At 69.0% G+C, this 113562-nt stretch carries 95 protein-coding genes and 1 pseudogene (1 of these 96 only partly in view); 55 read left to right on the top strand and 41 right to left on the bottom strand.

Translation table 11 applies throughout. The features are described from left to right. Positions 1–3426, bottom strand: partial view of a trifunctional transcriptional regulator/proline dehydrogenase/L-glutamate gamma-semialdehyde dehydrogenase gene (putA, locus tag AC07O4_RS23065; RefSeq protein WP_495305776.1) — the 5' portion only. The gene continues 315 nt to the left of window position 1, outside the view; only the first 3426 of its 3741 coding nucleotides appear in the window; the start codon lies at positions 3424–3426; its stop codon lies off the left edge, out of view. 159 nt (positions 3427–3585) lie between these two features. Between putA and AC07O4_RS23060 the strand changes: the two genes are divergently transcribed. From AC07O4_RS23060 to AC07O4_RS23050, 3 genes are read left to right on the top strand one after another with little or no spacing between them, the layout of a single operon-like run. Further along, complete coding sequence (locus AC07O4_RS23060; RefSeq protein ID WP_495305775.1) at positions 3586–4188, top strand: helix-turn-helix domain-containing protein; 603 nt, start codon at positions 3586–3588, stop codon at positions 4186–4188. Positions 4189–4190: 2 nt separating this feature from the next. Continuing rightward, the gene (locus AC07O4_RS23055) at positions 4191–4721 is read left to right on the top strand and encodes a GNAT family N-acetyltransferase (protein ID WP_495305774.1); all 531 of its coding nucleotides are present in this window, start codon (positions 4191–4193) and stop codon (positions 4719–4721) included. Positions 4722–4767: 46 nt separating this feature from the next. Then, positions 4768–5151, top strand: a complete 384-nt coding sequence (locus tag AC07O4_RS23050) for a PaaI family thioesterase (protein WP_307638430.1) — start codon at positions 4768–4770, stop codon at positions 5149–5151. A 3-nt stretch (positions 5152–5154) separates the two neighbouring features. Here the strand turns inward: AC07O4_RS23050 and AC07O4_RS23045 are convergent, their stop codons facing one another. Then, on the bottom strand, positions 5155–6129 hold the full coding sequence (locus AC07O4_RS23045) for a DMT family transporter (RefSeq protein ID WP_495305773.1): 975 nt from the start codon (positions 6127–6129) through the stop codon (positions 5155–5157). A gap of 141 nt (positions 6130–6270) precedes the next feature. Between AC07O4_RS23045 and AC07O4_RS23040 the strand changes: the two genes are divergently transcribed. From AC07O4_RS23040 to AC07O4_RS23025, 4 genes are all read left to right on the top strand, one after another. Further along, positions 6271–7149 (top strand): LysR family transcriptional regulator, encoded by an 879-nt coding sequence (locus tag AC07O4_RS23040; protein ID WP_495305772.1) that lies wholly within the window; start codon positions 6271–6273, stop codon positions 7147–7149. Positions 7150–7219: 70 nt separating this feature from the next. Beyond that, on the top strand, positions 7220–12007 hold the full coding sequence (locus tag AC07O4_RS23035) for a CapA family protein (protein ID WP_495305771.1): 4788 nt from the start codon (positions 7220–7222) through the stop codon (positions 12005–12007). Next, positions 12004–12954 (top strand): alpha/beta hydrolase family protein, encoded by a 951-nt coding sequence (locus AC07O4_RS23030; protein ID WP_495305770.1) that lies wholly within the window; start codon positions 12004–12006, stop codon positions 12952–12954. The genes AC07O4_RS23035 and AC07O4_RS23030 overlap by 4 nt, the downstream gene beginning before the upstream one ends. Beyond that, positions 12951–14003 carry an aldose epimerase family protein gene (locus AC07O4_RS23025; protein ID WP_495305769.1) on the top strand — a complete coding sequence of 351 codons (1053 nt, stop codon included), beginning with the start codon at positions 12951–12953 and terminating at the stop codon, positions 14001–14003. The genes AC07O4_RS23030 and AC07O4_RS23025 overlap by 4 nt, the downstream gene beginning before the upstream one ends. A 7-nt stretch (positions 14004–14010) precedes the next feature. On the opposite strand, the gene AC07O4_RS23020 is transcribed toward AC07O4_RS23025, so the two are convergent. Next, complete coding sequence (locus tag AC07O4_RS23020; RefSeq protein WP_070060049.1) at positions 14011–14256, bottom strand: DUF2798 domain-containing protein; 246 nt, start codon at positions 14254–14256, stop codon at positions 14011–14013. Positions 14257–14489: 233 nt separating this feature from the next. Between AC07O4_RS23020 and AC07O4_RS23015 the strand changes: the two genes are divergently transcribed. Continuing rightward, complete coding sequence (locus AC07O4_RS23015) at positions 14490–15404, top strand: LysR family transcriptional regulator (RefSeq protein WP_062480589.1); 915 nt, start codon at positions 14490–14492, stop codon at positions 15402–15404. On the opposite strand, the gene AC07O4_RS23010 is transcribed toward AC07O4_RS23015, so the two are convergent. Then, positions 15401–16345: an SMP-30/gluconolactonase/LRE family protein gene (locus tag AC07O4_RS23010; RefSeq protein ID WP_495305768.1), complete on the bottom strand. Its 945-nt coding sequence runs from the start codon at positions 16343–16345 to the stop codon at positions 15401–15403. The genes AC07O4_RS23015 and AC07O4_RS23010 overlap by 4 nt on opposite strands. 109 nt (positions 16346–16454) lie before the next feature. On the opposite strand from AC07O4_RS23010, the gene AC07O4_RS23005 reads away from it, so the two are divergent. Beyond that, a complete protein-coding gene (locus AC07O4_RS23005; protein WP_495305767.1) occupies positions 16455–17255 on the top strand; it encodes an SDR family NAD(P)-dependent oxidoreductase in 801 nt (266 codons plus the stop codon). Here the strand turns inward: AC07O4_RS23005 and AC07O4_RS23000 are convergent, their stop codons facing one another. Further along, on the bottom strand, positions 17256–18215 hold the full coding sequence (locus AC07O4_RS23000) for a LysR family transcriptional regulator (protein WP_062480583.1): 960 nt from the start codon (positions 18213–18215) through the stop codon (positions 17256–17258). It abuts the gene before it with no gap. A gap of 147 nt (positions 18216–18362) precedes the next feature. Here AC07O4_RS23000 and AC07O4_RS22995 point away from each other — a divergent pair, with 147 nt between their 5' ends. From AC07O4_RS22995 to AC07O4_RS22950, 10 genes are read left to right on the top strand one after another with little or no spacing between them, the layout of a single operon-like run. After that, entirely contained in the window at positions 18363–19817 is a 1455-nt protein-coding gene (locus tag AC07O4_RS22995) for an aldehyde dehydrogenase family protein (RefSeq protein WP_495305766.1), read from the top strand. 37 nt (positions 19818–19854) lie between these two features. Beyond that, on the top strand, positions 19855–20820 hold the full coding sequence (locus AC07O4_RS22990) for an ABC transporter substrate-binding protein (RefSeq protein WP_139700867.1): 966 nt from the start codon (positions 19855–19857) through the stop codon (positions 20818–20820). Positions 20821–20832: 12 nt separating this feature from the next. After that, positions 20833–21903, top strand: a complete 1071-nt coding sequence (gene chvE / locus AC07O4_RS22985) for a multiple monosaccharide ABC transporter substrate-binding protein (RefSeq protein ID WP_354345584.1) — start codon at positions 20833–20835, stop codon at positions 21901–21903. A gap of 32 nt (positions 21904–21935) precedes the next feature. Then, positions 21936–23462, top strand: a complete 1527-nt coding sequence (mmsA, locus tag AC07O4_RS22980) for a multiple monosaccharide ABC transporter ATP-binding protein (protein WP_495305846.1) — start codon at positions 21936–21938, stop codon at positions 23460–23462. Then, entirely contained in the window at positions 23449–24654 is a 1206-nt protein-coding gene (mmsB, locus tag AC07O4_RS22975; protein WP_495305765.1) for a multiple monosaccharide ABC transporter permease, read from the top strand. Before mmsA ends, mmsB begins: the two co-directional genes overlap by 14 nt. 4 nt (positions 24655–24658) lie before the next feature. Further along, the gene (locus tag AC07O4_RS22970; protein ID WP_495305764.1) at positions 24659–26179 is read left to right on the top strand and encodes a sugar ABC transporter ATP-binding protein; all 1521 of its coding nucleotides are present in this window, start codon (positions 24659–24661) and stop codon (positions 26177–26179) included. Then, a complete protein-coding gene (locus AC07O4_RS22965) occupies positions 26176–27210 on the top strand; it encodes an ABC transporter permease (RefSeq protein ID WP_495305763.1) in 1035 nt (344 codons plus the stop codon). Before AC07O4_RS22970 ends, AC07O4_RS22965 begins: the two co-directional genes overlap by 4 nt. Further along, positions 27207–28229 carry a galactofuranose ABC transporter, permease protein YjfF gene (gene yjfF, locus AC07O4_RS22960; protein WP_495305762.1) on the top strand — a complete coding sequence of 341 codons (1023 nt, stop codon included), beginning with the start codon at positions 27207–27209 and terminating at the stop codon, positions 28227–28229. Before AC07O4_RS22965 ends, yjfF begins: the two co-directional genes overlap by 4 nt. Before the next feature lie 10 nt (positions 28230–28239). Beyond that, a complete protein-coding gene (locus AC07O4_RS22955; RefSeq protein WP_492697966.1) occupies positions 28240–29976 on the top strand; it encodes an IlvD/Edd family dehydratase in 1737 nt (578 codons plus the stop codon). Between the two features lie 9 nt (positions 29977–29985). Continuing rightward, on the top strand, positions 29986–30903 hold the full coding sequence (locus tag AC07O4_RS22950; protein WP_369644697.1) for a dihydrodipicolinate synthase family protein: 918 nt from the start codon (positions 29986–29988) through the stop codon (positions 30901–30903). Between the two features lie 49 nt (positions 30904–30952). On the opposite strand, the gene AC07O4_RS22945 is transcribed toward AC07O4_RS22950, so the two are convergent. The 5 genes from AC07O4_RS22945 to AC07O4_RS22925 all read right to left on the bottom strand — a co-directional run bounded on the left by AC07O4_RS22945 (position 30953) and on the right by AC07O4_RS22925 (position 37432). Then, positions 30953–31222 carry a hypothetical protein gene (locus AC07O4_RS22945; RefSeq protein WP_062480564.1) on the bottom strand — a complete coding sequence of 90 codons (270 nt, stop codon included), beginning with the start codon at positions 31220–31222 and terminating at the stop codon, positions 30953–30955. Positions 31223–31370: 148 nt separating this feature from the next. Next, complete coding sequence (locus AC07O4_RS22940; RefSeq protein WP_095747442.1) at positions 31371–31862, bottom strand: hypothetical protein; 492 nt, start codon at positions 31860–31862, stop codon at positions 31371–31373. Between the two features lie 47 nt (positions 31863–31909). Then, positions 31910–32326 carry a hypothetical protein gene (locus AC07O4_RS22935; protein WP_495305761.1) on the bottom strand — a complete coding sequence of 139 codons (417 nt, stop codon included), beginning with the start codon at positions 32324–32326 and terminating at the stop codon, positions 31910–31912. Positions 32327–32533: 207 nt separating this feature from the next. Beyond that, a complete protein-coding gene (gene cphA / locus AC07O4_RS22930; RefSeq protein WP_159273939.1) occupies positions 32534–35101 on the bottom strand; it encodes a cyanophycin synthetase in 2568 nt (855 codons plus the stop codon). A gap of 87 nt (positions 35102–35188) precedes the next feature. Next, positions 35189–37432, bottom strand: a complete 2244-nt coding sequence (locus AC07O4_RS22925) for a cyanophycin synthetase (protein ID WP_235944232.1) — start codon at positions 37430–37432, stop codon at positions 35189–35191. Between the two features lie 139 nt (positions 37433–37571). On the opposite strand from AC07O4_RS22925, the gene AC07O4_RS22920 reads away from it, so the two are divergent. From AC07O4_RS22920 to queC, 3 genes are all read left to right on the top strand, one after another. After that, a complete protein-coding gene (locus tag AC07O4_RS22920) occupies positions 37572–39860 on the top strand; it encodes a cyanophycin metabolism-associated ABC transporter (protein ID WP_495305760.1) in 2289 nt (762 codons plus the stop codon). Next, positions 39860–40342, top strand: a complete 483-nt coding sequence (locus tag AC07O4_RS22915) for a cyanophycin metabolism-associated DUF1854 family protein (protein ID WP_062481311.1) — start codon at positions 39860–39862, stop codon at positions 40340–40342. Before AC07O4_RS22920 ends, AC07O4_RS22915 begins: the two co-directional genes overlap by 1 nt. Positions 40343–40428: 86 nt before the next feature. Continuing rightward, positions 40429–41139 (top strand): 7-cyano-7-deazaguanine synthase QueC, encoded by a 711-nt coding sequence (queC, locus tag AC07O4_RS22910; protein ID WP_492742338.1) that lies wholly within the window; start codon positions 40429–40431, stop codon positions 41137–41139. On the opposite strand, the gene AC07O4_RS22905 is transcribed toward queC, so the two are convergent. Continuing rightward, the gene (locus tag AC07O4_RS22905; RefSeq protein ID WP_495305759.1) at positions 41115–42932 is read right to left on the bottom strand and encodes an ABC transporter ATP-binding protein/permease; all 1818 of its coding nucleotides are present in this window, start codon (positions 42930–42932) and stop codon (positions 41115–41117) included. The genes queC and AC07O4_RS22905 overlap by 25 nt on opposite strands. A 113-nt stretch (positions 42933–43045) precedes the next feature. After that, positions 43046–43606, bottom strand: coding sequence for a phosphonate degradation HD-domain oxygenase (locus AC07O4_RS22900; protein WP_495305758.1), 561 nt, complete (start codon positions 43604–43606; stop codon positions 43046–43048). A 207-nt stretch (positions 43607–43813) separates the two neighbouring features. Between AC07O4_RS22900 and AC07O4_RS22895 the strand changes: the two genes are divergently transcribed. From AC07O4_RS22895 to AC07O4_RS22870, 6 genes are all read left to right on the top strand, one after another. Continuing rightward, on the top strand, positions 43814–44848 hold the full coding sequence (locus tag AC07O4_RS22895; RefSeq protein ID WP_095948258.1) for a putative 2-aminoethylphosphonate ABC transporter substrate-binding protein: 1035 nt from the start codon (positions 43814–43816) through the stop codon (positions 44846–44848). A 22-nt stretch (positions 44849–44870) separates the two neighbouring features. Continuing rightward, a complete protein-coding gene (locus AC07O4_RS22890; protein ID WP_070060031.1) occupies positions 44871–45944 on the top strand; it encodes an ABC transporter ATP-binding protein in 1074 nt (357 codons plus the stop codon). A gap of 324 nt (positions 45945–46268) precedes the next feature. Further along, complete coding sequence (locus AC07O4_RS22885) at positions 46269–47978, top strand: putative 2-aminoethylphosphonate ABC transporter permease subunit (RefSeq protein WP_495305757.1); 1710 nt, start codon at positions 46269–46271, stop codon at positions 47976–47978. Then, complete coding sequence (locus AC07O4_RS22880; RefSeq protein WP_495305756.1) at positions 47978–49111, top strand: TIGR03364 family FAD-dependent oxidoreductase; 1134 nt, start codon at positions 47978–47980, stop codon at positions 49109–49111. The genes AC07O4_RS22885 and AC07O4_RS22880 overlap by 1 nt, the downstream gene beginning before the upstream one ends. A gap of 40 nt (positions 49112–49151) precedes the next feature. Then, positions 49152–49985, top strand: coding sequence for a phosphonoacetaldehyde hydrolase (gene phnX / locus AC07O4_RS22875; RefSeq protein WP_495305755.1), 834 nt, complete (start codon positions 49152–49154; stop codon positions 49983–49985). Positions 49986–50066: 81 nt separating this feature from the next. After that, the gene (locus AC07O4_RS22870; protein WP_495305754.1) at positions 50067–50216 is read left to right on the top strand and encodes a hypothetical protein; all 150 of its coding nucleotides are present in this window, start codon (positions 50067–50069) and stop codon (positions 50214–50216) included. A 40-nt stretch (positions 50217–50256) separates the two neighbouring features. On the opposite strand, the gene AC07O4_RS22865 is transcribed toward AC07O4_RS22870, so the two are convergent. Continuing rightward, complete coding sequence (locus AC07O4_RS22865) at positions 50257–50709, bottom strand: GNAT family N-acetyltransferase (RefSeq protein WP_495305753.1); 453 nt, start codon at positions 50707–50709, stop codon at positions 50257–50259. Positions 50710–50807: 98 nt separating this feature from the next. Between AC07O4_RS22865 and AC07O4_RS22860 the strand changes: the two genes are divergently transcribed. Continuing rightward, entirely contained in the window at positions 50808–52079 is a 1272-nt protein-coding gene (locus AC07O4_RS22860) for an MFS transporter (RefSeq protein WP_495305752.1), read from the top strand. Positions 52080–52433: 354 nt separating this feature from the next. On the opposite strand, the gene AC07O4_RS22855 is transcribed toward AC07O4_RS22860, so the two are convergent. After that, positions 52434–52820: an energy transducer TonB gene (locus AC07O4_RS22855; RefSeq protein ID WP_495305751.1), complete on the bottom strand. Its 387-nt coding sequence runs from the start codon at positions 52818–52820 to the stop codon at positions 52434–52436. A 224-nt stretch (positions 52821–53044) separates the two neighbouring features. Between AC07O4_RS22855 and AC07O4_RS22850 the strand changes: the two genes are divergently transcribed. Beyond that, positions 53045–53467: a tripartite tricarboxylate transporter TctB family protein gene (locus tag AC07O4_RS22850; protein WP_495305750.1), complete on the top strand. Its 423-nt coding sequence runs from the start codon at positions 53045–53047 to the stop codon at positions 53465–53467. Positions 53468–53477: 10 nt separating this feature from the next. Beyond that, a complete protein-coding gene (locus tag AC07O4_RS22845) occupies positions 53478–55001 on the top strand; it encodes a tripartite tricarboxylate transporter permease (RefSeq protein WP_495305749.1) in 1524 nt (507 codons plus the stop codon). Between the two features lie 55 nt (positions 55002–55056). Here AC07O4_RS22845 and AC07O4_RS22840 read toward each other — a convergent pair whose 3' ends face one another. Further along, a complete protein-coding gene (locus tag AC07O4_RS22840; protein WP_495305748.1) occupies positions 55057–56475 on the bottom strand; it encodes an aminotransferase-like domain-containing protein in 1419 nt (472 codons plus the stop codon). 99 nt (positions 56476–56574) lie between these two features. Between AC07O4_RS22840 and AC07O4_RS22835 the strand changes: the two genes are divergently transcribed. Genes AC07O4_RS22835 through AC07O4_RS22825 form a run of 3 tightly spaced genes read left to right on the top strand, consistent with a single transcriptional unit; the run spans position 56575 to position 58794 of the window. Next, complete coding sequence (locus AC07O4_RS22835) at positions 56575–56763, top strand: DUF2970 domain-containing protein (protein WP_056573062.1); 189 nt, start codon at positions 56575–56577, stop codon at positions 56761–56763. Next, on the top strand, positions 56763–57488 hold the full coding sequence (locus tag AC07O4_RS22830) for a c-type cytochrome (protein ID WP_495305747.1): 726 nt from the start codon (positions 56763–56765) through the stop codon (positions 57486–57488). Before AC07O4_RS22835 ends, AC07O4_RS22830 begins: the two co-directional genes overlap by 1 nt. Positions 57489–57495: 7 nt before the next feature. Next, complete coding sequence (locus AC07O4_RS22825) at positions 57496–58794, top strand: c-type cytochrome (RefSeq protein WP_495305746.1); 1299 nt, start codon at positions 57496–57498, stop codon at positions 58792–58794. Between the two features lie 21 nt (positions 58795–58815). On the opposite strand, the gene AC07O4_RS22820 is transcribed toward AC07O4_RS22825, so the two are convergent. The 19 genes from AC07O4_RS22820 to gspG all read right to left on the bottom strand — a co-directional run bounded on the left by AC07O4_RS22820 (position 58816) and on the right by gspG (position 81588). Beyond that, positions 58816–60252, bottom strand: a complete 1437-nt coding sequence (locus AC07O4_RS22820; protein WP_495305745.1) for an 8-oxoguanine deaminase — start codon at positions 60250–60252, stop codon at positions 58816–58818. Further along, positions 60249–61664, bottom strand: coding sequence for a nucleobase:cation symporter-2 family protein (locus tag AC07O4_RS22815; RefSeq protein ID WP_369631325.1), 1416 nt, complete (start codon positions 61662–61664; stop codon positions 60249–60251). Before AC07O4_RS22815 ends, AC07O4_RS22820 begins: the two co-directional genes overlap by 4 nt. A 119-nt stretch (positions 61665–61783) precedes the next feature. Then, positions 61784–62686: a LysR substrate-binding domain-containing protein gene (locus tag AC07O4_RS22810; RefSeq protein ID WP_095948271.1), complete on the bottom strand. Its 903-nt coding sequence runs from the start codon at positions 62684–62686 to the stop codon at positions 61784–61786. 48 nt (positions 62687–62734) lie between these two features. Beyond that, complete coding sequence (locus tag AC07O4_RS22805; protein WP_495305744.1) at positions 62735–64978, bottom strand: phosphocholine-specific phospholipase C; 2244 nt, start codon at positions 64976–64978, stop codon at positions 62735–62737. An 8-nt stretch (positions 64979–64986) separates the two neighbouring features. After that, on the bottom strand, positions 64987–67176 hold the full coding sequence (locus AC07O4_RS22800; protein ID WP_095743705.1) for a phosphocholine-specific phospholipase C: 2190 nt from the start codon (positions 67174–67176) through the stop codon (positions 64987–64989). Between the two features lie 50 nt (positions 67177–67226). Next, positions 67227–67409, bottom strand: a complete 183-nt coding sequence (locus AC07O4_RS22795; protein ID WP_062472685.1) for a hypothetical protein — start codon at positions 67407–67409, stop codon at positions 67227–67229. A 38-nt stretch (positions 67410–67447) separates the two neighbouring features. Continuing rightward, complete coding sequence (locus AC07O4_RS22790) at positions 67448–69526, bottom strand: LamG-like jellyroll fold domain-containing protein (protein WP_495305743.1); 2079 nt, start codon at positions 69524–69526, stop codon at positions 67448–67450. A gap of 389 nt (positions 69527–69915) precedes the next feature. Further along, positions 69916–70815, bottom strand: a complete 900-nt coding sequence (locus tag AC07O4_RS22785) for a 5'-nucleotidase (RefSeq protein WP_070060017.1) — start codon at positions 70813–70815, stop codon at positions 69916–69918. A gap of 22 nt (positions 70816–70837) precedes the next feature. Then, a complete protein-coding gene (gene gspF / locus AC07O4_RS22780; protein ID WP_095743706.1) occupies positions 70838–72082 on the bottom strand; it encodes a type II secretion system inner membrane protein GspF in 1245 nt (414 codons plus the stop codon). A 9-nt stretch (positions 72083–72091) separates the two neighbouring features. Continuing rightward, positions 72092–73483 carry a GspE/PulE family protein gene (locus AC07O4_RS22775; protein WP_095948274.1) on the bottom strand — a complete coding sequence of 464 codons (1392 nt, stop codon included), beginning with the start codon at positions 73481–73483 and terminating at the stop codon, positions 72092–72094. A 27-nt stretch (positions 73484–73510) separates the two neighbouring features. Further along, a complete protein-coding gene (gspD, locus tag AC07O4_RS22770) occupies positions 73511–75844 on the bottom strand; it encodes a type II secretion system secretin GspD (protein WP_495305742.1) in 2334 nt (777 codons plus the stop codon). A gap of 7 nt (positions 75845–75851) precedes the next feature. Beyond that, positions 75852–76655, bottom strand: a complete 804-nt coding sequence (gspN, locus tag AC07O4_RS22765) for a type II secretion system protein N (protein WP_495305741.1) — start codon at positions 76653–76655, stop codon at positions 75852–75854. Between the two features lie 23 nt (positions 76656–76678). Beyond that, positions 76679–77230 carry a type II secretion system protein M gene (locus tag AC07O4_RS22760; protein ID WP_095948277.1) on the bottom strand — a complete coding sequence of 184 codons (552 nt, stop codon included), beginning with the start codon at positions 77228–77230 and terminating at the stop codon, positions 76679–76681. Beyond that, positions 77227–78438: a type II secretion system protein GspL gene (gene gspL, locus AC07O4_RS22755; RefSeq protein ID WP_489059095.1), complete on the bottom strand. Its 1212-nt coding sequence runs from the start codon at positions 78436–78438 to the stop codon at positions 77227–77229. Before gspL ends, AC07O4_RS22760 begins: the two co-directional genes overlap by 4 nt. A gap of 131 nt (positions 78439–78569) precedes the next feature. Continuing rightward, positions 78570–79613: a type II secretion system minor pseudopilin GspK gene (gene gspK, locus AC07O4_RS22750; RefSeq protein WP_495305740.1), complete on the bottom strand. Its 1044-nt coding sequence runs from the start codon at positions 79611–79613 to the stop codon at positions 78570–78572. After that, on the bottom strand, positions 79610–80290 hold the full coding sequence (locus tag AC07O4_RS22745) for a PulJ/GspJ family protein (RefSeq protein WP_159273966.1): 681 nt from the start codon (positions 80288–80290) through the stop codon (positions 79610–79612). The genes gspK and AC07O4_RS22745 overlap by 4 nt, the downstream gene beginning before the upstream one ends. Continuing rightward, complete coding sequence (gene gspI, locus AC07O4_RS22740) at positions 80290–80670, bottom strand: type II secretion system minor pseudopilin GspI (protein WP_070060011.1); 381 nt, start codon at positions 80668–80670, stop codon at positions 80290–80292. The genes AC07O4_RS22745 and gspI overlap by 1 nt, the downstream gene beginning before the upstream one ends. Beyond that, a complete protein-coding gene (locus tag AC07O4_RS22735) occupies positions 80667–81173 on the bottom strand; it encodes a prepilin-type N-terminal cleavage/methylation domain-containing protein (protein WP_070060010.1) in 507 nt (168 codons plus the stop codon). The genes gspI and AC07O4_RS22735 overlap by 4 nt, the downstream gene beginning before the upstream one ends. Further along, complete coding sequence (gene gspG, locus AC07O4_RS22730; protein WP_056573020.1) at positions 81148–81588, bottom strand: type II secretion system major pseudopilin GspG; 441 nt, start codon at positions 81586–81588, stop codon at positions 81148–81150. Before gspG ends, AC07O4_RS22735 begins: the two co-directional genes overlap by 26 nt. A 50-nt stretch (positions 81589–81638) precedes the next feature. On the opposite strand from gspG, the gene AC07O4_RS22725 reads away from it, so the two are divergent. Then, a complete protein-coding gene (locus AC07O4_RS22725) occupies positions 81639–82271 on the top strand; it encodes a type II secretion system protein N (RefSeq protein WP_159278465.1) in 633 nt (210 codons plus the stop codon). Positions 82272–82308: 37 nt separating this feature from the next. Here the strand turns inward: AC07O4_RS22725 and ilvA are convergent, their stop codons facing one another. Continuing rightward, positions 82309–83874 carry a threonine ammonia-lyase, biosynthetic gene (gene ilvA, locus AC07O4_RS22720; RefSeq protein WP_495305739.1) on the bottom strand — a complete coding sequence of 522 codons (1566 nt, stop codon included), beginning with the start codon at positions 83872–83874 and terminating at the stop codon, positions 82309–82311. A 73-nt stretch (positions 83875–83947) separates the two neighbouring features. On the opposite strand from ilvA, the gene AC07O4_RS22715 reads away from it, so the two are divergent. Further along, positions 83948–85078 (top strand): site-specific integrase, encoded by a 1131-nt coding sequence (locus tag AC07O4_RS22715; protein WP_492742365.1) that lies wholly within the window; start codon positions 83948–83950, stop codon positions 85076–85078. 94 nt (positions 85079–85172) lie between these two features. Here the strand turns inward: AC07O4_RS22715 and AC07O4_RS22710 are convergent, their stop codons facing one another. Continuing rightward, positions 85173–86453: a porin gene (locus AC07O4_RS22710; RefSeq protein ID WP_260685211.1), complete on the bottom strand. Its 1281-nt coding sequence runs from the start codon at positions 86451–86453 to the stop codon at positions 85173–85175. Between the two features lie 272 nt (positions 86454–86725). Between AC07O4_RS22710 and AC07O4_RS22705 the strand changes: the two genes are divergently transcribed. Continuing rightward, complete coding sequence (locus tag AC07O4_RS22705; protein WP_012746235.1) at positions 86726–87175, top strand: OsmC family protein; 450 nt, start codon at positions 86726–86728, stop codon at positions 87173–87175. A 28-nt stretch (positions 87176–87203) separates the two neighbouring features. Here the strand turns inward: AC07O4_RS22705 and coq7 are convergent, their stop codons facing one another. Next, the gene (gene coq7, locus AC07O4_RS22700; protein ID WP_495305738.1) at positions 87204–87833 is read right to left on the bottom strand and encodes a 2-polyprenyl-3-methyl-6-methoxy-1,4-benzoquinone monooxygenase; all 630 of its coding nucleotides are present in this window, start codon (positions 87831–87833) and stop codon (positions 87204–87206) included. Positions 87834–88115: 282 nt separating this feature from the next. On the opposite strand from coq7, the gene AC07O4_RS22695 reads away from it, so the two are divergent. The 9 genes from AC07O4_RS22695 (at position 88116) to ygiD (ending at position 99528) form a co-directional block, all read left to right on the top strand. After that, positions 88116–89360 (top strand): porin, encoded by a 1245-nt coding sequence (locus AC07O4_RS22695; protein ID WP_159278462.1) that lies wholly within the window; start codon positions 88116–88118, stop codon positions 89358–89360. 184 nt (positions 89361–89544) lie between these two features. Then, a complete protein-coding gene (locus AC07O4_RS22690) occupies positions 89545–90525 on the top strand; it encodes an ABC transporter permease (protein ID WP_056573001.1) in 981 nt (326 codons plus the stop codon). A gap of 1 nt (position 90526) precedes the next feature. After that, positions 90527–91801 (top strand): M20 aminoacylase family protein, encoded by a 1275-nt coding sequence (locus AC07O4_RS22685; protein WP_070060001.1) that lies wholly within the window; start codon positions 90527–90529, stop codon positions 91799–91801. Between the two features lie 31 nt (positions 91802–91832). Further along, positions 91833–93413: an ABC transporter substrate-binding protein gene (locus AC07O4_RS22680; RefSeq protein WP_070060000.1), complete on the top strand. Its 1581-nt coding sequence runs from the start codon at positions 91833–91835 to the stop codon at positions 93411–93413. A 104-nt stretch (positions 93414–93517) separates the two neighbouring features. Beyond that, positions 93518–94429, top strand: coding sequence for an ABC transporter permease (locus AC07O4_RS22675; protein ID WP_095948286.1), 912 nt, complete (start codon positions 93518–93520; stop codon positions 94427–94429). 20 nt (positions 94430–94449) lie between these two features. Beyond that, positions 94450–95520 (top strand): ABC transporter ATP-binding protein, encoded by a 1071-nt coding sequence (locus AC07O4_RS22670; protein WP_062472640.1) that lies wholly within the window; start codon positions 94450–94452, stop codon positions 95518–95520. Beyond that, positions 95517–96563: an ABC transporter ATP-binding protein gene (locus AC07O4_RS22665; RefSeq protein WP_139700945.1), complete on the top strand. Its 1047-nt coding sequence runs from the start codon at positions 95517–95519 to the stop codon at positions 96561–96563. Before AC07O4_RS22670 ends, AC07O4_RS22665 begins: the two co-directional genes overlap by 4 nt. Further along, positions 96560–98521, top strand: a complete 1962-nt coding sequence (locus AC07O4_RS22660) for a glycosyltransferase family 2 protein (protein WP_495305737.1) — start codon at positions 96560–96562, stop codon at positions 98519–98521. Before AC07O4_RS22665 ends, AC07O4_RS22660 begins: the two co-directional genes overlap by 4 nt. Positions 98522–98622: 101 nt before the next feature. Then, positions 98623–99528, top strand: coding sequence for a 4,5-DOPA-extradiol-dioxygenase (gene ygiD / locus AC07O4_RS22655; RefSeq protein WP_495305736.1), 906 nt, complete (start codon positions 98623–98625; stop codon positions 99526–99528). 25 nt (positions 99529–99553) lie between these two features. Here ygiD and zwf read toward each other — a convergent pair whose 3' ends face one another. Then, positions 99554–101026 carry a glucose-6-phosphate dehydrogenase gene (gene zwf, locus AC07O4_RS22650; RefSeq protein ID WP_062472648.1) on the bottom strand — a complete coding sequence of 491 codons (1473 nt, stop codon included), beginning with the start codon at positions 101024–101026 and terminating at the stop codon, positions 99554–99556. Between the two features lie 143 nt (positions 101027–101169). Here zwf and AC07O4_RS22645 point away from each other — a divergent pair, with 143 nt between their 5' ends. From AC07O4_RS22645 to AC07O4_RS22630, 4 genes are read left to right on the top strand one after another with little or no spacing between them, the layout of a single operon-like run. Continuing rightward, the gene (locus AC07O4_RS22645; RefSeq protein ID WP_492742373.1) at positions 101170–102180 is read left to right on the top strand and encodes an ABC transporter substrate-binding protein; all 1011 of its coding nucleotides are present in this window, start codon (positions 101170–101172) and stop codon (positions 102178–102180) included. Beyond that, on the top strand, positions 102181–104454 hold the full coding sequence (locus AC07O4_RS22640; RefSeq protein WP_495305735.1) for an ABC transporter permease: 2274 nt from the start codon (positions 102181–102183) through the stop codon (positions 104452–104454). After that, complete coding sequence (locus tag AC07O4_RS22635) at positions 104451–105491, top strand: ABC transporter ATP-binding protein (protein WP_095743724.1); 1041 nt, start codon at positions 104451–104453, stop codon at positions 105489–105491. The genes AC07O4_RS22640 and AC07O4_RS22635 overlap by 4 nt, the downstream gene beginning before the upstream one ends. Before the next feature lie 12 nt (positions 105492–105503). Further along, positions 105504–106166 carry an HAD family hydrolase gene (locus tag AC07O4_RS22630; RefSeq protein ID WP_492742374.1) on the top strand — a complete coding sequence of 221 codons (663 nt, stop codon included), beginning with the start codon at positions 105504–105506 and terminating at the stop codon, positions 106164–106166. Here the strand turns inward: AC07O4_RS22630 and AC07O4_RS22625 are convergent. Beyond that, positions 106112–106783, bottom strand: a complete 672-nt coding sequence (locus tag AC07O4_RS22625) for a lipocalin family protein (protein WP_495305734.1) — start codon at positions 106781–106783, stop codon at positions 106112–106114. The genes AC07O4_RS22630 and AC07O4_RS22625 overlap by 55 nt on opposite strands. 242 nt (positions 106784–107025) lie before the next feature. Between AC07O4_RS22625 and tal the strand changes: the two genes are divergently transcribed. From tal to AC07O4_RS22610, 3 genes are all read left to right on the top strand, one after another. Beyond that, a complete protein-coding gene (tal, locus tag AC07O4_RS22620; RefSeq protein WP_495262652.1) occupies positions 107026–107982 on the top strand; it encodes a transaldolase in 957 nt (318 codons plus the stop codon). Between the two features lie 2 nt (positions 107983–107984). Continuing rightward, complete coding sequence (pgi, locus tag AC07O4_RS22615) at positions 107985–109538, top strand: glucose-6-phosphate isomerase (RefSeq protein WP_495305733.1); 1554 nt, start codon at positions 107985–107987, stop codon at positions 109536–109538. Positions 109539–109711: 173 nt separating this feature from the next. Beyond that, positions 109712–110044 carry a DUF805 domain-containing protein gene (locus AC07O4_RS22610; protein WP_354345485.1) on the top strand — a complete coding sequence of 111 codons (333 nt, stop codon included), beginning with the start codon at positions 109712–109714 and terminating at the stop codon, positions 110042–110044. 58 nt (positions 110045–110102) lie between these two features. Here the strand turns inward: AC07O4_RS22610 and AC07O4_RS22605 are convergent, their stop codons facing one another. After that, positions 110103–111164, bottom strand: a complete 1062-nt coding sequence (locus AC07O4_RS22605) for a 4-hydroxythreonine-4-phosphate dehydrogenase PdxA (RefSeq protein ID WP_495305732.1) — start codon at positions 111162–111164, stop codon at positions 110103–110105. A 41-nt stretch (positions 111165–111205) separates the two neighbouring features. After that, on the bottom strand, positions 111206–112186 hold the full coding sequence (locus AC07O4_RS22600; protein WP_495305731.1) for a Bug family tripartite tricarboxylate transporter substrate binding protein: 981 nt from the start codon (positions 112184–112186) through the stop codon (positions 111206–111208). 93 nt (positions 112187–112279) lie between these two features. Here AC07O4_RS22600 and AC07O4_RS22595 point away from each other — a divergent pair, with 93 nt between their 5' ends. Then, positions 112280–113215, top strand: coding sequence for a LysR family transcriptional regulator (locus AC07O4_RS22595; protein WP_495305730.1), 936 nt, complete (start codon positions 112280–112282; stop codon positions 113213–113215). Positions 113216–113398: 183 nt separating this feature from the next. Next, positions 113399–113562, top strand: a pseudogene (locus tag AC07O4_RS22590) (sugar ABC transporter substrate-binding protein); the annotation flags it as partial.

Below are 113562 nucleotides of genomic sequence, written 5' to 3'. Positions count from 1 at the left end.
GGCGGTGCTGCCGACCGACAGCACGGCCGCCAGTTGCACGAGCCGGTCGGCTTCCGCATCGGCGAGGCACAGCACGGCCTCGCGCGGCTGCAGCGTGTAGACGTTGCGCTCGCCGGTCGGGCCGGCCAGCGTGCGTGCACGGCCGACGTGCGCCAGGCCGGCGAAGCGGCGGCACTGCGCGGCCAGCGCGTCGCGGCCCGTGTCGCGCGCCCAGCCTTCGAGCGCCGCGAGGCCGGCCGATGGTGAGACGGGTGCGTCGTCCGCCACGGCGCGCGCCAGCACGTCGTCGGGCCGCGCCGACAGCAGGCGCGCCATGTACAGCGGCCCGCCGGCCTTCGGCCCGGTGCCCGACAGCCCTTCGCCGCCGAAGGGCTGCACGCCCACCACCGCGCCGACCATGTTGCGGTTCACGTAGACGTTGCCCGCCTGCGCCTGCGCCACCACCTGCGCAATGGTCTCGTCGATGCGCGTGTGCACGCCCAGCGTGAGGCCGTAGCCGCTGCCGTTGATCTGGCCGATGAGCGCGCCCAGGTCGCGGCGGCGGTAGCGCAGCACGTGCAGCACGGGGCCGAACACCTCGCGCTGCAGCTCGCCCAGGTGTTCCAGCTCGACCAGCGTGGGCAGCACAAAGGTGCCGTGGCGCGTGTCGTGGCCGAACTCGCGGCCCTGGCGGAACACGCGCCGGCCGCGCCCGCGCATGCCGGCGATGTGGCGCTCGATGCCATCGCGCGCCTCGTCGTCGATGACGGGGCCCACGTCCACCGCGAGCCGCGCGGGGTTGCCGATGCAGCTCTCGGCCATCGCGCCCTGCAGCATCGCGACGAGGCGGTCGGCCGCTTCCTCCTGCACGCACAGCACGCGCAGCGCCGAGCAGCGCTGGCCCGCGCTGTCGAAGGCCGAGGCCATCACGTCGGCCACCACCTGCTCCACCAGCGCGGACGAGTCCACGATCATCGCGTTCTGCCCGCCGGTCTCGGCGATCAGCGGCACCGGCGCACCGTGCGCGCCGAGGCGGGTAGCCAGCGTCTTCTGCAGCAGGCGCGCGACCTCGGTCGAGCCCGTGAACATCACGCCCTGCACGCGCGCGTCGCCCACCAGCGCGGCGCCGACGGTCTCGCCGCGCCCCGGCAGCAGCTGCACCGCCGCGCGCGGCACGCCCGCTTCCCACAGCACGCGCACCGCTTCGGCCGCGACCAGCGGCGTCTGTTCGGCCGGCTTGGCCAGCACGGGGTTGCCGGCCGCGAGCGCCGCGGCCACCTGGCCGGTGAAGATCGCGAGCGGAAAATTCCACGGGCTGATGCACACCACCGGCCCGAGCGGGCGGTGCGTGGCGTTGGCGAAATCGGTGCGAGCCTGCGCCGCGTAGTAGCGCAGGAAGTCGACCGCCTCGCGCACCTCGGCGATGGCGTTGGCGCCGCTCTTGCCGGCCTCGCGCATCAAGAGGCCGAGCAGGCGCGGCTGCCGCGCTTCGAGCGATGCGGCAGCGCGCTCGAGCGCGGCGGCGCGTTCGGCGGGCGGCGTGGCGGCCCATGTGGCGGCGACGGCTTCGGCCTGCGCGATGGCCGAGGCCACGTCGCCCGGCACCGCGTCCTGCACCTGGCCGACGAGGTCGCGGCGGTCGGCGGGGTTGCGCACCTCGGCCCAGGTGCGGCCGGCTTCGTCTTCGGCGCGTGGCGCAGCGAGCATCGGCGTCGCGCGCCACGGCTCGCTCGCGCTGGCCTGCAGCGTGGCGGCGAGCGCATGCAACGTGGCTTCGCTCGCGAGGTCCAGGCCCTGCGAGTTCGCGCGCTGCGCGCCGTAGAGCGCGGCCGGCAGCGGAATGGCTGCGTGCGGCAGGCCCATCGCGCCTTCCCGCTCGGCCATGCGCTCGACGGTCGCGACCGGGTCTTCCACCAGCGTGTCGAGCGGAATCGACGCATCGGCGATGCGGTTCACGAACGAGGTGTTGGCGCCGTTCTCCAGCAGCCGCCGCACCAGGTAGGCCAGCAGCGTCTCGTGCGTGCCCACCGGCGCGTAGATGCGGCAGGGCCGCCCGAGCGGGCCCACCACCTGCTCGTACAGCGGCTCGCCCATGCCGTGCAGGCACTGGAATTCGTACTGGCCCGGCGTGTAGCGCGACGGGTCGGCCATCGTGTAGATCGCGGCCAGCGTGTGGGCGTTGTGCGTGGCGAACTGCGGGTACACCGCGTCGGGCGCATCGAGCAGCCGGCGCGCGCATGCGAGGTACGACACGTCGGTGTAGGCCTTGCGCGTGTAGACCGGGTAGCCCGCGAGACCGTCGAGCTGCGCGCGCTTGATCTCGCTGTCCCAGTAGGCGCCTTTCACGAGGCGCACCATGAGCCGGTGGCCGCTGCGGCGCGCGAGGTCGATCACCCAGTCGATGACGAAGGGGCAGCGCTTCTGGTAGCCCTGCACCACGAAGCCGATGCCCTGCCAGCCCGCCAGCGCGGGCTCGAAGCACAGGCGCTCCAGCAGGTCGAGCGAGAGCTCGAGCCGGTCGGCTTCTTCGGCGTCGATGTTCAGGCCGATGTCGTAGTGCAGCGCCAGCAGCGCCAGGTCGCGCAGCACCGGGTACAGCTCGGCCATCACGCGCGTGTACTGCGCGCGGCTGTAGCGCGGGTGCAGCGCCGACAGCTTGATCGAGATGCCCGGCCCGCCGTACACGCCGCGCCCGTTCGAGGCACGGCCGATGGCGTGGATGGCGTCTTCGTAGGCCGCGCGGTAGCGGCGCGCGTCGTCGGCCGTGAGCGCGGCCTCGCCGAGCATGTCGTACGAATAGCGAAAGCCCTGCGCTTCGAACGTGCGCGCATGCGCCAGCGCCTGGGCGATGGTTTCGCCGGTGACGAACTGCTCGCCCATCATGCGCATCGCCATGTCCACGCCCTTGCGGATCAGCGGCTCGCCGCCCTTGCCGATCAGCCGCGTGAGCGTGGCCGACAGGCCCGTCTCGCTGTGCGTGGCCACCAGCCTGCCCGTGAGCAGCAGGCCCCAGGTGGCGGCGTTGACGAACACCGAGGGGCTGTGCCCCGCGTGCGCCTGCCACTGGCCCTGCGCGATCTTGTCGCGGATGAGCGCGTCGCGCGTGTCGGCGTCGGGAATGCGCAGCAACGCCTCGGCCAGGCACATCAGCGCCACGCCTTCCTGCGACGACAGCGCGTACTCCTGCAGCAGGCCCTGCACGAGGCCCGAACGGCCGCCGCCATTTTTGCGCTGGCGCAGCTGGTGGGCGATGCGATGGGCCAGGGCGTGGGCTTCGGCGGCCTGGTCGGCCGGCAGCCGGGCCTGCGTGAGCAGCGGCTGCAGTGCCTCCGATTCGGGCGGCCGGCAGGCGGCCGTGATGCGGGCGCGCAGCGCGGACGGCGCGGCGGGGCCGTCGGCGAAGGTGACGAAGGTCGAGGGCAGGGGGGCGGGATCGTTGGCGCTCATGGTGCGTCGGTGGTGGTGATGTGTTGGATGATTTCAGCGATAGGCATGAATATTTCTCCAAAGAACGGTCACTTCGACGAGCAAATCTCTGCGGACTAGACGGCCCGATTCGACCTCGGGGTTGACTGAATTTCTATTTCATTGGATATTTCATCCAATATGAAAGAAGAATCAGCTTCGATCCCCAGTCTCAACGACCGCATCGCCCAGCGCGTGCGCGCCCTGCGCGCCGCGCGCGATCTCTCGCTCGACGCCCTGGCTACGCACTGCGGCGTCAGCCGCTCCATGATCTCTCTGATCGAGCGCGGCGAGAGCAGTCCGACGGCCGTGCTGCTCGAAAAACTCGCGACCGGCCTGGGCGTGCCGCTGGCCTCGCTGTTCGAGTCCGACGCGCCGGCCGCCAGCCCGGTGTCGCGCCGCGCCGACCAGCTCGAATGGCGCGATCCGCATTCGGGCTACCTGCGCCGCAACGTCTCGGCCGGCGGCGACGCCTCGCCGATCCAGATCGTCGAGGTGCTGTTTCCGCCCGGCGCGCGCGTGGCCTACGAAACCGGCGCGCGCGAGCCGCGCATCCACCAGCAGGTGTGGGTGCTCGAAGGCTGCATCGAACTCGCGGTCGGCGACCAGCAGCACCGGCTCGAAGCGGGCGACTGCCTCGCGCTCGTGCTCGACCAGCCGACGAGCTACTTCAACTCCACCCGCGAGACGGCGCGCTACGCGGTCGTCATCACCAGCGCGCCCTCCCACTCCAACCGGAAATGACCATGACTGCTGCCACCACCCCGCGCCTGCGCGCCCTGTCCACCGTCAGCGAGGCCGAGCTGAACGCGCTGGCCGACGTGCTCATCGATTGCGTCGACGGCGGCGCCTCGGTGAGCTTCATGCAGCCGCTCACGCCCGAGCGCGCGCGGGCCTTCTGGCGCCACGTGGCCGACGGCGTGGCGCGCGGCGAGCGCGAGCTGCTCGTGGCCGAGGACGACGCAGGCATCGTCGGCACCGTGCAGCTGGTGCTGGCGCAGCCCGAGAACCAGCCGCACCGCGGCGAGGTCGCGAAGATGCTGGTGCACCGCCGCGCGCGCCGACTCGGCCTCGGCGCGCAGCTGATGAAGGGCGCCGAACAGCGCGCGCGCGACCACGGCAAGACCCTGCTGGTGCTCGACACCTCCAGCCCCGACGCCGAGCGGCTGTACACCCGCTGCGGTTGGCAGCGCGTGGGCACCATCCCCGGCTACGCGCTGCTGCCCGACGGCACGCCGTGCGGCACCACCTACTTCTACCGCGCGCTCGGCGACTGACGGCCGTGCGGTCTACAGTCGGCCGGTCCGTTCATTTTCCGTCGCCATGAAACACCCCTTCGCCGAACTGATCGACCTGCACTGCGAGGAAGCCACCGCCGGCGCCAGCACCATGACGCTGGTCGTCGCGCCGCAGCACCTGAACCCGCACGAGGTCGTGCACGGCGCCGTGCTGTATGCGCTGGCCGACACCGGCATGGGCACGGCGCTGTACCCCACGCTCGAGGCGGGCGAGATCTGCGCCACCATCGAGATCAAGATGAACTACTTCAAGCCCGTGTTCGAAGGCCAGGTCGTCTGCAGGACCACGCTGCTCAACCGCGGGCGCACCGTCGCCAACCTGGAGTCGCGGCTGTACGTGGGCGAGGTGCTCGTGGGGATGGCGAACGGCAACTACGCGATCTTCCGGCGCAGCCGCGCCGAGGGCTGATGTTCATGGCGTGACGCCGCAGGTGCGCTGACCCGGCGCCGGCACGCGGACCGGCGCCACCGGCGTCGCCGCCCGCTTCGCTGCCGCCACATGCAGCAGCAGCGCCACCACCACCATCGCCACGCCGACGATTTCGTGGATGGCGGGCGGCTTGCCCAGCGCCACGCCCATCAGCAGCGCCGACACCGGCACGAAGTTCAGGAAGGCCGTGCCCGTGACCGCGCCGAGCGCGCGCACGCCGTGGTTGAAGGCCAGCACCGCGAGCGCCGACGGCACCAGCCCCACGTACAGCAGCACCTGCCACGACAGGCGCAGCCCCTGCGCGTCGGGCGCGGGCGACGCGCCCAGCGCGGTCATGCCCACCGCCACGGCCAGCAGCAGCGGCCACGAGGCCAGCACCGTGAGCGCGGTGTAGTCCACCGTGTCCAGCGTCGGGAAGCGCGCCGCGCCGCGCGTGTAGACGACCCAGCCCAGCGTGCCGACGAAGGCGATGGCATCGCCGAGCAGCGTGTCGTGCGACAGGCCTGCGCCACCGGACGACAGCAGCCCGGCCACCGTCGCCACGCCAGCCAGCGCCAGTGCGGCAGTCAGCAGCGTCGTGCGCGTCGGGCGCACGCCGTCGAGCCACCAGCGCAGCAGCTGCGTGGTGATCGGCGTGGTGGCGATCAGCACCGCGCCGTGCGAGGGCACCGAGTGCGAGAGCCCGACGAACAGCAGGATGCTGAACACGCCGAAGCCCGCAAAGCCGTGCAGCGCCAGCGGCACCGCGTGCTGCCGCAGCTTGTGCCAGCCGCCGCTGCCGCGCAGGCCCAGCAGCGCGGCGAACACCAGCGCCGACAGGGTGTAGCGGATGAGCGTGAGCCACACCGGCGCCACGTGCTGCAGCACGCCCTTGCCGACGAGGAACAGGCTGCCCCAACTGGCGGTGGCGAAGAGCAGGGCCGCGATGCCCGGCAGGCGTGAGGAAGGGGAGGACACGGGAAGACCTTTCAAGAAAACAGTGAGTGCGTGACCTAGAGGATGGGGACGCCCCGCCGCGAAGGCCATTCGTTTCTTTGGACCGGGGCTTCCGAAAAAGCGAACGGACGACCGCGCCGCACGCGCTCACAATCCGCGGTCATGGAGCTGTACCAACTGAAGACCTTCGTCGCCATCGCGAAGGAGGGCAACCTCACCCGCGCCGCCGAACGCGTGTTCACCAGCGCTCCGGCCGCCAGCGCGCAGCTCAAGGCGCTCGAAGACGAACTCGGCGTGCGCCTGTTCGAGCGCACGCCGCGCGGCATGTCGCCCACCGCGGCCGGCCGGCGCCTGCTCGAAGAGGCCGAGCGCACCCTGGCCTCGGCGATGCGCATGCAGTCGGCCGCCGACCAGCTGCGCGGCGCGGCGCAGGGCGTGGTGCGCTTCGGCACGGTGGTCGATCCGGTGGCGCTGCGCCTGGGCAGCGTGCTGGTCACGCTGGCGCAGCAGCACCCGCAGGTCACGCTGCAGCTCAAGCAGGGGCTGTCGTACGAAACCCTCGCGGCCGTGCAGCGCGGCGAACTCGACTGCGCCTACGTGCTCAGCGATGCCGAGCGGCTCGAAGGCTTCGAGCTGCGGCGCCTGGGCGTGGTCGACCTGGCCGTGGGCCTGCCGCTGGCCGTGGCGCAGGCGCACCCCGAGCTCACGCTCGAGCAGCTCACCGACCTGACCTGGGTCGGCACGCCGCCCTCGTGCATCCTGCGCGCGCACCTCGAAAAGCTGTTCGCCTCGGCCGGGCGCGACTACCGCCAGGGCGTCACCGCCGACGGCGAGAGCGCCATCCGCAGCATGGTCGCCAGCGGCATGGGCGCGGGCCTGATGCGGCTGGACCAGGCCGAGCAGGGCGAGCGCCAGGGCGAACTGAAGATCTGGAACGGTTGGCGCTCACACACCTGGCTGTGCTGGATCGCGCCGGCCGGCGGCCAGCGCTCCGCGGCGGTCGAGGCCGTGCGCGGCGCGGTGTTCGACGCCTGGGCCTGATCCGGGTCTGACGCCGCCCCGGATTTCCGCAGTGGCAGGCCGCGCCGTGGCCTGTCATCATTCGCGGCGCATGACTCACCAAGCTCCCGTTCTCCTCGCCGATCTGTTGAACCGCGCCAGGCAGGCCCTGGCCACCCCGGACGGGGCGCTGCCCCCGGCCCCGCCCGCCACCGATGAGGCCGGCTGCGTGGTGTTCCTCGCGATGGGCGAGGGCGAAAGCCGCGCCCGCGTCGTCATGGGTCGCGGCCCCGACACCGAGGCCGCCTGGCAGGCCGCCGCCGAGGCGCTGGCCGTGAAGGCGAAGCGTGCCGAGCGACCGGCGCAGCGGCTGCGCGCGGAGATCGTCGAGCACGCCACGCCCATGACCTGGGGCGAACTGAAGGCGCGGCTGGCGCAGACCAAGCGCAACTACTTCAACGAAGGCATCGCGCTCGACGCGCGCTTCGAGACCGCGCTGCTCGCGCAGGAGATGCACGGCAGCGCCGTGCTCTACAACGGCACGGTCGACCACGCGGAGCCCAACAACGGCAACCTGCGCACGCACACGAAACGCCGCTTCGGCGACGAGCACGACTTTCCCACCGACGACGCCACGCCCGTGTGGTGCTTCACCACGCGCGCCGTGTACGTCGACGCCGACGGCGCCTGGCCGCTCACGGCCGAAGGACAAGCCGCGGGCTTTCGCACGCTCACCGACTGGAACGCGGCGCAGGTGCGCACGCTGGTCGACTCGGCGAGCGATTACCTGGCCGAACAGGTCAAGCCCACGGGCGAGTTCCACTACGGCTGGTTTCCCTGCTTCGACCGCGCGATTCCCACCTACAACACGCTGCGCCACGCCAGCTCCACCTACGCCATGCTCGAAGGCTGGGAGCTCACGCGCAGCGACGTGCAGAAGGCCGCCATCGACCGCGCGCTGGCCTTCCTGAGCCAGCGGCTGATCCGCCGCGCCACGCTGGCCGACGGCACGCAGGCCGCGTTCCTGGTCGACATCGGCAACGAGATCAAGCTCGGCGGCAACGCCGTGTGCCTGCTGGCGCTGGTGAAGTACACCGAGCTCACCGGCGATGCGCAGTACCAGCCGCTGATGGAGCAGCTGGCGCTGGGCATCCGCTCCATGCAGGACCCCGAGACCGGGCGCTTCGTGCACGTGCTCAACCACCCGGAGCTCGACGTGAAGGAGCCCTACCGCATCATCTATTACGACGGCGAAGCGGCCTTCGGGCTGATGCGGCTGTACGGCCTCACGCGCGACGCGCGCTGGCTCGCGGTGGTCGAGAAGGCCTTCGAGCACTTCATCGCCGCGGGTCACTGGCGCGCGCACGACCACTGGCTGAGCTACTGCGTCAACGAACTCACGCGCTTCAAGCCCGAGACGCGCTACTACCAGTTCGGCCTGCAGAACATGGCGGGCCACCTGGACTTCGTGCTGGAGCGCATCACCACCTTCCCCACGCTGCTCGAGCTGATGATGGCCGCGCGCGAGATGGTGCTGCGGCTCGAAGCCGACCCTGCCCTGCGCCCGCTGCTCGCGGGGCTGGATCGCCACAAGTTCGACCGCGCGCTGGAGCACCGCGCGCGCTACCTCGCCAACGGCCACTTCTGGCCCGAGCTGGCGATGTTCTTCCGCCATCCTGACCGCATCGCGGGCTCGTTCTTCATCAAGCACCACAGCTTCCGCGTGCGCATCGACGACGTGGAGCACTACCTGTCGGGCTACGTGGCCTACCACCGCCTGCTCGAGGCGCGCGAGGCGCAGCAGCAGAGCGCGCAACTCACGCAGGCCACGGCCGAACCGGCCGCGCCGCGCGGTGCCGAGGGCATCGTGCTGTGGGGCGGCGACGTCAACCTGGGCCGGCGTCAGCACTACCGCATGCACGACCTCGGCGGCCCCGCCCGCATGCTCGGCGACATCGCCGCGCTGCGCGAGGCCGACCTGCGCATCGTGAACCTCGAATGCGTGGTCGCCACCACGGGCGAGCAGGGCGTCGAGAAGGACGAGGGCGGCCCTTATTACTACCGCGCGCGGCCCGAGATGCTCGCGGTGCTGACCGAGGCCGGCATCGACATGGTCGCCACGGCCAACAACCACAGCGGCGACTACGGCCCCGAGGCGCTGCTGGAGCAGCACGGATTGCTGAACGCCGCCGCCATCGCGTTCGCTGGCACCGGGCCTGATCTCGACTCGGCACTGAGCCCCGCCTTCCGCCAGGCCGGTGGGCTGCGCGTCGCGCTGTTCTCGCTCGATGCCACGCAGCCGCGCTTCGCCGCCACCGCGCAGCGCCCCGGCGCGGCCTGGTTGTCGCTCGATGACCCGGCGGCCTGGCGCGCCACGCTCGCGCCGCGCATCGCCGCTGCACGCCATGAAGCCGACGTGGTGCTGGTGGCGGTGCACTGGGGCGAGAACCTGGAAACCGCGCCCTCGCGCGCCGAGATCGCCGTCGGCCATGCCATCGTCGAAGCCGGCGCCGACGCGGTGCTGGGCACCTCGGCCCACGTGCTGCAGGGCATCGAGGTCCATCAGGGCCGGCCGATCCTGCACGATGCGGGCGACCTGCTGTTCGACGCCATCCGCAACGACCTCGCGGACTCCGGCGTGTTCTCGCTGCGCCTCGGGCCGCATGGCGTGGAAGAGGTGGTGTTCACGCCGGTGGGCGTGGGCTTCGGCTTCTCGCAGCAGCTCGCTGGTGAAGCGGCGCAGGCCGCCAGCGCGCGCTTTGCCGAACTGTGCAGCGCGCTCGGCACCGAGATGACGGCGCGGCCCGACGGGCGCTGCGCGCTGCAGCTGTCGCCGCCCGAACGCACCGCGCCGGCCGGGCGCCCGCCGCTGGCGCCGCTGTCGGCCTCGCGCCCGCCCGCGCTGGTCGGCCCCGTGCTCGCGCCCCGGCCCGAGTGGTCGGTCGATGCCGTGCCCGAGGACGCCAGGATTCGCCCGCTGCAGTTCGGCCCGCTGCGCCTCGTGGGCATCCGCCTCGCGCCGACGCAGATCATCGGGCGGCGCCTGCTGTGGGTCGAGTCGTTCTGGACCGCCGATGCGCCCGTGAGCGCCGACCTGCGCGTGCAGTTCCGCGCGCTGCCGATGCGCAGCACCACCATGCCGGCCTGGGGCGAGGCCATGGACCACGACCCCTGCGACTGGATGTGGCCCACCAGCCGCTGGACGCCGGGGCGCATCTACCGCGACCGCTACGGCCTGCGCGCGCCGCGCCTGGGCCTGCTCGAGAACGACGCGCTGCAGATCGAGGTGCGCGTGCGCGGCAGCGTGCCCGACCTGCCGGGCGCGCGCCGGCTGCCCGTGTGGTGCGGCCTGCGCGTGCCGAAGTTTCCGACGCCGCTGCCCGAGCGCCCCGCGCCCGTGCTCGCCGCGCTGCGCCCCGGTGCCCCGGCGCAGCCGTCGCCCGTGTGGACCGCCGACGACCTGCAGCGCGTCACCGGCGGGCAGTGGCTGGTGCCGCCGCCTTCGGGCTGGTTCGTGAACGCGGTGGTGCGCGGACCGACGCACATGGCGCGGCTGCCGAAGCCGGCGCTGTTCATCGCGTCCGACTACCGCACGCTCGCCAGGCACGAGAACTACAGCAAGCCGCGCGCCGACAACCCCGACCGCCACGAAGACGTGCCCGTGCTGCAGCACGCGCTCGCGGGCGCCGTGGTCGCGCACCCGGTGGACGGGCTCGACCCGTCGTTCCCGCTGCTGCAGGTGGAGGACCCGATTCGCGCCATGATCGACCTGGGCGTGGCCGCGCGTGCGCGCTTCAAGGGTCGCGTGGTGGGCGTGACCGGCACCGTCGGCAAGTCGTCCACCATCGCCATGCTGCGCGACCTGCTGCCCGAGGCGGCGCGCGTGCACACCACCATCGACAACTACAACTCGCGCGTCGGCGTGCCGGCGATGCTGGCCAACCTCGCGGCCGACGCCGACGTGTGCGTGCTCGAGATGGCGCAGAGCGCGCTGTGGATGGACCGCGGCCCGATCTCGCTCGTGGCGCGCCCGCACGTGGCGATCCTCACCGAGATCGGCCTGTCGCAGACCCGCCAGACCGCCACGCTCGAGCAGACGGCCGAGTTCAAGTCGCGCATCTTCCTGGGCCTGGAGCCCGGCGGCGTGGCCATCGTGCCCGACCACATCCCCTGCCTGATGCAGGTGGTGCGGGCGGCCGCGCGCACGGCGGGCGCCATCTGGGTCGTGGGCAGCAGCCCCGACGCCAACATCCGCATCGTCGACACGCGGCCCGAGCCTGACGGCGGTTGCCGCGTGCGCATCGCGCTGCCGGGGCGCACGGTGGAGTACCTGTTTCCGATCGCGAGCGCGGGGCTGGTGCGCAATTCGGCGCTGGCCTTTGCGGCGCTGCTGGCGCTGGGCTTCGATGCCGAGGCCGCGTGCGCGCGCATGCCCTTCGTGCGCCTGCCGGCCTCGGTGATGCAGCTGCGCCCGCTGCGCACGCAGGGCGGCGTGCAGGCCACGCTCATCGACGACAGCTGGAACGCCGAGGTCATGTCGATGCGCAACGCGATGGAGTTCGTGCGCACCTGCCAGCATGCGGCGCACGGGCCGGTGACGCGCAAGATCGGCGTGCTCGGGCGCATCATCAACCTCGACAAGGAAGCCGAAGCGATGCACCGCAGCCTGGCCGCGCCGCTGCTGGCCTCGGGCATCCAGCACCTCGTGACGCACGGTGCCGAGATGCGCTGGCTGCGCGAGGAGGTGCCGGCCGAGCTGCTCGGCCCGCACTTCGAGGACGCCGCGCAGCTCACCGGCTACCTCGGCGAGTTCCTGCGCGACGGCGACCTGGTGCTGGTGAAGGGCGACCGCCAGCAGTCCGACTTCGGCCTCATCTCCGAACTGCTGCAGAAGCTATGACCCCGCGCGCGCGCCTGGCCTGTGTGCTCCTTGCCCTCATGCAGACGGCCTGCGCGCAGCGTGCCGATGCGCCGAAGGCCGCAGCGCCGCGCGAGCCGGCAGCTTCCGCTTCGGCCGAGGGCGCGCTGCTGCACTGGAACCAGCCCGCCGTGCGCGCCAACTGCCCCGACCGCCCGGGCTTTCTCTGGGTGCAGGCGGTCGAGGGGCCGTCGTGCATCCGCTACTTCGCGAGCCGCGACATCGACGACGCGCGCATCGCCATCGTGCAGTTCTCGGGCGACCGCGACAGCGTGATGAACCTGTCGCCCACGCGCATTCCCGGCAACACCGAACCGCTGCGCACGCTTGACGCGCAGGCCGCGAGCGACCGCGCGGGCATGCCGTGGATCTTCATGGCGCGCCCCGGCACCTACGGCTCGTCGGGCGACCACCGCCAGCGGCGCGAGGCGGTGGAGTTCCATGCGCTCGATGCGGCGCTCGAAGCGCTGATGCAGCGCCACCGGCTGCAGCGCGTGGTGCTCTTCGGCCACAGCGGCGGCGCCACGGCCGGTGCCGCGCTGCTCACGCTCGGACGCACGCGCGTGGCCTGCGCGGTGCTCACCTCGGGCGCCTTCGACCTGCTGGAGCGCGCGCGGCTGCTCGGCCGCTCGAAGAATGGGCGCACCGACACCACGGGCAGCATGCAGGTCTACGACCCGCTGGACCATGTGGCCGGCATCCCGCGCGACCCGCAGCGGCGCATCGTGCTCATCGGCAACCCCGGCGACCGCAACACGCCGTTCGCGCTGCAGCAGCGCTTTGCCGACGCGGTGGGCAAGGCGGGCCACCGCGTCGAGGTGATGACGCACGACGCCGAGCCACCGACCTTCCACGACCTGAAAGACCGCATCGGCCTGCGCACCGCATCGCAGTGCGCGCGCGAGGCGCTGCAGTCGCAAGCCCGATGATCGAAGCTCTTACTTCGCGCCCCTTCGGCGCCATGCCCGACGGCCGGCCCGTCACCGAATACACGCTCGACAACGGCCACGGCCTGCGCCTGAGCGCCATCAACCTCGGCGGCATCGTCACCGCGATGCATGTGCCCGACCGGCAGGGGCGCAGCGCGAACGTGGTGCTGGGCTTGCCGTCGCTGGCCGACTACCTGAAGCCGCACCCGCACTTCGGCACCATCGTCGGCCGCTATGCGAACCGCATCGCGGCGGGCCGCTTCACGCTCGACGGCACCGCTCACCAGCTGGGCCTGAACGACGGCGTGAACACGCTGCACGGCGGCGCCACCGGCTTCGGCAAGCGCTACTGGGAGATCGTGCCGGTGCCTCACGAACTCGCCCTCGAGCTGCGCTACACCAGCGCCGACGGCGAAGAGGGCTACCCCGGCGAGGTGCAGCTGACGGTGCGCTACACCTTGAGTGCCACCGCCAACACCTGGCGCATCGACTACCGCGCCACCACCGACCGGCCCACGGTGCTCAACCTGAGCCACCACGACTACTTCAACCTCGCCGGCAGCGGTTCGGTGATGGACCACGTGCTGACGCTGCCCGCGAGCCGCTACTGCCCAGTCGATGCCACGCTCATTCCGCTCGGGCTGGGCGAGGTGGCCGGCACGCCTTTTGATTTCCGCACGCCGACGCGCATCGGCGCGCGCATCCGCGAAGGGCACGAGCAGCTGCTGCGCGCGCATGGCTACGACCACAACTGGGTGCTCGACCGCAGCGGGACCGGGCTGGCCCTGGCCGCGCGCCTCGCCCACGAGGCCTCGGGCCGCGTGATGGACGTGCACACGACCGAGCCCGGCGTGCAGTTCTATTCGGGCAACTTCCTCGACGGCAGCCTGCTCGGCAGCGCGGGCGCGAGCCTGCGCCAGGGCGATGGCCTGTGCCTGGAGACGCAGCACTTTCCCGACGCGCCGAACCGACCGGCGTTTGCGTCGACCGTGCTGCGGCCCGGCGAGGTGTTCGCCAGCGCGACCGAGCACCGCTTCGGCATCGGCTGACCACGGATCAGCGCTGCGGGCTCTGCACCGTCGCCGCGACGATCCGGCGCACCACCGGCAGCACCACGAGCAGCGAGGGAAACGCGGCCAGCCACGACACGCCCCATGCGGCCATCCACATCTGGAAGAGGCCCGAGGCCAGCCCCACGCTCTTGAGCGTGGAGATGCCCGCCACGATGCACGACATGAAGATCGACAGCAGGAAGGGCATGGCGATGCCCGCATAACGGGCCGGTAGTTTTCGGGTGGTCATGATGGGGCAAGCTCCTGGATGGAGGGGTTCAAGGTGCGCGGACGAGGTTGCAGCCCCTCTGAGTCGTCGGCGCCGACCACCCGCACGGTGGGTCTGTGTCGTTGTTTCATGGAATGATTCCTTCGTTTGTGGCAATGCGGCCTGCGACCGCGAGGCCTCGAAGATACGAACGGCAGGCGCCATCGGGAATCCACGCGCGCCGCCATAGACCTTCATCCAGACCGAGAGAATCCATGGACCAGATTCAGGACATCCGGGCCTTCGTGGCCATCGTCGACCACGGCAGCCAGAGCGCGGCGGCACGGCAACTGGGGCGCTCGGTGCAGTCCATCAGCCGCTCGCTGAGCGTGCTCGAGCGCAGCCTGGGCGTGCAGCTCCTTCGCCGCACCACGCGGCAGTCGTCGGTCACCGAAGTGGGGCTGGCCTACCACCGCCGCGTGCGGGCCGCGCTGGCGGAGTTCGATGCGGCGGCCGTCGAGGCCAGCAGCCAGCTCGACTCGCCGCGGGGGCTGCTGCGCGTGGCCGCGCCGGTGCAGTTCGCGCCGGCCTTCGTGGTGCCGCTGATCGGCGCGTTCATGCAGCGCTACCCGGACATGGAGGTCGAGCTCACGGCCTCCGACCGTTTCGTGGACCTGATCGAAGGCGAGCTGGACCTGGCCATCCGCATCGGCGAGTTGCCCGATTCCGAACTGGCGGCCAAGCCGCTCGGCGAGTTGCGGCTGGTGGTGTTCGGCTCGCCGGCGTACTTCGCGCGGCACGGGCGGCCGCAGCGGCCCGAAGACCTGGCCGACCACCAGTGCGTGGTGCGCACCACGCACGGCAGCGACGCGCACTGGCCCTTCACGGTCGACGGCACGCTGCAGCGCGTCAAGGTGACGGGGCGCTTCCGGGCCGACAACACCGCCGCGATCTATGCGGCCGTGCTGAGCGGGCTGGGCTTGTTCTTCACGCCGCTGTGGCAGATCCGCGACCTGCTCGACAGCGGGCAGGCCGAACTGGTGCTGACCGAGTTCGAGTCGCCGAGGATTCCGGTCCACGCGGTGTGGCCCTCGTCCCGTGGCAGCTTCGCGCGGGCCCGGCTGTTCGCCGATTTCGCGGCGGCGCACCTGCCGTCGCTGCAGCCGCGCGAGGGGCCCGGGGCGGCCTAGCCCGCGAACAGCGCCGCCGGCACGCCCGGGCTGTCGATGCGCACCGAGAAGAGCCCACCGGCCAGCGGCTCGCTCTGCAGCTGTGCTTCGGTGCGGCTGTTGCGCGCCGTCGTGATGTAGAGCGTCTGCAGGTCCGCGCCGCCGAAGGCGCAGTCGGTCACGTTGCCCGCGGGCAGCGCGATGCGGCACAGCTCGGCGGCGCTCACCGGGTCGTGGCAGGTGACGCAGGCGCCGTCCCAGTGCGCGATCCACAGGCGGCCGGCCGCGTCGGTGGTCATGCCGTCGGGCAGGCCGTCGCCCTTCGGGAAACGGTGCCACACACGCTTGTTCGACACCGCGCCGGCGTCCATGTCGAAGTCGTAGGCGTACATCGTGTTGATCGCCGTGTTGTTGAAGTACATGGTGCGGCCGTCGCCCGACCACGTCGGCCCGTTGGTCACCTCGAAGCCGTCGTCGTGCCGGGTGCATCGGCCCTCGGCGTCGAAGCGGTAGAGCGCGCCGGTGGGCGCCTTGCAGTCGAAGTCCATGCTGCCGGCCCAGAAGCGGCCGCGGCTGTCGCACTTGCCGTCGTTGAAGCGGTTGCCGGTGCGCTCGGGTTCGGGCTGGTGCAGGTAGCGCGGCTTCGTGGTGTCGCCGGGCGCGGTGGTGTCGAAGAGCGCGAAGCCGCGGCGCAGCGTGAGGAACAGGCCCGGCGCCGACGCGCGCTCGGCGATGGCGGTGATCTCTTCGTCGAAGTGCCAGGTGCGCTGCGCGCCCGTGGCCGGGTCGTAGCGGAACAGGCGGGGCTGGAGGATGTCGATCCAGTACAGCGCCTGCTCGCGCACCGACCACAGCGTGCCTTCGCCGAGGTCGGCGGCGGCCGGCCAGAGGCATTCGGGGGTGCCGAGCACGCGGGGCGCTGCGAGCGGCGAAGAAGGGGCGCTTGTCTCTTGCATGTTCATTTGTTCTTTCTTGAATGTCATGTCGCCTTGACGCGGCGGATCGTATCAAGGCATATTGATAATAGAAATTGAAAATAACTGCATCGATTGATATGTGTTTTGCAATGTCATGAGATGCCCCCTGGAGACCTTTTCCTTGAATTCCCCTCAGCTTTCCATCCATCCCAGCCTGAAGGGCCGCACCGTGTTCGTCACCGGTGGCGGCAGCGGCATCGGCGCGGCCATCGTCGCTGCTTTTGCGGCGCAGGGCGCGCGCGTGGCCTTTGTCGATATTGCAGAAGCTGCCAGCGCGGCGCTGGCCGCGCAGATCGCCGGGGCCGGCCACGCCGCGCCGTGGTGGCGCGCCTGCGACGTGCGCGACATCGGCGCGCTGCAGCAGGCCATGGCCGACGCGGCCGCCGAGCTCGGCGACTTTGCGGTGCTGGTCAACAACGTGGCCAGCGACGACCGCCACACGCTCGCATGGGTCACGCCCGACTACTACGACAACCGCATGGCCATCAACGAGCGGCCCGCGCTGTTCGCGATCCAGTCGGTGGTGCCGGGCATGAAGCGCCTGGGCTTCGGTTCGGTGATCAACCTCGGCTCCACGGGCTGGCAGACCAAGGGCTCGGGCTACCCCTGCTACGCGATCGCCAAGTCGTCGGTGAACGGCCTCACGCGCGGGCTCGCGGTGGAGCTGGGCCGCGATCGCATCCGCATCAACACCGTGTCGCCCGGCTGGGTGATGACCGAGCGGCAGGTGGCACTGTGGCTCGACGAGGAGGGCGAGAAGGCGCTGCACCGCAACCAGTGCCTGCCCGACAAGCTGATGCCGGAAGACATCGCGCGCATGGTGCTGTTCCTCGCATCGGACGACGCGAAGATGTGCACGGCGCAAGAGTTCACCGTGGACGCCGGCTGGACCTGATCAGTCCATCTCGAGTTTGCGGCCGTAGACGCTCATGCTCGCCGTCTTCAGCGCCTTCATCATCACCTTCGCGGCCGGCGACAGCAGCCGGTCGGTGCGCGTGATGATGCCGAAGGCGTCCATGTGGCAGGGCATGTCCAGCGGCAGCAGCGACACGATGCCGTGCGCCGCGTAGTAGCGCGCCACGTCGGTCGCCAGCACCGCGACCATGTCGCTTTGCTGCAGCATGCGCGTGATGAACAGCAGCGCCGGGCTCTCGATGATGTTGCCCGGCGGCGCCAGGCCTTCCTCCTGGAACATCAGCTCGAAGCGGTGGCGCAGCACGCTGCCCGCGGGCGGCACGATCCAGCCGGCGCCCACCACGTCGCGCAGCGTGAGGCCGCTCACGCCCAGCAGCGGATGGCCGGGGCGCACCAGCGCGCACACGGGCTCCTCGGTGAGTGCCTCGTAGCGCAGCTGCGACTTGTCGTGCTCGGCGAAAAGCCGCGCCACGAGGATGTCGAGCTTGCCCTGCTCGAGCCGCTCGAGCAGCACCGGGCTGGTCTCGATCTCCAGTGACACGCGCAGGTCGGGCTGCTCGCGCTTGACCATCGCCACGGCCGGCGGCATCAGCGTGAGGCCCGGCGCGGTGATGGCGCCCACGTTCACCTGGCCGAGGCGCCCGGCCTTCAACGCGGTGAGCTCGTCGTGCGCCTGGTTCAGGCTGGCCAGTGCCACGCGGGCGTGGCGGATCATGGTCTCGCCGTACCAGGTGGGGCGCATGCCGCGCGGCAGGCGCTCGAACAGCGGCACCTCGAGCACGTCTTCCAGGTCTTTCAGCAATTTCGACGCGGCGGGCTGCGTCATGTTGAGCACCTGCGCCGCGCGGTGGATGTTGCCTTCCTCGGCCAGCGCCACCAGCAACAGCAGTTGCCGGGTCTTGAGGCGGGCGCGGATGAACCAGTGGTTGTAGGTGTTCATGAAGAGGGTGCGAACGAAGGTCTGACGGGGTTTTCCAGAATCCACCGATTGATATGCATTTTGTCTAAAAAACGATTGGATCGATATCGAAATCGTTTCTAGACTTCCGCCCCAGTCCCATAACAACAGAGACAAGGCAACGCCACGGTGATCCACGGCGAGCTTCGGCAGAGCGTGCGCCAGTACATCAACGGCCGCTGGGAAACCAGCGCGACCACCGGTGTCAGCGTCAATCCATCGGACACCAGCGAAGTGGTGGCCGAGTACGCACGTGCCGACCGGCGCCAGGTCGAGCTGGCGATCCGCGCGGCCAGCGAGGCCTTCGTGCACTGGAGCCACAGCACGCCGCAGCGGCGCGCCGACGTGCTCGACCGCATCGGCGCCGAGCTGCTCGCCCGCAAGGACGAGCTGGGCCTGCTGCTGGCGCGCGAGGTCGGCAAGACCCTGCCCGAGGCCGTGGCCGAGGTGGCGCGCGCGGGTCAGATCTTCAAGTTCTTCGCGGGTGAGGCCCTGCGCGGCGGCGGTGGCGAGAACGTGGCCTCGGTGCGCGCCGGCGTGCAGGTCGACGTGACGCGCGAGCCGGTCGGCGTGGTGGGCCTCATCACGCCGTGGAACACGCCCTTCGCGGTGCCGGCCTCCAAGATCGCCGCGGCGCTGGCGCACGGCAACAGCGTGGTCTTCAAGCCGGCCGAGCTGGTGCCGGCCTGCGGCTGGGCGCTCGCCGACATCATCGGCCGCGCCACGCTGCCGGCCGGCGTGTTCAACCTCGTGATGGGCAGCGGCCGCGAAGCGGGCCAGGCGCTGGTCGACAGCCCGCTGGTCGATGCGCTGAGCTTCACCGGCTCGGCCGCCAACGGCGAACGCGTGCTGCAGGCCGCGGCCGCACGGCGCGCCAAGGTGCAGCTGGAGATGGGCGGCAAGAACGCGCTCGTGGTGCTGGCCGACGCCGACCTCGACCGCGCCGTCGATTGCGCGGTGCAGGGCGCCTACTTTTCCAACGGCCAGCGCTGCACCGCATCGAGCCGCCTCATCGTCGAAGCCGCCGTGCACGACGCCTTCGTGGCGCAGCTGCGCCAGCGCCTGAAGACACTGAAGATCGGCCACGCGCTGGAGCGCGGCATCGACATCGGCCCCGTGGCCGACGAAGAGCGGCTGGCGCAGAACCTCGCGTGGATCGACATCGCGCGCGAAGAGGGCGCGGAGCACGTGTGGGGTGGCGAAGCACTGCAGCGCGCCACCGCCGGCCACTACATGAGCCCCGCGCTCTTCCTGGCCCAACCCGGGCACCGCATCGCGCGCGAAGAGATCTTCGGGCCGCTGGCCTGCGTGCTGCGCGCCGACGACTACGACGAGGCGCTTGCGCTGTGCAACGACACGCCCTTCGGCCTGTGCGCGGGCCTCTGCACCAATTCGCTGAAGCACGCGATGCACTTCAGGCGCCATGCCGTGGTCGGCATGACGATGGTCAATCTGCCGACCGCGGGGGTGGACTTTCATGTGCCCTTCGGCGGCCGCAAGGGGTCGGGCTACGGGCCGCGCGAACAAGGGCGCCACGCCGCGGAGTTCTACACGACGGTGAAGACCGGCTACATGCTGGCCTGACCGAACACATCACAGACTCATCAAGAAGGAGACAACCATGACCATGAATCGCCGCACCCTCAACACCGCGCTCGCCGCCGCAGCCCTGGGCAGCATGCTGCCCATGTCCGCCCTCGCGCAGAAGAAACTCGTGCTCGGCTTCGCGCAGGTGGGCGCCGAGAGCGAATGGCGCACGGCCAACACCGAGTCGATCAAGTCCTCGGCCAAGGAGGCGGGCATCGAGCTCAAGTTCTCCGACGCGCAGCAGAAGCAGGAGAACCAGATCAAGGCCATCCGCTCGTACATCGCGCAGAAGGTCGACGTGATCGCGTTCTCGCCCGTGGTCGAGTCGGGCTGGGAAACCGTGCTGCGCGAAGCCAAGGCCGCGAAGATCCCGGTGGTGCTGACCGACCGCTCCGTGAACACCAAGGACGACTCGCTCTACGTGACCTTCATGGGCTCCGACTTCACCGAGGAGGGCCGCAAGGCCGGCCGCTGGCTGGTCGAGAAGATGAAGGACCAGAAGGGCGAGGTGAACATCGTCGAGCTGCAGGGCACCGTGGGCTCGGCCCCGGCCATCGACCGCAAGAAGGGCTTCGAGGAAATCATCAAGGCCGACCCGAAGTTCAAGATCACCCGCTCGCAGACCGGCGACTTCACGCGCGCCAAGGGCAAGGAGGTGATGGAAGCCTTCCTCAAGGCCGAGGGCAAGAAGATCAACGTGCTCTACGCGCACAACGACGACATGGCCATCGGCGCGATCCAGGCGATCGAAGAGGCCGGCATGAAGCCCGCGAAGGACATCACCATCATCTCCATCGACGGGGTGAAGGGCGCCTTCGAAGCCATGATCGCCGGCAAGCTCAACGTGTCGGTCGAATGCAGCCCGCTGCTGGGGCCGCAGCTCATGAGCGCGGTGAAGGACATCAAGGCCGGCAAGACGCTGCCCAAGCGCATCGTCACGGAAGAAGGCATCTTCCCGATGGAAGTCGCGGCCAAAGAGTTTCCCAACCGCAAGTACTGAGGACCGACCGACATGAAACGCAACTTCCTCAAGGCCTCGCTCGCGGGTCTCGCCTTCGCCGTCGTCGGCTTCACGCCGCTGGCCCACGCGCAGGACAAGGGCCTGATCGCCATCTCGATGCCCACCAAGTCGTCGGCGCGCTGGATCGCCGACGGCGCGAACATGGTCAAGTACTTCAAGGACAAGGGCTACAAGACCGACCTGCAGTACGCCGACGACGACATTCCGAACCAGCTCGCGCAGATCGAGAACATGGTGACGAAGGGCTCGAAGGTCTTGGTCATTGCCGCCATCGACGGCACCACGCTGTCCGACGTGCTGCAAAAGGCTGCTGACAAGGGCGTGAAGGTCATCGCCTACGACCGGCTCATCAAGGGCTCGAAGAACGTCGACTACTACGCCACCTTCGACAACTTCCAGGTCGGCGTGCTGCAGGCGCAATCCATCGAAACCGCACTGGGCCTGAAGAGCGGCAAGGGCCCGTTCAACATCGAGCTGTTCGGCGGCTCGCCCGACGACAACAACGCCTTCTTCTTCTACAACGGCGCGATGTCGGTGCTCGATCCGTACATCAAGAGCGGCAAGCTCGTGGTGCGCAGCAAGCAGATGGGCATGGACAAGGTCGGCACGCTGCGCTGGGACGGCGCGGTGGCGCAGGCGCGCATGGACAACCTGCTGTCGGCCTACTACACGAAGGACCGCGTGGATGCGGTGCTGTCGCCGTACGACGGTCTTTCCATCGGCATCCTGTCGTCGCTCAAGGGCGTGGGCTACGGCTCGGGCTCGCAGCCGATGCCGGTGGTGTCGGGGCAGGACGCGGAGATTCCCTCGGTCAAGTCGATCCTGCGCAAGGAGCAAAGCTCCACCGTGTTCAAGGACACGCGCGAGCTGGCCAAGGTGACGGTGGCGATGGTCGACGCCATGCTCTCGGGCAAGGCGCCCGAGGTGAACGACACCAAGACCTACAACAACGGCATCAAGGTCGTGCCCTCGTACCTGCTCAAGCCGGTGAGCGTGGACGGCTCCAACTGGAAGCAGGTGCTGGTGGACAGCGGCTACTACAAGGAAAGCCAGGTCAAGTGAGCCCGACCGGCGAAGCGCGCACGATCCTCGCGATGCGCGGGATCACCAAGACGTTCCCGGGCGTGAAGGCCCTGAGCAACGTCAACCTCGCCGTGCGCGCGGGGGAGATCCACGCGGTGGTCGGCGAGAACGGCGCGGGCAAGTCGACGCTCATGAAGGTCCTGAGCGGCGTCTACCCGTGCGACTCGTACACCGGCGAGATCCATTTCGAGGGCGAGCTGCGCCGCTTCAAGGGCATTGCCGACAGCGAGAAGCTGGGCATCATCATCATCCACCAGGAGCTCGCGCTGGTGCCGCTGCTCTCGATTGCCGAGAACATCTTCCTCGGCAACGAGATCGCGAGCGGCGGCGTGATCGACTGGTTCGCCGCCTACGCGAAGACGCGCGAGCTGCTCGCCAAGGTGGGCTTGAAGGAGCCGCCCACCACGCTCGTGACCGACCTGGGCGTGGGCAAGCAGCAGCTGGTGGAAATCGCCAAGGCGCTGGCGAAGGAAGTGAAGCTGCTGATCCTCGACGAGCCCACCGCGAGCCTGAACGAGAACGACAGCGATGCGCTGCTCGCGCTGCTGCTCGAGCTGAAGCGCCAGGGCATCGCGTCGATCCTCATCTCGCACAAGCTCAACGAGATCGCCAAGGTGGCCGATTCGATCACCGTGCTGCGCGATGGCGCGACGGTGGAGACGATGGACTGCCGCAGCGCGCCGATCAGCGAAGACCGCATCATCCGCGGCATGGTGGGCCGCGACATGGAGCACCGCTATCCGCAGCGCTCGCCGAAGATCGGCGAGACCGTGCTGGAGGTGCGCGACTGGCGCGTGCACCACGCGCTGCATGCCGACCGCGAACAGATCAAGGGCGTGAACCTGCAGGTGCGCCAGGGCGAGATCGTCGGCATCGCGGGCCTCATGGGCGCGGGCCGCACCGAGCTGGCGATGAGCGTGTTCGGCAAGTCGTACGGCCAGCGCATCAGCGGCTCGGTGCTGATGCACGACAAGCCCGTGGACGTGAGCACCGTGCGCAAGGCCATCGACCACGGCATCGCCTACGTCACCGAAGACCGCAAGGGCCTCGGGCTGGTGCTGGAGGAAGGCATCCGCAAGAACATCAGCCTCGCGAACCTCGATGCGATCTCCGAACGTGCGGTGATCGACGACGGCCGCGAGTTCAAGGTGGCCAATGACTTCAGGAAGGCGCTGAACATCCGCTGTTCGGGCGTCGAACAGCTGGTGGTCAACCTGTCGGGCGGCAACCAGCAGAAGGTGGTGCTGAGCAAGTGGCTCTTCACGAAGCCGGAACTGCTGATATTGGACGAACCCACGCGCGGCATCGACGTGGGCGCCAAGTACGAGATCTACACCATCATCGACCAGCTCGCGAGCGAGGGCAAAGGCATTCTCATGATTTCTTCCGAACTGCCCGAGCTGCTCGGCATGTGCGACCGCATCTACGTGATGAACGAGGGGCGCTTCGTGGCCGAGTTCACCGCGGCCGAGGCGTCGCAGGAGCGCATCATGCATGCCATCGTGAGCGCGGGGAGTTCCGTTCATGTCGCAGCCTGAAGCCAACGCGGTGCAGGGCGCCGCTCCCGTGGCTCCGAAGCTCCATGTGGGCTTCCTGAAGAACAACCTGCGCGAGTACGGCATGCTGATCTCGCTGGTCGCGATCATGGTGCTGTTCCAGGTGCTGACCGACGGCACGCTGCTGCGGCCGCTGAACCTCACCAACCTGCTGCTGCAGAACAGCTACGTGGTCATCATGGCGTTGGGCATGCTGCTGGTGATCGTGGCGGGGCACATCGACCTGTCGGTGGGCTCGGTCTGCGGCTTCATCGGCGCGCTCGCGGCGGTGCTGATGGTGGAGTACGAGTGGCACTTCGTGCCGACCGCAATCATCAGCATCGCGGCCGGCGCAGTGATCGGCGCCGCGCAGGGCTGGTTCGTCGCGTTCCGCAAGATTCCTTCGTTCATCGTCACGCTCGCGGGCATGCTGGTATTCAAGGGGCTGACGCTGGCGCTGCTGGCGGGGCAGTCGGTGGGGCCGTTTCCGGTCGAGTTCCAGCGCCTGAGTTCGGGCTTCATTCCCGATCCGCTCGGCGGCGACACCTTGCGCACCACCTCGCTGGTCGTGGGCGCGCTGGCCGCGGCGGCGCTGGTGTTCTTCAAGCTGCGCGGGCGCGCCAAGCTCAAGGCGCACGGCATGGAGCAGGAGCCCTACGCCTTCTTCCTCGTGAAGAACCTGTTCTTCGCGGCGATCATTCTTTTCTTCAGCTACCTGCTCTCGACCTACAAGGGCCTGCCCAACGTGCTGGTGGTGATGGCGGTGCTGATCGTGGTGTACGACTTCGTCACCAACCGCACCACCATCGGCCGGCGCATTTATGCGCTGGGCGGCAACGAGAAGGCCGCGCGGCTGTCGGGCGTGAAGACGCAGCGGCTCGCGTTCCTCACCTTCGTGAACATGGGCGCGCTGGCGGCGTTGGCAGGGCTCGTGTTCGCGGCGCGGCTCAACACGGCCACGCCCAAGGCGGGCCTGGGTTTCGAGCTCGACGTGATCGCGGCCTGCTTCATCGGCGGCGCCTCGGCCTCGGGCGGCGTGGGCCGCGTGATGGGCGCGGTGATCGGCGCCTTCATCATGGGCGTGATGAACAACGGCATGTCGATCCTCGGCATCGGCATCGACTACCAGCAGGTCATCAAGGGGCTGGTGCTGCTGGCCGCGGTGTTCATCGACGTCTACAACAAGAACAAGTGAACGCATGACCGGCAGCAGCATCACCCCCGTGCTGGAGTTGCGGGGCATCCACAAGCAGTTCGCCGGCATCCCGGTGCTGAACGGTGTGCAGCTGAAGCTCTATCCGGGCGAGATCCATGCGCTCATGGGGCAGAACGGCGCGGGCAAGTCCACGCTCATCAAGGTGCTCACGGGCGTGCTGCCTTCGAGCGGCGGCGAGATGTTCCTGGGTGGCGAGGCCATTCGGCCCGGCTCGCCGCTGGAGGCGCAGAAGATGGGCATCAGCACGGTCTACCAGGAGGTGAACCTGTGCCCGAACCTCTCGGTGGCGGAGAACGTGTTCGCGGGGCGCTATCCGCGCTGCGGCGCGCTGCAGGGCTTTCGCATCGACTGGGCGGCGGTGAACCGCCGGGCTTCGGAGCTGCTGGCGCGCATCGGGCTCGACATCGACGTGACGCGACTCCTGTCGAGCTATTCGGTCGCGGTGCAGCAGATGGTGGCGATCGCACGCGCGCTCGGCGTGTCGTCGAAGGTGCTGATCCTGGACGAGCCGACATCGAGCCTCGACGACGACGAGGTCGAGAAGCTGTTCGAGGTGCTGCGGCGTTTGCGCGGCGAGGGACTTGCCATCGTCTTCGTGACGCACTTCCTCAACCAGATGTACGCGGTGTCCGACCGCATCACCGTGCTGCGCAACGGCAACTGGGTGGGCGAATGGAAGGCTGCGGACCTCGGTCCGCAGGCGTTGATCGCGGCGATGCTGGGTCGCGAGTTGGCTGCGCAGTCGGCACGACCTGCCGCGCTGCCCGCGTTCGACGAAGCGGCGCCCGCGCTGCTGCAATCTGAAGGGTTGGGCCAAGCCGGGCAGTTGCAGGCCACCGATCTGCGCGTGCGTGCCGGCGAGGTCGTCGGCATCGCCGGCCTGCTCGGCGCGGGCCGCACCGAACTGGCGCGCCTGCTGTTCGGCCTCGAATCGCCCGACCGTGGCGTGCTGAAGATCGACGGCCGTGCCGTCAGTTTTTCGAACCCGGCCGATGCAATCCGCGAAGGCCTCGCGCTGTGCCCCGAAGAGCGCAAGACCGATGGCATCGTGGCCGATTTGTCGGTGCGCGAGAACATCGCGCTCGCGCTGCAGGCCCGCCTGGGCACGCGGAAATTTCTCTCGCATGCCGAGCAGACCGCGATGGCCGAGCGTTTCGTCGCCTCGCTGGGCATCAAGACGGCGAGCGTCGAAACGCCCATCGGCCTGCTTTCGGGTGGCAACCAGCAGAAAGCCATGATCGCGCGCTGGCTCGCGACCGAGCCGCGCCTCTTGATCCTGGACGAGCCCACGCGCGGCATCGACGTGGCTGCCAAGCAGGAGATCATGGAAGAGATCCTGCGGCTCGCGCGCGCGGGCATGGCGGTGATCTTCATCTCGTCGGAGATGAGCGAGGTGGTGCGCGTGGCGCATCGCATCGTGGTGCTGCGCGACCGGCAGAAGGTGGGCGAACTGCCGGGCGGCTCGACCGAGGACGAGGTCTACGAAATGATTGCCGCCGCATGAACCGCCTCTCGACTCTCATGAGCCACCGGCTCGCCTGGCCGGTCATCACGCTGCTGTTGCTGCTCGCCATCAACACCGCGTTCAACGCCAGCTTCCTGCACCTCGAATGGCGCGAGGGCCATCTCTACGGCAGCCTCATCGACATCGTGAACCGCGCAGCGCCGCTGGTGTTGGTCTCGCTCGGCATGACGCTCGTGATCGCCACGCGCGGCATCGACATCTCGGTGGGCGCGGTGGTGGCCATCGCGGCGGCGGTCGCGGCCTGGATGATCGGCGGTTCGGTGTCCAGCGACGTGAGTCGTTTCCCGATGCCGCTCGCGATCCTCGCGGCACTGGCCGTCGCGTTGCTGTGCGGTCTGTGGAACGGGTTGCTGGTCGCCAAGGTCGGCATGCAGCCGATCATCGCGACGCTGATCCTCATGGTGGCGGGGCGCGGCATCGCGCAGCTCATCGCGGACGGGCAGATCATCACGATCTACTACAAGCTCTTCTTCTTCCTCGGCAGCGGCTACCTGCTGGGGCTGCCGTTCTCGCTGTTCATCGTGGCGGCGGTGTTCGCGCTGCTGTACCTGGCGATCACGCGCACGGCGCTCGGCCTGTTCATCCAGGCGGTGGGCATCAACCCGACGGCGGCGCGCGTGGCGGGCATCCAGGCGCGGCGGCTGGTCGTCGGCGCGTATGCGTTCTGCGGCGTGTGCGCGGGCGTGGCGGGGTTGTTGATCAGCTCGAACGTGAAGAGCGCGGACGGCAACAACGCCGGCCAGCTGCTGGAGCTCGATGCGATCCTTGCCGTCACGCTCGGCGGCACGGCACTCACGGGCGGGCGCTTCAGCCTCGTGGGCAGCGTGATCGGCGCGCTCATCATCCAGACGCTCACCTACGCGATCTATTCGCTGGGCGTGCCGCCGGAGATCAACCTCGTGGTGAAGGCGGTGGTGGTGTTCGTGGTGATGCTGATGCAGTCGCCGGAGTTCCGGGCGGAGGTTCGCACGCTGGTGCAGCGGCCGGTGCATGACGGGGGCAGGGCATGAGCGCGGTGATCGAGGCGGCGCCTTCACCTCAACCCATTCCCGCGCGTGGGAGCACGGCAAGGCTCAATCCGAAGTACCTGCCGCTCACCGCGACCATCTCGCTGTTCGTGCTGATGGGCACGCTGGGCTCGGTGTTCTACGACGGCTTCTTCTCGGCGCAGGTGTTCCTCAACCTGCTGATCGACAACGCCTTCCTGATCGTCGTCGCGGTCGGCATGACCTTCGTGATCCTCTCGGGCGGCATCGACCTGTCGGTGGGCTCGGTGATCGCGCTCACGACGATGGTGTCGGCCTCGCTGGTCGAGAAGCACGGGTGGAGCCCGGCGGTCGTGATTCCGCTGGTGCTGGCCATGGGCACGGCCTTCGGCGCGTTCATGGGGCTGCTCATCGAGCGCTTCCGGCTGCAGCCCTTCATCGTCACGCTCGCGGGCATGTTCCTCGCGCGCGGGCTGTGCTACCTCATCAGCATCGACTCGATCAGCATCACCAACGATTTCTATTCGGAGGTCTCGCAGATCCGAATTCCCATCTGGGGCGAGGCCTCGGTGTCGGTCAGCGCGGTGATCGCCATCGCCGTGCTGCTGGCCGCGGTGTTCATCGCGCACTGCACGCCGTTCGGCCGCGCGGTGTACGCCATCGGCGGCAGCGAGCATTCGGCGATGCTCATGGGCCTGCCGGTGCGCCGCACGCTGGTGGGCGTGTACACGCTCTCGGGTTTCTGCTCGGCGCTGGCGGGCGTGATCTTCACCTTCTACATGCTCTCGGGCTACGGCCTGCATGCGCTCGGGCTGGAGCTCGACGCCATCGCGGCGGTGGTGATCGGCGGCACGCTGCTCACCGGCGGCGTGGGCTACGTGGCGGGCACGCTCTTCGGCGTGCTCATGCTCGGGATCATCCAGACGCTGATCTCCTTCGACGGCACGCTGAGCTCGTGGTGGACGCGCATCGTGGTCGGCGCGCTGCTCTTCGTGTTCTGCCTGCTCCAACGCTTCTTCACCTCGCGCGCCCCGCGCCGCTGACCACTTCCCCATGACAAAGAAACTGCGCTCGACCGAATGGTTCGGCTCCGCCGACAAGAACGGCTTCATGTACCGCAGCTGGATGAAGAACCAGGGCATCCCCGACCACGAGTTCGACGGCCGCCCGATCGTCGGCATCTGCAACACCTGGTCGGAACTCACGCCGTGCAACGCGCACTTCCGCAAGATCGCCGAGCACGTCAAGCGCGGCATCTCGGAGGCGGGCGGCTTCCCGGTCGAGTTCCCGGTGTTCTCGAACGGCGAATCGAACCTGCGGCCCACCGCGATGCTCACGCGCAACCTCGCGAGCATGGACGTGGAAGAAGCGATCCGCGGCAACCCGGTCGATGCGGTGGTGCTGCTCACGGGCTGCGACAAGACCACGCCCGCGCTGCTGATGGGCGCGGCCAGCTGCGACATCCCGGCCATCGTGGTCACGGGTGGGCCGATGCTCAACGGCAAGCTCGACGGCAAGGACATCGGCTCGGGCACGGCCGTGTGGCAGCTGCACGAATCGCTGAAGGCGGGCGAGATCAACCTGCACCAGTTCCTCTCGGCCGAGGGCGGCATGTCGCGCTCGGCGGGCACCTGCAACACGATGGGCACGGCCTCCACCATGGCCTGCATGGCCGAGGCGCTGGGCACCTCGCTGCCACACAACGCGGCGATTCCGGCGGTCGATGCGCGGCGCTACGTGCTGGCGCAGATGTCGGGTGCGCGCGCGGTGCAGATGGCCAAGGACGGGCTCACGCTGTCGAAGATCCTCACGCGCGAGGCCTTCGAGAACGCGATCCGCGTGAACGCGGCCATCGGCGGATCGACCAACGCGGTGATCCACCTGAAGGCGATCGCGGGGCGCATCGGCGTCGAGCTCGAACTGGAAGACTGGACGCGCATCGGCAGCCACACGCCGACGATCGTCGACCTCATGCCCTCGGGGCGCTTCCTCATGGAAGAGTTCTACTACGCGGGCGGCCTGCCCGCCGTGCTGCGCCGCCTCGGCGAGCACGGACTGCTGCCGCACCCCGGCGCGCTCACCGTCAACGGCCAGTCGCTCTGGGACAACGTGCGCGAGGCGCCGAGCCTCAACGACGAGGTGATCCGCCCGCTCGACAACCCGCTGATCGCCGACGGCGGCATCCGCATCCTGCGCGGCAACCTGTCGCCGCGTGGCGCGGTGCTCAAGCCCTCGGCCGCCACGCCCGAACTGCTGAAGCACCGAGGCCGTGCCGTGGTGTTCGAGAACCTGGAGCACTACAAGGCGCGCATCGTCGATGAAGACCTCGACATCGACGCGAGCTGCGTGATGGTGCTGAAGAACTGCGGCCCCAAGGGCTACCCCGGCATGGCCGAGGTCGGCAACATGGGCCTGCCACCGAAGCTGCTGCGCCAGGGCGTGAAGGACATGGTGCGCATCTCCGACGCGCGCATGAGCGGCACGGCGTACGGCACGGTGGTGCTGCACGTCGCGCCCGAAGCGGCCGACGGCGGGCCGCTCGCGGCGGTGCGTGATGGCGACTGGATCGAGCTCGATTGCGATGCGGGGCGGTTGCACCTCGACATCAGCGACGAGGAACTCGCGTCGCGCCTCGCGTCGTTGTCCGCGTCCGATGCGCAGCCGATGAGCACGCGCGGCGGAGGCTACCAGAAGCTCTACGTCAACCACGTGCTGCAGGCCGACGAAGGCTGCGACTTCGATTTCCTCGTCGGTTGCCGCGGCGCCGCCGTTCCCCGCCATTCACACTGACCCCACACCATGACCCCCCGATACCGCGGCATCTTCCCGGTGGTGCCCACCACCTTCACCGAACAGGGCGCGCTCGACCTGGAGAGCCAGAAGCGCTGCGTCGATTTCATGATCGACGCGGGCTCCGACGGGCTGTGCATCCTCGCGAATTTCTCCGAGCAGTTCGTGCTGTCCGACGACGAGCGCGAGGTGCTCACGCGCACGATCCTCGAGCATGTGAAGGGCCGCGTGCCGGTGATCGTGACCACCACGCACTACAGCACCCAGGTCTGCGCCGAGCGCAGCCGCCGCGCGCAGGCGATGGGCGCGGCGATGCTGATGGTGATGCCGCCGTACCACGGCGCGACCTTCCGCGTGCCCGAGCCGCAGATTTACGAGTTCTACGCGCGCCTCTCGGATGCGGTGACGATTCCGATCATGATCCAGGACGCGCCCGCGAGCGGCACGGTGCTGTCGGCGCCGTTCCTCGCGCGCATGGCGAAGGAGATCGAGCAGGTCGCGTACTTCAAGATCGAGACCGCCGGCGCCGCGTCGAAGCTGCGCGAGCTGATCCGTTTGGGCGGCGATGCCATCGAAGGCCCGTGGGACGGCGAGGAGGCCATCACGCTGATGTCCGACCTCGATGCCGGCGCGACCGGTGCGATGACCGGCGGCGGCTACCCCGACGGCATCCGCCCGATCATCGAGGCGCACCGTTCCGGCGACCGCGACCAGGCCTTCGCGCTGTACCAGCGGTGGCTGCCGCTCATCAACTGCGAGAACCGCCAGGCGGGCCTGCTGGCCTGCAAGGCGCTCATGAAGGAAGGCGGCGTGATCGCCTGCGAAGCGCCGCGGCATCCGCTGCCCGCGCTGCATCCCGAGACGCGCGCGGGCCTCATCGAGACCGCGCGGCGGCTCGATCCGTTGGTGTTGCGCTGGGGGAAATGAAAGCAGGCGGGCCCGGGTACGCCAGGTACCGGGCCGCCATGGGACGGGCTCAGGAAGCGGCGCTGTTGCCCGCTTCGAGCTCGGTGACTTGCAGCGAGAGATCGAACAGCTTGGACTTGCTGGCGTAGTAGCGGTCCAGGCGCCACTCCTTCAGGATGTCCATCGCAAGCTGGAAGCTCTTGTAGTCGAGGCTGTAGAGCGTGATCAACTCGAAGCTGCGTTCGGCTTCGAGCGCCAGCACGAGTTGGGCAAGGATCTTGGCCGATTCGTTGGCCGGGTCCGTTTCAATGAATCGGCGAGCGACCTTGATGGCATTCATGGGAAAGTGTTCCTCGGTTGGCAGGGACCGGGAACTATAGCTAGCACATGCCTGTATTTTGTGACGATTTGATGACAAACGAGGGCATCGCCCGCGAACGTGTCGTCGGTGTTATCACCGAGGCGCATTCCGGGCGATGCGCACCGGGTCACTGCACCGGCACGGGGCGTGGCATGGGCATCGGCATCGGTTCCGCAGGCATCGGTGCCGGCATCGGGGCGGCCATCGGCGGCGGCAGCGTGGCGGCCGGTATGTTCACCACGCGGGTCGAGACCGATTCGCGGATCACGCCGCCACCCATCACGCTGCCATCGACATTGCTGCGGATGTTGCCCGCGCTGCCCAGCACGCGGGCTTCGCAGTCGGCACGCTCGGCCGGCGGCTGCAGGCCGCAGCGGGCCACGGCGTTGGCGCGGTAGTCGGGCGCGGAGGTGAGGCCGCCGCGTGCCGCGGCCTGGCGCGCGGCGCCGGCTTCGCGGATGCAGGCAGCACGGTCCTGCTGGTTGTGGCCGCAGACCGCAATCTCCTGCTGGTAGGTGCTGCCGCCGCCGTCGCCACGGGCGGCCGTGGCGATGGTGGTGGTGGCCAGCCCGCTGAGTGCGAGCAGGGCAAAGATCATCGAACGCGCATTGTTTGGCATGGTGTGCTCCTTGTTGGCGTATCGGGGTGAAGGCCGGCCTCGCGCGATCAGCGCGCCGGCTGCACGGGCTGCGGCGGCAGCGGGGTGACGGTTTCGCGGATCACGCCGCCGCCCATCACGCTGCCTTCGGTGGAGGTGCGCGCACCGCCGCGGATGCGCGCTTCGCAATCGGCGCGGTCGGCCACGGGTTGTTCGCGGCAGCGTGCGAGCGCGTTGGCGTCTTCGCGTTCCGCACCGGGGGCGGTCAGGCCGTGGCGACCGGCTTCCTGGCGCGCGGCGCCGGCTTCGCGCAGGCAGGCCGCGCGGTCCTGTTGCACGCCGTCACAGGTGGCGCGTTCCTTTTGCATCCGCGCGTCGCTGCCGGGCGCCTGGGCCGAGGCCAGCGGCGCACAGGCCATGAAGAAGCCGCCGAACGCCACGAGGGCGGCGGTCGACACGGTGGAACGGAGGGAATGGGTCGTCATCGGGGCTCCTGGAAAGGCGCGCCGTGCGAGCGGACATGAGGAAGACAAAAGCACGCAGGGCGCGACCGGTCCCCAGTGTGGGGCGGGCGCCCGGGCCGGGCTGTGGGACAAGCCGCACGCCGTGGAGCGGGCCGGACGCGCCCCTGCGTGTGGGACACGTCCGTCAGCGCAAGGAGGGCGGGCCTCCCGCGCTGCGGGGCGGGCGGATCAGCCCTGCGCGATGCGCTGCGCGAGGTGGGCCAACGCCTCTTCGACCTGGTCGACGAGGATGAGCGACAGGTCGCCCGGCTGCAGCCGCGCCAGCGCGGCGTCGATGGCGACGAACTCGCCGCGGATCTCGTCGATCTGGCGCGTGCGCGAGGCGCCCTGCAGGCCCTGGCGCAGCAGCGCCATGACTTCGCCGTCGGCCCGGCCGCGCTGCGCCGCGTCCTGGTACAGGATCACGTCGTCGAAGGCCTGGCCGAGGATCGCGGTCTGGTCGCGGATGTCGGAGTCGCGCCGGTCGCCCGCGCCGCTGATGACCACCGAACGCTTGTTGGCGGGCATGGTGTCCACGGCCGACACCAGCGCCTTCATGGCGTCGGTGTTGTGGCCGTAGTCGGCGATCACGGTGGCGCCGCGGTAGTCCATGACGTTGAAGCGCCCGGGCACGCCGGCCGCGTCGTTCATGAAGCTCGACAGGCCGCTGCGGATGGTGTCCCAATCCAGGCCCACGGCCCACGCGGCGGCCACCGAGGCCATCACGTTGTCGACCTGGAAGCCGATGGTGCCGCCGCGTGTGATCGGCACGTCGCGCAGCGCGATGCGTTCGCGCCACGAGCCTTCGGCGGCCACCAGCGTGTCCTGGTCGACGTACACGGTGCGCTTGCCCTGCGCGCGGTGCGTGGCCATCACCGGGTGCATGCGGTCGGCGGTGAAGAAGATCACGTTGCCGGGGCAGCCGGCCGCCATGGCGGCGACGTTCACGTCGGCCGCGTTGAGCACCGCGTAGCCGTCGGGCGCCACGTTGCGCACGATCACGCGCTTGAGCACCGCCAGGTCTTCGACCGTGGTGATGTAGTTCAGGCCCAGGTGGTCGCCGCTGCCGATGTTGGTGACCACGGCCACCTCGCAGCGGTCGAAGCCCAGGCCCTCGCGCAGCACGCCGCCGCGGGCCACTTCGAACACGGCCGCGTCGACGTCGGGGTGCATCAGCACGTTGCGCGCGCTCTTGGGGCCGCTGCAGTCGCCGCTGTCGGTCTGGCGGCCGTTGACGTACACGCCGTCGGTGTTCGTCATGCCGGTGCGCAGGCCGCTGGAGGCAATGATGTGGTTGATCAGGCGCGCGGTGGTGGTCTTGCCGTTGGTGCCGGTGACGGCCACCACGGGAATGCGGCCGTCGTCGCCGGGGGCGAACAGCGTGTCCATCACCGCCTCGCCGACCGCGCGGCCGCGGCCGAACGAGGGCGAGATGTGCATGCGCAGGCCGGGCGCGGCGTTCACTTCGACCACGCCGCCGTGCTGTTCTTCGAGCGGGCGCAGCACGTTCTCGCAGACCATGTCGACGCCGCAGATGTGCAGGCCGACCATCTGCGCCGCATCGACGGCGCGCGCGGCCACTTCGGGGTGCACGGTGTCGGTCACGTCGGTGGCGGTGCCGCCGGTCGAGAGGTTGGCGTTGTTGCGCAGCACGACGCGCTGGCCCAGCTCGGGCACGCTCTCGGGCGTGAGGCCCTGCGACTCGAGCCGGCCGATGGCGATGTCGTCCAGGCGGATCTTGGTGAGCGAGGTGGCGTGGCCCTCACCGCGGCGCGGGTCGAGGTTCACGGTGTCGACCAGCTGGCGCACGGTGGAGCTGCCGTCGCCGATCACCTGCGGCGGGTCGCGCCGCGCGGCGGCCACGAGGCGGTCGCCCACCACCAGCAGGCGGAAGTCGAAGCCGGGAAGGAACTTCTCGACCATCACCTCGCCGTACACGGCGGCCGAGTCGTAGGCCGAGGTCAGCTGCTCGCGCGTGGTGATGTTCACCGTCACGCCCTTGCCCTGGTTGCCGTCCTGCGGCTTGACCACGACCGGCAGGCCGATTTCTTCCGCGGCGGCCCAGCCGTCGTCGGCGCTGCTCACGGGGCGGCCCAGCGGCACCGGCACGCCGGCGGCGTTGAGCAGCTGCTTGGTGAGTTCCTTGTCCTGCGCGATCGATTCGGCCACGCCGCTGGTGCTGTCGATCTCGGCGGCCTGGATGCGGCGCTGCTTGGAGCCCCAGCCGAACTGCACCAGGCTGCCGCTGGTGAGGCGGCGGTACGGAATGCCGCGCGCCACGGCGGCGTCGACGATGGAGCCGGTGCTCGGGCCTAGGCGCTCTGATTCGTCGAGGTCGCGCAGCTCGGTGATGGCGGCGTCGGCGTCGAAGGCGGTGTCGGCCAGTGCGGCCTGGATCAGTTCCTCGGCCAGGGCGAGGGCGCGGCGGCCCACGTCTTCCTCGGTGTACTGCACGGTGACCTGGTAGACGCCTTCTTCGGTCGTGGGCGCGGTGTTGCCGAAGTTGACGGCGCAGCCGGCCTGGGCCTGCAGCGCCACGGCGGCGTTCTCGAGCACATGGGCCAGCGCCAGCGGCTGGCCGAGCACCATCGGGTGCAGCTCGCCGATGGTCGGGAAGCGGGCGCGCAGGCGGGCTTCGAACCCGTCGAGCTTGCCGACGGCGTTCTCGTCGCCTTCGCAGGCCACGACGGCCTCGATGGTGGTGTGGCGGCTCCAGAGATTGGGGCCGCGCAGGGCGCGGATGCGGGTGACTTTCATGGGGCTACGGCACGGGGCGCGCGGTTGCGGTGATCTTGCGGTGTGACCAGGGCGCCGGCCCCGCGGGTGGCGGGGCGGCGCATCGTGTCATGCCAGTTGTAGTTGGGGGGAGAGCGGCGAGGCCTGCGACAGCTGCAGCGAGGCCAGGGCCGCCTGCAGGTCGGCTTCGAAGGCCTCGACGCCGGCGCCGATCAGGTTGAGCGGAATGCCCATGGCCCAGGCGGCGGCCACGGCGGCCAGCAGGCTTTCGAGGCTCACGCCGACGTGGGTCGCGCGCCAGATGGTCAGGCGACCCAGGCCGGGCAGGAACGATTCACTCGTGCCGTTGGCCAGCACCACGCGGTCCTGGCGCACCAGCACGGCCTTGCCGCCTTCGGCCTGGTGCGCGGCGAGCGCGGCGGCCTGCGGGTCGGCCGCATACAGGATGACGGCGCCGTCGCACAGCGGCGCCAGGGCGGCGATGCGCGGCTCGTCGGCGTTCAGCACGGCGGTGCCTTCGCCCAGCACCACGTCGACCTGGGTGCGCAGCACCTTGACCATCTGGTCGCTCTCGGTGATGTCGTAGTCGGCCAGGGCTTCACAGCCTTCGAGGTCGGTCACGATGCCGACTTCGCAGCGGTCGTAGGCCAGGCCGTCGCGCAGGATGGTCTCGGCGCCGTTCTCGATCACCACGGCCTCGACGGCGCGGTTCACGAGCAGGCGGTGGCCGGCGTCCCAGTTGGCGCTGTCGCGTGCGTCGACGCGGCGGCGCTCCAGGAACAGGCCGTCGCGACAGGCCAGGCCGGTGTGGCGCCCGCCGAGGTTGATGAGCCAGGCCACCAGCCGCGCGAGCACGGCGGTGTCGCGCGAACCGGCCACGCCCACCACGGGGATGCGGCCGGGCGCGTCGTTCGGGAACAGGTGGTCGCAGATGGCGCGGCCCACGGGGCGCGGCGAGCCGATGGCCGGCTTCAGGTGCATCAGCAGGCCGGGGCCGGCGTTCACCTCGACGATCGCGCCGCCCTGCGGGCCCAGCGGCTTGGAAATATCTTGCGCGACCATGTCGATGCCCGCGATGTCCAGGCCGACCACGCGGGCGGCGAGCACGGCGGCGTGCGCCACCTCGGGGTGCACGAGGTCGGTGCAGTCGTAGGCCATGTTGCCGTTGCGCTGGATCGTCACCACGCGCCCGGCGGCGGGCACCGAGTTGCCGTCCAGTTCCTGGCGCTTGAGCTCCAGTTGCAGCTTGGCGTCGGTGGCCAGCACGATCACGTCGAGCGGAAATTCTTCTTCGGCGCCGCGGCGCGGGTCGCTGTTGAGCTGCTTGTCGATCAGCCCGGCCACGGTGTTCGTGCCGTCGCCGGTCACGGTGATGATCTCGCCGCGCGCGGCCGCCACCACCTCGCCGCCCACCACCAGCAGGCGGTGTTCGTGGCCGCGGATGAAGCGCTCGACCATCACGTCGCTGCCCTCGGGCTCGGCGACCGCGAAGGCGGCCATGACTTCCTCGCGCGTCGTCAGTTCGAGCGACACGCCGCGGCCATGGTTGGCGTCCGACGGCTTCACGACCACGGGCAGGCCGATGTCCTCGGCGGCTTCCCAGGCTTCCTCGGGCGACTCGACCACCTGGCCGTGCGGCACGGGCACGCCGCAGCTGGCGAGCAGCGACTTGGTCAGTTCCTTGTCGCTGGCGATCGATTCGCCGATGGCGCTGGTGTAGTCGGTTTCCGCGGTCCAGATGCGCTGCTGGTTGGCGCCGTAGCCCAGCTGCACCAGGTTGCCGCTGTTCAGGCGCATGTGCGGAATGCCGCGGTCGGTGGCGGCGGACACGATGGCCGCGGTGCTCGGGCCGAGGTAGCAGTCCTCGACCTTGGCCTTGACGGCCTCGACGGCGGTCTGCACGTCGGCGGCGGTGAACGGGTCGTTGTTGATGGCCGCCATCAGCAGGCGGTGGCCTTCGGTGAGTGCCACGCGGGCGACCTGCTCGTCACGCGCGCGGAACACCATGCGGTACACGCCATGCTCCGAGGTGCTGCGGGTCTGGCCGAAGCCGGTCGGCATGCCGGCCAGGTTCAGCAGTTCGATCACGACGTGCTCGAGCACATGGCCCGACCAGGTGCCTTCGGTGAGGCGCTGGATGAAGCCGCCGCGCTCGCCCACGCCGCAGTGGTGCTCGATGAGCGCCGGCAGCAGGGTGGTCAGCCGGTCGGTGAAACCGTCGATCTTGTTGGAGGGGAAGTCTTCCAGTTGGCCCAGGTCGAGCCAGACTTCGAGCACCGGACGGTAGGTCCAGAGGTTGGGACCGCGCAAATAGTTGATGCGCAGCAATTGGATGTCGTCGAAACGGGTCATGCAAACGTTCGATGTGCTTTGGCCGAGCACCACGGCGCCTTCAAGCGCACCCATGGCGATCGGTCAGAATCGGCGCCCGACCAAGGACGCCATGACGCGGTCCCAGCGGCCCGCGACGGGCAAGAGTCAAATAAACACAATGCAACATCACGATCCAGTCGGCGCCCAGGCGGGCGAAACGGAGGCGGTCTCAGGCGTGCTGAAAAGCCGACTCGCAGGCGCTGAAAACGTTTCGGTAACACTTGCGGTTGACCTCGACGACCAACTTCGCTTCGCCACCGGCCTCGTCGCCCTGACCGATCAGCGGCTCATCGCCCTGGAACCCGGCGGCGAGTGGCGTGAGTGGCCACTCACAGAGCAGGCCTTGGAAATGCGTCTTTCCGACCATGCCGGCGTCGGAACCCTCGACCTCATCGGCCCCGCCGGACAGCTCGCCCGCTGGCGCTACACCCTGGCCGGCCAGCCGGCGGCGCTGAAGCTGCTCAAGCTCTTCGGCCAGCGCGCCGCGCCCGCTGTCGCGAAGGCGACAGAAGAAGTGCCCGAACTTCTCGACGTCGACGGCACCGACACCGAGCTCCAGACCCCGCCCTCGACCTGGGTGCTGCTGCGCCTGGGCCGCTTCGCCGGGCCGTACCGCAAGCAGCTGATCCTCGGGTTTGTCCTGACCCTGATCTCTACCGCCGCCACGCTGGTGCCGCCGTACCTGACCATCCCGCTGATGGACGACATCCTGATCCCGTTCCAGAACGGGCAGAAGATCGATTCCGGGCGGGTCGGCCTCTACCTGGGCGGCCTGCTGATCGCGGCGCTGGTCGGCTGGGGGCTGGGCTGGGCGCGCACCTACCTGCTGGCGCTGGTGTCCGAGCGCATCGGCGCCGACCTGCGCACCACCACCTACGAGCACCTGCTGACCCTGCCGCTGGACTACTTCGGCGGCAAGCGCACCGGCGACCTCATGGCGCGCATCGGCTCGGAAACCGACCGCATCAACGTCTTTCTGTCGCTGCACGCGCTCGATTTCGCGAATGACGTGCTGATGATCGTCATGACGGCGGCCATCCTCATCTCGATCAACCCGCTGCTGGCCGTGGTCACGCTGGTGCCGCTGCCCTTCATCGCCTGGATGATCCACGTCGTGCGCGACCGCCTGCGCACCGGCTTCGAGAAGATCGACCGCGTCTGGTCCGAAGTGACCAACGTGCTGGCCGACACCATCCCCGGCATCCGCGTGGTGAAAGCTTTCGCGCAGGAGCGCCGCGAGGCCGAGCGCTTCCGCGTGGCCAACGCCTACAACCTGCAGGTCAACGACAAGCTCAACCGCACCTGGTCGCTGTTCACGCCGACCGTGTCGCTGCTGACCGAAATCGGCCTGCTCGTGGTCTGGGCCTTCGGCATCTGGCAGGTGGCGCGCGGCAGCATCACGGTGGGTGTGCTCACCGCCTTCATCGCCTATATCGGCCGTTTCTACACGCGGCTCGATTCGATGAGCCGCATCGTCTCGGTCACGCAGAAGGCCGCCGCCGGCGCCAAGCGCATCTTCGACATCCTGGACCACGTGAGCAACGTGCCCGAGCCGGCCAACCCGGTGAAGGTGGAGCGCGTGCAGGGCCGCATCGAGATGAGCGGCCTCGGTTTCCGCTACGGCTCGCGGGCCGTGATCCACGACCTCGACCTGACCATCGAGCCCGGCGAGATGATCGGCCTCGTGGGCCACAGCGGCTCGGGCAAGAGCACGCTGGTCAACCTGATCTGCCGCTTCTACGACGTGACCGACGGCGCCATCAAGGTCGACGGCACCGACATCCGCCGCTTCGCCGTGGCCGACTACCGCCGCCACGTGGGGTTGGTGCTGCAGGAGCCGTTTTTGTTCTTCGGCACCATCGCGCAGAACATCGCCTACGGCAAGCCCGACGCCACGCGCGAAGAGGTGGTGGCTGCGGCCCGCGCGGCCCACGCGCACGACTTCATCCTGCGCCTGCCGCACGGCTACGACTCGCTGGTCGGCGAGCGCGGCCAGGGCCTGTCGGGCGGCGAGCGCCAGCGCATCAGCATCGCGCGCGCACTGCTCATCGACCCGCGCATCCTGATCCTCGACGAGGCCACTTCGGCGGTGGACACCGAGACCGAAAAGGAAATCCAGAAGGCGCTCGACAACCTCGTGCAGGGCCGCACCACCATCGCCATCGCCCACCGTTTGTCCACGCTGCGCAAGGCCGACCGCCTCGTGGTCATGGACCGCGGCGAGGTGGTCGAGGTCGGGCCGCACGACGCGCTCATGGCCAAGCAGGGCGCCTACTGGCGCCTCTACCAGGCGCAGCTGCGCCAGGGCGATGAAGACGACGTGAGCGAAGGCGCCGCCGATGAGCGCGCCAACGCCCAGGCGCCGCTGGCCGTGAGCCATGCCGCCCATCCGGCAGGGGACGTGTGATGAGCAGCACCAACGACAACACCAACTTCCAGCTGGCCCGCGACACCTTCGGCCGCCTCGTGCTGACCGACGCGCAGGGCGAGCACCACGTGGGCGTGACACCCGTGCGCGCCTTTCCGCTGAGCGCGCCCAATGAGGGCGTGTCGCTCGTCGGCAGCGAAGGCCGCGAACTCGTGTGGGTCGACCGCGTCGACCAGCTGCCCGCGCCCACCCAGGCGCTGCTGACCGAAGAACTCGCCGTGCGCGACTTCGCGCCCACCTTGCTGAAGCTGCACGGCGTGTCCAGCTTCGGCGTGCCCAGCACCTGGACCGTGAGCACCGACCGCGGCGACACCAGCTTCGTGCTCAAGGCCGAGGAAGACATCCGCCGCCTCGAAGGCGGCGCGCTGCTGATCGCGAGCGCGCACGGCGTGCAGTTCCGCATCCCCGATGCGAAGGCGCTGGATCGCGCGTCGCGCAAGCTGCTGGAGCGTTTTCTCTAGAAGCAGCACAGAACAGGGCGGCCCGCAGCATCGATCGGCTGCGAAAATCGCGCATTTGCACTACAACGGCCCCGCCGTTGACGGACATGCCCCTGCACACCACCGCCCTCGTTCTCTTCTCCGGCGGCCAGGACTCGGCCACCTGCCTGGCCGAGGCCCTGTCCAAGTACCAGCGGGTCGAAACCCTGGGCTTCGACTACGGCCAGCGCCACCGCGTCGAACTCGACGTGCGCGGCACTGTGCTCGCCAAGATCCGCGAGCGCTTTCCCGAATGGGCGCCGCGCCTGGGCGAAGACCACGTGCTCACGCTGGCCGCACTGGCCCAGCTCGGCGGCTCCTCGCTCACTGAAGAAGTCGCCTTCGCCATGCAGGCCGACGGCCTGCCCAACACCTTCGTGCCGGGGCGCAACCTGCTGTTCCTCACGCTCGCGGGCGCGCTGGCCTACCGGCGCGGGCTGCAGGTGATCGTCACCGGCGTGTGCGAAACCGACTTCTCGGGCTACCCCGACTGCCGCGACGACACCATGAAGGCCATGCAGCTCGCGCTGTCGCTCGGCCTGGAGCGCCGCCTCGTGATCGAGACGCCGCTCATGTGGATCGACAAGGCCGAGACCTGGGCGCTGGCCCACCGGCTGGGCGGCCAGCCGCTGGTCGACCTGATCGTGGAAGAAACCCACACCTGCTACCTCGGCGATCGCGAGCACCGCCAGGCCTGGGGCTACGGCTGCGGCGAGTGCCCGGCCTGCGATTTGCGCAAGAAGGGCTGGGAGCGCTACGCCGCCGCCGCTGCGGGCTGAGCAACCGCAGAGGTATCGAGCCGGTAGCGCGCGCCGCCGGCTGCGCCTTCTTCCCGCGGCACCAGCGTCCACCGCTGGCCGTGGAAATCGCCCACCGCCGGCCGGTGCGCGATCGACACCATCGCGCCGCCGCCCGCGCGCACCGTGTTGGCCAGCCGCTGGTAGAGCACGGCTTCGGCCGGTGCATCGAGCGCGCTGGTCACTTCGTCGGCGAAGAGCCAGGCCGGCTTCTTCAGCAACACCCGCGCAATGGCCAGCCGCTGCTGCTCGCCGCCCGAGAGCTTCTGGCTCCAGGCGTCGCTGTCGTCGAGCCGGTTCACGAGGTCGGGCAAGAGCGCATCGACCAGCGCCTGGCGCAGCTGGTCGTCGCTGAAGCCGGCGGCTGGGTGCGGGTAGGTCAGCGCCTCGCGCAGCTTGCCGTCGGGCAGGTAGGGGCGTTGGGGCATGAAGACCGCGTCGGCCGGGGCCTGCACCTTGCCGCGCGCAAACGGCCAGATGCCCGCGAAGGCGCGGAACAGCGTCGACTTGCCGCTGCCCGAGGGGCCTTGCAGCAGCACGCTGTCGCCGGGGCGCACCGCCAGTGCGGCACCGGCCAGCAGCTGCGTGCCGTTGGGCAGCGCGAGCGTGAGGTCGCTGGTGCCCAGCGCGGCGGCGCCTTCTTCGCGCTGCAGGCCGTCTTCGCGCGCGGCGTGGGCGCGCATCGCGTCGTCGAAGCTGATCAGGCGGTCGGTAGTGGCGCGCCAGACGGCCACGCGGTCGTAGTTGGTCACGAACCAGCTCAGCGAATCCTGCACTTTTTCAAAAGCGGTCGAGATCTGGATCAGCGCGCCCAGCTGGATGGCGCCGCTGAAGAAACGCGGTGCCGACACGATGAACGGAAAGATCACCGACGCCTGCCCGAACATCGCGGTGAAGGTGACCAGGTTCTTCTGCTTCTTGATCAGTTGCAGGTAGTTGCGCAGCACCGCGCCGAAGCGCGTGTCGAGCTGGCCGCGCTCCACCGTCTCGCCGCGGTCGAGCGCGATGGCTTCGCTGTACTCGCGCACGCGCACCAGGTGGTGGCGGAAGTCGGCCTCGAAGCGCTGCTGGCGGAAGTTCAGGCCGATCAGCGGCCGGCCGATGAAGTGCGTGATGACCGTGCCGACCACGCAGTAGACCAGCGCCAGCCACACCATCGAGCCCGCGACCTGGTAGGTGCTGCCGCCCAGCGACAGGTCGAAGGTGCCCGACAGGCCCCACAGGATGCCGATGAAGCTCAGCAGCGTGACCACCGCGTTCAGGATCTCCATCGACAGCGTCATGGTCGCGTTGGTGAACATCTGCATGTCCTCCTGGATGCGCTGGTCGGGGTTGTCGGGCGTGGCGCCGTCGGCGTGCGCGTAGCGCGCCAGTTCCAGGTGATAGAAGGCGCGGTCGGCCATCCAGCGGCCGAGGTAGTGGCGGGTCATCCACGAGCGCCAGCGCAGCTGCAGCAGCTGCGTCAGGTAGAACTTCGCCACCTGGATCGCGATGTTGAAGAAGGCCAGCACGGCGAACACGCGGATCTCGCGCCAGAACACCACCGCGTCCTTGTTCTGCAGCCCGTCATAGAAGCGGCCGTACCACTGGTTGAAGAGCACCAGCGCGTACACATACGCCAGGTTCAGCGCCACGATGCCCGCGAACATGAGGCGCGCCCGCCATTTTTCTTCGTCCGAACTGAAGTAGGGCGCCGCGAGCCGCAGCACGCGGCGCAGGACCTGGACGAACGCGCCGGCACGCGCCGCGATGGTGGGGGATGGAGCAGATGACATGCGGATTTCCTCGCAGGCGCAGGGGCGCCGGACCTCGTGAGGAAACCATCGTAGACAAGTGTTTCTTAAACGGGGCTGAAAGTCGGCCCGCCGTCCCTTCGCCCCGCCGGCCCTCAGCGCAGCATCACGCGCGCCGCCGTCGCCAGGAAATGCGCCAGCGGCGGCGTGCGCAGCCCCTCGGCCTTGGCCGCTTCGTCCCACAGCCGCAGCCGCACCGCGTCGCCCGACCACGGCAGGCCCGCAAAGCGCTGCGCCGCCTCGATGTCCATCACGCCGCCCTGCAGCGCCAGGCTGCGCACCGAATCGGGCGAGAGCTTCGACACGTAGCCCGGTCGCGTTGCGCACAGGTAGCGCTTGGCGTCCACATGCAGGCGGATCGGCTCGCGCACCGCCACGTCGAAGGCGCCGCGCAGCAGCGGCAGCGCGACGTACTGGTGGCGGTCGTCAATGCCCAGTTCGGTGGGCGAGAGCGACAGCGTCTGGTGCTCGGCGATCAGCAGGTGCCCCAGGTCGTGCAGCAATGCGGCCGTCACGAGCGTGTCGCCGGCGCCGGCCTGTTCGGCCAGCCAGGCGCATTGCAACGCGTGTTCGAGCTGCGACACCGGCTCGCCCGCGTACGCCAAGCCGCCGCGTTCGGCGAACAGGCGAGCGATCTCGGCGAGGTCGAGTGTCATGGGATTGCAAAAGAACGGTGTGCGACAGCCTGTACAGGCTCGCGTCGCTCGATGACAGCCGTGTGACGAAAGTGCAAACGCCGCAGCGCGGGTACGGCCGTGTGACAAACCTTTGTCACATAGCGCTGCGAGCATCGCTGCGTTCACGGCCCTGGCCGTGTTTTCTTTTTGCGTACACCGCCTGTTCTTACCTCGAGGGAATCTCCCATGCTGCATCGTCGTCTGATGTGGGCCGCCGTGCCCGCCGCCTTGTTCTCGCTGGCTTTCGCCGCCTCGGCCCAAGGCCGCACCGAGCTGCTGGTCTACACCGCGCTCGAAGCCGACCAGGTGCAGGCCTACAAGGCCGCCTTCGAAAAGGAGAACCCGGCCATCGAGCTGAAGTTCGTGCGCGACTCCACCGGCATCGTCACCGCCAAGCTGCTGGCCGAAAAGGCCAACCCGCAGGCCGACGTGGTGTGGGGCCTGGCCGCCACTTCGCTGATGCTGCTGGACAAGGAAGGCATGCTCCAGCCCTACGCCCCCAAGGGCCTGGACGCCATCAAGCCCACCATGCGCGACACCGCCAACCCGCCCAAGTGGGTCGGCATGGACGTGTGGTCGTCGGCCATCTGCTTCAACACCGCCGAAGCCACGAAGAAGAACCTGCCCAAGCCCACCAGCTGGGCCGATCTGACCAACCCGGTCTACAAGGGCCAGATCACCATGCCCAACCCGGCCGCCTCGGGCACCGGCTACCTCATGGTGTCGGGCTGGATCCAGATGATGGGCGAAGACAAGGCCTGGAAGTACATGGACGCGCTGCACCAGAACATCGGCGTGTACAGCCTGTCGGGCAGCAAGCCCTGCCGCCAGGCCGGCGCCGGCGAGTTCGCGCTCGGCATGTCGTTCGAATACCGCGCCAACAAGACCAAGCGCGACGGCGCCCCCATCGACATCGTGCTGCCCAAGGAAGGCCTGGGCTGGGACATGGAAGCCACCGGCATCATGAAGACCAGCAAGAAGCAGGACGCCGCCAAGGCCCTGGCCGACTGGGCCGTGACCAAGCAGGCCAACGAGCTGTACGCGAAGAACTTCGCCGTGCTCGCGCTGCCGGGCATCCAGGAAAAGCTGGAGTTCGTGCCGGGCGATGTCGAGAAGCTGCTGGCGAAGAACGACTTCAACTGGGCTGCCGCCAACCGCGACCGCATCCTGACGGAATGGTCGAAGCGCTACGACGCCAAGGCCGAAAAGAAACCCATGTGATCGGGGTTTCGGGCAGCCGCACATGACCAGCTTTCTTTCTCTTCGCGGCATCGGCAAGTCCTTTGGCGCCACGCGCGTGCTCGACGGCATCGACCTGGACATCGAGCCCGGTGAGTTCGTCTGCCTGCTCGGTCCTTCAGGCTGCGGCAAGACCACACTGCTGCGCATCGTGTGCGGCATCGAGCGCGCCGACAGCGGGCAGATCCTGCTCGGCGGCCAGGACATCGCGGGCCTGCCGCCCGCGGCGCGCGGCTTCGGCGTGGTGTTCCAGTCGTATGCGCTGTTCCCCAACCTCACGGCGGCGCAGAACATCGCCTACGGCCTGCACCCCACGGGCGCCCTGGCGCGCGAGATGGCCAAGCGCTCGCGCGAGATGCTCGACCTCGTCGGCCTCACCGCGCATGCCGACAAGTACCCGGTGCAGCTCTCGGGCGGCCAGCAGCAGCGCATCGCGCTGGCGCGCGCGCTGGCGCCCAACCCGCGCCTGCTGCTGCTCGACGAACCGCTGTCCGCGCTCGACGCGCAGGTGCGCGCCACGCTGCGCAGCGAAATCCGCGCGCTGCAAAAGCGCCTGGGCATCGTCACCATCATGGTCACGCACGACCAGGAAGAAGCCCTCTCGATGGCCGACCGCGTGGTGCTGATGCACAACGGCCGCATCGAGCAGGCCGGCACGCCCGACGAGCTGTACCGCAAGCCGCGCACCCGCTTCGTCGCAGGTTTCGTGGGCCGCATGAACATGCTGCCTGCCACCGTGCTGGCTGACGGCAAGGTGCGCGTGCGCGACAGCGAACTGTTCTGCGCACCCGGCAGCCTCAGCGTCGGTTCGCAGGCCACCGTGGGCATCCGTCCCGAGCATGTGGTGGTGAAGCGCTTCGGCTCCGAACTCGGCACCAACAGCTTCGCCGCGCGCCTGCTCGACACCGAGTTCTTCGGCAACCGCACCTCGGCCCGCCTGGCCTGCGAGCCGCTGGGCATCGAGATCGAGGCCGAGCTGCCCGCCGATGCGCGCAGCGGCGGCGAAGAGCCGCTGGTGCCCAGCAGCATGGTGCACATCCAGCTTCCCTTGAACGCGCTGTCGGTTCTGGCGCAATGAAATGACATCGGGCTTGTCGGTGCCTTGTCGTTGGGAGCGCAGTCCTTCAGGGCGCGCTCCCGCCGACGGGGTACCTTGCTCCGCGAATGTCCCCCGGCCTGCGGCCTCCTCCTTGATTTCGCTGCGCAAGGCACCCCATCGACGTGAGCGTGACACACAGCGGTCGTTGATCGGCTGCACACCAGCGCTGCGTCCCGTGCGCAGGACACTGGGTGCTTCCCGCAGCGAAATCAAGGAGGAGCCGAAGGCGGGGGACATTCGCGGAGGGAAGTACCCGGTGGCCTGTGCACGCGCCCTGAACAACGAAACCAAAACAAGAACAACATGAGCAGTTCCACAGAAGCCCTAGCCCCGATCGCCATCCCGCGTTCGAATCACTTCGACCGCGAACGCTGGCTCACCGGCGCCGCCGTGCTGCTCGTCGTGCTGCTGCTCGTCGTGATCGTCGCGCTCCCCGTTGGCGCGCTCGTCGGCCAGAGCTTCTACGACCGCGCAGGCAGCTTCGTCGGCCTGACCAACTTCGCGCGCTACCTCGAGAGCCCCGCGCTCGTGCAGTCGGCCTTCAACAGCGTGCTGCTCGCGGTGATCAGCGCCGTGCTGTGCACCGCCATCGCCTACGTGTACGCCTACGGCCTCACGCTCTCGTGCATGCCCGCCAAGGGCCTGCTGCGCGCCGTGGCGCTCATGCCGCTGCTGGCGCCCTCGCTGCTGCCGGCCATCAGCCTGATCTACCTGTTCGGCAACCAGGGTCTGTTCAAGGGGCTGCTGGGCGACCTGTCGATCTACGGCCCGCTGGGCATCGTGCTCGGCTCGGTGTTCTGGACGCTGCCGCATGCGCTGCTGATCCTCACCACCGCCATGGCCACCTCGGACGGTCGCCTGTACGAAGCCGCCCAGACCCTGGGCGCCTCGCGCTGGCGCATCTTCCGCACCGTCACGCTGCCCTCGTCGCGCTATGGCCTCATCGTGGCCGCGATGGTCGTGTTCGTGCTCGTCATCACCGACTTCGGCGTGCCCAAGGTCGTGGGCGGCCAGACCGGCGTGCTCGCGACCGATATCTACAAGCAGGTGGTCGGCCAGCAGAACTTCCAGATGGGCGCGGTGGTCGGCCTCGTGCTGCTGATTCCGGCCGTGCTGTCTTTCCTCGTCGAGCGGCGCGTGCGCCGCAAGCAGGCCGCGGCGTTGTCGGCGCGCGCCACGCCGTACCAGCCCGAGCCCGTGAAATCGCGCGACCGCGCGCTGCTCGTGTTCTGCACGCTCACCGCCATCGCCATCGTCGTGATGATCGGCATGGCCGTGTTCGCCTCGCTCGCCAGCTACTGGCCCTACAAGCTCACGCCCTCGCTGAAGAACTACGACTTCAGCAACATGGACGGCGGCGGCTGGGGCAGCTACGGCAACTCGCTGCGCCTGGCGCTGTGCGCGGCCGTGGCGGGCGCGCTCGCCACCTTCGTGTCGGCCTACTTCGTGGAAAAGCCGCGCCACTTCGGCCTGCTGCGCGAGCTGCTGAACCTGCTGGCCAACCTGCCGCTCGCCGTGCCGGGGCTCGTGCTCGGCGTGGGCTACATCTTCTTCTTCAACTCGGCCGCGAACCCGCTGCACGGGCTGTACGGCGGCATGGCGATCCTCGTGATCTGCACCGTGGCGCACTTCTTCTCGGTGGCGCACCTCACCTCGCTCACCGCGCTGCGCCAGCTCGACCGCGAGTACGAGCTGGTGTCCGAGTCGATGGGCGTGCCGTTCTGGCGCACGCTGTGGCGCGTGCACCTGCCGGTGGCGCTGCCCACCGTGCTCAACGTGGCCGGCTACTTCTTCGTCAACGCGATGACCACCGTGTCGGCCGTCGTGTTCCTCTATTCACCGCAGACCACGCTGGCCGCCATCGCCGTGCTCAACATGGACGATGCCGGCGACGTGGCACCCGCCGCCGCCATGGCCTCGCTCATCATGCTCACGGCCGCCGTCGGCCGGGGTCTGTTCGCGCTGGCCGGGCACTGGGCGCTGAAGCGCACGCAAGCCTGGAGACAACGTTGATGAACCCCAGCATGTCCGTCGACAGCTTCGACGTGATCGTGGTCGGCGCCGGCATCGTCGGCCTGGCCCATGCGTACACCGCCGCGCAGCGCGGCCTGCGCGTGTGCGTGGTCGAGCGCGATGCCGCGTGCCTGGGTGCATCGATCCGCAACTTCGGCTTCATCACCGTCACCGGCCAGGCGCCGGGAGACATGTGGCGCCGCGCCATGCATTCGCGCGACGTGTGGCAGGCCATCGCGCCGCAGGCCGGCATCGACATCGTGCACCGCCACCTCTGGCTCGCGGCCTACCGGCCCGAAGCGCATGCTGTGCTCGAAGCCTTCCTGCGCACGCCGATGGCCGAGGCCTGCGCGCTCATCGACGCCGCCGACGCGCAGGAGCGCGCGCCCGGCCTCAACCTCGCGCAGGCGCGCTCGGTGCTGTTCAGCCCGCACGAGTTGCGCGTCGAATCGCGCACCGCCGTCGGCCTGCTCGCGCGCTGGCTGGCCGAGGTGCACGGCGTCGTGTTCCGCTTCGGCGAGACGGTGCACGAGGTGGAGACCCCGCGCGTGCGCACCTCGCGCGGCACCCTGCGCGGCGAGCGCGTGGTGGTCTGCACCAACACCGAGTTGCACGGCCTGTTCGCCGGCCGCATCGCCGCGCACGACCTCACGCTGTGCCGCCTGCAGATGCTGCGCGTGCAGCCCGAGGCCGGCTTTCGCCTGCCGGGCGCGGTCATGACCGACCTGAGCCTGGTGCGCTACGAGGGCTACAGCACCCTGCCCGAAGCGGCGGCGCTGCGCGCGCGGCTGATGCAGGAAGAGCGCGCTTCGCTCGACCATGGCATCCACCTCATCGTCGTGCAGAGCGCCGACGGCTCGCTGGTGGTCGGCGACTCGCACCACTACGGCGACGCGCCCGAACCCTTTGCCATCGAGGCGGTCGACCAGCTCATCCTGCGCCACCTGCGCAGCACGCTCGACCTCGAGACCGCGCAGGTCACCGAACGCTGGACCGGCGTGTACCCGTCGTCGAAGACCACACCTTGCGTGATCGACGCGCCCGACGACGCCACGCGCGTGGTGCTGGTCACCAGCGGCAGCGGCGCGAGCACCGGCTTCGGCATTGCCGCCGACGTGTTCGACGCGTGGTGAGCATCACCGCCTTCTTCATCCCTTTTCTTCTTTCGTCGCCATGAACGCCCATCACCATGCCAGGCTGCAGGCCGTCGTCTTCGACTGGGCCGGCACCATCCTCGACTTCGGCTCCTGCGCGCCCATGGGCGCTTTCGTGAAGCTGTTCGCACAGTCCGGCATCGACATCACCATCGACGAGGCGCGCGCCCCGATGGGCATGGCCAAGTGGGACCACATCAAGGCCCTGGGCACGCAGCCGCGCATCGCCGCGCAGTGGGAAACGAAGCACGGCCATGCCTTCAGCGACGCCGACGTCGACCGCCTGTACGAGGTGTTCACGCCCATGAACGCGGCCAGCGTGCGCGACCACACCGACTTCATTCCGGGTGCGATCGAGGCCGTCCACGCGGCACGCGAGCGCGGCCTGAAGATCGGCTCCACCACCGGCTACAACCGCCCGATCATGGACGTCGTCACGCCCATCGCCGCGGCCGGCGGCTATGTGCCCGACAACCTCGTGTGCGCGGGCGACCTCGCGGCGGGGCGCCCGTCGCCGCTCATGATGTACCGCTGCTTCGCCGACCTCGGCGTGTGGCCGCCGCACGCCGTCGTCAAGGTCGACGACACCGGCGTGGGCCTGCAGGAAGGCCTCAATGCCGGCACCTGGGCGGTCGGTGTGTCGGTCAGCGGCAACGTCAACGGCCTGACGCTGGCCGAGTGGCAGGCGCTCGACGCCGGCAGCCAGCAGGCCCGCCGCGCCCGCGCCACCGCCGAGCTGCAGGCCGCCGGCGCGCACTACGTGATCGACAGCGTGGCCGACCTGCCGAACGTGCTCGAAGACATCGAGCGCCGCCTGCAGGCCGGCGAGCGGCCGGAAGTCCTTTTGCGCTGAAGCAGAAAGCTCGCCTTACCGACGGTGGCTGGCGCTGCCGTCCGACTTGACGCGTCACTTCGCGGGCTTAGCATGCGCCGCATGCGAAGCACAGCCTTTGTTCTTCTGCTCTGTCTCGGCCTGCTGACCGCGGCCTGCGACGGCAAGCGCAAGCCCGGCATTCCGATGCCGAAGGCCTTCTTGTCGTGGAGCGTCGTGGTGGTGATGGCACCTGCGCCGTTCGTGGGCTGAGGCTGCCGGCGCGTCCAGCGCACCGGCCGCGGCGAACGTCTCAGGACGGGACGTACGCCAGCACTTCATCGCCCGCTGCATCGAATTCGCCCGTGGGCTTCCAGCCCAGGTGCCGGTAGAAGCCGTGCGAGCGCACCTGCGGATCGGGCGAGCAGCCCAGGAAGAGCCGCTGGAAGCCCAGCCCTTTGAACTCCTCGACCATGAGCGCGAGCAGCGCCTTGCCGATACCTTGGCCTTCATAGGCTGGCAGCAGGGCCAGCACGGCGATCTCGCCGGTGTCGCGGTCGCCGAAGCAATAGCCCGCCAGCTCGCCGTCGACGAGCGCGACGTAGCCGGGCAGCGAGCCGTCGGCGATGCCGGCCTGCCAGCTCTCCAGGGTGATGCCGAGCGCCTCGAGCTCGTCGACCGAGAAGGCGTTCTCTCGCGTGCGGCCGCGCAGGTCGAGGCACGCGGGCGTGTCTTCGGGAATGGCTTGTCTGTAGGTGATGGGCATGCGTCGGGTGCTCGAGGGCGCGCGCAGCAGGCGGCGCGGCCTTCCGCGAGAATGCCACACGACGTGCGCCACCCGATGCACGCGTGGAGACAAGAAGAATGAAGACGACACCAGAGACACCCATCGTCCATCAGCCCGACTCGCGCTACGCCATGGTGCGCCTGGCGCTCACGCTGCTGGTCATGACGGTCGGCAGCAGCGGCATGTACGTGGTGTCGGTCATGCTGCCCGCGGTGCAGGCCGAGTTCGGCGTGGCGCGCGCCGATGCCTCCATGCCCTACACGCTGCTGATGCTGGGCTTCGGTTTCGGCGGCGTGCTCATGGGCAAGCTGGCCGACCGCATCGGCGTGATGAAGCCGCTGCTGATGGGCTCGGTCTTCCTGGCCGCTGGCTACATCGCCACGGGCCTGTCGCAAGGCATCGTGTCCTTCACCATCGCGCAGGCGCTGCTGGTCGGCCTGCTCGGCAGCTCGGTGGCCTTTGCGCCGCTGGTGGCCGACACCTCGCTGTGGTTCGTCAAGCGGCGCGGCATCGCGGTGGCGGTGTGCGCCAGCGGCAACTACCTCGCGGGCGCCGTGTGGCCGCCCATCGCGCAGCACTTCGTCGAGCAGGTGGGCTGGCGCCAGACCTACATCGGCATGGGCATCTTCTGCGGCGTGACGATGGCGCTGCTGGCGCTGTTCTTCCGCGCACGGCCGCCCGCACTGGTCGAGGCGGCGCCGGTGTCGCACGCCTCGGGCGGCAGCACGCTGGTGCGCGACATGACGCGGCCCTTCGGCCTGAACATGGGCACAGCGCAGGGCCTGCTGTGCGTCGCGGGCGTGGCCTGCTGCGTGGCGATGGCGATGCCGCAGGTGCACATCGTGGCCTACTGCGGCGACCTGGGCTACGGCCCGGCGCAGGGCGCGATGATGCTGTCGCTGATGCTGGGCTTCGGCATCGTGAGCCGGCTGGTGTCGGGCGCCATCTGCGACCGCATCGGCGGGCTGCGCACGCTGATGCTGGGCGGCGTGCTGCAGTGCGTGGCGCTGCTGCTGTTCCTGCCCTTCGACGGGCTGGTGCCGCTGTACGTGATCTCGGCGCTGTTCGGCCTGTTCCAGGGCGGCATCGTGCCCTCGTACGCGATCATCGTGCGCGAGCACTTCCCGCCCAAGGAAGCCGGCGCGCGCGTGGGCACGGTGCTGATGTTCACGCTGTTCGGCATGGCGCTGGGCGGCTGGATGTCGGGCAAGGTGTTCGACCTGACGGGCAGCTACCACGCGGCCTTCCTGAATGGCATCGGATGGAACCTGGTGAACGTGAGCATCGCGGCGTTCCTGCTGTTCAGGGTGAGCCGGATGCGACGGGGTGGGGTGGCGGTGGCTGCTTGAAGTTGCCCGTCTGGCCCCGGGCGAAGGTCACAACATGCGTTGCTTCGAGCGAAGGAACAGACGGGCCAGCAGTCCGCCAACGACGGCACCACCGGTAGCAAAAGCGTAGAGCTCGCGATCGTCAAGCCATGGGGGCGCCAGGACAAACTTCAGAAGCGTTGCGACGACACAAAACCCGAAAAAGGCGCCGACGCCTCCATACACGCGAGCGTCCATGGAGTCCGTGGTTTTTCGATAGGCCTCCGAGTGCCCCAGGGCCTCGTGGATCAACGTAGTGCCGCATCGGATGCAGCGAACGTCTGTCGCTGCGTTGAGATGATTGCAAGTGGGGCATGACATCGTGCTTCGTCCCTCCTAGTTGAACGTCGGCTGCTGCGGCGGCGACGTGATGAAGAACCGGATCGGTACCTCGCGCCACACCACCGTGCCGTCATCTGGCATCGGCTTGAATCGCCATTTGCGGACGGTCTCGACGGCCGATCGGTCCAGCCGTGCGTGGCCGCTCGACTCTTTCACCTCGACGCTCGCGGGCAGGCCGGCCGGCGTGGTGCGCACGCGCAGCAGCACCATGCCTTGCTCCCCGTTCATCCGCGATTCGGCCGGGTAGGGCGCGTTCGGGTTGGGTGGCTGCGGTGACCACTCGCCAGGCGCCGACGGCGGTGGTGCTGCGCAGGCCGTCAGCAAGGCGGCAACAGCGCCCGCCAGGAGCGCGTGTCGGGGAGCGTGGCGTGGTGTCTTCATCGGTGTTCCGCAATCCTTCGAAAGGAGGCCCCGCGCATTGTGACCCGGGCGCGCTCACCGCCTTCGCGCCCGGTACGTAGTTCCCCTCGCGGCTGCGTCAGATTCCGATCAGCTTGCAAAAAGAGCATCGATCCGTCCGGCGACTCCCTCCGGACGGAGACACGTCCGCACCGGTTTTTCCTGTCGCGGGCGCATTCGAATCACATCACTCCGTGAGCGTATGAATGAAAAATAGAAACCTTGTCAGAGGTCTGTTCCTCATGGCGATCGCGCTGGGCTTCGGCCTGACCGCGCTGCGCTATCCCATCGGCGACTTCAGCCGGGCGGGGCCGGGCCTGTTCCCCGTGATGGTGAGCAGCCTGCTGCTGCTGATCGGCGTGGCCACGGTGGTCCGGTCGTTCGTGGTGGCGCCGGTGACGCTGGACCTGAACTTCAAGAACATCGGGCTCATCCTGTCGAGCCTGTGCGGGTTCGCGCTGATCTCGATGTACGTGAACATGATCGCGGGCATCGTCTTCATGGTGTTCTGTTCGGCCTTCGCGGGCAGTTCCAACTCGTGGCTGCGCAACGTGAAGATCTCGGCGGGCCTGATCGCCATGGTGCTGGCGCTGCAGAAGCTGCTCGGCCTGAACCTGCCGCTGTTCTGAGGCCACGACCATGACGGAAGTTCTGAACAATCTGGCGTTCGGTTTCTCGCACGCCCTGACACTGCACAACCTGATGTACTGCGCCATCGGCTGCACGGTGGGCACGCTGGTCGGCCTGCTGCCGGGCCTGGGGCCGCTGGCCACCATCAGCCTGCTGCTGCCGCTGACGTATTCGATTCCCACCACCGGCGCGCTGATCATGCTGGCCGGCATCTACTACGGTGCGCAGTACGGCGACAGCGTGAGCGCGATCACGATGAAGATCCCGCACGCCAGCAGCATCGTGGCCTGCATCGACGGCTACGCGATGACGCTCAAGGGCAAGACGGGCCTGGCGCTGTTCACGGCGGGCTTCTCCAGCTTCATCGGCGGCACGGTCGCGATTTTGGTGCTGTCGTTCCTGGCGCCGACGCTGGGCGAGGTGGCCTTCCTGTTCGGCCCCGCGGACTACGTCGCGATGATGCTGGTGGGCTTCGTGTGCGTGAGCTTCGTGACCACGGGCAGCCTGCTGAACGGGCTGGCGATGTGCATGATCGGCGTGCTGCTGGGCACCATCGGCACCGACGTGAACAGCGGCATGGCGCGCTTCACGATGGACATGCCGTTCCTGACCGACGGCGTGGGCATCGTGAGCATTGCGCTGGGCTGCTTCGGCATCGCCGAGATCACGAAGAACCTCGACTCGCGCGAGGAGCGCTCGCCCTTCAACGGCAAGATCAACCTCATCCCGACCTGGGCGGAGTTCAAGCGGATCATTCCCAGCGCCTTGCGCGGCAGCGTGGTCGGCTCCATCCTGGGCATCCTGCCCGGCGGCGGCCCGACCATTGCGCAGTTCGCGGCCTACGCGCTGGACAAGAAGGTCAGCAAGTACAAGCACGAGATCGGCACCGGCTGCATCGAGGGCGTGGCCGGCCAGGCGGCGGCCGACGAGGCGGCGGCGCGCACGAGCTTCATTCCGCTCATGAGCATCGGCATTCCCGAGAACGCGGTCATGGCGCTGATGCTGGCGGCCTTCATCATCAAGGGCATCCAGCCGGGCCCGAACATGATCGCCAGCCACCCCGAGCTGTTCTGGGGCCTGGTGGCCAGCATGTGGATCGGCAACGTGTTCCTGCTGGTGCTGAACGTGCCGCTGGTGCGTTACTGGCTCTCGGTGTTCAAGATCCCGTACAGCGTGCTGTTCCCGTCGATCCTGTTCTTCTGCTGCATCGGCACCTACAGCGTGAACAACAACCTGCAGGACGTGTTCATCACCGCCGCGTTCGGCTTCATGGGCTACATGTTCATGCGGCTGGAGCTCGACGCCGCGCCGCTCATGCTGGGCTTCATCCTCGGGCCGATGCTCGAGGAGAACTTCCGCCGCGCGATGCTGCTCAGCCGCGGCGGCTTCGGCACCTTCGTGTCGCGGCCCATCAGCGGCACGCTGCTGGGGCTGATCGCGGTCTTCGTGGTGTGGCAGCTGGTGGCGTTCGTGCTGCAGGCGCGCAAGAAGAACGGGGCGCGGGCTGCAGTCGCGCTGGAACCGCAAGAGTAGCTCGACAGGCCCGGACAACGCCCGCCCCTTCGGCGGGCGTTGTCGTTTCAGCTCGCTAGCTCGCTTGTGCCACCAGCCGCCCCAGCGTCTGCAGGGCCTGCTCGCTGTGCGCGTCCCACGCGTGGCCGTAGTTCAGCCGCAGGCAGTTCGAGAACGCACGCGTGGCCGAGAAGATCGGCCCGGGCGCCACGCTGATGCCGCGCTCCAGCGCGAGGCGATGGATCTCCAGCGCATCCACCTGCGCTGGCAATTCCACCCACAGGAAGTACCCGCCCAACGGCCGCGTGGCGCGCGTGCCGGCCGGAAAGTAATGCCCCACGGCCTGCGCGAAGCTGGCCTGCTGCATCGCCAGCGTCTGGCGCAGCTTGCGCAGGTGCTTGTCGAAGCCGCCCTTCTCGAGGTAGTCGGCCAGCGCCAACTGCGCGGGCACCGAGGTGCTGAGCGTGGTCGTGAGCTTTTGCCGCGCCACCTTGCGCGCGAAACGTCCGGCCGAGGCCCAGCCGATGCGGTAGCCGGGCGCGAGGCTTTTCGAGAACGACGAACAGTGCAGCACCAGCCCCTGCGTGTCGAAGGCCTTGGCCGGCGGCGGGCGGCGCTCGCCGAAGTAGAGCTCGGCGTACACGTCGTCTTCGATGAGCGGCAGCTCGTGCCGCGCGAGCAGTTCGACCAGCGCCTTCTTCTTCGCGTCGGGCATGAGGCTGCCCAGCGGGTTCTGGAAGGTGGTCATGAGCCAGCAGGCGGTCGGCTTGTGGGCGGCGATGGCCTGCGCGAGCGCGTCGAGGTCGATGCCTTCGCCCGGGTGCGTGGGCACCTCGATGGCGCGCAGGCCCATGCGTTCGAGCGCCTGCAGCGCGGCATAGAAGGTGGGCGACTCGACGATCACCGCGTCGCCCGGCCGCGTCACGGCCGAGAGGCACAGGTTGAGCGCCTCGAGTGCGCCATTGGTGACCACGATCTCCTCGGCCGGCACCGGCAGGCCGTCGGCCAGGTAGCGCAGCGCGATCTGCCGGCGCAGGGCCGCGCTGCCGGGCGTGAGGTCGTCCACGGTGCGCCACGGGTCGAGCGACTTGGCGCTGGCCGCCATGAACTGGCCCAGCCGCGCCAGCGGAAACAGCAGCGGGCTCGGAAAGGCCGAGCCGAAGGGCACGACCTGGCGCGACATGCTGGCTTCGAGGATGTCGAAGACCTGGTCGCTCACGTCGAGCGCGCGCGGGCCTTCGGCGGGGCGCGAGGTGAGGGTGGTCTCGGGCGGCGCGTCGCGCAGGCCGCCGCCGGCCACGTAGTAGCCCGAGCGGTCGCGTGCGCGCACCAGCCCGCGCGCCTCCAGCAGGTAGTAGGCTTGGAACACGGTGGAGGCGCTCACGCCGCGGCTGCTGCCCGTGTGGCGCACGGAGGGCAGGCGGTCGCCGGTCTTGAGGGTGCCGTTGCGGATCGAGGCCTCGATGTCCGAGGCCAGGGCTTCATAACGCTTCATCGATGGGCCGTTGTCATTCGCGGGGACTCTAATCTGATATGGTGAATCGAGCTGGATCTGCATCTGTTTTTTTTGCCCCGTTTGCGCGACAGTGGACCCATGTTCAATCTGATGCGCGCGGTGCGCGCCGTACTCTGGAGCTTCATCGGGCTGGGCGGCCGCCGGGCCGACGCCGACAAGCGGACCGCCCAACTGGGCATCCTGCCGCTGATCGGCGTGGGGCTGTGCATGGCCCTGCTGCTGATCGCGGGCCTGCTGGCCCTGGCGCATTTCGCGGCAGGCACGTGATGAAGGCCGTGCTCCACCGGGCAGCGCTGGCCCTGGCGCTGCTGTTGCCGCTCGCGCCTGCGATGACGCGCGCAGCCACCACCACCGTGCCCGACACCATCGAGCAGCGCGTGGCCGCCTGCATCGCCTGCCACGGGCGCGAGGGCGCGACCACCAACGCCGGTTTTTTCCCGCGCCTGGCGGGCAAGCCGGCGGGCTACCTGTTCAACCAGCTCGTGAGTTTTCGCGACGGGCGCCGCTTCAACAGCGACATGACCTACATGGTCCAGCACCTGTCGGACGACTACCTGCGCGAGATGGCCGAGTACTTCGCGAACCTGTCGCTGCCGTACGCGGCGGTCTCGCCGCAAAGCGACGCCTCGCCCGAGCAGCTGCGCCGTGGCCGCCAGCTGGCGCTCGAAGGCGACGCGGCGCGCCAGATCCCGGCCTGCGTGCAGTGCCACGGCGCGGCGCTCACGGGCGTGCAGCCGGCCATTCCGGGCCTGCTGGGCCTGCCGCGGCTGTATGTGTCGTCGCAGCTCGGCGCCTGGCTCACCAAGGAGCGCCACGCGCCCGCGCCCGACTGCATGGCGCAGATCGGCCAGCGCATGACCACCGCCGACATCAACGCCGTGGCCAGCTGGCTGGCCGTGCAGCCGATGCCGGCCGACACCCGCCCGGTGGCCTCGCTGCCCGCACCGCTGCCCGTCACCTGCGGCGGCATGCCCACTGCGGCGAAACCCTGAGAACCCGATGACCGCGCGACTGAGACATTTCGGCTGGGCCCTGCTGGGCCTGGTCACCCTGGCGGCCGTGTTGGCCGGCGTCGTGCTGGCGCTGAACCTGCGTGGCGAAGACCCACTGCCCGAACGCGCCGAAGCCTTCGAGGCCACGCCGCAGCTCGTCGAGCGCGGGCGTTACCTCGCGCTGGCGGGCAACTGCGCCGGCTGCCACACCACGCGCGGCGGCCAGCCCTACGCGGGCGGCGTGCCGCTCGAAACGCCGTTCGGCACCATCTACGCGACCAACCTCACGCCCGATGCGACGCACGGCATCGGCGGCTGGAGCAGCGCGCATTTCTGGCGCGCCATGCACAACGGCCGCAGCAAGGATGGGCGCCTGCTGTATCCGGCCTTCCCGTACCCGAACTTCACGCAGGTCACGCGCGAAGACTCCGACGCCCTGTACGCCTACCTGCGCAGCGTGGCGCCGGCCGACACGGAAAACAAGGCGCATCGGCTGCGCTTCCCGTACGACACGCAGGCCGCGCTCGCGGTGTGGCGCGCGCTCTCGTTCAAGCCGCAGCCCTTCGTGGCGAACGCGAACAAGCCGGCCGAATGGAACCGCGGTGCTTACCTGGTCGGCGGGCTAGGCCACTGCATCGCCTGCCACGGCAGCCGCAACTCGCTGGGCGCGACCGAAACCAAGCTGGGTCTGTCGGGCGGCCTGATCGCGGTCGAGAACTGGTACGCGCCCTCGCTGGCCGACCCGCACGAAGCGGGCGTGGCCGACTGGCCCGCGGCCGATGTCGTGGCGCTGCTCAAGAGCGGCACCGCCCCGCGCGGCTCGGTGATGGGCCCGATGGCCGACGTCGTGTTCCGCAGCACGCAGTACCTGAGCGATGCCGACCTGGGCGCGATGGCGATCTACCTGAAGGACCTGCCCGAGGCCGTGAAGCAGGATGCGCCCGCAGCCCAGAAGGCCCCCGCCGTGCCGGTGCGGCGCGACGCCGGCGCGATGGTGCGCGGCGCCAAGATCTACGACCAGCGCTGCGCCTACTGCCATGGCGACCAGGGCCAGGGCGCGGCCGGTGCCTACCCGCCGCTCGCGGGCAACCGCGCGGTGACGATGGCGCGGCCCACCAATCTGATCCAGGTGGTGGCGCACGGCGGCTTCCTGCCCGCGACGGCCGGCAACCCGCGTCCCTACGGCATGCCGCCGTTCGGGCACGCGCTCGACGCCACCGAGGTGGCCGAGGTGCTCACCTACATCCGCGGGTCGTGGGGCAACAATGCCGCGCCGGTCACGCAGCTGGACACGATGCGTCGCTGACGCGGAGGGCGCGCCGCCCTCTCAGGCGGTGTGCGGATGCCGCGCACTCTCGTACAGCGTGCGCGCCAGGTCGCGGTGCGTGGCCAGCAGCGGCGCCAGCTCGAAGCCCGTGAAGCGCCCGTCGCGGATGCGGACCACGCCGTCGATCACGCTCAGCGCGGCCGCCACCGGCGTGCAGAACACCAGCGCCGCGACCGGGTCGTGCCAGGCGCCCGCGTGGTCCACGCCGCGCATGTCGAAGGCCACGAGGTCGGCCGACATGCCCGGCGCCAGCGCACCGATGTCGTCGCGCCCGAGCACGCGGGCGCCGCCGAGCGTGGCGATCTCCAGCGCCTCGCGCGCCGTCATGGCGGCGGGGCCGTAGCCCACGCGCTGCAGCAGCATGGCCTGGCGCGCCTCGCCCAGCATGTGGGCGCCGTCGTTCGACGCGCTGCCGTCCACGCCCAGGCCCACGGGCACGCCCGCGCGCCGCATCGCGCCGATGGGCGCGATGCCCGAGGCCAGCCGCATATTCGAGCACGGGCAGTGCGCCACGCCGGTGCCGGTGCGCCCGAAGAGCGCGATGCCGGCGTCGTCCAGCTTCACGCAGTGCGCGTGCCACACGTCGTGGCCGACCCAGCCCAGGTCTTCGGCGTACTCGGCCGGCGTCATGCCGAACTTCTCGCGCGAGTAGGCGACGTCGTTGTCGTTCTCGGCCAGGTGCGTGTGCAGCGACACGCCGCGTTCGCGCGCCAGTTCGGCCGACAACCGCATCAGGTCGCGCGACACCGAGAACGGCGAGCAGGGCGCGAGCACGATGCGGCGCATCGAATGGCGCGCGGGGTTGTGCCAGCGGTCGATGAGGCGCTCGCTGTCGCGCAGGATCGCCGCTTCGGTCTCCACCACCTCGTCAGGCGGCAGGCCGCCGGCGCTGCGGCCCACGCTCATGCTGCCGCGCGCCGCGTGGAAGCGCATGCCCATGGCGTCGGCCGCCTCGATCGAGTCGTCGAGCCGCGAGCCGTTGGGGAACAGGTAGAGGTGGTCGCTGGTGGTGGTGCAGCCCGAGCGCATCAGCTCGGCCATGGCGGTCTGCGTCGACACGCGGATCATCTCGGGCGTGAGCCGCGCCCACAGCAGGTACAGGTGGGTGAGCCAGCCGAAAAGCTCCGCGTCCTGCGCCTCGGGCACGGCGCGCGTGAGGCTCTGGTACATGTGGTGGTGCGTGTTCACCAGCCCGGGCATCACGACATGGCCGTGCATGTCGATGGCCTCGGCCTGGCCGCTGCGCAGCGCGTCGAGGTACGCCGCCGGCAGCTCGGCCGTGGTGCCCACCCAGGCGACGGCGGGGCCGTCCATCACCACGGCGCCGTCGGCGATCTCGCGCCGGGCGGCGTCCATGGTGACGAGCACGTCGGCGTGGCGCACGATCAGCAGCGGCGGGCGCTGCGGCGAAGAGGACGAAGGGTTCTGGAAGGTCATTCGGTACCGTGCGAAGTGCGCGCCGCCATCGCGAAGGAACGTTCCTTCGACAGCACGCCGTTGTAGAAAAGATTGAGCAGCACCGCGGCCAGCGTGCCCAGCACGATGCCGCTGTGCGTCAGCGGATGGGTCCAGGCGGGGAAGTGCTGGAAGAAGTTGGGCGACAGCGTGGGGATCAATCCGAGCCCGATGGAAATGGCGATCACATACAGCGCGTGGCGGTTGTGCGCATAGTCGATCGCGCCCAGGATGCGTACGCCCGTGGCCGCCACCATGCCGAACATCACGATGCCCGCGCCGCCGAGCACGAACTGCGGCACCGAGGCCACAATGTGCGCGATCTTCGGAAAGAGCGCCAGCGCGATCAGCATCAGGCCACCGCCCGCCGCCACGTAGCGCGAGCGCACGCCCGTCACCGTGACCAGCCCCACGTTCTGCGAGAACGAGGTGTAGGGGAAGGTGTTGAACACACCGCCGATGACGGTGCCCAGCCCGTCGGCGCGCAGCCCGCGCGTGAGCGCGTCGGTCGTCACCTTGCGGCCGGTGATCTCGCCCAGCGCGAGGAACATGCCGGTGGATTCGACCAGCGTGATGAGCATCACGATGCACATCGAGGCGATGGCCGTGAGCTCGAAGCGCGGCAGGCCGAAGTGGAAGGGCGTGGTCACGGCCATCCAGCTGGCTTCCTCGAGCCCGTCGAAGTGCATGCGCCCGAGCGCCAGCGACAGGCCCACGCCGAACACGATGCCCAGCAGCACCGCGATGTTGGCGATGAGGCCCTTGCCGAAGCGCGTGATCGCGATGATCACCGCCAGCACGGCTGCTGCAATCGCCAGGTTCACCGGCTCGCCGTAGGCCGGGTTGGCCACCGCGTGCGCCACGCCGTCGACCATGCGGGTCGCGGTGGGCTGGCCGCCGGCGGCCCAGTTGATGGCCACGCCCATGAGCGACACGCCGATCAGCGTGATGACCGTGCCCGTGACCAGCGGCGGAAACACGCCCAGTACGCGCCCCATGAGCGGCGCGACCAGCATGCCGAACACGCCCGCCACGATGGTCGCGCCATAGATCGCGGGCAGCCCGAGCGAGGGGTCCATGCCGATGGCGATCATCGGCCCGACGGCCGCGAAGGTCACGCCCATCATCACCGGCATGCGGATGCCGAAGCGCCAGAAGCCGATGGCCTGCACCAGCGTGGCGATGCCGGCGGCGAACAGGTCGGCGTTGATGAGGAAGGCGATGTCGGCCTTCGAGAGGCCGAGCGCGCCGCCCACGATGAGCGGCACGGCCACCGTGCCCGCGTACATCACGAGCACGTGCTGCAGGCTCAATGCGCCGCAACGGGCGAGCGGAAGCTTCTGGTCGACCCCTTCGCCGTCTCCTGCGGGGGTCTTTTTATCGTTCGAGAACATGGGAACCTTTCCTGCCGATGAACCGGCGCGGCAGTCTAGGAGCGATGCCTTTGCACATGCAAAGTCAATAAATGACGCGCCCTGTGCACAAAAAGTGGACGGTCATCCAGAGGGGAATTTCAGGGTGCCAGCAGGTCGTCCAGGCAGGCCACGACATGGTTCGCGAACAGCTCGGCCGCCGCGCTCGGCGCCTGCGCGGCGCGGGTCTCGAGCGTGAGCGTCTGGGCGCGCAGCGTGGTGTCGCGCAGCGGCACGAAGACCAGGCTGCCGTCGTTGCGCTCCTCGTCCACGTCCAGGCGATTGAGCAGCGTGATGCCGCCGCCGTCGCGCACCAGCCGGCGCATCAGCGCGGTGGACGTGGTCTCGACCACCGGCGACACGCGGATGGCCGAGCGCTCGAAGGCGGCGTCGAGGATCGGTCGGATCGACAGCGAGGGCGCGGGCAGGATCAGCGGGTAGCCCACGCACTCGGCCAGCAGCGCGGTCGCATGCGCCGTGAGCGGATGGCCCGGCGGCACCACCGCACCGATCGGCCACTCGCTGCTGAACAGCGTGCGAAAGCCGGCCGTGCCGGGCACGTCGTAGGCCAGCGCCAGGTCGGCATCGCCTTCGGCCACGCTGCGCAGCACGGCCGCGATGGGCAGGCCCAGCAGCTTCAGCTGGATGCCCGGATGCGCCGCGCGAAAGCGCTGCACCACGGCCGGCAGGAAGGCGTCGGCCAGACCGGCCGTGGTGGCCAGCGTGACCTCGCCCTGGCGCAGGCCGCGCACGTCCTCGATGCGCTGGCGCACGAGGTCGAACTCGCGCAGCGTGCCGCGCGCATGCGCCAGCACGATCTCGCCCACGGGCGTGAGCTTGAGCGTGTTGTGGATGCGCTCGAACAGCGGCGCGCCCAGCTCTTCCTCGAGGTTGAGGATCTGGCGGTTGACGGCCGTGGGCACCACGTGCAGCTGCTCGGCCGCCTTGCGGATCGAGCCCGCGCGAACCACCTCGACGAAGTACCGGATGACCTTGGCGTGCATGAATTCCCCCGCGCCGCTGGCGGGCGCGGGGGGATCATGCCTACGTCTTCAGAGGTCGGGCAAGCCCATCGCCGGATCGCTGACCGTGTGCTTGCCGGTTTCCACGCGGCCGGCGAAGCGGCGGTAGAAGGCCGGGTCGCTGTCGCAGGTGACGGCGAAGTCGTACCACTGGCCGCTGGCGGCGAGCTCCCAGTGCTGCTCGGCCTGGGCGCCGCCGTTCACCGTCGCGTTCCACGGGCCGTCGTCGCGGTAGGCCTTGGCGCGCACCGTGAACTTGCAAGGGGCCTTGCCGTCGTTGCGCATCTGCAGGTAGACGTTGCCGTTGGCGATGTCGTAGCAGACACGCACCTCGGGCGCGGCCACGCCGCCGGCGCGCAGGCGGTTGAGGTCGCCCTTGAAGTGGCGGTGGTAGCCGTTGGGGCCGAGCACCCAGAGGTCGTAGAAGCCGCTGTTGTCGATCGCAGCGGTCCAGCTGTCGTCGAGCGTCTTGCCGGGCTCGACCATGTAGCGGCGCGGCAGGCGGTCGAGGTTGAGCTTGTCGTACACATGGAACACGGCGGCGGCCTTGCCGGTGTTCGAGAAGACCAGCTTCACGGCGCCGGCGAGGGTGTCGGCCCTGGCGCTCGTGTGCAGCTCGTAGGGCAGGGCGCGCGAAGGCCGCGTGCCGGTGGCCTGGCGCGGCAGCTGCGGATCGGTCGGCAGCGGCACCAGCGGCAACGCCTGCTGGTCGTTGCGCACCTTGTCGGCGTCCGTCCTGCTCAGTTTGCCCGCGAGAGTGGGCAGGGCCTCGGTGTTCGGCGTGGCGAAGTTGAAGGCGCTCGTGAGGTCGCCGCACACCGCGCGTCGGAACGGCGAGATGTTGGGCTCCTTCACGCCGAAGCGCGTTTCGAGGAAGCGCAGCACCGAGGTGTGGTCGAAGGCCTGCGAGCTGACCCAGCCGCCGCGGCTCCAGGGCGAGATCACGTACAGCGGCACGCGCGGGCCGGGGCCGAACACGCGGTTGTCGGGCTTCGGCTGCGAGGTGCTGCCGTCGGGTGCCGGCTGCGTGAAGTACTCGGGCTTCAGGGCGTCGGCGGCGAGCGTGGTCTTGCCGGCCGGCGTCTTGTCGGGGTTGAGCGAAGGCGCCGAGGGCGAGGGCATGTGATCGAAGTAGCCGTCGTTCTCGTCGAAGTTGACCAGCAGCACGGTCTTGCTCCACACCTCGGGCACGGCGGTGAGCGCATCGAGGATTTCCTGGATGAACCATGCGCCCTGCACCGGGCTGGACGGGCCCGGGTGCTCGCAGTAGGCCGAGGGCGCGTTGATCCAGCTCACCTGCGGCAGGCGGCCGGCCTTGATGTCGCGCCGGAACGCGTCCAGGTAGTCCTCGGGCTTGTCGCCGGGCAGTGTGTTGGCGATGCCCTTGTACAGCGGGTTGCCCGGGTTGTCGCTGGCCGCGTCGTAGGCGTGGAAGGGAAGCTTCTGGCCCGTGTCGGAAAAGGGCGCCTTGTAGTAGCCGCTGGTCACCGGGTAGGGCGATGCGCGGTTGGCGCGGCGGAACTGGCGGAACGCGCCCAGCATGTTGTCGCCCCATTCGTCGGGCATGTTCTGGTAGCAGATCCAGCTCACGCCGGCGTCTTCGAGGCGCTCGGCGTAGGTCTTCCACGTGTAGCCGGTGTCGACCTTGCTGGGGGTGGCGTCCAGCCAGTCCCACTCGTTGCTGACGAAGGCCACGTTCTGCGCGGTCGGGCCGTTGGTGCCGGTGATGTGGAACGAGCGGTTCGCGTCGGTGCCGGTGTGCATCGCGCAGTGGTACGCGTCGCACAGCGTGAAGGCATCGGCCAGCGCGAACTGGAACGGGATCTCGGCCTGCTTGTGGTAGCCCATGGCCTTGGGCGTCTTGTAGCGCGCCCATTCGTTCATGCGGCCGCCGCCCCAGGCCTGCTGGCTGTCGTCCCAGTCGTGCGGCGTGCCGCCGTCGCGCTGTGCGTTGCCCTTGCGGCTGTCGAAGTGGTATGGCAGCACCACGTTGCCGTTGGCATCGCTTTGCTGCCAGACGTTGAGGCCCTTGGGCAGCGGAATGGGGAAGCGGTCGCCGAAGCCACGCACGCCGGCGAGCGTGCCGAAGTAGTGGTCGAACGAACGGTTCTCCTGCATCAGGATCACGACGTGCTCGACGTCCTTGATCGTGCCGGTCTTGTTGTTGGCGGGAATGGCCAGGGCGCGTCGGATGCTCGGCGGAAAGGCCGAGAGCGCGAGCGCGGCGGCACCGGTGGTGGCGGTGCCGGTGAGGAAGTGGCGGCGGGAGGTCATGGTGTGCGTCAGAGGTCACCCATGCCCATGGCCGGGTCGCTCACCGTGTGCTTGCCGGTTTCCACGCGACCGGCGAAGCGGCGGTAGAAGCTCGGGTCGGCATCGCAGGTGACGGCGAAGTCGTACCACTGGCCGCTGGTGGCCAGCTCCCAGTGCTGCTCGGCCTTGGCGCCGGCGGCGACGGTGGCCGTCCATGGGCCGTCGTCGCGGTAGGCCTTGGCGCGCACCGTGAACTTGCAGGGCGTCTGGCCGCCGTTGAGCATCTGCAGGTAGACATTGCCGTTGGCGATGTCGTAGCACACGCGCACCTCGGGGTTCTTCGGCGCGCTGCCCTGGCGCAGGTTGTTCAGGTCGCCCTTGAAATGGCGGTGGTAGCCGCTGGGGCCGAGCACCCACAGGTCGTAAGCACCCATGTTGTCGGTGGCCACGGTCCATGCGTCGTCGAGCGTCTTGCCCGGCTCGACCATGTAGCGGCGCGGCAGGCGATCGAGGTTGAGCTTGTCGTACACGTGGAACACGGCGGCGGCCTTGCCTGTGTTGGAGAACAGCAGCTGGACCTTGCCGGTCACCGTGTCGGTGCGCGCGCTCGTGTGCAGTTCGTACGGCAGTGCGCGCGAGGGGCGCGTGCCGGTGGCCTGGCGCGGTAGCTGCGGATCGAGCGGCAGCGGCACCTGGGCCAGCGCCTGCTGGTCGGCGCGCAGCTTGTCCGCGTTGGCCTTGGTGGTGCGTCCTGCCAGCGTCGGCAACGTCTCGCTGTTCGGCGTGGCGAAGTTGAAGGCGCTCGTGAGGTCGCCGCACACCGCGCGCCGAAATGGCGAGATGTTGGGCTCCTTGACGCCGAAACGCGCCTCGATGAATCGGATCACCGAGGTGTGGTCGAAAGCCTGCGAGTTCACCCAGCCGCCGCGGCTCCAGGGCGACACCACGTACATCGGCACGCGCACGCCGGGGCCGTACACACGGCCGTCGGGCGCGGGCTGGCTGCTGGTGCCGGGCGGGCTCGGGTGCGTGAAGCGCTCGACCGCGAGGTCGGCCTCGGGCAGCGTGGTCTTGCCGGCCATCGAGCCGTCGGCGTTGAGCGAAGGCGCGGCCGGCGAGGGGTAGTGGTCGAAGTAGCCGTCGTTCTCGTCGAAGTTGATGAGCAGCACGGTCTTGCTCCACACCTCGGGCACGGCGGTGAGCGCATCGAGCGTTTCCTGGATGTACCAGCCGCCCTGCACCGGGCTCGACGGGCCGGGGTGCTCGGAGTAGGTGGCGGGTGCCACGATCCACGACACCTGGGGCAGCTTGCCGTTCTTGATGTCCTGGCGGAATTGCTCGAGGAAGCCGCCGTCGGGCATGGTGTTGGCGATGCCCTTGTACAGCGGGTTGCCGGCATCGTCGCTCGCCGGGTCGTAGGCCGGCGAAACGCCGCCGTTGCTCACCGGCTTGCCCGAGGCCTCGTTCGCCTTGCGGTACTGCTTGAAGCCCGCGAGCGGGTTGTCGCCGTAGTTCTCGGGCATGTTCTGGTAGGTAATCCAGCTCACCTTGGCTTCCTGCAGCCGCTCGGGGTACGTCTTCCATTCGTAGCCGAGGGTGGAGGGGCCGATCTCGTCCCACTCGTTGTTCACGGTGGCCACGCCCGCGCCGGTCGGGCCGTTGGTGCCGGTCCAGTGGAACATGCGGTTCGAGTTGGTGCCCGTGTGCATGCTGCAGTGGTAGTCGTCGCACAGCGTGAAGGCATTGGCCAGCGCGAACTGCAGCGGCAGCTCGGCTTCCTTGAAATAGCCCATCGAGACGTTGTTCTTGTAGCGCGGCCACTGGTAGGTGCGTCCGCCGTCCCAGGCGTTCTGGCCGTCGATCCACGAGTGCGGCGTGCCGCTCACGCGCTGCGCGTTCCCCTTGCGGCTGTCCAGGTGGTAGGGCAGCACCGGCTTGCCGGTGGCATCGCTCTGCTGCCAGACGTTCAGGCCCTTGGGCAGCGGAATGGTGAAGCGGTCACCGAAGCCGCGCACGCCCATGAGCGTGCCGAAGTAGTGGTCGAACGAGCGGTTCTCCTGCATCAGGATGACGATGTGCTCGACGTCCTTGATGGTGCCGGTCTTGTTGTTGGCCGGAATGGCGAGCGCACGGCGGATGGCCGGCGGAAAGGCCGAGAGTGCGAGCGCGGCGGCACCGGTGGTGGCGGTGCTGGTGAGGAAGTTGCGACGGGAATTCATGGGGGTGTCGTGTTTGCCGGACATGGGTGTGGGTCTTCCTTCGGGTCGCGTCAGGGCGCGCAGCGCATCTCGGGCTTGACGCTGGTGTCGGGCGGGGGCGTGGTGCCCGTGGGCGGCACGATGATCGGGGCGCTGCCGCCGCCATCGCTGCCGCCGCAGGCGGACAGGACGCAGGCCAGCATCAATGCAACGGCGAGCCGTGCGGGCGTGGGCAGGAGGGAGAGAGTGCGCATGGTGGGGTCCTCTGGAATCGTCGTTGTGGAGAAGAAGGTCATGGGGCAAGGGTGGACAGCGGCTGTCCGGACTTGAAGAGGCTGGCCAGCTCGTCGCTGGTGAGCGCGCGGTTCCAGACAGCGAAGTCGTTGAAGTCCATCGCGCCGCGCGGCGAGCTGCTCTCGCGCTGGTAGTACTGGCCGGTGCCGTCCTCGTTCAAGCCGAGGCCGTTGCCCAGGCCGCCGAGCTTGGCCACGAGGTCGGAGGTGATCGCCACGCTCTTCGTCTGCGTGGCCCGGGCCGGATCGAACACGTAGCCGGTCATCTGCAGGGCGGCCTTGTCGATCACCACCGCCACATAGGCCCACTGGCCGGCGCTCAGGCTGTAGCCGTTGCTGTCGGCGCGCGCGCTGCCGGTGCCCACGTTGAAGCGGATCTCGCAGCTGCTGAACAGGCCGATGGCCAGGCCCGCGTTGCCGCCGCTGGTGTAGTTCTTGTTGGCGATCACGGTGCCGCCGTTGCTCACGCCCTGGCTGCAGGTGTCGTCGGTGCGCATCCAGAAGCCGATGGTGAACGCGGTGACGCCCGCGTCGGTGGTCACGTCGCGGGTCTGCACGAGGCGGTGGCCGGCCGTGCCGGCGGCGTTCTTCACCCGCGCGTCGACGCGCAGCGCCTTGGCCTTGTACAGGGCCTTGAAGCCGTCGTCGACCAGCGTGCCGCCGTCGGCATCGGCGGCCCACGGTGCGAGCGTGGACGCGCCCTTGACGTCCACCGCCGGCAGGACGTCGAGCGGGTAGTAGGCGGCGAGGCCGTTCAGCAGCGTTGGTGCCAGCGTGGCCGGCTTCAGGTAGGCGGCCTGCGCGGTGAGCGCGGTGACGGCTTCACCCGCGGTGATCGTGTACTGGTAGGTGTAGACGCCGTCGCTCGCGGCCGTGACGGGGTCGTTGTACGCGGTGGTGCCGGCCGGCAGCGTGGCCACCAGCTTGCCGTCGCGCATCACCTTCACGGGGGCGCTCTTGTCGCCCGTGAGCGTCCACGACAGGTCCACGCTCGTCTTGTCGGCGCCGGTGCGGGCCGTGAGGTCGCGCAGCAGCGACGCCGCTTGCAGCGGCTGGCCGTTCAGGCCGTAGGCCTCGGCCGCCGGCAGTGCGCCGAGGTGGCGCAGCACGGTGGGCGTGATGTCGGTCGCGGCGGCCAGTTGCTGCAGCGAGGCATCGGTGGGCGCGTCGGCGCCCACGCCCGGCAAGGCCGCGAGTGTCTTGTTGCTGGCGATGAAGATGGTCTTGCCCTCGGCGTTCTGCAGGCCGGTGGTGGTGCCGAAGGTGTCGATGCCGTGGCCGGAGGTCACGATCACGAGCCAGTCTTCCTTGGCGTCGTTGGCGGTGCGCTGCGCGATGCGCGCCAGCAGCCGGCCCACGGCCGCCGAGGTGTCGGCGACCGCGCGCCGGTAGGGCTCGTTCTTCAGGCCGCTGTTGGCCACGGCCGCCGTCGCGGGGGCGCCGTACTGGGCCACCAGCAGGTCATAGCCCGCGCCGATGAGCTGTGTGGTGCGCTCGGTCACACAGGCGTCGGCGCCTGCGCAGTCGACTGCGGTGTCCACCGTGCCCGTTTCGCCCGCCATCAGGCCGGGGTAGCGCGTGTTCGCGGTGACCGCGGCTGTCTTGTAGCCGGCCTCCTTGCGCAGGCGTGCCAACGCGAAGACCGAAGGTGCGAGCTGCGCGTCGATGCGCTGGTCGGCGGTGTCCCAGCGCACGCCGTGGCGCGACACCCAGGTGCCTGTGACCAGCGAGGCCCAGCCGGGGCCGTCGGTGGTGCGTTGCTCGGTCGGTGTGCCGTTCGTGCCACCGGTCCAGGCCGGGGCGAGGCGCAGGGCCTGCAGGGCCGGGGCCTTGTTCTGCGCGATGGCTTCGCGCAAGGCCGCATGCGTGAGCCCGTCGATCTCGACGATCAGCGCCTTGGGGCCGCTCTTGCCTTCGTTGGGCGTGCTGCTCGGGGGCGGCGTCGGGGTGCCGCTGATGGGGGGAAAGGCAACGCCACCGCCGCCTCCACCGCCGCAGGCCGCGAGCGCGGCGGAAATCGCAAGGGGCAACAGCCAGCGCGTGAGAGGCGCGGCGTGCGTAGAAGGAGTCGGACGCATCGGAAAAGCCGTTCGGTTCTTGTTGTCTGTCGAGGGAGGTGAAAGGCCGGCGCGAAAAAAAAGTGCCACGAAGGCACTGCGCACCGGACAGGCGACAAGACTAGGGAGAACCCGTTACTCGGCAGTGAACGAGCGATGACAGTGGGACGAAACGCGTGTGACAACGCGCTGGTCTGCGGCTTCGTGGAGACCGCGAAAGAGGGGCTGGGGCGCGTGCCCAGGCCACCGGGTGCTTCCCTCCGCGAATGTCCCCCGGCCTGCGGCCTCCTCCTTGATTTCGCTGCGGGAAGCACCCAGTGCCCTGGGCACGGAAAGCAGCGCGGGTGTGCGGCCGATCAACAACTGCACAGCCCATCGATCACGCTGGCGTGATCGCGCCCTGAACAGCGTCAGGGCTCGTTGCTGATGCCACTCGACACATGCCCCGCAGGCACATGCCGCGAGGCTGCGTCGACGTGACCGGTCTGGTCGTCAAAGAAGAAGTCGGGCTCGAACTCGCGCAGGAACTCGCCCTTGGGCAGGCCGCCGAGGAACATCGCTTCGTCGACGCGGATGTTCCACTTCATGAGCGTGCGGATCGCGCGCTCGTGCGCCGGTGCGCTGCGCGCCGTGACCAGCGCGGTGCGGATGCGCATCTGCGCATTACCCGCCATCTGCAGGCGGTGCAGCGCCATCAGCAGCGGCTTGAACGGGCCTTCGGGCAGGGGCAGGTCGGCCTTGCTGAGTTCGTGCGCCTGGAAGGCATCGAGGCCCTCGGCCTGGAACACGCGCTCGGCCTCGTCGCTGAAGAGCACCGCGTCGCCGTCGAAGGCGATGCGCACTTCGTTCGGCCACGCATCGCTGGCCTTGACCGACTCGACCAGCACGCGCGCGGCGGGGAAGCCTGCGGCGAGTGCCTCGCGCACGTCTTGCGCGTTGACCGACAGGAACAGGTGCGCGCGCAGCGGGCGCAGGTAGCCGAAGGGCGGGCGGCCTTGGGTGAACACGCCGCGCTGCAGCTTGATGTCGGCCGCGGCGCTTGACTTGAAGATGCGCATGCCCGACACCGGATCGTTGCGCGAAAGAATGACTACCTCGACGCGCTGCACGCCGTCTTCGTTGAAGCGCAGCAGCTTGCGGATCAGCGACGACGCGATGCCGGGGGCGGCCGGCTCATCGATGCGGTCGAGCTGCAGCTTCATGTAGCCCTCGTTGTCGCCGGCCTCGAAGATCTTGTTTTCTTCTTCGAGGTTGAACAGGGCGCGCGAGGAGATCGCGACCACGAGTTTGTCTTCGAGCGTTACGGGCATGTGAGGGGCTCCCCGTCCGTCGTCACTTGACGAACTGGTTCAGCTGGATGATCGGCAGCATCACGGCCAGCACGATGAGCATCACCACGCCGCCCATGGCGACGATGAGCAGCGGCTCCAGGATGGTGGCCAGGTGCATGGCGCGGCGCTGCACTTCGGCGCCCAGCTGGTTGGCGGCGCGTTGCAGCATCACGGGCAGCGTGCCGGTCTGCTCGCCCAGTCGCGCGAACATCGACACCAGCCCCGGAAAGCGTTTCTTCTGCGCCAGTGCGGACGCCAGCGGCGCGCCTTCGCGCACCAGCACCAGCGCGTCGAGCGCGTCGGCGCGCATGGCGCGGTTGCCCAGCGTTTCGGAGGCGGCCTGCAGCGCGCGCAGGATCGGCACGCCGGCCGTGGCCAGCATGGCGAGCGTGCTCGCGAAGCGCGCCGCGTTGTAGCCGCGCGCGAGCTTGCCGACCAGCGGCAGCTTGAGCCAGGCGGCATCGAACTTGAGGCGGAAGGCCTCCTGCGCCAGCGCGACGCGCACACCGATGGCCGCGAGCACGATGGCGCCCAGCATCCACCAGCCGTAGTTGCGCACGGCCGCGCTCAGCGACAGCATCACGGTCGTGAGGAAGGGCAGCGAGCGCTTGGTGCCCGCGAACACCTGCGCCACCTGCGGCACCACGTAACTCACGAGGAAGATCACGATCACGATCGCCACCAGCGTGACGATGGCGGGGTACAGCGCCGCGCCGATCAGCTTCTGCTGCAGCACTTGGCGCTCTTCGAGGTCGTCGGCGAGGCGTTCGAGCACCAGCCCGAGGTTGCCGCTTTGCTCGCCGGCGCCGATCACGGCGGTGTAGATGGGCGAGAACTCGCGCGGGTGCGCCGACAGCGCGCGCGCGAAGGGCGAGCCCGCGTTGACCTCGGCGCGCAGCGAGGCGACGAGGTTGCGCTGCGGTTCCGATTCGGCTTCGTCGGTGAGGGCCGTGAGCGCGCGTTCCAGCGGCAGGCCGGCCGAGATGAGGCCGGCGAGCTGGCGCGTCCACACGGCGAGGTTCGTCGAATTGAAGACGCGCTTGCCGCCCCCGAGCCAGCGCGTGAGCGTGCTGCCCGCGCTGCCGCCACCGCCGGCCGCATCGCCACCGCCGACCGGCTTGACCGACAGCGGGATGAGCGCCTGCGCCCGCAGCAGGCCGCGTGCGGCACGTGCGGTGTCGGCCTCGAGCACGCCTTCGCGCGACTGGCCGCTGGCATCGATGGCTTCGAAGGAATAGGCGGGCATCGCGGGTCGCTACTCGCGGGTGACGCGCAAGAGTTCGGCGCGCGAGGTGATGCCGGCCTGCACCAGCCGTTCGCCGTCTTCGCGCATGGAGCGCAGACCGCCGCGTGCGCCGGCTTCGAACAGCGCGCTCTCGGCGGCCTTGCCGTGGATGAGTGCCTGCACTTCGTCGTCGGCCACGAGCAGCTCGAAGATGCCGGTGCGGCCCTGGTAGCCGGTCTGGCCGCAAACCTCGCAGCCCGGGCCGCCGCAGGCGGTGCAGACCTTGCGCACGAGGCGCTGGGCCAGCACGCCGAGCAGCGACGAGCTCAGCAGGAAGGGCTCCACGCCCATGTCGGTCAGGCGGGTGACGGCGCTCACCGAGTCGTTGGTGTGCAGCGTGGCCAGCACGAGGTGGCCGGTGAGCGAGGCCTGGATGGCGATCTGCGCGGTCTCGAAGTCGCGGATCTCGCCGATCATGATCACGTCGGGGTCTTGCCGCAGGATGGCGCGCAGGGCCTTGGCGAAGGTGAGTTCGATCTTCGCGTTGATCTGCGTCTGGCCCACGCCCGGCAGCTCGTACTCGATCGGGTCTTCCACCGTCATGATGTTGCTGCGGCTCGCATCGAGCCGAGCCAGCGCGGCATACAGCGTGGTGGTCTTGCCCGAGCCGGTGGGGCCGGTCACGAGGATGATGCCGTGCGGTTGCGCAATGAGCTTTTCGAAGCGCGCCAGCGAGTCGCCCTGCATGCCCACCGATTCGAGCGTGAGCTTCGATTCGCTCTTGTCCAGGAGGCGCAGCACGGCGCGTTCGCCGTGCGCGCTGGGCAGCGTCGACACCCGCACGTCGACCGCGCGCGTGCCGATGCGCAGGCTGATGCGCCCGTCCTGCGGCAGCCGCTTCTCGGAGATGTCGAGGTCGGCCATGATCTTCAGGCGCGAGATGAGCGCGGCGTGCAGTGCGCGGTTGGGTTGCACCACCTCGCGCAGCGTGCCGTCGATGCGAAAGCGCACCGACGACGTGCGCTCGTAGGGCTCGATGTGGATGTCGCTGGCGCCGTCGCGCGCGGCCTGCGTGAGCAGCGCGTTGAGCATGCGGATGATGGGCGCGTCGCCGGCGCTGGCCAGCAGGTCTTCGACGGCCGGCAGCTCCTGCATCATGCGCGAGAGGTCGGCGTCGTTCTGCACTTCGCTGACCACCGCGGCGGCGCTCGATTCGCCCTGCGCGTAGGCGGCGCTGATGCGCTGCGCGAGCGGGCCGTCGTCGAGCACCTCGAAGGCCTGCACGCCGTACTTGCGGGTCACTTCACCGACGGCGCTGCGTGCCGGGTGGGAAGACATCCACAGCGTGTGGCGGCCGTCGTCCGTGGCTTCGAGCAGCAGTTGCTGGCTGCGTGCGAACGCGTAGGGCAGGGGATAGCGCATGGGTGGCTGGCGTGTGCGGGACGGGGCTCAGGGCAGCTCGCGCGAGCTGGTCGGGTCGGCGGTGGGCGGCAGCGCGCCGCGCAACGGGCTGGGCGCGAGCCGGCGGTTGTCGGTGGCGGGGCGCGGCGGCGGGATGAGCTGCGTGCCTTCCATGCGGGTCTCGCTGCTCTTCTTGCCGCTGTCGCTGCTGTTGAGGCGGTTGATGCGCACCAGCGGCGCCTCGGGCAGCACGGGCGCCGAGTCGACACCGCGCAGCATGATGTTGTCGGTGTTGGGCTGCGTGCGCTGCTGCATGCCGCGGATCTCGTCGTAGCGGTCGTAGGCGAAGGCTTCGGTGGAGGCGCCGTCGCGCATCACGGCGGGGCGCAGGAACATCATGAGGTTGCTCTTGTCGCGCGTGCGCACTTCGTTCTTGAACAGGTTGCCGAGCACCGGGATGTCGCCGGCCACGGGCACCTTCTCGACGGTGTTGCCGTAGTTGTCCGACAGCAGGCCGCCGAGCATCACGAGGCCGCCGTCTTCCACCAGCACGCTGGACTCGATGGAGCGCTTGTTGGTGGTCGGGCCGTTGGGGTCCTTGGCCGTGTTCTGGTCGACCGTGGAGGTCTCCTGGAAGATGGTCATCTTCACGGTGCCGTTCTCGTTGATGGTCGGTCGCACGCGCAGCGTGAGGCCCACGTCCTTGCGCTCCACCGTGGTGAACGGGTTGATGCCGACCGAGCCCGAGGTGCTGGCGTACTGGCCGGTCACGAAGGGCACGTTCTGGCCGATGACGATCTTGGCTTCTTCGTTGTCCAGCGTCAGCAGGTTGGGCGTGGACAGCACGTTGGCGTCGCCGTCGCTGTTGAAGAAGTTGGCGATGGCGCCCAGGATGTACTGGCCGCCGATCTTGCCGGCGATGCCCAGGTTCAGGCCGGTGGAAGGCCGCACGTTGGCGACGTCGCGCGTGGCCAGGGCCTGCGTCAGCGCCAGGATGTTGGCACTGGCCAGGCTGGAGTTGGTGCCGATGACGGCGTTGTTGCCCAGCGCGCTTTGCCACTGCACGCCGAAGTTGGCGGCCTTCTTGGCGCTGACCTCGACGATGAGCGCCTCGATCATCACCTGCGCGCGGCGGCCGTCGAGCTTGTCGATCACGGCGCGCATCTGGCGGTACTGCGGCTCGGGCGCGGTGATGATGAGCGAGTTGGTGCTCGGGTCGGCCTGGATCTGGCCGCCGGTGGACGGCTGGTTGGCGTTGTTCAGCGGCGCGTTGGCGGCGGCCGAACCGCCGCCCTGGGTGTTGTTGCCGCCGAAGCTGGCCTGCGTCATCGGCATGCTGGCCGGCGGCACGGACGAACCGGCGCTGCCCGCGGCGCCGGGCGCGCCCGGCACCTGCGACTGCTGCTGGCTGGCGGCCATCGCGGCGCGCAGCGTGGCGGCCAGGCGCACCGCATCGGCGTTCTTCAGGTAGACCACGTAGATGTTGCCGGCTGCGCCGTTGCTGCTTTCGGCCGGCGCACGGTCGAGCTTCTCGACCAGCGTGCGCACCAGCTGCGCGCGCGCAGGGTTGGCAGCGCGAAGAATCAGCGAGTTGCTGCGCGGGTCGGCCATCAGCGTGGTGCGGAACGAGGCGTCGGCCCCGCCCGGTGCGGCCGCGCCCGGCGCACCCGCACCGCCGCCTTCGACCAGCCGCGTGACCAGCGGCACCATGTCGGTGGCCACCGAATGCTTGAGCTGGATGACCTCGATGTCGGACGCGTTGGGCACGTCGAGCGACGCGATGATGCGCGCCAGCCGGCGCATGTTGTCGGCGTAGTCGGTGATCACGAGCGAGTTGTTGCCCGGGTTCACGTTGATGGTGTTGTTCGGCGGAATCAGCGGGCGCAGCACCGGCAGCAGGCTGTTGGCCGACTCGTAGTTCAGGCGAAAGATCTGCGTGACGATCTGGTTGCCCGCGGCCGCGCTGGCGCCGCCGATGGAGGTGTTGACGGTGCTGGTCTGCAGCTTGGCGTCGGCCTCGGGCACCACCTTGTAGAGGCCGTCGGCCTCCACCACCGCGAAACCCTGCAGGCGCAGCGCGGCGGCAAACTGGTTGAACGCGGCGGCCGGCGCCAGCGGGCGGTCGGTGACCAGGTTCATGGTGCCCTTGACGCGCGGATCGACCACCACGTCGCGCCCCGTGACCACGGCCATGGTGCGGGCCACGGCCTCGATGTCGGCGGCGGCAAAGTTCAGCGTGATCGGTTCGCCGCGCCGCGGGGCGTCGCCGGTCTGTGCGTAGGCGGGCGGCAGCACCGGCACGAACGACGCCGCGATCAGCAGGCGCACCGCGAGCGCGACGAGGCCGGGGCGGGCGCCGGACGAGGACAGAGGCTTCTTCATGGTCGGATCAACCCAGGGTGATGATCGAGCGCGCACCGTCGCGCCGCCCGATGATGTTCAACAAATTGGAAAGTGCATCTTCGCGGCCCGGTGCCGCGCTGGCTTCGCCATTGAAGCGCAACGCGGTGCCGCTCCAGTCGCCGCTGCCGTTCAGTTCGAGGCTGCCTTCGCGCGTGCTCAGCAGCAGCGTGGGGCGCGTGCCGCCTTCGAGCGACAGGCGGTAGCTGCCCATCGGCCGCAAGGTCGACAGGGCGGATGACACATCGGTGGCGTCGAGCGTGGCCTGGCCTTCGATGCGCAATGCGGGGCCGTCCCACTGCATGGCGAAGGCGCGGGTGTTGAGGTCGAGGGCGCCTTCGAGCTTGAGCGTGTTCCAGGGCGCACCCAGGCCGGTGAGCAGCGTGGCGGGCCAGCGCGAGCGGGCGTCCTGCCAGGTGAGCTGCAGGCCGTCGGCGCGCGGGCTGGCTTGCAGGCCCAGCGGTTGCGCCGCGCAGCAGGACAGATCGAGGCGCGCCGAGAGGCCGCGCCAGTTCGGCCACATGCGCCAGTTCAAGAGGCCCGGCAGCGAGACGGCCTGCGTGCCGCCGGCGCCGCTGGCGAACACGACGGCGGCGGTGCCGTTCCAGACCGTGCCGCGCGGGTTGACCAGCAGCAGGCGGCCCTGCGTCCAGCCCGAGAGCGCCGAGGCGAGCCAGCGTGCCGGCGCGAACAGCACGACCGCGACCAGCAGGCCGGTGGCGGCGCCGAGCACGGCCCAGCGCCAGCTGCCGCGGCGCGGCTGGAGGTCGGGGATCGGGGGACGTCTCGCCATGCCGTGCGGTGCGTGGGGGTGCTTCAGCGCGGGGCGGGCAGCGCCATCACGAGCGTGCCGTCCCAGCGGGGTTGCGGAGGTTGGTCGGGCGTGGCCGGCGCGGGCTTGGCGCCCGGCGGCGGCGGTGCGACGGGCGCGCGCGTCAGGTGCACTTCGCGCGGCACGGCGTGGGCATTGCCGCGCGCCTGCGCGAGCCATTGCGCCAGGTTCTGGGCGGGCGCGCCGCGCAGCGTGACGGTGGCGGCGCCGTCGCCACCGGCCGTCATGAGCTGGGCGTTCGTGACGCCCAGGCCGTCGCGCACCGAGCTTTCGAGTGCGCGCAGGGCGTCGTCGCGCGCCAGGCGCGGTTGCGACTGCAGCGCCTTCGCGCGGTTCTGCAAGGTGGCCATCTGCTGGAGCTGGGCGTCGAGCCGTGCGTGTTCGGCCGGTGCCGCGGCCAGCGTGCGCAGCGCGGGGGCGAGCGCAATCCACCAGAGCAAGGCCAGTGCCACCAGCGCGACGGCGCCGATGACGAGGCGGCGCTCGCGCATCCCGAGGACGGCCCAGCGGGCCTTGAGTTGTTCGCTGAAGTTCATCGGTTGGCCTCGGCCTGCACCAGCAGCAGATCGCCTTCGGTGCGCACCTGGTAGCCGCGCGGCGACAGCACGGCGGTGATCTGCGTGACCTCCTGCGGCTGCAGCCCGAGGCCGCGCAGGCGCAGCTGGCCGGCGCTGAAGTCGATGGCGCTCGGGGAGCGCCCGGGCGGCAGGGCGGTGGCGATGGCGCCGACCATGGGTTCGAAATCGCTCGGCGCCACGTCGCCCACGGCCTGCTGCAGCGCGGCGACCTCGCGGCCCATCTGCAGTGGTGCGTCGACCACGATCTTCACCGAGGGAAAGGTCTGCGTCAGGATGGCGCGCGTGGCCTGGCGCTTGGACTCGAGCGCGTTGCGCTCCTTCCAGGCCCAGGCGTTCAGGCCGATGAGCTGGGTCAGCAACAGCACCACGATGCCCCAGCGCGCGGCGCGCCATTCGGGCGCGAAGCGCAGGGTCTGCAACACCGAGGCGAACTTCTTGCCGGCGCGCGCGCGGCCCGTCACGGCCAGGTCGAACTGCGCGAGCTCCCAGGGCGTGCGCGTGGCGTGCAGCCAGCGCTGCGGCGCCTGCACGATCGGCACGCGGCGCTGCAGCAGGTGCTCGGCCGCTTCGGCCACGGCGGGCTCGGTGGTGATGACGGCGGTGTCCAGCGGCAGGCCGTTCGACAGGGCCAGGCCCGCGCCGGCCAGCGGCAGCGAGACCACGCCATCGCCGTCGCAGACCGTGAGCTGCGGTGCCTCGGGCTCGCCCGTGACCTGCAGCAGCGGCGGCGCGTCGGCCGGCTGCGGCGTGAATTCGGGAACGATGCGCACCACGCGCCGGCCGGCGGCTTCGAGCCCCTGCACGACGCTGCGCAGCCAGATGCGGTTGCAGGCCGCGACCCACACCGGCTCGCCGGCCTTGGCGTCGGGCGCGAGCGCGAAGTGCAGGGCTTCCGGGTCGTCGAGCAGGTGCTCTTCGAGCAGGCCGTCGAGCACGGCGCGCAGCTTCGAGGTGCTGCCCATGCTGCCCTTGGGCAGCGTGACGCGGTGCCACGAGAGCGCCGAGGACGGGATGCCGAGCGTGACCTCGGGGCCCGACGGCAGCAGCGTCAGCAGCGCGCGGCCCTGGTCGCGCAGGGCGATGCCGTCCTCACCGGCCTGGGCCCAGTCGTACTCGCCCGCGGCATCGGCCGGAGGGAGGGGGGCAAGGAGCAGCAGCGGGGTCATGTCGGGGGGTGTCGGAAAAGCCGGTGATTGTAGGAGGGTGGCTTACAAGTTGTTGCTATTGTTTGAATAGCATATCTTGCAGAGACTACGTGCGTTTGACGGTGTTTTGATCAGAGAAAAGCAAACCGGCCTCAGGGTTTTGCCGGGGGCATGGTGGCGCCCGCGCCACGGGTGCGCCAGACGGTGGTCACGGCCAGGCCCTTGCGAAAGAGCAGCGAGTGCTCCTCGACCCAGGTGCGGTCCAGCCGCAGCCGGCCGTACACCTCGAAATACTGGGTGCCCACGCCGTGCTGGGCCGCGTTGAAGCGCGAGCCGCCGCTGGGCAGGCCGGCGTTGGCTTCCTCGATGTTCTTGAAGAAGGAGCGCGTGCGCCGCTCCACCAGCTGGCGCGCGCTGGCGATGCCCAGCGATTCGACGCTCGCGCTGATGGCCTCGGCGCTGGCCGTGTTGAGGTTGAGCGTGGTGCGCTCCGGCAGGATCGTCACGTAGGGCTCGAGCGCGGCGGCGGTGGCGGGCGAGAGGCCGAGCCACACCAGCTGCGCGACTTCCTGCGGCATCAGCGGGGCGGCGCCGGTGTCGGCGCTGGCATCGCTGCTGCCGCCGCCGCTACCGCCGCCACCGCCTGAGGCTGCGTCGGTGCTGCCGGTGTGCAGCGCGCTCGCGAGCCGCGCGGTCATCTGGGTCAGCTCGCCGGCCGGCAAGCCCAGCAGGTTGAAGAGGCGCGTGAAGGTGGCGACGCTCGCCGGCACCGGCTTGCCGGCGTCCACCAGCGACAGCACGTTGAGCTTGGACTGCGCGTCGATGATGCGGCCCGACAGGAAGGCGTCGGGCAGGCCTTCGAGGTTGTCGCTCGCCACGTTCTTCTCGGCCGACAGGAAGCTGGTGAGGCGGGCTTCCTCGAGCGGCACGGCCCACGGCTCGCCGAGGTGGTCGGGGCCGCCGGCACGGCCGTCTTCGCCGAGGATCAGGCGCGACCAGTCGAGCGCGCCGATCAGCACCCAGGCCGCCTGCACGCGCGCGCGCTCGGCGCCTTCGACCTCGGCGGAACGCCACTGCTGCCAGAGCGCGGCGGCGGAAAAGGTGGCGACCAGCATCACGGTCAGCATGGCGGCGAGCAGCGCGGCGCCGCGCTGGCGGCGTGTGCTGGTCACGCGATGGCGTTGCGGCGCGGTCATGAGCGCGGCCCCCCGAGCGTCGGGCGCACCCAGTCGCGGGTGAGCGTGCCCGAGAGCCCGTCGCCGGGCGGCAGGGTCAGCACCAGCCGCACGCCGTCGGGCATGGCGATGAGCGCGCCGGCCGGGTTGGACGGGTTCGCCGCCGCCACGGGCAGCGGCTCCGCCGGCACCCAGGCGTTGTTGCGGAAGTACGCGAGCTGCCAGCTGTTGACCGGCATCAGCGCCACGTCGGTGGCGCCGCCGGTGGGCGCGGCGCCATCTTGGGCCCACGCCGCCGCGAGGTTCCAGGCCTGCACCCATTCGCCGCGCGTGGCGAAGGGCGCCGACTGCCAGCGCCGCCAGCGCGTGCCGTCGGCACCGGGGCGCAGCGTCCAGGCGACGACCTGCACGGTCGGCGTGCTGGTGTCGCTGCCGCGGCGCGTCATGCGCAGCACGCGGCCGTCCCAGTCGATCGGGCGGGTCTGCGCGAGCAGGGTGATGGCGTCGAGGTCGGCGCTCCACTGCGCGAGCGTGGCCTGCAGCGTGAGCACCGCGTCGGCGCGCTGCTGGTTCTGCGTGGTGGCGCGCGACATGCTGTCCAGGCCGCGCCAGCTCACGAGCGCGAGCAGCGCCATCACGGCGATGGCGACCAGCAGCTCGATCAGCGTGAAGCCGCGTGCGCGCGAAGGCTTCGTCATCAGACGCGCCCCACCACGGTCGACACGCGCAGCAGCGGCGCGCTGCCTTCGTCGCGCACCTGCACGTCGACGCGCCGGAAATTCGGATTGAGCGTGGGCACCGTCGTGGTCGTCACGAGGAAGGTGAGGCCGGCCTGCAGGCAGATGGAGCCCGAGTCGCCGACGGCCGGCATCTGCCGCGACAGGCGCGCCTTGGCGAGTTCGTTTTCGGCGCACAGGCCGGCCAGCACGAGGTCGGACTGGCGCTGCGCATTGCGCGTGAGCGACATCGTGGCCTGCGAGCCGGCCGCCAGCGCGAGCGCGACGATGCCCAGCGCGATCAGCACCTCGACCAGCGTGAAGCCATGGCTGGAGCCGGCGCGCCGCAGCCGTTGCGTCATGGCACGGCGAACACGGTGAAAGGCCGCAGCCCGTCGGTCGCGACGCGCAGCACGCGCGCGGGCGGGCCGTCGCTGTGCAGCATGACCTGCTGCGCCGGAATGATGGGGTCGGGCCCGAGCTGCAGCGCCGCCACCGGCGTGTCGCCGCCCAGCATGGGCTGGGCCGTGATGCCTGCGTGGGTCCAGCCGGTGGGCAGTGCGTCGGCGGGCAGGCCGTCGAAGACGAAGCCGCCGCCTTCGACGAGGCGCCAGCGCACCATGACGCCGCTGGCGCGCGACTGGGCGCGGGCCGATTCGAGCAGGGCGGCGAGGCGGTCGGCCTCGCGGTCGAGCGCGGCGGCGTTGGTGTCGCGCATCGCGAAGCTCACGCTGGCGGTCGCGATGGCGATGATCGCGATCACCACGATCAGCTCCAGCAGCGTGAAGCCACGCGCTGCGCGAGGCGGTGGCAGCACCACGCGGCCGGGGGCGATGCGCTTACTGCCAGCTGCCGATGTCGGCATTCTTGCCCTCGCCGCCGCTCTGTCCGTCGGCGCCGAAGGAGAGCACGTCGATTTCGCCCTTGATGCCGGGGTTCATGTACTGGTACGGATGGCCCCAGGGGTCGTTGGGCAGCTTCTCGACGTAGGGCTTCCAGTTGGGCGCGGCCGGGCCCGCGGTGGGGCGGGTCAGCAGCGACTGCAGGCCCTGCTCGGCGGTCGGGTAGCGCTGGTTGTCGAGGCGGTAGAGCTTGAGGGCCTGCATCAGGTTGTTGATGTCGGTGCGGGCGGCGGTGACGCGGGCGTCGTCGGCGCGCTCGATCACGTTCGGCACGATCAGCGCAGCGAGCACGCCGATGATGACAAGCACCACCATGAGTTCGATCAGCGTGAAGCCGCGTTGTGCGGTGCGGGAGACGGAACGAAGGAGTTTGTTCATAGCTTGCGGGGACATGAGGCGGTAAGCGCGCTGCATGATAATCCGCGGCCATGACAAGTCCTTACTCCGCAGCCCGCTGGCATGCCCCACTTGCAACGACGGGGCTTTGGGCGTTGGCCGCGGGCGCCGCGGTGTTCTGGGCGCTGCGGCTGGCCTCGCCGGCCGACGCCGTGGCTGCGGCGGCCACGATGCCGCGCGCACCGGTCGCGGCCGATGCCGAGGCGGTGGCCCGGTTGCTGGGCGTGGTCACGGTGACGTCGAACGCGCCCGTGGCGCCGGAGGCCGCGAGCCGCTTCGCGCTGTCGGGCGTGGTGGCGGACCCGTCGAACCAGGGCGCGGCGCTGATCTCGATCGACGGCAAGCCGCCGCGGCCGTTCCGCGTCGGCTCGAAGGTCGGCGAGAGCTATGTGCTGCAGTCGGTGGGCGTGCGCGCGGCCACGCTCGGTGCCCAGCGCGACGGGCCGGCGGCGTTCACGCTGCAGCTGCCGGTGCGTGCGCCGCTGAGCATGGGGCTTCCGACGCCACCTGCTGGTCTGCCGTCGGTGTCGCCGGCTGTGCCTGCCGGCCCGTTGCCGGCCACGATGCCGGCAGTGGTGATGCCGCCGCAGCAGCAGTTGCAACCTGCCGCCACGGCGGGCGCCGCGATGGAGCCACCGCCGCAGGCGCAGACCCCTGCGCAGTAAGCGCAGCGGTCGCTTTCTTTCTCTTTTCTTCTTTTCTTCAGGCCTGAAGGAACAGGCGGTAGGCCGGGTTGGCCGTTTCCTCGACGCAGGGATAGCCCAGCGTTTCGAGGAAGCTGTCGAAGGCCGCCGACTCTTCGGCCGGCACCTGCAGGCCCACGAGGATGCGCCCGTAGTCGGCGCCCTGGTTGCGGTAGTGGAACAGGCTGATGTTCCAGTTCGGCCGCATCAGGCTCAGGAACTTGAGCAGCGCACCGGGACGTTCGGGGAACACGAAACGCAGCAGGCGTTCGTCGTGCGCCAGCCCCGTGCGGCCGCCCACCAGGTGGCGCAGATGCTCCTTGGCGAGTTCGTCGTGCGTGAGGTCGAGTGCGTCGAAGCCGTGTTCGATGAAGACCTTCGCGATGGTGGCCGACTCGCCGCGTGCAGAGGTCGTGAGGCCGACGAACACGTGGGCCTTGGCGGCATCGCTGATGCGGTAGTTGAACTCGGTCACGTTGCGCGGCGCGCCGCCGGCCGGCAGCTGGCTGATGAGTTCGCAAAAGCGACGGAAGCTGCCGCGCTCTTCAGGGATGGTCACGGCGAACAGCGCCTCGCGTTCCTCGCCGACCTCGGCCCGCTCGGCCACGAAGCGCAGCCGGTCGAAGTTCATGTTGGCGCCGCACAGGATCGCCGCGTAGGTCTCGCCTAGTCGGCCATGCTCGGCCGCGTACTGCTTGATCGCCGCCACGGCCAGCGCGCCGGCCGGCTCGACGATGCTGCGCGTGTCGACGAACACGTCCTTGATGGCGGCGCACACCGCATCGGTGTCGACCGAGATGTAGCCGTCGACCAGGTTCTGCGCGATGCGGAAGGTTTCTTCGCCGACCAGCTTGACGGCCGTGCCATCGGAGAACAGGCCGACGTCGGGCAGGTTCACGCGCTGGTGCGCGGAGACCGATTGCATCATCGCGTCGGAGTCGTTCATCTGGACGCCGATCACCTTGATCTCGGGCCGCACGGCCTTGATGTAGTTGGCCACGCCGGAGATGAGGCCGCCGCCGCCGATCGCCACGAACACCGCATCGAGCGGACCTTGGTGCTGGCGCAGGATTTCCATCGCGATGGTGCCCTGGCCCGCGATGACGTCGGGGTCGTCGAAGGGATGGACGAAGGTCAGGTTCTGCTGCGTCTGCAATTCGAGCGCATGCAGGTAGGCATCGGAATAGCTGTCGCCATGCAGCACGATCTCGCCGCCGAAACCACGCACTGCATCGATCTTCAATTGCGGCGTGGTCACGGGCATCACGATCACTGCGCGCGTGCCGAGCTTGCGCGCGCCGAGCGCAACGCCTTGCGCGTGATTGCCGGCCGATGCGCAAATCACACCGCTCGCCAATTGCGCTTTGCTCAGGTGCGCCATCTTGTTATAGGCACCGCGCAGTTTGAAACTGAATACGGGTTGCTGGTCCTCGCGCTTGAGCAACACGGTATTGCCAAGTCGCTCGCTGAGCGCGCGCGCCTTCTCCAACGCAGACTCGACGGCCACGTCGTAGACCCGCGCATTGAGGATTTTTCTGAGATAGTCGGCGGGCGTTAACGCCGCAGTAACAGGTGCATTGCGCAAGATCTTTTCCAGGGAGTTTTCATTTGCTAACCATCAATCATAAGAGGCATCGGTATTGCATGCGGGGAATGGCATGGACACAAATGTCATAAACCTATTCCGCAAGGCTCCTGCTGCAAATGATTCCGGTTTTTTTGCGCGCACCTATCCCGCGATTCATACGCCCGCTAATTCACTAACAGTTGGGCAGAATTTGTTATCAGTTTCTGTCAGTGACCTTTCGAAGGGACTGATGCAGGCCGAGGCCGCGCGCGTGCAACGCGGCGAAATCGGACGGCCCACATGGCAGGTCATGGGCAACAGATTGCGTGCGCACATCGTTCCGTTGCTGGGCGATGTGCCGGTGGCTGTGTTCACGACTACGGACGTGCAGCGCCTGATCGATCACCTCGGCGAACAAGGCTTCACCAGCACGACGATCGCGCAATACCTCGTGTTGCTGCGCAAGGTGGTCATGCATGGCGTGCACGTCGGTGCGTTGCGCGAGGCCCCCGTGTTCCCGAAGGTCAAGGTGCGCAGCCAGCCGCGCGGCAGCTTCAGCGTGGCGGAGTACCGTGCGCTGATCGCGGCGGCGCGCAGCTTGCGCGGCCATTCGCACCCGGTGCTGGATCGGCTGACGGCCGGCGAACGTTTCTGGATCGCTCGCGAATTGCTTGTCATGCCCGACGAGCTGCCGTGGCTGATCCGCTGGATGGTCAACACCTTCGTGCGCCCCAGTGACATCAAGCTCATGAAGCACAAGCACATCGAGGTGGTGCGAGGCAAGCATGTCTACCTGCGGATGAACCTGCCGGAGACCAAGCGGCACAGCCAGCCCATCGTGAGCCTGCGACCTGCCGTTCGTGTCTATGAATGTCTGCGCGCGTACCGCGAGACGCATGGCTGCGGCGGGGCGGAAGACTACATCTTCATGCCGCACCTGAAGAACCGCGAGCACGCGCTGGCGGTTCTCAATTTCTTCTTTCACTGGGTGCTCGAAAAGACCGGGCTCGAGAAAGGACCGCTGGGTCAGTCGAGGACGCTGTACTGCTTGCGCCATACGGCCATCACGTTGCGGCTCTTGTATGGGCAGGGGATCGACATGCTGACGCTGGCGCGCAACGCGCGAACGAGCGTCAACATGGTCGAGCGTTTCTACGCATCGGTGCTGAGCGGAGAAATGAATGTGGGGCTGCTGCAGAGCAGGCGTGGCCGGATGAATTGAGGAAGGACAAAAAGCCGCCCGGCTTGAACCGGGCGGCTTGTGCGTTTGCAGATTCAAACTGGCATGGGCCAGCATGTGAATCGACAGTGAACGATCAGAAGGCGTGACGGATGCCGAAGTCGTAGCCCGTCGAGGTCTTCGGCGTGAAACCGTTGCCGGTGCCTTGGAAGCTCGGGCCACCGACGGTCAGCGATGCGCCGTTCTTGTTGCTCACGCGAGCAACGGTGGCGTACAGGGCCGTGCGCTTCGACAGGTTGTGCACGTAGCCGATCGCCAGCTTGTTGGCCTTCTTGTCGGCGGGCAGCACTTCCCACGGATTGCGGGCAACCAGGTTCTCGTCGTACTTGACGCTCGAGTACGAAGCGCGGATCAGTCCAGCACCGACCGGCACGGTCACGCCGAGCAGGTAGCCGGTCAGATCGATGTCCGGACGGCCGCCGAGGTACGGTTCGACTTCGTAGTCAACCTTGTTCTTGGCGCGCGACAGTTCACCGAACAGCTTCACGGGACCGAAGTCGTACGAAGCGCCCAGGTTCAGCGTGTTGACCTTGGTGGTCGTGCCGACGTAGAACTGGTCACCCACGGTGCTGCTGCCATAAGCCAGCGCAACGTCCAGGGGGCCGTTGGCGTAGCCGAAGCGACCGCCGACATAGCGACCGGTGCGCGAGGCGTTTTCCGCGAGGGGCGTTGCGGTGCCGGGGCTGTACTTGGTCTTCTCGTGGAAGCCGTACATCACCTGGCCGTAGAAACCGCCCAGGTTCGGCGGCAGGAAGTAGCCGATGCTGTTGCCGGCGCGAACGTAGTTGCTGCCACCAGCATCGGGGAGCTGCGGAACGTTCTTGAGGGCGTCGGGGAGCTTCTTGCCGTCGGCATAGCCGGTGAAGCCGCCGAATGCGCCATTGGCTGTGTTGACCAGGTTGGAGCCGACGCCATTGGTGCCGAACGGGTCGAACACGGTGTCGTTCCAGAACGTCGGGGTGTAGTCGCGGCCGAGGCGGACTTCACCGAACCCGCCCGACAGGCTTACGGTCGAACGGCGCGTGAATGTCGAGACGCCCGTCTGGCCATCGTCGTTGCTGATCGGGGCTTCGAGCCAGAAGCTGGCGGCCAGGCCACCACCGAGGTCTTCCGTGCCACGGAAGCCCAGGCGGCTGGAGTTGTAGCCCGAGTGAGCCAGTTCGCGGCGGCTTGCCTTGATGCTGCCGCGGTTCAGGTAGAACGGGTTGTAGATGGGGAAGCCCAGCCTGTCGTACGTGACGCCATTGCCCAGGTCCCGCGAGGTGGACGAGTAGCCGCTGATCGACGCGTCGACCACACCAAACAGCGTGACGGACGACTGAGCCGAGGCAACACCGGCAACAGCCAGGGCAGCCAGAGCAGCTGCCCTTTCGCAGTGGGCGGCTAGAGTGGCGCGGCCATCGGGGCGCACAAAGAAAAAAGCCCCGAGTCTTGCGACTCGGGGCTAAATCCACCAATTGGAAGGGTGGAGGAGACAACTGGGTGCGCACCATGAAGTGCGCAGCAATGAAATAGAGTATACCCACCCTTTGTTGCGATGCAACAAGCAGGCGATGCTTTTCCCACACACAAGTTGATGTTTGGTGCGCATTTTTCCGCACGAATTCATCCCAATTGGAGCTGAACACCATGGAATGCACAGTAAGTTGGACCGGTGACGCAGGCACCCGATCGGCCATGGGCTTCGTGGCCGAGACCGGCAGCGGCCATGTCCTGATGATGGATGGCGCCCCGGACGCGGCCAAGCCCGAGAACGGCGGCCAGAACCTGGCCGCGCGGCCGATGGAAACCGTGCTCGCGGGCACGGGCGGTTGCACCGCCTACGACGTGGTGCTCATATTGAAGAGGGGGCGCCATCGCGTCGAGCGCTGCAGCGTCAAGCTGACCAGCGAGCGCGCCGAGAAGGATCCCAAGGTCTTCACGAAGATCCACATGCACTTCACCGTGGCGGGCAAGGGCATTCCGGCCGCCGCCGTGGAGCGGGCGATCGCCCTCAGCCACGAAACCTATTGCTCCGCCAGCATCATGTTGGCGAAGACGGCGGAAATCACGACCAGCTTCGATCTGATCGAGACCTGAAAACCCCGTTGGATGGCGACCGAAGGCCCTAGATTCGGTGGGCGACGGTCGTCATGACCCGCGATGCCAGGCGCATCAGGGCCTTGGCCGGGGCCGGCAGTTCCGCTGCGCCCGCGTCGACGGCCTGCGTGGCATGGCGGGCTTCGTCAACCTTCATCTGCTCGACCACGGCGCGGGACGCGTGATCGGTCGGCGGCAGCCGGTCCAGGTGGCTTTCAAGGTGCGCTTCCACCTGCCGTTCGGTTTCGGCAACAAAGCCGAGGCTCAGGGGGTCACCCAGGCGTCCGGCAATCAGGCCAAGACCGAAGGCGCCTGCATACCAGAGTGGATTCAGGAGGGACGGGCGGGCGCCCAGGTCGTCCAGCCGCTGCCGGGTCCAGGCCAGGTGATCGGTTTCTTCATGCGCGGCTTCCAGGAAGTGCGCGCGCAACGCCGGGTCCCGCGCCACGGCGGCCTGGGCGGTGTACAGCGCCTGTGCACAGACTTCGCCGACATGATTCACGCGCATCAGCGCACCAGCCTCGCGGCGCTCCGATTCGCTCAATTCACCTTGCGGCTGGATCGCGGACGGAAGCGCCCGGGTGGCGTGAGATCGGGCAAAAAGCGTGCGCAAAGCCGCATCGGCGGCTGTCAGGGCGGGGTCGAGCAGGGCGGTCATGGGTCTATTTGAACGCACCTGTCCGGGGATGCAAGGACAGCACATTTCGTTTCATATCGTGGCAAAACCACCCGTCTAAGTCCTTTGTTGCACGACTGCAACGAAACACACGGGGCTTCCAAGATTTAGGGCGATTTGTTTTGCCCTGCCGCAGCGGCTCTGGTGCAATAGCATCAACTTCCCAAAAGGAGGTTGGCCCGGGGTCCGGTGGGAGCACAAAAGTGCCAGTCACGGTGAGCCCTTCGCACCGGAGCCCTATGTTTAACCTTGGAGAAACTTGCAATGAAAAAATCTCTAGTTGCTCTGGCTGCCCTGGCTGTTGCCGGTGTTGCCTCGGCTCAGTCGTCCGTCACGCTGTTTGGTGTGGTCGACGCGTCGATCAGCGGCTACTCGTCCACCTCGCGTGACCTGAACGGTGCCACCTTCCTGAACCCGTTCTACCTGAACAAGGGCAGCGTCAAGGCAAGCCGTCGCGAACTGGCTAACTCGGGCTACAACTCCAGCCGTCTGGGCTTCCGTGGCACGGAAGACCTCGGTGGTGGCCTGGCAGCCAGCTTCTGGCTCGAAGCTCCGATCAGCAACGACAACGGCCAAGAAGGCATCGCCACGTTCGCACGTCGTTCGACCGTGAGCCTGTCGGGCGGTTTCGGTGAAATCCGTCTGGGCCGTGACTACACCCCGACGTTCTGGAACGACACCGTGTTCGATCCGTTCGGCACCAACGGCGTTGGCACCAACCTGATCTCGACGGCCAATGGCTCGTTCGGCGCATTCGGTACCCCCGCTGCTTCGACCGCTCCGTTCACCAACGTTGGCTCCAGCAACTACGTCCGCGCCAGCAACACCATCGGCTACTTCCTGCCGCCGAACCTGGGTGGTTTCTACGGTCAAGTGCAGTACGGCTTCGCTGAGAAGACCAAGTACAGCCCTGGCCTGGCAACGCCTGATGTGGCTAACAGCCAGCGTCAAGGTCGTTACGTCGGCGGCCGCTTCGGCTACGCCAACGGCCCCCTGGACGTTGCTCTGGCTTACGGCAGCAGCACCGTTGGTGACCAGTTCTACGTCGGCACGACCACCAAGGTCAACACGCTGAACCTGGGCGCTTCGTACGACTTCGGTCCCGTGAAGCTGTTCGGTGAACTGTCGCGCGCCAAGAACAAGGTTGACTACGAAGTCACCCCGTTCGCCGGTGGCCGTCCTGACATCGACCTGACCGGTTACCTGCTGGGCGTGACCGTGCCGGTCGGTGCTGGCCTGATCCGCGCTTCGTACTCGAGCGTCAAGTACGACTACAACCAGCCCGCAGTGCTGTTCCAGCCCGCAGTTGCTGACCCGAAGGCCAACAAGCTGGCTATCGGCTACGTGCACAACCTGTCGAAGCGCACGGCTCTGTACGCTACCGTTGCTCGCGTGAGCAACAAGAACGGTGCAGCTCTGACCGTCGGCGGCCCGGCTTTCGTGACCACGGGTGGCTTCACCCCGAAGACCTCGACCGGCTACGACTTCGGTATCCGTCACGCTTTCTAATTTGATGCTGGCGCAAGCCAGCTTCGAATCGAAAGACTGAAAGCCACCCGGCGCAAGCCGGGTGGCTTTTTCTTTTGGCGCGCGCCTGTTCTCACTCGTAAAAATTGCGCCTCCACCCCCGGGGAACCCCCGTGCGGGCACGCTGCTTGCACTGCTAGCATGCCGCGATCACTCTTGTTGCTGAATGACTGCCTTTGTACTGCGCCGCCTGATCCAGGCCGTGATCGTGATGATCGCGGTTGCGTTCATTGCCTTCCTCCTCTTTCAATATGTCGGCGACCCGGTCGTGTTCCTGCTGGGGCAGGATGCCAAGCCCGACCAGATCCGTGAAATGCGCGCCGCATTGGGGCTCGACCGACCCTTCTTCGTGCAGTTCTGGCACTTCCTCGTCAACGCCGCGCAAGGCGAATTCGGACTGAGCCTGCGCCAGGGCGCCAAGGTGTCGCGCCTGATCGGCGAGCGCTTCCCGGCCACGCTCGAACTCGCACTCGTGGCCGCGGCCCTGGCCCTGTTCGTCGGCATTCCGATGGGCGTGTACACCGCCCTGCGCCGTGGCACCTTCATGAGCCAGGTGTTCATGACCGTGTCGCTGCTCGGCGTGTCGCTGCCCACCTTCCTCATCGGCATCCTGCTGATCCTGGTCTTCGCCGTGACGCTGGGCTGGTTCCCGAGCTTCGGGCGCGGTGACACGGTGCAGTTCGGCTGGTGGACCAGCGGGCTCTTCAAGGCCGACGGCTGGCACCACATCATCCTGCCGGCGGTGACGCTGGCGATCTTCCAGCTCACGCTGATCATGCGGCTGGTGCGCGCCGAGATGCTCGAGGTGCTGCGCACCGACTACATCAAGTTCGCGCGCGCACGGGGCCTGTCGAACCGCGCGATCCACTTCGGCCATGCGCTCAAGAACACGCTGGTGCCGGTCATGACCATCACCGGCCTGCAGCTCGGCGGCCTGATCGCCTTCGCGATCATCACGGAGTCGGTGTTCCAGTGGCCCGGCATGGGGCTGCTCTTCATCCAGGCCGTGACCTTCGCGGACATTCCCGTGATGGCCGCCTACCTGTGCCTGATCGCGCTGATCTTCGTGGTGATCAACCTCGTGGTCGACCTGCTGTACTTCGTGGTCGATCCGCGGCTGCGCGTGGGCAAGGCGGGAGGCCATTGAGGTGAGTGTCGCAACCGCTGCCGCAACGCCGCGCCTGCAGGCCTCCGGCCGGGCCTTCGCGCACATCGCCAGCTTCTACCCCGAGATCACGGCCTTTCGCCGCGATCTGCATGCGCACCCCGAGCTCGGCTTCGAAGAGGTCTACACGGCGGGCCGCGTGCGCGAGGCGCTGCGCGCGTGCGGCGTGGACGAGATCCACGAGGGCATCGGCAAGACCGGCGTGGTCGGCGTCATCCGCGGCAAGTCGACCGCCAGCGGTCGCATGATCGGCCTGCGTGCCGACATGGACGCGCTGCCCATGCGCGAGGACAACGACTTCGGCTGGCGCTCCGCCAACGACGGCCTGATGCACGGCTGCGGCCACGACGGCCACACCGCCATGCTCGTCGGCGCCGCGCGCTACCTGGCCGAGACGCGCGACTTCGACGGCACCGCCGTGCTGATCTTCCAGCCCGGTGAAGAAGGCTTGGCCGGTGCGCGCGTGATGATCGAAGACGGCCTGTTCGACCGCTTCCCGGTGAACGCCGTCTACGCCATGCACAACTGGCCCGCGATGCCGGCCGGCACCGTCGGCATCAACCGCGGCGCGATGATGGCCGCGGCCGACCGCGTGACGATCGAGATCAAGGGCAAGGGCGGCCACGGCGCGCATGCTTACCAGACCATCGACCCCGTCGTGGTAGCCGCGCACATCATCACCGCGGCGCAGACCATCGTGTCGCGCAGCGTGCGTCCCATCGACGCGGCCGTCGTCAGCATCTGCGCCGTGCAGGCCGGCGACCTCGGCGCGATGAGCGTGATCCCGGGCGAGGCCACGCTGGTCGGCACCGTGCGCACCTTCAGCGCGCGCGTGCAGGCGCAGGTCGAGCAGCGACTGAGCGAGCTGTGCACGGCCATTGCCACCGGCTTTGGCGCGACCGCGACGATCAAGTACGAACGCATCTACCCGGCCACGATCAACACCGCGCCCGAAGCGATGTTCGCGGCCGACGTGGCGCAGGCGCTGGTCGGCGCGAAGAACGTCGACCGCAACCTGGAGCCCAGCATGGGCGCCGAAGATTTTTCCTTCATGCTGCAGAAGAAGGCCGGTGCCTATCTGCGCATCGGCCAGGACGCCCGCAGCGGCGCCTTCCTGCACAACAGCCGCTACGACTTCAACGACGAGATCCTGCCGCTGGGCGCCGCATTGCATGCGGGCCTGATCGAGCAGGGCATGCCGCTGGCTGCTACCCGCAGCCTGCAGCCAGGGAAAGCCGCCGCCACCGCGGCGCCGTGATGTGTTCGATTTCAACCCGAGGAGTGTTCCCATGAGTTTCAAGAAGCAAGCGGCTGCGGTCGCTGTCCTGTGCGCCCTGGGCGCCGTCAGCATGGTCGCCAGTGCGCAGACCATCCGCATCGCGAACCAGGGCGACGCCCTGTCGCTCGACCCGCACTCGCTCAACGAGTCGCTGCAACTGAGCGTCACCGCCAACGTCTATGAAACTCTCGTGGGCCGCAACAAGGACCTGAGCCTGGCGCCGCTGCTGGCCACGAGCTGGAAGCAGACCTCGCCGAACGTGTGGCGCTTCGAACTGCGCAAGGGCGTGGTGTTCCATGACGGCACGCCGTTCAGCGCCGACGACGTCGTGTTCAGCTTTGCACGTGCGCAGGGCGACGGCTCCGACATGAAGGCCACGCTCAGCGAGATCAAGGCCGTGCGCAAGGTCGGCGACCTCGCCGTCGAAATCGAAACCAACGGCCCGTTCCCGATCCTGCCCGACGTGATCTCGCTCACGATGATCATGAGCAAGAAGTGGTGCGAGGAAAACCAGGCCACCAAGCCCGTCGACCGCCGCAAGGGCATCGAGAACACCGCCTCGTTCAAGGCCAACGGCACCGGCCCGTTCCGCGTGCGCGAACGCCAGCCCAACGTGCGCACGGTGTTCACGCGCAATGGCACCTACTGGGGCAAGATCGACGGCAACGCGCAGGAGATCGTGTTCACGCCCATCGCCAACCCCGCGACCCGCGTGGCCGCGCTGGTCTCCGGCGAAGTCGACGTGATGGAGCCCGTGCCCGTGCAGGACATCGCGCGCATCAACGCCGCGCCCAACGCCCGCGTCATCACCGGCCCCGAGATGCGCACCATCTTCCTGGGCATGGACCAGAAGCGCGACGAGCTGCAGTACTCGAACGTGAAGGGCAAGAACCCCTTCAAGGACAAGCGCGTGCGACAGGCCTTCTACCAGGCCATCGACATCGCCGGCATCCAGCGCACCGTGATGCGCGGCGCCTCCAAGCCCACCGCGCTGCTCGTCGGCCCGGGCATCAACGGCTGGACCGCCGACCAGGACAAGCGCTTGCCCTTCGACGTCGATGCCGCCAAGAAGCTGCTGACCGAAGCCGGCTACCCCAACGGCTTCGAAGTCTCGATGAACTGCCCGAACGACCGCTACGTCAACGACGGCCAGATCTGCCAGAGCGTGGCCGCCAACCTCGCGAAGATCGGCGTCAAGATCAACCTCGTGGCCGAGACCAAGGGCACCTACTTCCCGAAGATCCTGCGTCGCGACACCAGCTTCTACATGCTGGGCTGGACTCCGACCACCTACGACTCGCACAACGCGCTGAGCTCGCTCACCTCGTGCCCCGACGACAAGGGCACGGGCCAGTTCAACCTGGGCGCCTACTGCAATCCGAAGCTGGATGAGCTGACCAAGAAGATCCAGTCCGAGTCGGACAAGGCCAAGCGCAACGAGATGATCAAGGAAGCCTTCAAGGTCCACACCGACGACATCGGCCACCTGCCGCTGCATCAGCAGTCGCTGGCCTGGGGCGTGAGCAAGAAGGTCGAGCTGGTGCAACTGGCCGACAACTTCATGTACTTCAAGTGGATGAGCATCAAGTAAGTCGACCGTGGGCCGCTGCCTGAGCGGCCCGACCATGGGCCCGCTTCTTGCGGGCCCATTCTTTTTTGCCTCACGATGAAAAATAACCCCCACGCGGCCCGGCGATGAAAAAAACCCTTGCTCGCTGGCTCGACAGCGATGTCGGCTACAGCTTCCGCACCTCGCCGGTGGCGATCGCCGCCGCCGTCATTGCGCTGGTGTGCGTCTTCTGTTCGGTGTTCGCCGGATGGGTGTCGCCGCACAACCCCTTCGACCTCGCCACCCTCGAACTTGGTGACGCCCGCCTGCCACCGGCGTGGAGCGCCGAAGGCTCCACCAAATACATCCTCGGCACCGACGACCAGGGCCGCGACATTCTTTCGGCCGTGATCTACGGCGCGCGCATCTCGCTGATCGTCGGCGTGGTGTCGGTGGTGCTGTCGGTCGTGGTCGGCGTGGTGCTCGGCCTGCTGGCCGGCTTCTTCGGCGGCTGGCTCGACTCCTTCCTCATGCGCGTGTGCGACGTGATGCTGTCGTTCCCGCCCATCCTCGTCGCGCTGCTCATCGCCGGCGTCGGCCGCGCGCTCTTTCCGGGCGCGCACGAATCGCTGGCCTTCGGCGTGCTGATCATTTCGATCTCGCTCACGGGCTGGGTGCAGTACGCGCGCACCGTGCGCGGCTCCACGCTGGTGGAGCGCAACAAGGAGTACGTGCAGGCCGCGCGCGTCACCGGCGTGGCGCCGCTGCGCATCATGCTGCGCCACGTGCTGCCCAACGTGATGGGGCCGGTGATGGTGCTGGCCACCATCCAGGTCGCGACCGCGATCATCACCGAGGCCACGCTCTCGTTCCTGGGCGTCGGCGTGCCGCCGACCTCGCCTTCGCTGGGCACGCTCATCAGCATCGGCAACCAGTACCTGTTCTCGGGTGAATGGTGGATCACGGTGTTCCCGGGCCTGATGCTGGTGCTGATCGCACTCAGCGTGAACCTGCTCGGCGACTGGCTGCGCGACGCGCTCAATCCGCGCTTGCGCTGAACAGAAAAGGAGAACGCCTCATGACGCTGCTCCAGGTCAAAGACCTCGTCGTCGAATTTCCGAACCGCCGCGGCACGCTGCGCGCGCTCGACCGCATTTCCTTCGACATCGCGCCCGGAGAAATCCTCGGCGTGGTGGGCGAATCAGGCGCGGGCAAGTCGCTCACCGGCGCGGCCATCATCGGCTTGCTCGAGCCGCCAGGCCGCGTGGCCGGCGGCGAGATCCTGCTCGAGGGCCAGCGCATCGACAACCTCGGTTTCGATGCGATGCGCCCCATCCGCGGTCGCAAGATCGGCGCGATCTTCCAGGATCCGCTGACCTCGCTGAACCCGCTGTACACCGTGGGCCGCCAGCTCATCGAGACCATCCGCACCCACCTGCCCGTGACCGAGTCGGAAGCGCGCAAGCGTGCCATCGGCCTGCTGCAGGACACCGGCATTCCCGCCGCCGAACAGCGCATCGACCACTTCCCGCACCAGTTCTCGGGCGGCATGCGCCAGCGCGTGGTGATTGCCCTGGCGCTCGCGGCCGAGCCCAAGCTCATCGTGGCCGACGAGCCGACCACCGCGCTCGACGTGTCGATCCAGGCGCAGATCATCCAGCTGCTCAAGCAGGTCTGCAAGGAACGCGGTGCGGCGGTGATGCTCATCACACACGACATGGGCGTGATCGCCGAAACCTGCGACCGCGTGGCCGTGATGTATGCGGGCCGCATCGCCGAGATCGGCCCGGTGCACGAAGTGATCCACCAGCCCGCGCACCCCTACACCTCGGGCCTGATGGCGTCGATCCCCGACATGACGAGCGACCGCGAACGGCTCAACCAGATCGACGGCGCCATGCCGCGGCTCAATGCCATCCCCACCGGTTGCGCCTACAACCCGCGCTGCCCGCGCACTTTCGCGCGCTGTCTGACCGAACGGCCCGAACTGATGCATGCGGGCGCCACGCGCGCCTCCTGCTGGCTGCACGACGCCGCCGACCCGCACGCGGGCCAGGCCGAGATTGCCGCGCAGCACCACGACGCCCTGGCGGCCGGCGAGCGCGCCACGCCCGAGGCGGCCGAACCCCTCGCGGAGGTGACCCGATGAGCGCCGTGATCGAACCCCGCAAGGACGCCGCAGCGGCAAAGACCAAGACCGGTGAGCCGCTCGTGGTCGCGCACGACCTCGCGCGCACCTTCGACGTGTCGCCGCCCTGGCTCAACCGCGTGCTCGAACGCAAGCCGCGCGTGCTGCTGCACGCCGTGGACGGCGTGAGCTTTTCCATCGAGCGCGGCAAGACGCTCGCGCTGGTCGGTGAATCGGGCTGCGGCAAGAGCACGGTCGCGCGACTGCTGGTCGGCCTGTATGCGCCCACGCGCGGCGGCCTGCAGTTCGACGGGCAGGACGCGCACGCCGCGTTCAAGACGCCCGAAGGCCGTCAGCTGCGCCGCCGCATCCAGATGATCTTCCAGGACCCCTACGCGAGCCTCAACCCGCGCTGGATCGTCGAGGACATCATCGGCGAGCCGCTGCGCGAGCACGGCATCCTGAGCGACAAGGACGCGCTGCGCCAGCGCGTGGGCGAGCTGCTGCAGTCGGTCGGCCTCTCGCCGCTGGACATGAGCAAGTACCCGCACCAGTTCTCGGGCGGCCAGCGCCAGCGCATCTCCATCGCGCGCGCGCTCGCCACGCAGCCCGAGTTCCTGGTGTGCGACGAACCCACCTCGGCGCTCGACGTGAGCGTGCAGGCGCAGGTGCTCAACATCATGAAGGACCTGCAGCGCGAGCAGGGCCTGACCTACCTCTTCATCTCGCACAACCTCGCGGTGGTGCGCCACGTGGCCGACCAGGTCGGCGTGATGTACCTGGGCCGGCTGGTCGAGGTGGCGGACAAGCAGAAGCTCTTCGCCGAGCCGCAGCATCCGTACACCCGCATGCTGCTCGACGCGATCCCGCAAATGAAGCACACCGGCCGCGCACGCACGCCGGTGCAGGGCGAAGTGCCGAACCCGCTGAACCCGCCGACCGGTTGCGCCTTTCATCCGCGCTGCCCGCATGCGAATGCGCGCTGCTCGACGGAGCGACCGTCGCTGTTGAGCCTGAAGGGTGTGCAGGTGGCCTGCCATGCGGTGGAGGAAGGCCGTTTGTGAGTGAAGGCGGCAGCCCGCAGGGCTGGCCGGCGGACTTTCCGTACCGGCCGCACCTGCGCTTCTGCTCGCTGGGCAACGAGAACGTGCGGGAGGTGATGGAGGGCTTTCGCCTCGCCTGCGAACGCCTCGGCTACACCACAAGCATCGCGCCGGGGCCGGGTGTCGACAACGACGACATCAACCTCTTCTTCTTCGCGATGGGCCTGAGCCTGCCCTCGGACGACGAGCTGCCGCCGAACGCGATCGTCGTCAACTTCGAGCCGGCCCTGCCCGCGTTGCTCGCGGAGATGCCCGGCTACCAACGGCTGCTGCAGCGCGCCCATGTGTGGGAGTACAGCCTCGAGAACATGGTGCACCACCCGGCGCTGGGCATCTACCGCGCCGACTACGTGGGCCCGGGCTTCGAGCCGCTGGCCACGCCGCTGGTGCCGGCGTCCGCGGTGCTGGACGATGCGCAGCAGGACATCGATGTCATCTTCTTCGGCGAGACGACGCCCCGGCGGCTGCAGGTGCTGGAGGCGTTGACGGCTGCGGGGCTGCGGGTGGCCTACCCCTTCGGCACCGCCTGGACGCCGGCGCAGCGCGACGCCTTGCTGCCGCGCGCCAAGGTCGGGCTGAACATGCGCAAGGCCGGCCACTCCAGCACGGTGGAGCTGCCGCGCCTGTCGATCCTGCTGCGGCATCGCAAGGCCGTGGTGTCGGAGCTGTATCCGCATTCGGAGATTCCGCAGGTGCTGCGCGACGCGGTCGAAGGGTGCACGAAGGACGAGCTGGTCGATCGCGTGCGCGCACTGGTGGCCGATGCGCCGCGGCGGCGTGCGCTGGAAATCGCCGGGCCGCGGGCGTTGCGGTCCTTGCCGCCGCAGCATGAGGTGCTGGCGGGGGCGATGCAGCGCTACCTTGCGGCGGCCCGGCAGCGATGGGTGGGGCAGCGGGCACGGAATACGGCTGAGCCTGCCTCGCAGGTGTCCGTCCTGATGGTGACGCGGGACAACGAGGCCGATGTCGCGGAGGCCCTGACATCGATCGTTGAGCAAACCCTGCAGCCGCACCAGATCATCGTGGTGGACGACGGCTCCACCGACGCCACCGTCGACGTGGTTCGCGCGCGCATGGCCGCCGACCCGCGCCTGACCGGGCTGCTGCTGTTGCAGGCGCCCGTCCCGATGGGCTGGGCGGCGGCCGCGCAATGGGGGTTGATGCAGGCGCGTGGCGACGCGCTGGCGCTGTGGGCGCCGACCGTGCGCTGTGCGCCCGAGCGCCTGCAGGTGCAGTCCGTGTTCCTGCGCGCGTCGCAGGAGATCGGCGCGGTCGGCGCCTGGTACACCCGCGACGGCGACGCGGAACCGCCGATGCAGCGCCTGCCGGAGATGCACGACCAGATCCTGGCCGCGTTGCTGGCGCATCTGCCGCACGAACAACCGCTGCTGATGGGCGGCCTGATGCTGTCGCTGCCGCGCATCCAGCAACGCGGGCTCGGCTTCGACGCCACACTTGGCCGGTTCGCATGGCTCGGCCTGCTGCTGGAACTGGTGCGCGGCGGTGTGCGGCTCGCCAACCTCGGCATGAACCTGAGCCACCTGACGCGCCGCCATGCCGAGGGCCTCACGGAAACCGATGTGACGGCGCTGACCCGTGTGCGGGAACGCCTGCTGCCGCTGGTCTTTCCCGACGTGCCGTCCGCCGAGACGCAGCGGCTGGCCCGGCTCTACGGCCAGCAGTGGGCGCCCGATGCCGACGATGCCACGGCGCTGCTGCGCGACATGGCGAGCGCCTGCGAGCGGCAGGGCGACGTCCACGCAACCACCGTGCTGCGCGGTGAGAGCCTGCGCGTGCTGGCGGTGTACGCAGAGAACGGGCGACTGGCGCCGGGCTACCTCGACGCGCTGATGCGCGAGCCCTTGCTGCGTGATTTCCTGGCGCCGCTGGGCGAGCGCCTGCGTGCATTCGTGCCGTGAACCATGGACCTTGCGCCGGGCGGTGTGCGTAAACGCACTTTCCCTGCCGTCACTCTGTTGCACAGTCCCGGGTTGGCCCCGAATCCACACCCCCTGACACGATGACCTCCACCCCGATGACCCGCCTGCTCGGCCGCCGCGGCTTTCTCATGGGCTCGGCGCTGGGCGCGACCGCCGCGCTCGCGTCGATGACCGAGATCGCGCACGCGGCTGGCGCAGCACCGGCGCGCCGCATGCCCGTCATCTTCATCGGCCACGGCTCGCCGATGAATGCGCTGGCGGACAACGCCTTCACGCGCCGCCTCGCCGCCTGGGGCCGCGAGCTGCCGCGCCCCACGGCGATCCTCAGCGTGTCGGCGCACTGGCTCAGCCAGGGCGCGACCGGGGTCACGGTGCAGACGCGGCCCAAGACGATCCACGACTTCGGTGGCTTTCCGCAGGCGCTGTTCGACATCGAGTACCCCGCACCGGGCCACCCTGCACTCGCGCGCGAAACGATCGGCGCCGTCAAGCAGGCGCCGGTGATCGCCACCGAGCAGTGGGGGCTGGACCACGGCACCTGGACCGTGCTGAAGCACCTGTACCCGAAGGCCGACGTGCCGGTCTTCCAGCTCAGCATCGACTACGACAAGCCGGCGGCGTTCCACCATGCGGTGGGGCGCGACCTGGCGGCCTTGCGCGACCAGGGCGTGCTCGTGATGGGCAGCGGCAACGTGGTGCACAACCTGCGCGCCACCGACCGCGGCACGCCCGACGGCCCGAAGGCCAGTCGCCCGTGGGCGCAGTCGTTCGATGAGGCGGTGAAGGCCGCGCTGGCCGGCCGGGACGACCGCGCGCTCATCGGCTACCAGAAGCTCGAAGGGGCGTCGACCGCCGTGGCCACGCCGGACCACTACTTCCCCTTCCTGTATGCCCTGGGCGCTGCGGCGCCGGGCGAGCGTGCGAAGACGGTCTACGAAGGCTTCCAGTCGGGCACGCTCAGCATGCGCTGCCTCCAGTTCGGCTGAAGGCGCGGCGCATTCGGCGTCGGCCTTACTGCTCCTCGCCCCAGGCGAAGCCGTCGCGGGCGATCATGGCGCTCGACGCGCTGGGGCCCCAGGTGCCGGCCGCATAGGGGCGCGGGCCGCCATCGGATTCCCACGAATCGATGAGCGGCTCGACCCAGCGCCAGGCTTCTTCCTGCTCGTCGCTGCGCACGAACAGGTTGAGGCGCCCGTCGATCACGTCCAGCAGCAGGCGTTCGTAGGCGCCCACGCGCTCGGCGCCGAAGCGCTTGTCGAAGTCCAGGTCGAGCTGCACCGGCGCCAGTTGGGCGGCGCTGGCGTGGCCGTTGCCGCCGCGCTGGCGGTTGTCCTGCGCCTGCGCGAGCATGTGCAGTTCCAGGCCGTCCTTGGGCTGCAGGTTGATCACCAGCTTGTTCACGTTGCCTGCGGGGGCGCGGTAGATGGCGTGCGGCGTGGGGCGGAAGTTGACCTCGATGCGCGCGTCGCGCGAGGCCAGCCGCTTGCCGGTGCGGATGTAGAAGGGCACGCCGGCCCAGCGCCAGTTGGCGATCTCGGTGCGCAGCGCCACGAAGGTCTCGGTGCGGCTGTCGGGGTTCACGCCCGGCTCGTCGCGGTAGCCCTGCACCCGCTCGCCGTAGGCCGTGCCGGCCGTGTACTGGCCGCGCACCGCGTGCAGGCCCAGGCTCTCGGGCGTCCAGGGCTTGAGGGCGCGCAGCACCTTGAGCTTTTCGTCGCGGATGGCGTCGGCGTGCGCGTTGATGGGCGGCTCCATGGCCACGGCGCACAGCAGCTGCAGCGCGTGGTTCTGCACCATGTCGCGCAGTGCGCCGGTCTGGTCGTAGAAGGCGCCGCGCTTTTCCACGCCCAGGTCCTCGGCCATGGTGATCTGGATGTTGGCGATGTGCTCGCGGCGCCAGATGGGCTCAAACAGGGCATTGCCGAAGCGCATCGCGAACAGGTTCTGCACCGAGGGCTTGCCGAGGTAATGGTCGATGCGGAAGACCTGCTTTTCTTCGAGCACCTTGCCCACCGCGGCGTTGATGGCGCGGTTGGAGGCCAGGTCGTGGCCCAGCGGCTTCTCGAGCACGACGCGGGTGCGCGGGCCGTTGAGCCCGGCGGCGGCGATCTGCTCGACCACCTGCGTGAAGAGCGCGGGCGCCGTGGCCACGTACATCACGACCGTCTTGGCGTCGCGCTGCTTGAGCAGGTCGGCCAGGCTGGCGTAGTCGGCGGGCTTGGACAGGTCCATGCGCAGGTAGTGCAGCATGGAGGCGAACTTCTTGAACTCCTCGGGGGAGGGGCGCTTGGCGCCTTCGACGGCGCTGAAGCGCGACTGGATCAGCTCGCGGTACTGGTCGTCCGACAGGTCGTCGCGCGCCACGCCGACGATGCGCCCGTCCTGCGGCAGGCTGCCGTGCCTGAAGGCCTGGAACAGCGCGGGCATCAGCTTGCGCCACGCAAGGTCGCCAGTACCGCCGAACAGAACGAGATCGAAGCTCATGAGAAAACTTTCCTTTGTCTGAATGCCGAGCAGGCAACGTGCCAGTCGCGATGGTACTTGTACCGATTCGGCACACCTGTACTAAAGCTACGCTGTCCCATGGCCGCGAGGCCTTTTTTTATTGCCGAGGCAGGGGAATACCAATGAAGAAGCTTTTCACGGCAGCCGCGCTGCTGGGTCTGTCGGCCGCCGCGTCGGCGCAGACCGTCAACGTCATCTGCTCGGTGCAGGCCGAGTGGTGCAACGTGATCTCCACCGTCTACGCCCGCACCACGGGCGTGCGCATCAACATGGCGCTCAAGGGCTCGGGCGAGGCGCTGGCCCAGCTCATCGCCGAGAAGGACAACCCCAAGACCGACGTCTGGTTCGGCGGCACGGGCGACCCGCACCTGCAGGCGGCCGAGCAGGGGCTCACGCTCGAATACAAGTCGCCCACGCTCACGCAGCTGCATCCCTGGGCCCAGCAGCAGGCCAAGCAGTCGGGCTACAAGACCGTGGGCATCTACTCGGGCCCGCTGGGCTTCGGCTACAACCCCGAGCTGCTCGCCAAGAAGAAGCTGCCCGTGCCCAAGACCTGGGCCGACCTGCTCAAGCCCGAGTACAAGGGCGACATCCAGGTGGCCAACCCGGCCTCCAGCGGCACGGCCTACACCATGATCGCCACGCTGGTGCAGCTCATGGGCGAGGACAAGGCCTTCGACTACCTCAAGGCGCTGCACAAGAACGTGGGCCAGTACACCCGCTCGGGCACCGGCCCGATCAAGGCGGTGGCGCGCGGCGAAACGGCCGTGTCGATCAGCTTCGTGCACGACGGCCCGGGCGAGAAGATGCAGGGCTTCCCCGTCGAAACCATCACGCCCGCCGACGGCACGGGCGCCGAGATCGGCTCCATGAGCGTCATCAAGGGCGCGCGCAACCTCGACGCCGCCAAGAAGTTCTACGAATGGGCGCTCACACCCGCCGCGCAGGAACTGGGCGCCGCCAACAAGCAGTTCCAGCTGCCCAGCAACGCGAGTGCCAAGCTCGATCCGCGCATTCCCGACTTCAAGAAGATCAAGTTCATCAACTACGACTACGCCAAGTACGGCGCCAGCGCCGAGCGTCGCCGCCTGATCGCGCGCTGGGAAAAAGACGTCAACTCGCTGCCGCGCTAAGTGCAGGCGCGTTCCAACGAAGGCGCGCCGGCCAACCCGGCGTCCCTGGCCGCCGCCCGGCGCGCGCGGCGATGGATCTGGGCCTGGGTCGCGCTGGGCCTGGCGGCCTATCTCGTGCTGCCCTGGTATGCGATCCAGGATGCGACCTGGTACGAAGCCGTTCCGCAGGTCTTCGGGCAGGCGGAAGGCGCCAACGGCCTGATGCAGGCGGCCACGCAGGGCCGCAGCTGGCTCTTCATCGGGCTGGCCGGGTTGCTGCTGTGCGCTGTCGGCGCTGCCTTGCCCGCCGGCAAGGCGCAGGGGCGCTGGCTGCTGGCGGGCGGCGCGATCGGCGCCATCGGCCTGGCCGTGGCGGGCTTCACCATCGGCGCGCGCGGCTGGAGCGTCGCGGCGCTCAACACCCAGTTCGGCGAGCTGGCCGTGAACCAGTTCGGCATCGGCGCGGGCGGCTTCGTGGCGCTCACGGCGCTGGTGCTGCTGGCGGCCTTCGGCATGGCGCGGCTCGGCCTGTTCAAGGGCGACCTGTTCGTCTCTGCCTCGGTGGTCGGCTGCGGCGTGCTGATGGCGCTGTTCATCGCCTACCCGGTGAGCCGAGCGCTGTCGGGCGCCTTCTTCAACGAAGACGGGCAATGGTCGATCGCGGCCTTCGCGGCGCGCGTGTTCACCGAGCGCATCTGGGGCCTGGGCTGCCTGGCGGGCGGCGTGCGCTGCGGCGTGGCCTGGAACACGCTGGTGCTGGCGCTGCTCACGGCCGCCGGCACCACCTTCCTGGGCACGCTGATGGCGCTGATGGCCGAGCGCGGCAACCGGCGCGGGCAGGGCGCATTGCGGGTGCTGGCGCTGCTGCCGATCATCACGCCGCCGTTCGTCGTCGGCCTGGGCCTCATCTTGCTGTTCGGCCGTGCGGGCATCGTCAACCAGGTGCTGGAGAACGTCTTCGGCATCGAGCCCACGCGCTGGTTCTACGGCATGCCGGGCGTGCTGGTGGCGCAGCTGTTCGCCTTCACGCCCATCGCCTTCATGATCATGCGCGGCGTGGTGCAGGGCATCGCGCCCAGCCTGGAAGAAGCCGCGCAGATGCTGCGCGCCGACCGGCGCCGCGCCTTCTTCACCGTGACGCTGCCGCTGCTCAAGCCCGGGCTGGCCAACGCCTTCCTGGTCGGCTTCATCGAGAGCATTGCCGACTTCGGCAACCCGGTGGTGGTGGGCGGGCAGTTCTCGGTGCTGTCGACCGACATCTTCTTCGCCATCGTCGGCGCGCAGTACGACCAGGGCCGCGCCGCGTCGCTGGCCTGGGTGCTCACGCTGTTCGCGCTCGGCGTGTTCGCGCTGCAGCGCGGCCTGCTCGGCAAGCAGAACTACACGACCGTGAGCGGCAAGGGCGACGCCGGCATCGCGATGGCGCTGCCCGACGGCGTGCGCCGCACCATCCAGTGCATCGCGCTGCCGTGGATCGCCTTCACCGCCGTGGTCTACCTGTTCGCCTTCGCGGGCGGCTTCGTGCAGACCTGGGGCCGCGACTACAGCTTCACGCTCAACCACTTCAAGAGCGCCTTCGCGCTGGAGTGGGGCCAGTTCGGGCTGGTGTGGGCCGGCACGGCGTGGAACTCGCTGATCACCACGCTGAAACTGGCCGGCATCTCGGCGCCGATCACCGCGGCGCTGGGCCTGCTCATTGCCTGGCTGCTGGCGCGCAACGAGTTCAAGGGGCAGGGCGCCTTCGAGTTCGGCGCGCTGCTGGCCTTTGCGATCCCGGGCACGGTGCTGGGCGTGAGCTACATCCTGGCCTTCAACGTACCGCCGTTCGAGCTCACGGGCACGGGGCTCATCATCGTGCTGTGCTTCATGTTCCGCAATCTGCCGGTGGGCGTGCGGGCGGGCACGGCGGCCTTCAAGCAACTCGACCGCTCGCTCGACGAGGCCTCGCTGATGCTGCGCGCGTCCACGTCGCAGACGCTGTTCAAGGTGGTGCTGCCGCTGCTCAAGCCGGCGCTGGTGGCTGCGCTGGTCTACAGCTTCGTGCGCGCCATGACGACGGTGAGCGCCGTGATCTTCCTGGTCACGGCCGAGAACGAACTGGCCACCACCTACATCATCGGCCGCGTCGGCAACGGCGACTACGGCATTGCGCTGGCCTACTGCACGGTGCTCATGGTGCTGATGTCGCTGGCCATTGCGCTGGTGCAGTTCGTGGTGGGGGAGCGCAAGCTGGGTCGGCGTGGGGCGGTGCCCCCGCATGAGGGACATCACAAAATGGAAAGCCTGGCAGCATGAACGGTATCGAATTTCGCAACGTCACGAAGCGCTACGGCACCGATAAAAACGGCCCGATGGCCGTCAAGGGCATCAGCTTCGAGGTGCCCGTGGGCACGCTCACCACCATCCTCGGCCCCTCGGGCTGCGGCAAGACGACCACGCTGCGCATGATCGCGGGGCTCGAATCGCCGACCTCGGGCTCGATCTTCATGGGCGGGCGCGACGTCACCACGCTCGGCCCGGGCGAGCGCAACGTGAGCATGATGTTCCAGAGCTACGCGCTGTTCCCGCACATGAACGTGATCGAGAACGTGGGCTACGGCCTGCGCATGAGCGGCGTGAAGAAGGACGAGGCCACGGCGCGGGCGCGCGAGGCGCTCCGGGGCGTGGGCCTGGTCGGCTTCGACGAGCGCCTGCCCAGCGAGCTGTCGGGCGGCCAGCAGCAGCGCGTGGCCCTGGCGCGCGCGCTGGTGCTCGAGCCGGCGGTGCTGCTGTTCGACGAGCCGCTGTCCAATCTCGATGCCCGCCTGCGGCGCGAGATGCGCGAGGAAATCCGCTCGCTGCAGCAGCGCCTGAAGCTCACCGTGGCCTACGTGACGCACGACCAGAGCGAGGCGCTGGCCGTGAGCGACCAGATCATCGTCATGGACCACGGCGTGATCGCCCAGCGCGGCACGCCCGAGCAGCTGTACGGCCGACCCGAGAGCGAGTTCGTCGCCGGCTTCATGGGCGAGGCGATGGTGTTCCCGGCCGTGGCGCAGGCCGACGGCAGCGTCACGCTCGGCCCGCTGCGGCTGCAGCCGCGCTACGCGGTGGCGCCCGGCACGGTGAAGGTGGCGGTGCGGCCCGAGGCCTGGGACATCGGCGCGCTCGACGGCCTGCCCGCCACGCTGCGCAAGTCGGCGTACCTGGGCAGCTTCTACGAATACGGTTTCGACACGCCGCTGGGGCCGGTCTTCGTGGTCTCGACCGACCTGTCGCGCCCGCTGGCGGCCGGCACGCAGACCACCCTGTCGCTCGGAACCCATGGCGTGAGCGTGGTGCCCGGCGCATGAAACAATGGCGCTATGAACGTGGTTTTCGATCTTGGCGCCGTGCTGTTCGCCTGGGAGCCGGCACGGCTGGTCCAGGCCCATCTCCCCTCTCACGCCCCCACTGAAGCCGCCGCCGCGGCCCTGGGCCGGGCCCTTTTCCATCACGACGACTGGACCGGCTTCGACTGCGGCACCCGCACGCTGGACGATGCCATCGCCCGCATGTCGGCGCGGCTGGCGCTGCCGGCCGAGTCGCTGCACGCCATGCTCGACGGGCTCGGGGAGCGGCTGGCGCCGATCGACGTCACGGTCGCGATGCTCGAAGAGCTGCTCGTGCAGCGCGACGCCGGCGAGCCGCTGCGCCTGTACTACCTGTCGAACATGCCCGTGCCGTTCGCCCGCGCCCTCGAGCGCCGGCACGCCTTCATGCGGCGTTTCGACGGCGGCGTGTTCTCGGGCGACGTGAAGTTCCTCAAGCCCGAGCGCGAGATCTACGAGCTGCTGGCCATGCGCCACGGCCTCGACCCCGAGCAGACCGTGTTCATCGACGACTCGGCCGCCAACGTCGAGATGGCCCGCGCCTTCGGCTGGCACGCCATCCATTGCACCGAGCCCGACAAGCTGCCGGCGCAACTGCAGCGCTACCTGCCGGTGAGCACCACCTTGTCGGTGTCGAACCCCAGGCTGCGGGCGTAGTCCAGCTCGGCCTGCAGCGCGTCGTCCTCCAGGCGCGGCGCGCGCGACAGCACCCAAAGGTACTCACGGTCGGGCGTGCCGACCAGCGCCACCTGGTAGTCGCGATCGAGCTTCAATATCCAGTAGTCGCCCCACACCAGCGGCAGCCAGCCCATCCAGGTGGGGGCGAAGCGCACCTGCAGCCGCCCCGCGCCGGGCAGGCCGGCCACGGGCACCACGCGTGCGCTGCCGATCGCCTCGTCGAAGTTGCCGTCCTCCCGCACGCAGCGGTTGCGCACCTGCAAGGTGCCGTCGGGCTGCGGCGTGTATTCGGCGCTCACCGGACCGGCGCACTGTTTCTGGAACCGGTTGGGCAGCCGCGCCTGTTCGTGCCAGACGCCGGCGTAGCGGTGCAGGTCGACCGGCGCCACCACCTGCAGCGGCGCACGCATCAGCGGGGCGCCGTCGGCCGGACCGGCAGGCCGGGCACGGGCCGTGCGTGCGGCGCCCAGTGCGTACCAGGTGGCCACGCCGCCCACGACGAAGGCGGTGGCCATGGTGCCGATCGCGTGGCTGGTGCGGCGGTCGTCGAAGGCGCGGCCGGCGGCGGTCGCGGGGCGTGGGGGGCGAGGGGTCATGAGGGCTCCTGGGGAAAGTCGTTCTCGGCGTGGATGCCGCTTCAGGTTCAGGGTGCCCCCGGCCGCGGCCGGCTGCCGTCAGCCGGGGACCACAGCCCCTGTAGGGCAGGGCGGCCGACAACCCTTCGCGCTGCAGGCCGATGGAGCTTCGCGAAAACCCGTGCTACGGTTCGCATGAAAACATCGACCGCCGCGCAACTGCGTGCAGGACTTGTCACACCCCTCCCCGGATAATTGATTTCATGAACCAACTCGATGCACTCCGCCAGTGGACCACCGTGGTTGCCGACACCGGCGACTTCAAGCAGCTCAGCATTTCCAAGCCGCAGGACGCGACCACCAACCCGTCGCTGATCCTCAAGGCCGTGCAGAAGGCCGAGTACCGGCCGCTGCTCGATGAAGCCGTGAAGGCCCATGCCGGCAAGCCGCTCGACGAGGTCATCGACCGCCTGCTGGTGCGCTTCGGCACCGAAATCCTCTCCATCATCCCGGGCCGCGTGTCCACCGAAGTCGACGCACGCCTGTCGTTCGACACCGCCGCCACCGTGGCCCGCGGCGAGCGCATCGTGGCGCTGTACAAGGCCGAAGGCATCGACACCGAGAAGCGCCTGCTGATCAAGGTCGCCTCCACCTGGGAAGGCATCGAGGCCGCGCGCCTGCTCGAGCAGAAGGGCATCCGCACCAACCTCACGCTGCTGTTCTCGTTCGCGCAGGCCGTGGCCTGCGGCGCGGCCGGCGTGCAGCTCATCTCGCCCTTCGTGGGCCGCATCTACGACTGGTACAAGAAGTCGGCCGGCGCGAAGTGGGACGAAGCCGCCAGCGCGGGCGCCAACGACCCGGGCGTGAAGTCGGTGCGCGAAATCTTCAACTACTACAAGCAGCAGGGCATCAAGACCGAGGTCATGGGCGCGAGCTTCCGCAACGTGGGGCAGATCCAGGCGCTCGCTGGCTGCGACCTGCTGACCATCAGCCCCGAGCTGCTGGCCGAGCTGGCCGCGAGCAACGAGCCGCTCACGCACGCGCTCGACGCCAAGGCTGCCGCGAGCGGCAACGCAGAGAAGGTGGGCTACGACGAGGCGGGCTTCCGCTTCGCGCTCAACGAAGACGCCATGGCCACCGAGAAGCTCGCCGAAGGCATCCGCGCCTTCGCGGCCGACGCCGTGAAGCTCGAAAAGCTCATGCAGGAAAGCGGCAAGTAAACATGACCATGACCCTGCGCTGTGACCGCGCGCCGGCCTGGGCGCAACTGCAGTCCAGCTTCGACACGGCCGGTCGCCAGTTCGACCTTCGCCATGCCTTCGTGGAGGACGCCGGGCGCTTCGCGCGCTTCAGCCAGGAGGCGCCGCACGTTTTCGCCGACCTGTCGAAGAACCTCATCGACGCGCGCACCGAGGCGCTGCTGTTCACGCTGGCGCGCGAATGCGGCCTCGAGGCCCACCGCGACGCCATGTTTGCGGGTGCGCACATCAACAACACCGAAGACCGCGCCGTGCTGCACACGCTGCTGCGCGCGCCGGCCGACGCGGCCACCGGCCGCCAGACAGCCCACGAACTGCGCGAAGTGCACGCCACGCTCGACGCCATGCTGGCCTACGCCGAGAAGGTGCGCAGCGACCACACGATCACCGACGTGGTCAACATCGGCATCGGCGGCTCCGACCTCGGCCCGCAGATGGCCGTGCTGGCGCTCGCGGAGTTCGTGGCGCCGGGCAAGCGCTTCCACTTTGTCTCGAACGTCGACGGCCACGAGCTGGCGGGCGTGCTCAAGGGCCTGGCGCCCGAGCACACGCTGTTCCTGGTCGCCTCCAAGACCTTCACCACGGCCGAGACGATGACCAACGCGCTCTCGGCCAAGCGCTGGTACGAACAGTCGGGCGGCACCGACATCGCGGGCCATTTCGCTGCGCTCACCACCAACGTCGAGGCCGCGAAGCAGTTCGGCATCGACACCACCTTCGGCTTCTGGGACTGGGTGGGCGGCCGCTACTCGCTGTGGTCGGCCATCGGCCTGCCGATCGCGCTGGCCATCGGCGCCGACGGCTTTCGCCGGCTGCTGGCGGGCGCGCATGCGATGGACGAGCACTTCCGCACCGCGCCGCTCGAGCAGAACCTGCCCGTGCGGTTGGGCCTGCTCGATGTCTGGTACCGCAACTTCCACCACTTCACGAGCCGCAGCATCGCGCCGTACCACGGCGCGCTGAAGCGCGTGCCGGCCTACCTGCAGCAGCTCGAGATGGAGAGCAACGGCAAGCAGGTCGATGCGAGCGGCGCGCCGCTGGCCTTCGGCACCTCGCCCGTGCTCTGGGGCGAGCCCGGCACCAACGGGCAGCACGCTTACTTCCAGATGCTGCACCAGGGCACCGACGTGATCCCGCTCGAGTTCATGGCGGTGCGCGACGCCTCGCACGACCTCGACGGCCACCACCCCAAGCTGCTGGCCAACGCGCTCGCGCAGGCGCAGGCGCTGATGGTCGGCAAGCTCGACGAAGGCGGCCACAAGAACTTCCCGGGCAACCGGCCGAGCACCTTCTTCGTGTTCGAGAAGCTCACGCCCGAAGCGCTGGGCGCCTTCCTCGCGATGTACGAGCACCGCGTGTTCACCAGCGGCGCGCTGTGGGGCATCAACAGCTTCGACCAGTGGGGCGTGGAGCTCGGCAAGGTGCTGGCGCGCGACATCGAGCCGCGCCTGGCTTCGGGCGATGTCTCGGGGCTTGATGCCTCGACGGCCGGCCTTCTAAAGCGGCTGAGCGCCTGACGGCACACGTCACCGCAAGGCTTGCAAGCCTTGGCCAAAGGCTCTATCCACTAGGCCTTTAGGCCATTGGTTTGCAGGGTGGTGGCCGGTTTGGCCGAGTTTGTCGTTGCACAGTGCGCCGATATGATGGCCCCGGGGAAATTTCCCTGGGATTCATCAAGAGGAGCGAGTCAATGGACTTTCAAACAGCGGTCAAGACGTGCATCGCCAAGTACACCGATTTCACGGGTCGTGCGTCGCGTTCCGAGTTCTGGTGGTTTTTTCTGGCCCAGTTCGGCGTGCTCGTCGTGACGGGCCTGATCCATGAGTACGTGTACTTCATTGCAGCGCTGGCCCTGCTTCTGCCCGCCCTCGCTGTGGGCGTGCGCCGCCTGCACGACATCGGCAAGAGCGGCTGGTTCTTGCTGCTGTCGATCATCCCGCTGATCAATCTGGTGCTGATCTACTTCTTCGTTCAGCCGACGCAGCCTGAGAGCAACGCTTACGGCGAACCGCCGAGCGCCTGAGCTTTTTTCCTTCGAAGGGCCGCACACGCGGCCCTTTTTCTTTGGGGCGCCAGGCGGCTCAGGCCACTGCCGCCTCGACGGACGCAGGCGCCGGCGCACCGCTTGCCATCCGCACGCACAGATCGAAGGCCTGCTGCAGCCCTTCGATCTGCGCAACGCCCTGGCCGGCGATGTCGAAGGCGCTGCCGCTGGCCGAGGTGGCCACGGGCACGGGCAGGCCGCCGTGCAAGGTCACGCCCTGCTCGAAGCCCATGAGCTTCATCGCGATCTGGCCCTGGTCGTGGTACATCGACACCACCGCATCGACGTCGCCGCGCCGCGCGCCGATGAACACGGTGTCGGGGGAGAACGGGCCGCGCGCGTCGTGGCCTTCGGCGCGCAGCTGTTCGATGGCGGGCGCGATGATCTCGATCTCTTCCATGCCGATCGAGCCGCCGTCGCCCGCGTGCGGGTTGAGGCCGGTCACGGCGATGCGCGGCTGGGCCACGCCGGCGCGGCGTAGCGCCGACGCGATGATCTTCACGGCGTCGCGCACGCCCTCTACCGTGATGTGCTGCGCCACGTCCTTCAGCGGAATGTGCGAGGTCACGCGCGAGGTCCACAGCGACCCGGTGAGGTTGAACTCGCAGACGAAGCCCGTGACCGCGAAGCGCTCCTGCATGTAGCGCAGTTCGTCCTCGTGCACGAGGCCGCCCAGGCGCAGCGAGTGCTTGTTGAGCGGCGCGAAGAGGATCGCGTCGGCCTGGCCGTTTCGCACGGCCTGCGTGGCCAGCTCCAGCGCTTCGAACGAGGCCCGCCCCGAGCGCTCGTTCGACTCGCCGAGCACAGGTTCCTCGCCCGCCATCCAGTCGCGCACGAGAAGACTCAGACGGCCGTCCTCGAAGCGCAGGCTGTCGAGGGTGTTCACCTGCAGCGGGGCCAGCTTCGCGCCCGCCACGCGCTCGCCCGCGGCCAGCACGACGGGGTCGGCGATCAGCAGCACGCGCGCGGCGTCGAGGTTGCGCTGGCGCGCGAGCAGCTTCACGGCCATCTCGGGGCCGACGCCGCTGGGATCGCCCAGCAGCACGGCGATGCGGGGTTTGGCGGAGGTCACGCGCGGGGTGGAGGAGGGGGTGGGCATGGTCGGATGTCTGAGGAAAGAAGAAGGGGGAAGGGACGGCCTCACTCGGCCTTGATGCGCGCGTCGCGCACGAGCCGGCCGTAGTGGTCGAACTCCTGCCGGTTCATCGCCGCGAAAGGTTCGCCGGTCAGCGTGCCGGGCTCGCCGCCCAGGGCCTTGATGCGCGACTGCACGTCTGCCAGCCCCATCGTGCGCGTGAGTTCGGCGCTCAGCCGCTCGACCGCCGGGCGCGGCGTGCCGGCCGTCACGTACAGGCCGTACCAGGTGGACACGTCGGCGCCCTTGACGCCCTGCTCGGCCAGCGTGGGCACGTCGGGCAGCTCGGGCGAGCGCTGCGGTGCGCTCACGGCCAGTGCGCGGAACTTGCCGGCGCGGATCTGGCCCATGGCCGAGGAGGTGCTGTCGAACATCATCTCGACCTCGCCCGAGATGATGTCGATGTGCGCCTGCGAGCTGCCCTTGTAGGGCACATGGATCGAGGTCATGCCCGTGGCCAGGTTGAAGGCTTCGCCGCCCACGTGCTGCGTGCTGCCGATGCCCGACGACGCGTACTTGAAGCCGCCGGGCTTCGCGGCCATGGCCGCGAGCAGGTCTTTCACCGACCTGTAGGGCGAATTGGCCGACACCACCAGCACGTTGGGCATCACGGCCACGAGGCCGATGGGTTGCAGGTCTTTCAGCGGGTCGTACTTGAGCTTGAGGATGTGCGGCGCCACGGCCTGCGCCGTGTTGGTGGCCAGCAGCAGCGTGGCGCCGTCGGCCGGCGCGCGGGCCGTGAGTTCGCCGGCGATGGTGTTCGATGCACCGGGGCGGTTCTCCACCGTCACGGGTTGCTTGAGCACGGGCGCGAACTTGTCGGCCAGCACGCGCGCAAGGATGTCGGTGCCGCCGCCGGGCGAGGCGCCGACCAGGATGCGCAGCGGCTTGTCGGGGTAGGCCGGCTGTGCACCCGCGTTCAGGCAGGCGGCCAGCGCCAGCAGCGCCGCCAGGCCGGCACCGCGGGCCAGGGGAAAGAGGGTCATCGCGTCGTCTCCTGCTTGTTGTGGGCCCGAGCCTACGGAGCTTCGGTCGCGCGATCCAATCGAAAAAGGCCGAAGCTCCATATACTTTTGTGCATGAAACCTGGCCTCACCGACGCTTCGCTGATGCTGCATGTGAGGCCGCGCCAGCTGCTCCTGCTGGCCCGGCTCGACGCGCACCGCCACCTCGGCCGCGCGGCCGAGGCCATGAACATCAGCCAGCCCGCGGCCACCAAGCTGCTGCAGCAGCTGGAGGAGTCGCTGGGCGAACAGCTCTTCGAGCGCCTGGCGCGCGGCATGGCGCCCACGCCCTACGGCGAGATCCTGATCCGCTACGCCCACCGCGTGCTCAGCGACTTCGGCACCGCGCGCGAGGAAATGCTCGCGCTGCGTTCCGGCCTGAGCGGCGCGCTGCGCGTGGGCAGCGTGCCGGGCGCGGTGCCAGAGCTGCTGGCGCCGGCGCTGGTCGCCTACCACCTGCGCCATCCGCAGGTGGCCGTGTCGGTGGTGGTCGAGACCAGCGACCTGATGCAGGCGCAGCTGGAGCAGGGCGACGTCGACCTCGTGCTGGGCCGCCTCACCGACGGCCACGACGAGGCCAAGTACGCGAGCGTGCCGCTGCTGGGCGAGTCGCAGGTGGTCGTGGTGCGCGCGGCGCACCCGGTGTTCGAGCGCGCGGCCGCGGTCACGCTGGCCGAGATGGCGAGCTGGTCATGGGTGCTGCAGCCGCCGGGCTCGCCGCAGCGCGGGCGCTTCGAGGCGGCGATGCGCGAGGCGGGCATCCAGGCGCGGCTGGACATCATCGAAACGGCATCGCCCATCGCGATCACGGCGCTGCTGGAGAACTCCGACATGGCCGCCGTCATGCCGGCCTCGCAGGCCAACCACTACGGCCGGCTGGGCGTGCTGCGCACCGTGCCGGTCGAGCTGCCGGTGCGCGTGCCGCCGATCTGCCTCATCACCCGCGAGGACCGGGCGCTGTCGCCGGCGGCGGCGCAGTTCCGGCGCCAGCTGCTGGGTGGGCACGCGTGACGGGCGAGAACTTCAGTCGGACGTTTTTCCATCCTGAATTGCGTTAACTAGGGATTTCACTAGCCAACTGGTGCAAGAGAGTACTGGTTGGGCTGCTCGAAATACCAAAATCGCAAGCGCGTTTCTCCAGAATCCGGGCACGGCGACCACGATACCGAGGCGTCGCTCACCCAAGGAGACACCATGAAGCGCTTTCTGAAAGCGGGCCTCGCCCTCGCACTCATCGGCACGGGCCTTGTGTCCCACGCCGCCACCGAACTCGTGATCGCGACCGTCAACAACGGCCACATGATCGAGATGCAGAAGCTCACGCCCTTCTTCGAAAAGGCCAACCCCGACATCAAGCT

It is taken from the genome of Variovorax sp. GW821-FHT09D04, assembly GCF_059416405.1.
This window is presented reverse-complemented; position numbering and strand designations above follow the sequence as displayed.

What these genes read in the sequence shown, in the direction of transcription:
- AC07O4_RS23060 (WP_495305775.1), top strand. Translation starts at nt 3,586, where the DNA reads ATGAAAGAAGAATCAGCTTCGATCCCCAGTCTCAACGACCGCATCGCC.
- AC07O4_RS23055 (WP_495305774.1), top strand. Translation starts at nt 4,191, where the DNA reads ATGACTGCTGCCACCACCCCGCGCCTGCGCGCCCTGTCCACCGTCAGC.
- AC07O4_RS23050 (WP_307638430.1), top strand. Translation starts at nt 4,768, where the DNA reads ATGAAACACCCCTTCGCCGAACTGATCGACCTGCACTGCGAGGAAGCC.
- AC07O4_RS23040 (WP_495305772.1), top strand. Translation starts at nt 6,271, where the DNA reads ATGGAGCTGTACCAACTGAAGACCTTCGTCGCCATCGCGAAGGAGGGC.
- AC07O4_RS23035 (WP_495305771.1), top strand. Translation starts at nt 7,220, where the DNA reads ATGACTCACCAAGCTCCCGTTCTCCTCGCCGATCTGTTGAACCGCGCC.
- AC07O4_RS23030 (WP_495305770.1), top strand. Translation starts at nt 12,004, where the DNA reads ATGACCCCGCGCGCGCGCCTGGCCTGTGTGCTCCTTGCCCTCATGCAG.
- AC07O4_RS23025 (WP_495305769.1), top strand. Translation starts at nt 12,951, where the DNA reads ATGATCGAAGCTCTTACTTCGCGCCCCTTCGGCGCCATGCCCGACGGC.
- AC07O4_RS23020 (WP_070060049.1), bottom strand. Translation starts at nt 14,256, where the DNA reads ATGACCACCCGAAAACTACCGGCCCGTTATGCGGGCATCGCCATGCCC.
- AC07O4_RS23015 (WP_062480589.1), top strand. Translation starts at nt 14,490, where the DNA reads ATGGACCAGATTCAGGACATCCGGGCCTTCGTGGCCATCGTCGACCAC.
- AC07O4_RS23010 (WP_495305768.1), bottom strand. Translation starts at nt 16,345, where the DNA reads ATGAACATGCAAGAGACAAGCGCCCCTTCTTCGCCGCTCGCAGCGCCC.
- AC07O4_RS23005 (WP_495305767.1), top strand. Translation starts at nt 16,455, where the DNA reads ATGAGATGCCCCCTGGAGACCTTTTCCTTGAATTCCCCTCAGCTTTCC.
- AC07O4_RS23000 (WP_062480583.1), bottom strand. Translation starts at nt 18,215, where the DNA reads ATGAACACCTACAACCACTGGTTCATCCGCGCCCGCCTCAAGACCCGG.
- AC07O4_RS22990 (WP_139700867.1), top strand. Translation starts at nt 19,855, where the DNA reads ATGACCATGAATCGCCGCACCCTCAACACCGCGCTCGCCGCCGCAGCC.
- chvE (WP_354345584.1), top strand. Translation starts at nt 20,833, where the DNA reads ATGAAACGCAACTTCCTCAAGGCCTCGCTCGCGGGTCTCGCCTTCGCC.
- mmsA (WP_495305846.1), top strand. Translation starts at nt 21,936, where the DNA reads ATGCGCGGGATCACCAAGACGTTCCCGGGCGTGAAGGCCCTGAGCAAC.
- mmsB (WP_495305765.1), top strand. Translation starts at nt 23,449, where the DNA reads ATGTCGCAGCCTGAAGCCAACGCGGTGCAGGGCGCCGCTCCCGTGGCT.
- AC07O4_RS22970 (WP_495305764.1), top strand. Translation starts at nt 24,659, where the DNA reads ATGACCGGCAGCAGCATCACCCCCGTGCTGGAGTTGCGGGGCATCCAC.
- AC07O4_RS22965 (WP_495305763.1), top strand. Translation starts at nt 26,176, where the DNA reads ATGAACCGCCTCTCGACTCTCATGAGCCACCGGCTCGCCTGGCCGGTC.
- yjfF (WP_495305762.1), top strand. Translation starts at nt 27,207, where the DNA reads ATGAGCGCGGTGATCGAGGCGGCGCCTTCACCTCAACCCATTCCCGCG.
- AC07O4_RS22955 (WP_492697966.1), top strand. Translation starts at nt 28,240, where the DNA reads ATGACAAAGAAACTGCGCTCGACCGAATGGTTCGGCTCCGCCGACAAG.
- AC07O4_RS22950 (WP_369644697.1), top strand. Translation starts at nt 29,986, where the DNA reads ATGACCCCCCGATACCGCGGCATCTTCCCGGTGGTGCCCACCACCTTC.
- AC07O4_RS22945 (WP_062480564.1), bottom strand. Translation starts at nt 31,222, where the DNA reads ATGAATGCCATCAAGGTCGCTCGCCGATTCATTGAAACGGACCCGGCC.
- AC07O4_RS22940 (WP_095747442.1), bottom strand. Translation starts at nt 31,862, where the DNA reads ATGCCAAACAATGCGCGTTCGATGATCTTTGCCCTGCTCGCACTCAGC.
- AC07O4_RS22935 (WP_495305761.1), bottom strand. Translation starts at nt 32,326, where the DNA reads ATGACGACCCATTCCCTCCGTTCCACCGTGTCGACCGCCGCCCTCGTG.
- cphA (WP_159273939.1), bottom strand. Translation starts at nt 35,101, where the DNA reads ATGAAAGTCACCCGCATCCGCGCCCTGCGCGGCCCCAATCTCTGGAGC.
- AC07O4_RS22925 (WP_235944232.1), bottom strand. Translation starts at nt 37,432, where the DNA reads ATGACCCGTTTCGACGACATCCAATTGCTGCGCATCAACTATTTGCGC.
- AC07O4_RS22920 (WP_495305760.1), top strand. Translation starts at nt 37,572, where the DNA reads ATGCAACATCACGATCCAGTCGGCGCCCAGGCGGGCGAAACGGAGGCG.
- AC07O4_RS22915 (WP_062481311.1), top strand. Translation starts at nt 39,860, where the DNA reads ATGAGCAGCACCAACGACAACACCAACTTCCAGCTGGCCCGCGACACC.
- queC (WP_492742338.1), top strand. Translation starts at nt 40,429, where the DNA reads ATGCCCCTGCACACCACCGCCCTCGTTCTCTTCTCCGGCGGCCAGGAC.
- AC07O4_RS22905 (WP_495305759.1), bottom strand. Translation starts at nt 42,932, where the DNA reads ATGTCATCTGCTCCATCCCCCACCATCGCGGCGCGTGCCGGCGCGTTC.
- AC07O4_RS22900 (WP_495305758.1), bottom strand. Translation starts at nt 43,606, where the DNA reads ATGACACTCGACCTCGCCGAGATCGCTCGCCTGTTCGCCGAACGCGGC.
- AC07O4_RS22895 (WP_095948258.1), top strand. Translation starts at nt 43,814, where the DNA reads ATGCTGCATCGTCGTCTGATGTGGGCCGCCGTGCCCGCCGCCTTGTTC.
- AC07O4_RS22890 (WP_070060031.1), top strand. Translation starts at nt 44,871, where the DNA reads ATGACCAGCTTTCTTTCTCTTCGCGGCATCGGCAAGTCCTTTGGCGCC.
- AC07O4_RS22885 (WP_495305757.1), top strand. Translation starts at nt 46,269, where the DNA reads ATGAGCAGTTCCACAGAAGCCCTAGCCCCGATCGCCATCCCGCGTTCG.
- AC07O4_RS22880 (WP_495305756.1), top strand. Translation starts at nt 47,978, where the DNA reads ATGAACCCCAGCATGTCCGTCGACAGCTTCGACGTGATCGTGGTCGGC.
- phnX (WP_495305755.1), top strand. Translation starts at nt 49,152, where the DNA reads ATGAACGCCCATCACCATGCCAGGCTGCAGGCCGTCGTCTTCGACTGG.
- AC07O4_RS22870 (WP_495305754.1), top strand. Translation starts at nt 50,067, where the DNA reads ATGCGAAGCACAGCCTTTGTTCTTCTGCTCTGTCTCGGCCTGCTGACC.
- AC07O4_RS22865 (WP_495305753.1), bottom strand. Translation starts at nt 50,709, where the DNA reads ATGCCCATCACCTACAGACAAGCCATTCCCGAAGACACGCCCGCGTGC.
- AC07O4_RS22860 (WP_495305752.1), top strand. Translation starts at nt 50,808, where the DNA reads ATGAAGACGACACCAGAGACACCCATCGTCCATCAGCCCGACTCGCGC.
- AC07O4_RS22855 (WP_495305751.1), bottom strand. Translation starts at nt 52,820, where the DNA reads ATGAAGACACCACGCCACGCTCCCCGACACGCGCTCCTGGCGGGCGCT.
- AC07O4_RS22850 (WP_495305750.1), top strand. Translation starts at nt 53,045, where the DNA reads ATGAAAAATAGAAACCTTGTCAGAGGTCTGTTCCTCATGGCGATCGCG.
- AC07O4_RS22845 (WP_495305749.1), top strand. Translation starts at nt 53,478, where the DNA reads ATGACGGAAGTTCTGAACAATCTGGCGTTCGGTTTCTCGCACGCCCTG.
- AC07O4_RS22840 (WP_495305748.1), bottom strand. Translation starts at nt 56,475, where the DNA reads ATGAAGCGTTATGAAGCCCTGGCCTCGGACATCGAGGCCTCGATCCGC.
- AC07O4_RS22835 (WP_056573062.1), top strand. Translation starts at nt 56,575, where the DNA reads ATGTTCAATCTGATGCGCGCGGTGCGCGCCGTACTCTGGAGCTTCATC.
- AC07O4_RS22830 (WP_495305747.1), top strand. Translation starts at nt 56,763, where the DNA reads ATGAAGGCCGTGCTCCACCGGGCAGCGCTGGCCCTGGCGCTGCTGTTG.
- AC07O4_RS22825 (WP_495305746.1), top strand. Translation starts at nt 57,496, where the DNA reads ATGACCGCGCGACTGAGACATTTCGGCTGGGCCCTGCTGGGCCTGGTC.
- AC07O4_RS22820 (WP_495305745.1), bottom strand. Translation starts at nt 60,252, where the DNA reads ATGACCTTCCAGAACCCTTCGTCCTCTTCGCCGCAGCGCCCGCCGCTG.
- AC07O4_RS22815 (WP_369631325.1), bottom strand. Translation starts at nt 61,664, where the DNA reads ATGTTCTCGAACGATAAAAAGACCCCCGCAGGAGACGGCGAAGGGGTC.
- AC07O4_RS22810 (WP_095948271.1), bottom strand. Translation starts at nt 62,686, where the DNA reads ATGCACGCCAAGGTCATCCGGTACTTCGTCGAGGTGGTTCGCGCGGGC.
- AC07O4_RS22805 (WP_495305744.1), bottom strand. Translation starts at nt 64,978, where the DNA reads ATGACCTCCCGCCGCCACTTCCTCACCGGCACCGCCACCACCGGTGCC.
- AC07O4_RS22800 (WP_095743705.1), bottom strand. Translation starts at nt 67,176, where the DNA reads ATGAATTCCCGTCGCAACTTCCTCACCAGCACCGCCACCACCGGTGCC.
- AC07O4_RS22795 (WP_062472685.1), bottom strand. Translation starts at nt 67,409, where the DNA reads ATGCGCACTCTCTCCCTCCTGCCCACGCCCGCACGGCTCGCCGTTGCA.
- AC07O4_RS22790 (WP_495305743.1), bottom strand. Translation starts at nt 69,526, where the DNA reads ATGCGTCCGACTCCTTCTACGCACGCCGCGCCTCTCACGCGCTGGCTG.
- AC07O4_RS22785 (WP_070060017.1), bottom strand. Translation starts at nt 70,815, where the DNA reads ATGCCCGTAACGCTCGAAGACAAACTCGTGGTCGCGATCTCCTCGCGC.
- gspF (WP_095743706.1), bottom strand. Translation starts at nt 72,082, where the DNA reads ATGCCCGCCTATTCCTTCGAAGCCATCGATGCCAGCGGCCAGTCGCGC.
- AC07O4_RS22775 (WP_095948274.1), bottom strand. Translation starts at nt 73,483, where the DNA reads ATGCGCTATCCCCTGCCCTACGCGTTCGCACGCAGCCAGCAACTGCTG.
- gspD (WP_495305742.1), bottom strand. Translation starts at nt 75,844, where the DNA reads ATGAAGAAGCCTCTGTCCTCGTCCGGCGCCCGCCCCGGCCTCGTCGCG.
- gspN (WP_495305741.1), bottom strand. Translation starts at nt 76,655, where the DNA reads ATGGCGAGACGTCCCCCGATCCCCGACCTCCAGCCGCGCCGCGGCAGC.
- AC07O4_RS22760 (WP_095948277.1), bottom strand. Translation starts at nt 77,230, where the DNA reads ATGAACTTCAGCGAACAACTCAAGGCCCGCTGGGCCGTCCTCGGGATG.
- gspL (WP_489059095.1), bottom strand. Translation starts at nt 78,438, where the DNA reads ATGACCCCGCTGCTGCTCCTTGCCCCCCTCCCTCCGGCCGATGCCGCG.
- gspK (WP_495305740.1), bottom strand. Translation starts at nt 79,613, where the DNA reads ATGACCGCGCCGCAACGCCATCGCGTGACCAGCACACGCCGCCAGCGC.
- AC07O4_RS22745 (WP_159273966.1), bottom strand. Translation starts at nt 80,290, where the DNA reads ATGACGAAGCCTTCGCGCGCACGCGGCTTCACGCTGATCGAGCTGCTG.
- gspI (WP_070060011.1), bottom strand. Translation starts at nt 80,670, where the DNA reads ATGACGCAACGGCTGCGGCGCGCCGGCTCCAGCCATGGCTTCACGCTG.
- AC07O4_RS22735 (WP_070060010.1), bottom strand. Translation starts at nt 81,173, where the DNA reads ATGCCGACATCGGCAGCTGGCAGTAAGCGCATCGCCCCCGGCCGCGTG.
- gspG (WP_056573020.1), bottom strand. Translation starts at nt 81,588, where the DNA reads ATGAACAAACTCCTTCGTTCCGTCTCCCGCACCGCACAACGCGGCTTC.
- AC07O4_RS22725 (WP_159278465.1), top strand. Translation starts at nt 81,639, where the DNA reads ATGACAAGTCCTTACTCCGCAGCCCGCTGGCATGCCCCACTTGCAACG.
- AC07O4_RS22715 (WP_492742365.1), top strand. Translation starts at nt 83,948, where the DNA reads ATGGACACAAATGTCATAAACCTATTCCGCAAGGCTCCTGCTGCAAAT.
- AC07O4_RS22705 (WP_012746235.1), top strand. Translation starts at nt 86,726, where the DNA reads ATGGAATGCACAGTAAGTTGGACCGGTGACGCAGGCACCCGATCGGCC.
- coq7 (WP_495305738.1), bottom strand. Translation starts at nt 87,833, where the DNA reads ATGACCGCCCTGCTCGACCCCGCCCTGACAGCCGCCGATGCGGCTTTG.
- AC07O4_RS22695 (WP_159278462.1), top strand. Translation starts at nt 88,116, where the DNA reads ATGAAAAAATCTCTAGTTGCTCTGGCTGCCCTGGCTGTTGCCGGTGTT.
- AC07O4_RS22690 (WP_056573001.1), top strand. Translation starts at nt 89,545, where the DNA reads ATGACTGCCTTTGTACTGCGCCGCCTGATCCAGGCCGTGATCGTGATG.
- AC07O4_RS22680 (WP_070060000.1), top strand. Translation starts at nt 91,833, where the DNA reads ATGAGTTTCAAGAAGCAAGCGGCTGCGGTCGCTGTCCTGTGCGCCCTG.
- AC07O4_RS22675 (WP_095948286.1), top strand. Translation starts at nt 93,518, where the DNA reads ATGAAAAAAACCCTTGCTCGCTGGCTCGACAGCGATGTCGGCTACAGC.
- AC07O4_RS22670 (WP_062472640.1), top strand. Translation starts at nt 94,450, where the DNA reads ATGACGCTGCTCCAGGTCAAAGACCTCGTCGTCGAATTTCCGAACCGC.
- AC07O4_RS22665 (WP_139700945.1), top strand. Translation starts at nt 95,517, where the DNA reads ATGAGCGCCGTGATCGAACCCCGCAAGGACGCCGCAGCGGCAAAGACC.
- ygiD (WP_495305736.1), top strand. Translation starts at nt 98,623, where the DNA reads ATGACCTCCACCCCGATGACCCGCCTGCTCGGCCGCCGCGGCTTTCTC.
- zwf (WP_062472648.1), bottom strand. Translation starts at nt 101,026, where the DNA reads ATGAGCTTCGATCTCGTTCTGTTCGGCGGTACTGGCGACCTTGCGTGG.
- AC07O4_RS22645 (WP_492742373.1), top strand. Translation starts at nt 101,170, where the DNA reads ATGAAGAAGCTTTTCACGGCAGCCGCGCTGCTGGGTCTGTCGGCCGCC.
- AC07O4_RS22635 (WP_095743724.1), top strand. Translation starts at nt 104,451, where the DNA reads ATGAACGGTATCGAATTTCGCAACGTCACGAAGCGCTACGGCACCGAT.
- AC07O4_RS22630 (WP_492742374.1), top strand. Translation starts at nt 105,504, where the DNA reads ATGAACGTGGTTTTCGATCTTGGCGCCGTGCTGTTCGCCTGGGAGCCG.
- AC07O4_RS22625 (WP_495305734.1), bottom strand. Translation starts at nt 106,783, where the DNA reads ATGACCCCTCGCCCCCCACGCCCCGCGACCGCCGCCGGCCGCGCCTTC.
- tal (WP_495262652.1), top strand. Translation starts at nt 107,026, where the DNA reads ATGAACCAACTCGATGCACTCCGCCAGTGGACCACCGTGGTTGCCGAC.
- pgi (WP_495305733.1), top strand. Translation starts at nt 107,985, where the DNA reads ATGACCATGACCCTGCGCTGTGACCGCGCGCCGGCCTGGGCGCAACTG.
- AC07O4_RS22610 (WP_354345485.1), top strand. Translation starts at nt 109,712, where the DNA reads ATGGACTTTCAAACAGCGGTCAAGACGTGCATCGCCAAGTACACCGAT.
- AC07O4_RS22605 (WP_495305732.1), bottom strand. Translation starts at nt 111,164, where the DNA reads ATGCCCACCCCCTCCTCCACCCCGCGCGTGACCTCCGCCAAACCCCGC.
- AC07O4_RS22600 (WP_495305731.1), bottom strand. Translation starts at nt 112,186, where the DNA reads ATGACCCTCTTTCCCCTGGCCCGCGGTGCCGGCCTGGCGGCGCTGCTG.
- AC07O4_RS22595 (WP_495305730.1), top strand. Translation starts at nt 112,280, where the DNA reads ATGAAACCTGGCCTCACCGACGCTTCGCTGATGCTGCATGTGAGGCCG.